Annotated in this window: 98 protein-coding genes and 5 tRNA genes (1 of these 103 cut by a window edge); 48 read left to right on the forward strand and 55 right to left on the reverse strand. The window is 61.2% G+C overall.

What is annotated here, in order from left to right:
* Both HDE75_RS13765 and HDE75_RS13770 read right to left on the reverse strand, forming a co-directional pair.
* Positions 1-726: the 5' portion of a patatin-like phospholipase family protein gene (locus HDE75_RS13765; RefSeq protein ID WP_221291858.1), read on the reverse strand. Its footprint begins 405 nt before the window's first position; the window shows 726 of its 1131 coding nt (coding positions 1-726); the start codon lies at positions 724-726; the stop codon falls past the left edge of the window.
* A gap of 309 nt (positions 727-1035) precedes the next feature.
* The gene (locus HDE75_RS13770) at positions 1036-1992 is read right to left on the reverse strand and encodes a LysR family transcriptional regulator (protein ID WP_183677134.1); all 957 of its coding nucleotides are present in this window, start codon (positions 1990-1992) and stop codon (positions 1036-1038) included.
* A gap of 106 nt (positions 1993-2098) precedes the next feature.
* Here HDE75_RS13770 and HDE75_RS13775 point away from each other — a divergent pair, with 106 nt between their 5' ends.
* From HDE75_RS13775 to HDE75_RS13815, 9 genes are all read left to right on the forward strand, one after another.
* Complete coding sequence (locus tag HDE75_RS13775) at positions 2099-3643, forward strand: MFS transporter (protein WP_183677133.1); 1545 nt, start codon at positions 2099-2101, stop codon at positions 3641-3643.
* Positions 3644-3873: 230 nt separating this feature from the next.
* Positions 3874-5094 (forward strand): maltoporin, encoded by a 1221-nt coding sequence (locus HDE75_RS13780; RefSeq protein ID WP_183677132.1) that lies wholly within the window; start codon positions 3874-3876, stop codon positions 5092-5094.
* 425 nt (positions 5095-5519) lie between these two features.
* Positions 5520-6533, forward strand: a complete 1014-nt coding sequence (locus HDE75_RS13785) for a substrate-binding domain-containing protein (protein ID WP_183677131.1) — start codon at positions 5520-5522, stop codon at positions 6531-6533.
* A gap of 282 nt (positions 6534-6815) precedes the next feature.
* The gene (locus HDE75_RS13790; protein ID WP_183677130.1) at positions 6816-8456 is read left to right on the forward strand and encodes an alpha-glucosidase; all 1641 of its coding nucleotides are present in this window, start codon (positions 6816-6818) and stop codon (positions 8454-8456) included.
* A gap of 63 nt (positions 8457-8519) precedes the next feature.
* Complete coding sequence (locus HDE75_RS13795) at positions 8520-9617, forward strand: ABC transporter ATP-binding protein (protein WP_183677129.1); 1098 nt, start codon at positions 8520-8522, stop codon at positions 9615-9617.
* 92 nt (positions 9618-9709) lie between these two features.
* The gene (malE, locus tag HDE75_RS13800; protein ID WP_183677128.1) at positions 9710-10930 is read left to right on the forward strand and encodes a maltose/maltodextrin ABC transporter substrate-binding protein MalE; all 1221 of its coding nucleotides are present in this window, start codon (positions 9710-9712) and stop codon (positions 10928-10930) included.
* 87 nt (positions 10931-11017) lie between these two features.
* Positions 11018-12529, forward strand: coding sequence for a maltose ABC transporter permease MalF (gene malF / locus HDE75_RS13805; protein WP_183677127.1), 1512 nt, complete (start codon positions 11018-11020; stop codon positions 12527-12529).
* 10 nt (positions 12530-12539) lie between these two features.
* Positions 12540-13430 carry a maltose ABC transporter permease MalG gene (gene malG, locus HDE75_RS13810; protein WP_183677126.1) on the forward strand — a complete coding sequence of 297 codons (891 nt, stop codon included), beginning with the start codon at positions 12540-12542 and terminating at the stop codon, positions 13428-13430.
* A gap of 145 nt (positions 13431-13575) precedes the next feature.
* Positions 13576-14862: an O-acetylhomoserine aminocarboxypropyltransferase/cysteine synthase family protein gene (locus tag HDE75_RS13815; RefSeq protein ID WP_183677125.1), complete on the forward strand. Its 1287-nt coding sequence runs from the start codon at positions 13576-13578 to the stop codon at positions 14860-14862.
* On the opposite strand, the gene HDE75_RS13820 is transcribed toward HDE75_RS13815, so the two are convergent.
* A complete protein-coding gene (locus HDE75_RS13820) occupies positions 14859-15668 on the reverse strand; it encodes an SDR family NAD(P)-dependent oxidoreductase (RefSeq protein WP_183677124.1) in 810 nt (269 codons plus the stop codon). The two genes, HDE75_RS13815 and HDE75_RS13820, sit on opposite strands and share 4 nt — an antisense overlap.
* Before the next feature lie 120 nt (positions 15669-15788).
* Here HDE75_RS13820 and HDE75_RS13825 point away from each other — a divergent pair, with 120 nt between their 5' ends.
* Positions 15789-16346 (forward strand): TetR/AcrR family transcriptional regulator, encoded by a 558-nt coding sequence (locus tag HDE75_RS13825; protein ID WP_183677123.1) that lies wholly within the window; start codon positions 15789-15791, stop codon positions 16344-16346.
* Here the strand turns inward: HDE75_RS13825 and HDE75_RS13830 are convergent.
* The 10 genes from HDE75_RS13830 to HDE75_RS13875 all read right to left on the reverse strand — a co-directional run bounded on the left by HDE75_RS13830 (position 16336) and on the right by HDE75_RS13875 (position 28515).
* Positions 16336-17397 (reverse strand): AAA family ATPase, encoded by a 1062-nt coding sequence (locus HDE75_RS13830; RefSeq protein WP_183677122.1) that lies wholly within the window; start codon positions 17395-17397, stop codon positions 16336-16338. The two genes, HDE75_RS13825 and HDE75_RS13830, sit on opposite strands and share 11 nt — an antisense overlap.
* Positions 17394-18773: an AMP-binding protein gene (locus tag HDE75_RS13835; protein WP_221291859.1), complete on the reverse strand. Its 1380-nt coding sequence runs from the start codon at positions 18771-18773 to the stop codon at positions 17394-17396. The genes HDE75_RS13830 and HDE75_RS13835 overlap by 4 nt, the downstream gene beginning before the upstream one ends.
* Positions 18758-19351 (reverse strand): hypothetical protein, encoded by a 594-nt coding sequence (locus tag HDE75_RS13840; protein WP_221291860.1) that lies wholly within the window; start codon positions 19349-19351, stop codon positions 18758-18760. The genes HDE75_RS13835 and HDE75_RS13840 overlap by 16 nt, the downstream gene beginning before the upstream one ends.
* 4 nt (positions 19352-19355) lie before the next feature.
* Entirely contained in the window at positions 19356-21125 is a 1770-nt protein-coding gene (locus HDE75_RS13845) for a vWA domain-containing protein (protein ID WP_183677121.1), read from the reverse strand.
* Entirely contained in the window at positions 21122-22093 is a 972-nt protein-coding gene (locus HDE75_RS13850) for a hypothetical protein (protein WP_183677120.1), read from the reverse strand. Before HDE75_RS13850 ends, HDE75_RS13845 begins: the two co-directional genes overlap by 4 nt.
* A 5-nt stretch (positions 22094-22098) precedes the next feature.
* Positions 22099-23679: an AAA family ATPase gene (locus HDE75_RS13855; RefSeq protein WP_183677119.1), complete on the reverse strand. Its 1581-nt coding sequence runs from the start codon at positions 23677-23679 to the stop codon at positions 22099-22101.
* Between the two features lie 96 nt (positions 23680-23775).
* Entirely contained in the window at positions 23776-24927 is a 1152-nt protein-coding gene (locus HDE75_RS13860) for an ABC transporter permease (protein ID WP_183677118.1), read from the reverse strand.
* The gene (locus tag HDE75_RS13865) at positions 24924-26114 is read right to left on the reverse strand and encodes an ABC transporter permease (protein ID WP_183677117.1); all 1191 of its coding nucleotides are present in this window, start codon (positions 26112-26114) and stop codon (positions 24924-24926) included. Before HDE75_RS13865 ends, HDE75_RS13860 begins: the two co-directional genes overlap by 4 nt.
* A gap of 5 nt (positions 26115-26119) precedes the next feature.
* Positions 26120-27103: an HlyD family secretion protein gene (locus HDE75_RS13870; protein ID WP_183677116.1), complete on the reverse strand. Its 984-nt coding sequence runs from the start codon at positions 27101-27103 to the stop codon at positions 26120-26122.
* Positions 27100-28515, reverse strand: a complete 1416-nt coding sequence (locus tag HDE75_RS13875; RefSeq protein ID WP_260174048.1) for a TolC family protein — start codon at positions 28513-28515, stop codon at positions 27100-27102. Before HDE75_RS13875 ends, HDE75_RS13870 begins: the two co-directional genes overlap by 4 nt.
* A gap of 263 nt (positions 28516-28778) precedes the next feature.
* Here HDE75_RS13875 and HDE75_RS13880 point away from each other — a divergent pair, with 263 nt between their 5' ends.
* Positions 28779-29657, forward strand: a complete 879-nt coding sequence (locus tag HDE75_RS13880) for a chitosanase (protein WP_183677115.1) — start codon at positions 28779-28781, stop codon at positions 29655-29657.
* A gap of 15 nt (positions 29658-29672) precedes the next feature.
* Here HDE75_RS13880 and HDE75_RS13885 read toward each other — a convergent pair whose 3' ends face one another.
* The 4 genes from HDE75_RS13885 to HDE75_RS13900 all read right to left on the reverse strand — a co-directional run bounded on the left by HDE75_RS13885 (position 29673) and on the right by HDE75_RS13900 (position 35884).
* Positions 29673-31328 carry a bifunctional aspartate transaminase/aspartate 4-decarboxylase gene (locus HDE75_RS13885; RefSeq protein WP_183677114.1) on the reverse strand — a complete coding sequence of 552 codons (1656 nt, stop codon included), beginning with the start codon at positions 31326-31328 and terminating at the stop codon, positions 29673-29675.
* A 71-nt stretch (positions 31329-31399) separates the two neighbouring features.
* Positions 31400-33088, reverse strand: a complete 1689-nt coding sequence (gene aspT, locus HDE75_RS13890) for an aspartate-alanine antiporter (RefSeq protein WP_183677113.1) — start codon at positions 33086-33088, stop codon at positions 31400-31402.
* A 38-nt stretch (positions 33089-33126) separates the two neighbouring features.
* Positions 33127-34812 (reverse strand): aspartate-alanine antiporter, encoded by a 1686-nt coding sequence (aspT, locus tag HDE75_RS13895; RefSeq protein ID WP_311735113.1) that lies wholly within the window; start codon positions 34810-34812, stop codon positions 33127-33129.
* A 250-nt stretch (positions 34813-35062) separates the two neighbouring features.
* Positions 35063-35884, reverse strand: a complete 822-nt coding sequence (locus tag HDE75_RS13900) for a substrate-binding periplasmic protein (protein ID WP_183677112.1) — start codon at positions 35882-35884, stop codon at positions 35063-35065.
* 305 nt (positions 35885-36189) lie between these two features.
* Here HDE75_RS13900 and HDE75_RS13905 point away from each other — a divergent pair, with 305 nt between their 5' ends.
* The 7 genes from HDE75_RS13905 (at position 36190) to HDE75_RS13935 (ending at position 43641) form a co-directional block, all read left to right on the forward strand.
* The gene (locus tag HDE75_RS13905) at positions 36190-36417 is read left to right on the forward strand and encodes a heavy-metal-associated domain-containing protein (protein WP_183677111.1); all 228 of its coding nucleotides are present in this window, start codon (positions 36190-36192) and stop codon (positions 36415-36417) included.
* Positions 36418-36520: 103 nt separating this feature from the next.
* Positions 36521-36943, forward strand: coding sequence for a hypothetical protein (locus HDE75_RS13910; protein WP_183677110.1), 423 nt, complete (start codon positions 36521-36523; stop codon positions 36941-36943).
* Positions 36944-37195: 252 nt separating this feature from the next.
* Positions 37196-41254, forward strand: a complete 4059-nt coding sequence (locus tag HDE75_RS13915) for a Pls/PosA family non-ribosomal peptide synthetase (RefSeq protein ID WP_183677109.1) — start codon at positions 37196-37198, stop codon at positions 41252-41254.
* The gene (locus HDE75_RS13920; RefSeq protein WP_183677108.1) at positions 41254-41781 is read left to right on the forward strand and encodes a 4'-phosphopantetheinyl transferase family protein; all 528 of its coding nucleotides are present in this window, start codon (positions 41254-41256) and stop codon (positions 41779-41781) included. The genes HDE75_RS13915 and HDE75_RS13920 overlap by 1 nt, the downstream gene beginning before the upstream one ends.
* A 198-nt stretch (positions 41782-41979) precedes the next feature.
* Positions 41980-42885 carry a LysR family transcriptional regulator gene (locus tag HDE75_RS13925; protein WP_183677107.1) on the forward strand — a complete coding sequence of 302 codons (906 nt, stop codon included), beginning with the start codon at positions 41980-41982 and terminating at the stop codon, positions 42883-42885.
* A gap of 62 nt (positions 42886-42947) precedes the next feature.
* Complete coding sequence (locus HDE75_RS13930) at positions 42948-43175, forward strand: protein L (protein ID WP_183677106.1); 228 nt, start codon at positions 42948-42950, stop codon at positions 43173-43175.
* Between the two features lie 61 nt (positions 43176-43236).
* Complete coding sequence (locus tag HDE75_RS13935; protein WP_183677105.1) at positions 43237-43641, forward strand: hypothetical protein; 405 nt, start codon at positions 43237-43239, stop codon at positions 43639-43641.
* On the opposite strand, the gene HDE75_RS13940 is transcribed toward HDE75_RS13935, so the two are convergent.
* The 6 genes from HDE75_RS13940 to HDE75_RS13965 form a co-directional block, all read right to left on the reverse strand.
* Positions 43638-44669, reverse strand: coding sequence for an RNA methyltransferase (locus tag HDE75_RS13940; protein ID WP_183677104.1), 1032 nt, complete (start codon positions 44667-44669; stop codon positions 43638-43640). The two genes, HDE75_RS13935 and HDE75_RS13940, sit on opposite strands and share 4 nt — an antisense overlap.
* Before the next feature lie 17 nt (positions 44670-44686).
* Positions 44687-45028 (reverse strand): zinc ribbon domain-containing protein YjdM, encoded by a 342-nt coding sequence (locus HDE75_RS13945; protein WP_183677103.1) that lies wholly within the window; start codon positions 45026-45028, stop codon positions 44687-44689.
* Between the two features lie 120 nt (positions 45029-45148).
* Positions 45149-46111, reverse strand: a complete 963-nt coding sequence (dmeF, locus tag HDE75_RS13950; RefSeq protein WP_183677102.1) for a CDF family Co(II)/Ni(II) efflux transporter DmeF — start codon at positions 46109-46111, stop codon at positions 45149-45151.
* Between the two features lie 14 nt (positions 46112-46125).
* On the reverse strand, positions 46126-46404 hold the full coding sequence (locus tag HDE75_RS13955) for a metal/formaldehyde-sensitive transcriptional repressor (RefSeq protein WP_183677101.1): 279 nt from the start codon (positions 46402-46404) through the stop codon (positions 46126-46128).
* 128 nt (positions 46405-46532) lie between these two features.
* Positions 46533-46901, reverse strand: coding sequence for a YXWGXW repeat-containing protein (locus HDE75_RS13960; protein WP_183677100.1), 369 nt, complete (start codon positions 46899-46901; stop codon positions 46533-46535).
* Positions 46902-47080: 179 nt separating this feature from the next.
* Positions 47081-47782, reverse strand: a complete 702-nt coding sequence (locus tag HDE75_RS13965; protein WP_183677099.1) for a DUF2325 domain-containing protein — start codon at positions 47780-47782, stop codon at positions 47081-47083.
* 337 nt (positions 47783-48119) lie between these two features.
* On the opposite strand from HDE75_RS13965, the gene HDE75_RS13970 reads away from it, so the two are divergent.
* Positions 48120-49325: a hypothetical protein gene (locus tag HDE75_RS13970; protein ID WP_183677098.1), complete on the forward strand. Its 1206-nt coding sequence runs from the start codon at positions 48120-48122 to the stop codon at positions 49323-49325.
* Positions 49326-49413: 88 nt separating this feature from the next.
* On the opposite strand, the gene HDE75_RS13975 is transcribed toward HDE75_RS13970, so the two are convergent.
* A complete protein-coding gene (locus tag HDE75_RS13975; protein ID WP_183677097.1) occupies positions 49414-50322 on the reverse strand; it encodes a LysR family transcriptional regulator in 909 nt (302 codons plus the stop codon).
* A gap of 96 nt (positions 50323-50418) precedes the next feature.
* On the opposite strand from HDE75_RS13975, the gene HDE75_RS13980 reads away from it, so the two are divergent.
* Positions 50419-51390 carry an NmrA/HSCARG family protein gene (locus HDE75_RS13980; protein ID WP_183677096.1) on the forward strand — a complete coding sequence of 324 codons (972 nt, stop codon included), beginning with the start codon at positions 50419-50421 and terminating at the stop codon, positions 51388-51390.
* Between the two features lie 210 nt (positions 51391-51600).
* Here HDE75_RS13980 and HDE75_RS13985 read toward each other — a convergent pair.
* The 6 genes from HDE75_RS13985 to cysS form a co-directional block, all read right to left on the reverse strand.
* Positions 51601-51693, reverse strand: a tRNA-Ser gene (locus tag HDE75_RS13985).
* Between the two features lie 110 nt (positions 51694-51803).
* On the reverse strand, positions 51804-53051 hold the full coding sequence (locus HDE75_RS13990; protein WP_183677095.1) for an aspartate kinase: 1248 nt from the start codon (positions 53049-53051) through the stop codon (positions 51804-51806).
* A 207-nt stretch (positions 53052-53258) separates the two neighbouring features.
* Positions 53259-54686 carry a tRNA lysidine(34) synthetase TilS gene (gene tilS, locus HDE75_RS13995; protein ID WP_183677094.1) on the reverse strand — a complete coding sequence of 476 codons (1428 nt, stop codon included), beginning with the start codon at positions 54684-54686 and terminating at the stop codon, positions 53259-53261.
* Between the two features lie 162 nt (positions 54687-54848).
* Positions 54849-55823: an acetyl-CoA carboxylase carboxyltransferase subunit alpha gene (locus tag HDE75_RS14000; RefSeq protein WP_183677093.1), complete on the reverse strand. Its 975-nt coding sequence runs from the start codon at positions 55821-55823 to the stop codon at positions 54849-54851.
* A 53-nt stretch (positions 55824-55876) separates the two neighbouring features.
* The gene (locus tag HDE75_RS14005; RefSeq protein ID WP_409254913.1) at positions 55877-56590 is read right to left on the reverse strand and encodes a DNA-3-methyladenine glycosylase family protein; all 714 of its coding nucleotides are present in this window, start codon (positions 56588-56590) and stop codon (positions 55877-55879) included.
* Entirely contained in the window at positions 56587-57984 is a 1398-nt protein-coding gene (gene cysS / locus HDE75_RS14010) for a cysteine--tRNA ligase (RefSeq protein WP_183677092.1), read from the reverse strand. Before cysS ends, HDE75_RS14005 begins: the two co-directional genes overlap by 4 nt.
* Positions 57985-58261: 277 nt before the next feature.
* On the opposite strand from cysS, the gene HDE75_RS14015 reads away from it, so the two are divergent.
* From HDE75_RS14015 to HDE75_RS14055, 9 genes are all read left to right on the forward strand, one after another.
* Complete coding sequence (locus tag HDE75_RS14015; protein WP_183677091.1) at positions 58262-58888, forward strand: peptidylprolyl isomerase; 627 nt, start codon at positions 58262-58264, stop codon at positions 58886-58888.
* Between the two features lie 70 nt (positions 58889-58958).
* Positions 58959-59450: a peptidylprolyl isomerase gene (locus HDE75_RS14020; protein ID WP_183677090.1), complete on the forward strand. Its 492-nt coding sequence runs from the start codon at positions 58959-58961 to the stop codon at positions 59448-59450.
* A gap of 86 nt (positions 59451-59536) precedes the next feature.
* A complete protein-coding gene (locus HDE75_RS14025; protein ID WP_183677089.1) occupies positions 59537-60283 on the forward strand; it encodes a UDP-2,3-diacylglucosamine diphosphatase in 747 nt (248 codons plus the stop codon).
* Between the two features lie 69 nt (positions 60284-60352).
* Complete coding sequence (locus HDE75_RS14030; protein ID WP_183677088.1) at positions 60353-61075, forward strand: DUF72 domain-containing protein; 723 nt, start codon at positions 60353-60355, stop codon at positions 61073-61075.
* A gap of 73 nt (positions 61076-61148) precedes the next feature.
* Positions 61149-61694, forward strand: coding sequence for a DUF3455 domain-containing protein (locus HDE75_RS14035; RefSeq protein WP_260174049.1), 546 nt, complete (start codon positions 61149-61151; stop codon positions 61692-61694).
* Positions 61695-62654: 960 nt separating this feature from the next.
* Positions 62655-69929, forward strand: coding sequence for a hypothetical protein (locus tag HDE75_RS14040; RefSeq protein WP_183677087.1), 7275 nt, complete (start codon positions 62655-62657; stop codon positions 69927-69929).
* A gap of 128 nt (positions 69930-70057) precedes the next feature.
* Positions 70058-71374: a TolC family protein gene (locus HDE75_RS14045; RefSeq protein ID WP_183677086.1), complete on the forward strand. Its 1317-nt coding sequence runs from the start codon at positions 70058-70060 to the stop codon at positions 71372-71374.
* A 42-nt stretch (positions 71375-71416) separates the two neighbouring features.
* Complete coding sequence (locus tag HDE75_RS14050; protein WP_221291861.1) at positions 71417-73549, forward strand: ATP-binding cassette domain-containing protein; 2133 nt, start codon at positions 71417-71419, stop codon at positions 73547-73549.
* Positions 73546-74715, forward strand: a complete 1170-nt coding sequence (locus tag HDE75_RS14055; RefSeq protein ID WP_183677085.1) for an HlyD family type I secretion periplasmic adaptor subunit — start codon at positions 73546-73548, stop codon at positions 74713-74715. The genes HDE75_RS14050 and HDE75_RS14055 overlap by 4 nt, the downstream gene beginning before the upstream one ends.
* Here HDE75_RS14055 and HDE75_RS14060 read toward each other — a convergent pair.
* On the reverse strand, positions 74678-75505 hold the full coding sequence (locus tag HDE75_RS14060) for a hypothetical protein (RefSeq protein ID WP_183677084.1): 828 nt from the start codon (positions 75503-75505) through the stop codon (positions 74678-74680). The two genes, HDE75_RS14055 and HDE75_RS14060, sit on opposite strands and share 38 nt — an antisense overlap.
* 313 nt (positions 75506-75818) lie before the next feature.
* Between HDE75_RS14060 and HDE75_RS14065 the strand changes: the two genes are divergently transcribed.
* Both HDE75_RS14065 and HDE75_RS14070 read left to right on the forward strand, forming a co-directional pair.
* Positions 75819-76967 carry a GGDEF domain-containing protein gene (locus HDE75_RS14065; RefSeq protein ID WP_183677083.1) on the forward strand — a complete coding sequence of 383 codons (1149 nt, stop codon included), beginning with the start codon at positions 75819-75821 and terminating at the stop codon, positions 76965-76967.
* Positions 76968-77111: 144 nt separating this feature from the next.
* Positions 77112-77621, forward strand: coding sequence for a nuclear transport factor 2 family protein (locus HDE75_RS14070; RefSeq protein ID WP_183677082.1), 510 nt, complete (start codon positions 77112-77114; stop codon positions 77619-77621).
* A gap of 12 nt (positions 77622-77633) precedes the next feature.
* Here the strand turns inward: HDE75_RS14070 and ftrA are convergent, their stop codons facing one another.
* Positions 77634-78611 carry a transcriptional regulator FtrA gene (gene ftrA, locus HDE75_RS14075; protein ID WP_183677081.1) on the reverse strand — a complete coding sequence of 326 codons (978 nt, stop codon included), beginning with the start codon at positions 78609-78611 and terminating at the stop codon, positions 77634-77636.
* Between the two features lie 110 nt (positions 78612-78721).
* Here ftrA and HDE75_RS14080 point away from each other — a divergent pair, with 110 nt between their 5' ends.
* Both HDE75_RS14080 and HDE75_RS14085 read left to right on the forward strand, forming a co-directional pair.
* Positions 78722-79126 (forward strand): rhodanese-like domain-containing protein, encoded by a 405-nt coding sequence (locus HDE75_RS14080; protein ID WP_183677080.1) that lies wholly within the window; start codon positions 78722-78724, stop codon positions 79124-79126.
* A 163-nt stretch (positions 79127-79289) separates the two neighbouring features.
* Positions 79290-80048, forward strand: a complete 759-nt coding sequence (locus HDE75_RS14085; protein ID WP_183677079.1) for an acetoacetate decarboxylase — start codon at positions 79290-79292, stop codon at positions 80046-80048.
* Between the two features lie 27 nt (positions 80049-80075).
* On the opposite strand, the gene HDE75_RS14090 is transcribed toward HDE75_RS14085, so the two are convergent.
* The 5 genes from HDE75_RS14090 to HDE75_RS14110 form a co-directional block, all read right to left on the reverse strand.
* On the reverse strand, positions 80076-80771 hold the full coding sequence (locus tag HDE75_RS14090; RefSeq protein WP_183677078.1) for a YceH family protein: 696 nt from the start codon (positions 80769-80771) through the stop codon (positions 80076-80078).
* A 10-nt stretch (positions 80772-80781) separates the two neighbouring features.
* The gene (cysE, locus tag HDE75_RS14095) at positions 80782-81531 is read right to left on the reverse strand and encodes a serine O-acetyltransferase (protein WP_183677077.1); all 750 of its coding nucleotides are present in this window, start codon (positions 81529-81531) and stop codon (positions 80782-80784) included.
* Positions 81532-81661: 130 nt separating this feature from the next.
* Positions 81662-82405 carry a 23S rRNA (guanosine(2251)-2'-O)-methyltransferase RlmB gene (gene rlmB / locus HDE75_RS14100; protein WP_183677076.1) on the reverse strand — a complete coding sequence of 248 codons (744 nt, stop codon included), beginning with the start codon at positions 82403-82405 and terminating at the stop codon, positions 81662-81664.
* Between the two features lie 25 nt (positions 82406-82430).
* Positions 82431-84995, reverse strand: a complete 2565-nt coding sequence (gene rnr / locus HDE75_RS14105; protein ID WP_183677075.1) for a ribonuclease R — start codon at positions 84993-84995, stop codon at positions 82431-82433.
* Positions 84996-85037: 42 nt separating this feature from the next.
* Complete coding sequence (locus tag HDE75_RS14110) at positions 85038-85370, reverse strand: hypothetical protein (RefSeq protein WP_183677074.1); 333 nt, start codon at positions 85368-85370, stop codon at positions 85038-85040.
* Positions 85371-85417: 47 nt separating this feature from the next.
* Here HDE75_RS14110 and HDE75_RS14115 point away from each other — a divergent pair.
* From HDE75_RS14115 to HDE75_RS14130, 4 genes are all read left to right on the forward strand, one after another.
* Positions 85418-85502: transfer RNA gene (locus HDE75_RS14115), tRNA-Leu, on the forward strand.
* A 323-nt stretch (positions 85503-85825) separates the two neighbouring features.
* Positions 85826-85910: transfer RNA gene (locus tag HDE75_RS14120), tRNA-Leu, on the forward strand.
* Between the two features lie 87 nt (positions 85911-85997).
* Positions 85998-86082, forward strand: a tRNA-Leu gene (locus HDE75_RS14125).
* A gap of 87 nt (positions 86083-86169) precedes the next feature.
* Positions 86170-86254, forward strand: a tRNA-Leu gene (locus HDE75_RS14130).
* 103 nt (positions 86255-86357) lie between these two features.
* On the opposite strand, the gene HDE75_RS14135 is transcribed toward HDE75_RS14130, so the two are convergent.
* The gene (locus tag HDE75_RS14135; protein WP_183677073.1) at positions 86358-87209 is read right to left on the reverse strand and encodes an NmrA family NAD(P)-binding protein; all 852 of its coding nucleotides are present in this window, start codon (positions 87207-87209) and stop codon (positions 86358-86360) included.
* 121 nt (positions 87210-87330) lie between these two features.
* Between HDE75_RS14135 and HDE75_RS14140 the strand changes: the two genes are divergently transcribed.
* From HDE75_RS14140 to phaP, 4 genes are all read left to right on the forward strand, one after another.
* Entirely contained in the window at positions 87331-87759 is a 429-nt protein-coding gene (locus HDE75_RS14140; protein WP_183677072.1) for a winged helix-turn-helix transcriptional regulator, read from the forward strand.
* Between the two features lie 121 nt (positions 87760-87880).
* Positions 87881-90127 (forward strand): ATP-binding protein, encoded by a 2247-nt coding sequence (locus tag HDE75_RS14145; protein WP_260174051.1) that lies wholly within the window; start codon positions 87881-87883, stop codon positions 90125-90127.
* A gap of 49 nt (positions 90128-90176) precedes the next feature.
* Positions 90177-90374, forward strand: a complete 198-nt coding sequence (locus HDE75_RS14150) for a hypothetical protein (protein WP_311735114.1) — start codon at positions 90177-90179, stop codon at positions 90372-90374.
* A gap of 122 nt (positions 90375-90496) precedes the next feature.
* Positions 90497-91084, forward strand: a complete 588-nt coding sequence (gene phaP / locus HDE75_RS14155; protein ID WP_183677070.1) for a TIGR01841 family phasin — start codon at positions 90497-90499, stop codon at positions 91082-91084.
* A gap of 28 nt (positions 91085-91112) precedes the next feature.
* On the opposite strand, the gene HDE75_RS14160 is transcribed toward phaP, so the two are convergent.
* Together HDE75_RS14160 and HDE75_RS14165 are read right to left on the reverse strand one after the other, a co-directional pair.
* Positions 91113-91739 carry a helix-turn-helix transcriptional regulator gene (locus HDE75_RS14160; RefSeq protein WP_183677069.1) on the reverse strand — a complete coding sequence of 209 codons (627 nt, stop codon included), beginning with the start codon at positions 91737-91739 and terminating at the stop codon, positions 91113-91115.
* Positions 91736-92959 (reverse strand): MFS transporter, encoded by a 1224-nt coding sequence (locus tag HDE75_RS14165; RefSeq protein WP_183677068.1) that lies wholly within the window; start codon positions 92957-92959, stop codon positions 91736-91738. Before HDE75_RS14165 ends, HDE75_RS14160 begins: the two co-directional genes overlap by 4 nt.
* Positions 92960-93156: 197 nt before the next feature.
* Between HDE75_RS14165 and HDE75_RS14170 the strand changes: the two genes are divergently transcribed.
* On the forward strand, positions 93157-94815 hold the full coding sequence (locus tag HDE75_RS14170) for a VRR-NUC domain-containing protein (protein WP_183677067.1): 1659 nt from the start codon (positions 93157-93159) through the stop codon (positions 94813-94815).
* Positions 94812-97067 carry an ATP-dependent DNA helicase gene (locus HDE75_RS14175; protein WP_183677066.1) on the forward strand — a complete coding sequence of 752 codons (2256 nt, stop codon included), beginning with the start codon at positions 94812-94814 and terminating at the stop codon, positions 97065-97067. Before HDE75_RS14170 ends, HDE75_RS14175 begins: the two co-directional genes overlap by 4 nt.
* A gap of 25 nt (positions 97068-97092) precedes the next feature.
* Here the strand turns inward: HDE75_RS14175 and HDE75_RS14180 are convergent, their stop codons facing one another.
* From HDE75_RS14180 to HDE75_RS14205, 6 genes are all read right to left on the reverse strand, one after another.
* On the reverse strand, positions 97093-97491 hold the full coding sequence (locus HDE75_RS14180; RefSeq protein ID WP_183677065.1) for an XRE family transcriptional regulator: 399 nt from the start codon (positions 97489-97491) through the stop codon (positions 97093-97095).
* Positions 97492-97509: 18 nt separating this feature from the next.
* Positions 97510-97890 carry a type II toxin-antitoxin system RelE/ParE family toxin gene (locus HDE75_RS14185; protein WP_183677064.1) on the reverse strand — a complete coding sequence of 127 codons (381 nt, stop codon included), beginning with the start codon at positions 97888-97890 and terminating at the stop codon, positions 97510-97512.
* A 95-nt stretch (positions 97891-97985) separates the two neighbouring features.
* Positions 97986-98714 (reverse strand): LytR/AlgR family response regulator transcription factor, encoded by a 729-nt coding sequence (locus HDE75_RS14190; protein WP_183678014.1) that lies wholly within the window; start codon positions 98712-98714, stop codon positions 97986-97988.
* Between the two features lie 27 nt (positions 98715-98741).
* Positions 98742-99815: a sensor histidine kinase gene (locus HDE75_RS14195; RefSeq protein WP_183677063.1), complete on the reverse strand. Its 1074-nt coding sequence runs from the start codon at positions 99813-99815 to the stop codon at positions 98742-98744.
* An 8-nt stretch (positions 99816-99823) separates the two neighbouring features.
* Positions 99824-100627, reverse strand: a complete 804-nt coding sequence (locus HDE75_RS14200) for a LiaI-LiaF-like domain-containing protein (RefSeq protein ID WP_183677062.1) — start codon at positions 100625-100627, stop codon at positions 99824-99826.
* Positions 100617-101000: a LiaF transmembrane domain-containing protein gene (locus tag HDE75_RS14205; RefSeq protein WP_183677061.1), complete on the reverse strand. Its 384-nt coding sequence runs from the start codon at positions 100998-101000 to the stop codon at positions 100617-100619. Before HDE75_RS14205 ends, HDE75_RS14200 begins: the two co-directional genes overlap by 11 nt.
* Positions 101001-101561: 561 nt before the next feature.
* On the opposite strand from HDE75_RS14205, the gene HDE75_RS14210 reads away from it, so the two are divergent.
* The 5 genes from HDE75_RS14210 to HDE75_RS14230 are packed head-to-tail and all read left to right on the forward strand — an operon-like array spanning position 101562 to position 105504.
* Positions 101562-102338 (forward strand): SDR family NAD(P)-dependent oxidoreductase, encoded by a 777-nt coding sequence (locus HDE75_RS14210; RefSeq protein WP_183677060.1) that lies wholly within the window; start codon positions 101562-101564, stop codon positions 102336-102338.
* A 34-nt stretch (positions 102339-102372) separates the two neighbouring features.
* On the forward strand, positions 102373-102717 hold the full coding sequence (locus tag HDE75_RS14215) for a carboxymuconolactone decarboxylase family protein (RefSeq protein WP_183677059.1): 345 nt from the start codon (positions 102373-102375) through the stop codon (positions 102715-102717).
* 17 nt (positions 102718-102734) lie between these two features.
* A complete protein-coding gene (locus HDE75_RS14220; protein ID WP_183678012.1) occupies positions 102735-103403 on the forward strand; it encodes a cupin domain-containing protein in 669 nt (222 codons plus the stop codon).
* Positions 103397-104485, forward strand: a complete 1089-nt coding sequence (locus HDE75_RS14225; protein WP_183677058.1) for a flavin monoamine oxidase family protein — start codon at positions 103397-103399, stop codon at positions 104483-104485. The genes HDE75_RS14220 and HDE75_RS14225 overlap by 7 nt, the downstream gene beginning before the upstream one ends.
* On the forward strand, positions 104482-105504 hold the full coding sequence (locus tag HDE75_RS14230; protein WP_183677057.1) for an alcohol dehydrogenase catalytic domain-containing protein: 1023 nt from the start codon (positions 104482-104484) through the stop codon (positions 105502-105504). The genes HDE75_RS14225 and HDE75_RS14230 overlap by 4 nt, the downstream gene beginning before the upstream one ends.
* Here HDE75_RS14230 and HDE75_RS14235 read toward each other — a convergent pair.
* The 9 genes from HDE75_RS14235 to pstC form a co-directional block, all read right to left on the reverse strand.
* Positions 105501-106403, reverse strand: a complete 903-nt coding sequence (locus tag HDE75_RS14235) for an NAD-dependent epimerase/dehydratase family protein (protein ID WP_183677056.1) — start codon at positions 106401-106403, stop codon at positions 105501-105503. The two genes, HDE75_RS14230 and HDE75_RS14235, sit on opposite strands and share 4 nt — an antisense overlap.
* A 92-nt stretch (positions 106404-106495) precedes the next feature.
* Complete coding sequence (locus HDE75_RS14240; RefSeq protein ID WP_183677055.1) at positions 106496-108442, reverse strand: UvrD-helicase domain-containing protein; 1947 nt, start codon at positions 108440-108442, stop codon at positions 106496-106498.
* Positions 108443-108497: 55 nt separating this feature from the next.
* Entirely contained in the window at positions 108498-109694 is a 1197-nt protein-coding gene (gene senA, locus HDE75_RS14245; RefSeq protein ID WP_260174052.1) for a selenoneine synthase SenA, read from the reverse strand.
* 66 nt (positions 109695-109760) lie between these two features.
* Positions 109761-111080: a phosphate regulon sensor histidine kinase PhoR gene (gene phoR, locus HDE75_RS14250; protein WP_183677054.1), complete on the reverse strand. Its 1320-nt coding sequence runs from the start codon at positions 111078-111080 to the stop codon at positions 109761-109763.
* A gap of 37 nt (positions 111081-111117) precedes the next feature.
* Positions 111118-111807, reverse strand: a complete 690-nt coding sequence (locus HDE75_RS14255; RefSeq protein WP_183677053.1) for a response regulator — start codon at positions 111805-111807, stop codon at positions 111118-111120.
* 5 nt (positions 111808-111812) lie between these two features.
* Positions 111813-112523, reverse strand: a complete 711-nt coding sequence (gene phoU, locus HDE75_RS14260) for a phosphate signaling complex protein PhoU (RefSeq protein WP_183677052.1) — start codon at positions 112521-112523, stop codon at positions 111813-111815.
* 45 nt (positions 112524-112568) lie between these two features.
* Positions 112569-113363 (reverse strand): phosphate ABC transporter ATP-binding protein PstB, encoded by a 795-nt coding sequence (gene pstB / locus HDE75_RS14265; protein ID WP_183677051.1) that lies wholly within the window; start codon positions 113361-113363, stop codon positions 112569-112571.
* 42 nt (positions 113364-113405) lie between these two features.
* Positions 113406-114293, reverse strand: a complete 888-nt coding sequence (pstA, locus tag HDE75_RS14270) for a phosphate ABC transporter permease PstA (RefSeq protein ID WP_183677050.1) — start codon at positions 114291-114293, stop codon at positions 113406-113408.
* A complete protein-coding gene (gene pstC / locus HDE75_RS14275) occupies positions 114290-115261 on the reverse strand; it encodes a phosphate ABC transporter permease subunit PstC (protein ID WP_183678008.1) in 972 nt (323 codons plus the stop codon). The genes pstA and pstC overlap by 4 nt, the downstream gene beginning before the upstream one ends.
* Between the last annotated feature and the right edge of the window lie 82 nt (positions 115262-115343).

The following is a 115343-nucleotide window of genomic DNA, read 5'->3' on the forward strand; positions in this document are numbered from 1 at the left end:
ATCGAAATTGAGCGTATCGAGCGCGGCGCCTTCGATGTAATCGCTGCCATCGATGGTGGTCGGTGCATACAGGAAGGGGAACGACAGGGCGGCGCGCACGTGCTCGGGGCCGATTTCATGCTTGCCCCAGTTTTGCATGCGATGCTCGCTGAGGTTGTAGGCATTGATATAGAACTGGGGACGCATGCGCGCCACGCCGGAAAAATCCACGGCTTTTTCCAGGAAGGGCAAATGCGCGCACAAGCCCAGGCTTTTCATCGACAGGTCCGATGGCGACAGCGAGGACATCATCAACTTGCCCCAGTCCGACCAGACGCCAGGCGCGCTCGCAAACGTTTGCTGGATCGCCTGAAAAAAAGGATTGTTGGCCGGTGGCTGGAAGGCGTCGCGGAAAGTGCTCGCCTGCATGCCCGGTTTCTGGAAAATCTTGTAATTGATGGGGATCATCTTGTAGATGCTGTCGGCTACCCCCGTATCAGCCCAGCTTTGCAGCGCCTGGCGCGGCGTGGCGGCATGCGGCGTGGTGTAAAGCAGGCCCATCAACACACCGGCGCCGGATGCAGAAATGACGTCAAAATCGATACCCTCATCCACAAAAGCGGCCAGCGCGCCAGCGATCAAGGTCGAATTTGGTGCACCGCCACCTAACAGTAAACCTGTCTTGCGTGCCACTTGCTGTTTTTTTTGCGGCGCCGCCTTGGACGGCGTTATCGTTACTGTTTTCATGCACTCTCCCTGAGTAACGGTACCAGGCTCACACCCGTGACTGACGGTTACAATGATGGTTACTGCTGCTGTATTTTCAAATTCCCACTACTTTGCCGCAAGGCATCGTGTGCGTGTTCCAACAACTATAATGTTGCCGAAACAGATATGAAATTAACATAAATAAATTCCATATGGCAATTTAATTAACGTATAAGTGATATTCATGGAAACTATAAGTAGCAACTACGCGGCTTCGCGTGGTGCATCGCAGCAAAACTAAATCATCAGGGAGTAGGAATTTTCCTCAACTTGTAGGAAGAATCTTCATCAGGAACTTGGTCCAGCGTCCGCAGCAGCATGGAAATTGGCAGGGCGCGGGCCACGCGCAGGGCCGGAAAAGTGCAAATGCGCCGACAGGAAGTCAACAAACACGCGTAACTTGGGCGACAGATGGCGGCTCGAAGGCCACAGTATCCAGAACTTGCTGGCGTGCCGCAGATACTCGCCGAGCACGGCTTGCAATTCGCCGCGGGCGATCGCGTCCTTGACGAGAAAATCGGGCAGGTAGGCCAGGCCCACGCCCTGCGTGGCGGCGCCGATCAGGGCTTCGATATTATTGCAGGTGAGTACAGTGCGTAAGCGCAACTCGCCCTCCTGCCCTGGCGTGCGGAACAACTGCCACTCCTGCAATTTACCCGTGCTGGGGAATTTATAGCGCACGCAGCCGTGCTGTTCCAGATCACGCGGCATGGCCGGCACGCCGTGGCGCGCAAAATACGCGGGCGCACTGACGATGGAAAAGGCAAACGGCCCCAGTTCACGCGCCATCAGCCGTGAATCGCTGAGCACGCCACTGCGTACGGCCACGTCAATGCCCTCAGCCACCACATCGACCAGGCGGTCATTGAAATCCAGGTCAAGCTCGATCTCCGGGTATTGCTGCGTAAAATCGGCCAACAGCGGCAAGATGAAACGGTAGCCGATCACGGGCAGGCTGACCCGCAGCTTGCCGCGCGGCGCCTCGGTCAGGTGCGACAGTTCCGCCTCGGCATCGCCCAGATCGGCCAGGATGCGCTGGCAGCGCTCGTAAAACAGCGCGCCCTCATTGCTGAGGCTAATGCGGCGCGTGCTGCGGTTAAGCAGGCGCACGCCCAGCTTTTCTTCCAGCCGCGCCACGCTCTTGCCCACTGCCGAAGCCGATACGCCCAGCAGCCGCCCAGCGGCGACAAAGCTGCAGGTTTCCGCCGCCCGCACAAAGGCGCTTATGCCGTTCAGATTATCCATCGCCCACCATTCGAGATTATTTGTCCGTTATGACTGGATTTTCAGCCACTTTTTCCCTGATTGGAGCCATATTATCATGGCACACCCTCTTACCGGACCCACTCCCATGAACACGAACCTAGCCGAAACCTCCGCACGGCGCGCCCTGGTGCTGGCCGCCGTCTGCCTGGCGGCGCTGTGCATGCCGCTCAGCTTTACAGGCCCAGCCATCGCCATCCCTGCCATCGCCGCCGAACTGCACGGCAGCCCTTTGGCGCTGGCCTGGATCTCGAATGCCTTTATGCTCAGCTTTGGCGGCTGTCTGATGGTGGCCGGCACCCTGGCCGACCGCTATGGCCGCAAACGCGTATTTCTAATGGGCATGAGTTTGTTTGGCGCCGCCACCCTGTCACTGGCGGTAGCGCCCAGTATCCTGCTGCTCGACGTGCTGCGCGCCGTGCAGGGCCTGGCGTGCGCCATGGCCTTATCCAGTGGCCTGGCGGCGCTGGCGCAGGAATTCGACGGCAGCAGCCGCGCGCGGGCCTTTAGCCTGATCGGCACGGCATTCGGCGCCGGCCTGGCTTTCGGCCCCTTCCTGGCCGGCAGCGTAATCGACCATGGCGGTTGGCGCAGCCTGTTCCTGATCACTGCCGCCGCCGGCCTGACTGCCTTGCTGATCGCCGCCCGCACCATGAACGAATCGCGCGATCCGCAAGCGGGCAATGTGGACTGGGCCGGCGCCCTGAGCTTCACCAGCGCCCTATCACTGTTTACCTATGCCTTGCTGCAAGCGCCGCACAGCGGCTGGAGCAGTCCCGCCAGCCTGGGCCTGCTCAGTGGCGCCGCCCTGTTATTGATCAGCTTTGTCGCCATCGAACGCCGCAGCGCGCGGCCCATGCTGGACCTGTCCTTATTCCGCCTGCCCGCCTTCGCCGGCGTGCAACTGCTGGCGGCCGCCCCCGCCTTTTCCTTCGTGGTACTGCTGGTGCTGCTGCCGGCCCGCCTGATCGGTATCGAAGGCTATACCTCGTTTCAAGCGGGCGGCATGATGGTCGCGCTGTCGGCGCCCATGCTGGTGCTGCCCATGCTGGCCAGCCTGGCCGCCCAGCGCATCAGCGCCGCCCACATCTGCTGCAGCGGCTTGCTGCTGACGGCGGCCGGCTTGCTGTGGCTGTCGCAATGTGCGCCGGGTCTGCCGGCAACCAGCTTGCTGCCGCCCTTGCTGCTGATCGGCTGCGGCATCAGCCTGCCGTGGGGTTTGATGGATGGCCTGGCCGTCAGCGTAGTGCCGACGGAGCGTGCAGGCATGGCGGCCGGTATCTTCAATACAACGCGCGTGGCGGGCGAAGGCATTGCGCTGGCCATCGTCAGCGCAATGCTGGCCGCGCTGGCGTTGGCTGCCCTGCTCTCTGTGCCCGGCATCGACATGCAGCAGGCAACGCTGGCCGCCCCCTTTCTGGCGATCGGCGAACTGCAGCATGCCGGCACACTGCTGCCGCAACTGGATCTGGCGGCACTGGCGCAAGCCTATGGCACGGCTTTCCGCCACTTGTTATATGTGCTGGCAGCCATCACCATCGCTTCGAGCTTGCTGCTGCTGGCTTTCCTGCGCCATCCGGCCAGTGCTGACGAGACGGCAGCACCACTGCCTGTTTGCGATACATCTTCCTGATCCCTCCCGATACGGCGGCGCTTTGGCGCCGCTGCCCCACTTTACCGCCTTCCCGCCGCTACGCTTTCCAGCAACACGCATCATCTTTCCATAATTAAAACAGTTTACTCATCAAAGCGCTTTGAATTACAATCAAAGCGCTTTGAACAATATCCAAAGCGCATTGGATTTGCGTGACTGTGCAATGACGTCCGCGCCAATGACACACCTATAAAAATACTGGAGATAAGATGAAACAACACTTCTTGAAAGCCTTGCCTGCCGCCCTGGTGATGGCCTTGAGCGCTACGGCCGCCCAGGCCGCCCTGCCCATCGATTTCGGCGGCTACCTGCGCTCGGGTTTCGGCACCAGCGGCGAAGGCGGCAAGGAATCCTGTTTCGGCCTGGCTGGCGCCTCGTCCAAATATCGTCTGGGCAATGAGTGCGAAACCTACGCCGAGCTGAAATTTGGCGGCGAAGCATTCAAGGCAGCCAATGGCACGACCTTCCGCATCAACACCCTGGTGGCGTTCTCCGTCAACCAGAACCAGGACTGGGAACAATCGGACCCGTCATGGCGCGAAATCAATGTGGTGGCCGACAAGATCGGCACGGGCATCCTGGCCGACGCGCGCGCCTGGGTCGGCAAACGCTATTACGACCGCCAGGACGTACACATCACTGATTACTACTTCTGGAACAATAGCGGCCCGGGCGCCGGCCTGGAAAACATCGATCTCGGCCCCGCCAAACTGGCGTACGCCATCATCCGCACGGCCGACGAAAAAGACAGCAAGCGCATGGCCCTGTCGCATGATTTTCGTTTTTCCGGCATCAAGGTCAACCCGGATGGTGAACTGACCGTGGGTCTGCAGTACAACCAGAAACGCAACGCCGCGGGCGCCGACCCCATCGCCAGCGGCCATTTGCTGACCTTCATGCATACGCAAGGCAATTTGCTGGGCGGCTATAACAAGGTCGCGCTGCAGTTTGGCAAGGGCAGCGCCGCCAACACGGGCGGCGCCACCCTGGGCGCCACCAGCAATGACAAGGTCACGCGCCTGACGGAACAACTGATGATACAGCCGAAAGGCGCCTGGTCGGGCATGGCGACCTTGGTCTATGAAGACAGGCAAACAGCCGGCGCCAGCAGCAAATGGACCTCGCTGGGCGCGCGTCCTGTTTACAACTTTACCGACAACTACAGCCTGGCGGTGGAACTGGGCCACGACAGGGTCAAGCCGGAAGACGGCGAAACCCGCCAGCTGACCAAGCTGACTATCGCCCCGCAACTGGCGGCCGGCCCCAGCTTCTGGTCACGCCCCGTACTGCGCGCCTTTTATACCTACGCCAAATGGAACAAGGCAGCCCAGGCAGCGGCCGCTGCAGACACGGCGCTGTCATCGACGGGGGTATTTGGCGGCAAGACCAATGGCAGTTCCATGGGTTTCCAAGTGGAATCCTGGTGGTAAGAGCATCTGAAAAACGCCCATGGCGGCGTTGCAAGGGCTTGCCGTACTAGCGTACTGCCTGCGCCCTTGCGCCTGGCCCTGAACGTTTTATCAGACGCTCTTTGTTGAAAATTTCAAACACTGGCCAGCGCCCTTCGGACGCGGGCCTCTGGCAGTAGCACCGCCACATTTAGGGGCAGGCAGTAACCGGAATCAGCATCGCGCCGCTGCACGCGATGGCCGGCAGTTACATGTAGTGCACAGCAATCCTCTTTTAACGCGGGCGCCTTCGGGTTAGCCCGCGTATTTTTTTGCGCTGTCACCACTCGCTGGCTGCAGCACTACGGCCAGCCGCATTTATCAGATAAACTAAGCAACATCGCTCCGCGCCGCACCCTACTTAACGGGCGCTGGCAGCGGCAAGACTCACCCCAGACGCAGCATCCATGAACCTCAAAAATCTCGCCAAAACGCTAGGAATTTCCGAAACCACTGTCAGCCGCGCCTTGAATGGCTATCCGGAAGTGAGCGAACGCACGCGCGAACGGGTAATGGCCGCCGCGCAGGCAGCCGGCTACCGTCCCAATCCCATGGCGCGCAGCCTGGCCGTAGGGCGCACGAATATCGTCGGCATCATTTATCCGCTGATGCCGAACGACCTGGCCGACCCCATGTTCATCGAGATCGTGGGCGGCATGTCGGAAGCGCTGGAAGCGCAGCAGATGGACATGATCATCGCGCCCGCCTCGGCCAGCAAGGAATTCCACACCTATGAACGCATGGTCACGGGCCGCCGCATCGACGCCCTGGTGGTCGGGCGCACCAAGCCCTACGACGAGCGCATCGCCTACCTGGCGCAGCAGGGCCTGCCTTTTGTGGCGCATGGCCGCACCCAGCTGAACCAGCCGCACGCCTGGTTCGACTACGACAACGAGGCCGGCATGCGCCTGGCCGTCGAGCGCCTGCTGTCGCTGGGCCACCAGCGCATCGGCCTGATCAGCGCCACGCCGGACCTGAACTTCGTGCGCCAGCGCGTGGACAGTTTCCGCAACGCCATGCAGGCCGGCGGCCTGGCCGTCGATCCTGACAACCTGGTCGACAACGCCCATGACCGCCGCGCCGGCTACCAGGCCATGCAGCGCCTGCTGGCCCGCGCGCCCCGCCCCACGGCTGTCATCGTCGACAATCATATGTCGGGCGTGGGCGCCGTGCGCGCGCTGCTCGACGCCGGCATCGCCATCGGCAGCGAGATGTCGCTGATCGTCTGGGGCGTGATGGAAGATTCACTGGCTGGCCACAACGTCACTACCGTGGTCCAGCCCGACCCGCGCGGCGCGGGCGCAAAGATGATTCAGATGCTGCTGGCCCTGATGGACGGCACGCCCGCCACCGAGCTGCAGGAATTGTGGCCGTGTGAACTGCTGCCTGGCGAGTCGGCGGGGCGTGTAGCCAGTAGCTAAATTCTGCACTGGCCTGGTAGCAGAAATCCGGGGCCAGTCACTGCGTGATCGGAATGTGTTCCATTGGAAGGCATTCCCCCGCCTGGCCTGACCCCAGCCGTTGCCCCCACCTCCGATACAAATTCTCGACTTCGATTTGCATATCGCTTTACTTTTCAAAGCGCTTTGAACTATACTTATTTCAAACTCAAAGCGCTTTGAATTTAAAATAAGACGCCAGCCGACCAACCAGCAGCGCTCGCCCTGATAGCCGATGCTACAGGCAACTTATAGAAATCATCCATGCCGACCATCCCAAACAATACCGCCAACCTTCCCGCCGACTGGTGGCGCAGCGCCGTCATTTACCAGGTCTATCCACGCAGCTTCCTCGACAGCAATGGCGATGGCGTAGGCGACCTGCCCGGCATTACCTCCAAGCTCGATTACATCGCCGCCCTGGGCGCCGACATCGTCTGGATTTCGCCCTTCTTCACCTCGCCCATGAAAGACTTCGGTTATGACGTGGCCGACTATTGCGACGTGGACCCGCTGTTCGGCACCTTGGCCGACTTCGACCGCCTGGTGGCCCGCGCCCACGCACTGGGCCTGAAAGTGATGATCGACCAGGTGCTATCGCACTCGGCCGACAACCATCCCTGGTTTGTGGAAAGCCGGACCAGCCGCGACAATCCGAAAGCCGACTGGTATGTGTGGGCCGACCAGAAACCGGACGGTACGGCGCCGAACAACTGGTTGTCCGTATTTGGCGGTTCGGCCTGGCAATGGGAACCGCGCCGTGGCCAATACTACCTGCATGACTTCCTCGCCAGCCAGCCCGACCTGAACTTCCACAACCCGGCCGTGCAGCAGGCGCAACTGGACAATCTGCGTTTCTGGCTGGAGCGCGGCGTCGACGGTTTCCGCTTCGATTCCTGCAATTTCCCTTTCCACGACGCCCAGCTGCGCGACAATCCACCAGCGCCTTTGCGCGATGCCCGTTCGGTGTCGGCCGTCAATCCCTACGGCATGCAAGCCCACGTGTACGACAAAACGCAACCGGAAAACATCGCCTACCTGCAGCGCGTACGTGCCGTGCTCGATGAATACCAGGCCATTTCCATCGGTGAAATCGGTACCGATGACGCGCTGGCGGCCATGGCCGACTACACCTCGGGCGGCGACAAGCTGCACATGGCTTACAGCTTCAACCTGCTGACGGAAGAATTCTCGGCCGCCCACATCCGCACGCAAGTCGAGCAGTTCGAAGCCAAAGTGGCTGACGGCTGGGCTTCCTGGTCTGTCGGCAACCACGACAGCGTGCGCGTGATGACGCGCTGGGGCGGCCAGCAGCCCTCGCCTTCGCTGGCCAAGGTGGTGCTGGCGGTGCAAGTGGCGCTGAAGGGCACGCCTTGCCTGTACCAGGGCGATGAACTGGCCCTGACGGAAGCGGACTTGCCATTCGAAGCGCTGCAAGACCCGTATGGCATCCCGTTCTGGCCGCAATTCAAGGGCCGCGACGGTTGCCGCACGCCGATGCCCTGGGTGGCGGGCGCGGCGCACGGCGGGTTCAGCACCGCCCAGCCGTGGCTGCCAGTACCGCCGGAACACCTGGAACGAGCGGTCGACGTGGAAGAACAGGATGGCGATTCGCCGCTGCGTTTCGCGCAGAATATCCTCGCCTGGCGCCGCACCCAGCCGCAATTGCTGAGTGGCGAAATCCACTTCTTCGACGCGCCAGAACCGGTGCTGGCCTTCCGCCGCGATTTGCCGGGCCACCGTACCGTGCTGGCAGCCTTCAACCTGGGCACCGAAGCGGTGACGTTTGACTGGCCCGCCGCAGCGCAGGCAGCTGAGCTGACCGGTCACGGCCTGCCCGCCAGCCAGCAAGGCGCGCAGATCACCCTTCCCGCCCATGGAGGCTGGTTCGGCACGCTGGCTTAAGAACGCCAATTACAATAATGAGCCCCGCGTTTCAGCGGGGCCGGATTGAAGACGAGGGACACAATGGCAGGACTGAAATTAGTTGGTTTGAAGAAGGCATACGGCGACGTGCAAACCCTGCACGGCATCGACCTGGAGATCGCCGATGGCGAATTCATGGTCTTCGTGGGACCATCCGGCTGTGGCAAATCCACCTTGCTGCGCAGCATATGTGGCCTGGAAGAAATCAGCGGTGGCGACTTGTATATCGGCAAGACACGCATGAACGAGGTGCCGCCCGCCAAGCGCGGCATCGCCATGGTGTTCCAGAGCTACGCCCTGTACCCGCACATGAGCGTGGCGCAAAACATGGCCTTCGGCCTGAAGCTGGCCGGCATGAGCAAAATCGAGATTGCCGACGCCGTGCAGCGCGCAGCGCAAATCCTGCGCATCGAACCATTGCTGGAACGCAAGCCCAAGGATTTATCGGGCGGACAGCGCCAGCGCGTGGCCATCGGCCGCGCCATCGTGCGCAAACCCGAAGTCTTCCTGTTCGACGAACCGCTGTCGAACCTGGACGCCTCCTTGCGCGTGCAGATGCGCATCGAACTGGCCAATCTGCACCGCGAATTGCGCTCCACCATGATTTACGTCACGCATGACCAGGTCGAAGCGATGACGCTGGCTGACCGCATCGTCGTGCTCAACGCGGGCCGCATCGAGCAGGTGGGCGCGCCCCTGGAACTCTACCACCACCCTGCCAACCTGTTCGTGGCCGGCTTCCTCGGTTCGCCGCGCATGAATTTCCTCAAAGGCAAAATCAGCGGCCATGCGGATGGACTGGCTACGATTACTACCGCCGCTGGTGGTCTGCTGCAGGCTGCCCTGACCCAGCCATTGGCCAATGGCGCATCCGTCACTGTCGGCGCGCGGCCAGAACACGTGCAGGCCTGCACTCCAAGCACAGGCAAGCCGGACAACGGCAGCATCAACGCCACAGTACAGGCGGTGGAAAAACTGGGCGACATCAGCTATCTGTACGTGCAAGTGCCCGCTGGTGATGAGCCGCTGGTGGTACGCGCCGATGCCGATACGGACTGGTCCATCGGCCAGCAAGTGGCGCTGCAAGTGGCGGCCAGCCGGGTCCACGTATTCGACGAACACGGCCAGGCTTGCACCTGATCTTTACGGACCAGGCGCTACAGGCGCCGCCTGGCCTTGCTTCAACCATGCAGCCTAGACACACCATCATAAAAATATAACTGGAGATAAGCATGTCCTTACTGCACACGAAACGCAGCTTCATCAAAACCACCCTGATCGCCGCCGCCCTGGCCGGCATCGGCAACCTGGCATGCGCCAGCCTGGCGCAAGCGGCCGAGCCTGGCACCCTGCTGATCTGGATCAATGGCGACAAGGGTTATAAAGGCCTGGCCAAGGTCGGCGAAGAGTTCACCAAGAAGACTGGCATCAAGGTCGTGGTCGAGCACCCGGAAGATGCACCAAACAAATTCCAGCAGGCGGCAGCGGCCGGCAAGGGTCCGGACATCTGGATCTGGCCGCACGACCGCATCGGCGCCTGGATCGATGCCGGCTTGCTGCAACCGATTACACCGAGCAAGGAGGCGCGCAACGCCATCGTGCCGCTGGCCTGGAACGCCTTTACTGTGAGCGGCAAGACCTGGGGCTACCCGATCTCGATCGAAGCCGTCGCCCTGGTCTACAACAAGGACCTGGTGCCGGTGCCGCCGAAAACCTTCGAAGAAATCGCCGCACTCGATAAAAAACTTTCCGCCCAGGGCAAGAAAGCCATCCTGTGGGACTACACCAACACCTATTTCACCTGGCCGCTGATGGGCGCCGGCGGCGGCTTCCCGTTTGAAGTCAAGGGCGACGGCCGCTACGATGGCACGAAAACCGGCGTCAACAATGCGGGCGCCGTGGCCGGCGTAAACGCTCTCATGAGCCTGATCAACAGCGGCGCCATGCCCAAGGGCGCCGGCTACGCCGAAATGGAAGCAGGCTTTAACCAGGGCAAGATCGCCATGATGATCAACGGCCCATGGTCGTGGGACAATGCGCGCAAGTCGAAAATCAATTTCGGCGTGGCGACCATCCCTACCGTCGCCGGCAAGGCGGCCACGCCCTTCGTCGGCGTGCTGGGCGCGATGATTTCGAAAGCCAGCCCGAACAAGGACCTGGCCACGGAATTCCTGGAAAACCAGATGCTGCAAGTCAATGGCTTGAAAACCATCAATGCCGACGTCCCGCTGGGCACGCCGGCCAACAAGCAGCTGTTCGCGGAATTGAAAGCCAATCCGAATATCCAGGCCACCATGGAAAGCGCACAGGCGGGCCGCCCGATGCCGAACAACCCGGAAATGGGCCGTTTCTGGTCCTCCATGCAATCGGCGCTGGAAAACATCACGCAAGGCCGCCAGACAACCAAGGTCGGCCTGGATGCCGCAGCCAAGCGGATTACGACGGCGAATTAAGCACCAGGCTAAGCCCTGCGGGAACAGCATGCGCGTCCATGGCGCGCATGCCTCCGGCCCTTTCACCATCTTCACAGGTATCCCATCGTGCGCAAGTTTATCGGCCCTACCATATTGACCATCAGCATGGCGCTGGGTCTGTATCTGCTTTTCATGTTGTATATTTCCGGCCAGACCATGCTGGCCGCCATTTTCCTTGGCTTGCTGACCCTGACGACGTTTGTCTTCACCTCACCGCGCGCCTATGCCTACCGCTACCTGTTTCCCGGCATCACGGCGGTCATCGTCTTCGTGCTCTTGCCGATTGTCTACACGGTGTCGATCGGCTTTACCAATTTCAGCTCGCGCAACCTGCTCACCTACGAGCGCGCCACGCAATACCTGCTCGACGAAACGCAGCGCGTGGAAAGCAGCGGCTATAGCTTGACCGTCCATCCCGACAAGAATGAATACCGGCTGCGCCTGGAAAGCCCGGACACCGGTGAGGTGCTGCTGAGCGAGCCGCTGGCCCTGAAACGCGCCGTGCCGCTGACGGTGGAAATCGCGCCGGCCGACCCCGTGCAAGCGCCCGTGCTGGCCCCGGCGCTGCCCATCAAGGACATCATCGCCTTGCAAAAAGACTTGAAGCTGCTGACCTTGCTCATGCCCAACCGCATCGAGCTGCGCATGGTGGGCCTGCGCGAATTCGGCCCCGTGGCCCACGTCTACAAGCAACTGCCCGACAACAGCTTGAAAAAGATCGCCACCGGAGAGATCGTCAAGCCCAACCTCAAGACGGGCTTTTATGAAATGCCGGACGGCAGCAAGCTGGAGCCGGGCTTCAAGGTCAATATCGGCTTCGCCAACTTCGCCAAGATTTTCTCCGATGAAGCATTCCGTGGTCCTTTCCTGCGCATTTTTGTGTGGACCATCGTTTTTGCCGTGATCAGCGTGATCACCACCACCGGCCTGGGCATGGCGCTGGCCGTGCTGCTGAACTGGGACGCGCTGCGCTTCCGCGGCTTTTACCGCACCCTGCTGTTCCTGCCATATGCCGTGCCAGGCTTTATTTCCATCCTCGTCTTCAAGGGCCTGTTCAACAATAACTTTGGCGAGATCAACCTGGTGCTGAACGCCTTGTTCGGCATCAAGCCTGCCTGGTTTTCCGACACCACCCTGGCCAAGGCCATGATTTTGATCGTCAATACCTGGCTAGGTTATCCCTACATGATGGTGGTCTGCATGGGCCTGATCAAGGCGATTCCATCGGACTTGTACGAAGCGTCGGCCCTGGCCGGCGCCGGGCCGCTGACGAATTTCTTCAAGATCACCCTGCCCCTGATCATCAAGCCGCTGACGCCCTTGATGGTGGCCAGCCTGGGCTTCAATTTCAATAACTTCGTGCTGATCAGCTTGCTGACGGGCGGGCGGCCCGACTTCCTCGATACCACTCTGCCGGCCGGCACCACCGACTTGCTGGTGTCCTACACCTACCGTATCGCGTTCGAGGATTCCGGCCAGAACTTTGGCCTGGCTGCCGCCATCTCGACCCTGATCTTCTTCCTCGTGGCCGCGATTTCGCTGGTCAATATGCGCCTGACGCGCATGAACAAAGCATAAAGGACTGGCCATGGCTATCGTTGTCGACCGTTCCAACCGCTGGCGCATCCTGGCGGCCCATGCCGCCGTGATCGCGCTGATCGCGCTGGTGATGTTTCCCTTCCTGATGATCTTGTCGATCTCTCTGCGCCCCGGCAATTTCGCCACCGGCAGCCTGATACCGCCCGAGATCAGTTTCGAGCACTGGCGCCTGGCGCTGGGCATGTCCTACCAGGCGCCCAACGGCGCCCTGGTCGAACCGGATTTCCCGGTGCTGCTGTGGCTATGGAATTCCATCAAGGTGGCCACCATGAGCGCGTCGATTACGGTGCTGCTGTCGACCACCTGCGCCTATGCGTTTGCGCGCATGCAGTTCCGCTTCAAGTCGCAAACCCTGGGCGCGCTGATGCTGCTGCAGATGTTCCCCGCCGTGCTGGCCCTGGTCGCCATATACGCCATCTTTGACTTGCTGGGCAGCTATGTGCCATGGCTGGGCATCGATCACCACGGCAGCCTGGTGCTGGCCTACACGGGCGGCATCGCGCTGCATATCTGGACCATCAAGGGCTATTATCAAACCATCCCCATCGAGATCGAAGAAGCGGCCAAGGTCGACGGCGCCACCCAGTGGCAAGCGTTTGTCTACGTGCTGCTGCCGATGACGGTACCGATCTTGATGGTGGTGTTTTTGCTGTCCTTTATCGGCGCCATCATCGAATACCCGATCGCGTCCGTGCTGCTGCATGAACAGAAGCAGCTGACCCTGGCCGTCGGCTCCAAGCTGTTCCTGTACGAGCAAAAATACCTGTGGGGCGACTTTGCGGCAGCCGCCATCCTGTCCGGCCTGCCGATCACGGCGGTGTTCCTGCTGGCGCAAAAATGGATGATCTCGGGCTTGACGGCAGGCGGGGTGAAAGGCTGACAGAGCATATGCCAGGCATGCACAAGCTTATGACTTAAAATTCTATCAAGCATGGCAATTTGGCAAGTGGCTCATGGCACAATGGCTGCGCAGCTTCACCGGACCACTGATGGTCCACACGCAGACCATAGAAAACGGAGACACAATGAGAATTGAAACCCTGGCCGTGCATGCCGGCTACAGCCCCGATCCGACTACCAAGGCGGCCGCCGTCCCGATTTATCAGACGGTGGCCTACGCCTTCGACAATGCCCAGCATGGCGCCGACCTGTTCGACCTGAAGGTGGCTGGCAATATCTATACGCGCATCATGAATCCCACCCAGGATGTGCTGGAAAAAAGAGTCGCGGCGCTCGAAGGCGGCGTGGCCGCGCTGGCCGTCGCCTCGGGCATGGCGGCCATTACCTACGCGATCCAGACCATCGCCGAAGCGGGCGACAATTTCATCTCCGCCAGCCAGCTGTACGGCGGCACCTACAATCTGTTTGCGCATACCCTGCCGCAGATCGGAATCGAGGTGCGCTTCGCCGATGCGCGCCAGCCCGAGACCTTCGCCGCCCTGATCGATGGACGCACCAAGGCCATCTTTTGCGAATCGATCGGCAACCCGCTGGGCAATGTGACGGACGTGGCCAGGCTGGCTGAAATCGCGCACGCGCACGGCATCCCGCTGATCGTCGACAACACGGTGCCCAGTCCTTATCTGTTCCGCCCGATCGAACACGGCGCCGATATCGTGGTGCACTCGCTGACCAAATACCTGGGCGGCCATGGCACCACCGTGGGCGGCGCCATCGTCGACAGCGGCAAATTTCCGTGGGCCGAACACAAGCAGCGCTTCAAGCGCTTGAACGAGCCGGATGTGTCGTATCACGGCGTGGTGTACACGGAAGCGTTTGGCCCGGCCGCCTTCATCGGCCGCGCGCGCGTGGTCCCGTTGCGCAATATGGGCGCGGCCATCTCGCCGCTGTCCGCCTTCCAGCTGCTGCAGGGTATAGAAACCCTGGCGCTGCGCATGGACCGCATCTGCGACAACACCCTGGCCCTGGCCAAACACCTGAAAAACCATCCGAAAGTCGCATGGGTCAACTACGCGAGCCTGGAAGACCACCCGGACCATGCGCTGGTGAAGAAATACCTGAACGGCCGCGCCTCGGGCATCCTGTCGTTCGGCCTGAAGCTGCAGAGTGATGAAGACCCACGCGCCGCTGGCGCCCGCGTGCTCGACGCCCTGCAACTGTTCACGCGCCTGGTCAATATCGGCGACGCCAAATCGCTGGCCACCCACCCGGCGTCCACCACGCACCGCCAGCTCAATGCCGAAGAACTGGCCAAGGCCGGCGTCTCCGAAGACATGCTGCGCCTGTCCGTCGGCATCGAGCATATCGATGATTTGCGCGAAGACCTGGAGCAGGCGCTCAGCGCTGCTTAAGTGCTTGATTTCACGTTGTAACGCGATGCTGGCTTGCCACTACGGGCGCCAGCAAACAGGGCCAGGCGGGCGCTGTCAAACTGTTCCCACAATGCCTGGTCTTGCACCGAAGGCAAGGTCACCAGTTCGCCCTGGTCCAATCCCGCCAGCGCCGCATCGACGCAGTCTTCCGCGCTCATCACGGTGGCATGGTCCAGTTGCGCCAGCGGCACGCCGCTCAAATCCCAGATTTCGGTTGCCGTCGAGGCAGGCAGCACCAATTGCACGACGATGCCCGTGCCAGCCAATTCCTGCTGCAAGCCGCGCGTGAAATTCATCACATAACCCTTGGTGCCGCTATAAACCGTGCTGATCGGCAAGACGTGGAAAGACAGCACGGAGCCGATATTGATGATGGTGCCGTGATTGCGCTGCTTGAATTGCGGCAGCACGGCGTGCGTCAGCTCCGTCAGCGCAGTGACATTGACCTTGTCCATGGCGTCGACCTTGTCCTTGGCCGTGTCCAGCACGGGCGCCAGGGTCGATGCGCCGGCGTTATTGACCAGCATGGTGATCGCGGGATTGGTTTCCAGCTCCTTCGCTACGCGCAACACATCGGCCGGCACCGACAAATCGGCGGCGATGGCCCGCACGGCAACGCCATATTTTTCTGCCAGCGACTTGGCCAGCACGCCCAGGCGCTCGACACGGCGCGCCACCAGGATCAAATCGTAGCCACGGCTGGCCAGGCGGTCTGCATAGACGGCGCCCAAACCGGACGAAGCACCCGTGACGAGGGCCGTACCAAGTGTATTGACTGAACTCATGATCATTCCTTTGAAAGTTGCGATAAAATTAAACATGATACTCATCATGCTTAATATCGCAAGCATGACGCACATAATGTATGATGTCAACAGAAATCATGTCATTACCGGGAGGACGATATGCGATATCCAGCAGCCGAAACGGCCGAAAAACACCAGCGCATCCTGACGCAGGCGGCGCGTCTGTTCCGCGAAAAAGGCTTTGACGGCGTCAGCGTCGGGGAAATCATGAAGGCGACGGGCTTGACCCACGGCCCTTTCTATAACCACTTCGCCTCAAAAGAAGCGCTGATGGCGGAAAGCACCCTGCACGGCTCTGCCCATTCGCGCGAAGGACTGGCTGCAGCCACGGCCAGCCCGGAAGCGATGCGCGACTATGTGCGCCAGTATGTCAGCACCGAGCACCGCGATGGTCCCGGCGACGGCTGCATGCTGGCCGCCCTGGCTGGCGAAGTGCGCAACCAGCCGGCAGTGCGCCCCGCGTTCACCTTTCACCTGAAAAGCATCATCGGCAAGTTCACCACGCATTTTCCGTGGAAGAAAAAAGGCCATCCCCGGCAAGACGCCATCGTCATGATGTCGGCCATGGTGGGTGCGGTGGCGCTGGCGCGCGCGGTCGATGACGAAGCTTTTTCAGAAGAGATACTGGCGGCCGTCAGGACCGCGTTTACAGAGTAGCCGGCAGCAATCGGGCCACCTGCCCTACCCTGTTTTCGACCGTACCGCCCACTTCAACATAGGCAATGCCGCGCCGTTCCAGCTCGGCCCGGTACCAGGCATGCTGGCGTTGGCGGAAGCCGTCGTCGCGACGCGTGCCATCCTGGATAAACGGGAAGTCGGGGGCGCACAGCAGCACCAGCTCATAGCGATCGCCTGCCGCTTCGGCCAGGTCGGCCAGCTCCGCTTCCGTCTTGCCAAACATCTCGATGCAATAAAAATACGTGGTCAGCGGCGAAGTGTCGCAAAACAGCCAGCGCCGCGCCTCGCGGGCGGCTGCTGCTTCGCGCCGCAGCTGCTCGCCGCCTATCTTCAGCAAGTCGTCGTAGGCCAGTTCTCCCTCCTGCTGTTCCCACAGTTCGCGGCCATATTCAGCCACCCATTCTGTCTCGAAATGCCGGGCCAGGGCAGCAGCCAGTGTCGTCTTGCCGCTCGACTCACCGCCCAGCAGACACACCCTCTGCACAAAACTGGCATACACAAGCGGCGACAGGAATGCGCTATGGGCATGCGGGTCTTGCCTTACCTGCGTCCCTGACACGGGCACAATGTTCCTGGCCTGGTCCACGCTGACATGGGCCACCTCGCCAAGCGCATAATGCTCGCCCAGCACACGGGCAAAACCGGGGCCGTAGTCTTCGCTGGTAAAGACCGCGTCGACGGGTTTATCGAGCACCTCCCAGCACAGCCAGCCCATGAAGTGGCGGTGTACATCGCCGTCTTCATCGTTATGCGGCAGCCGGCGAGGCGCAATGCCGCGCGCGGCGCACAGCCGGGCCAGCCGTTCGTCATCGAGCACGACAACCGTCGCTTGCGGAAACTGCGCCTGCAGCCAGCCCTCCCTGCGCGCCGGTTCGTAACCGGGGAATTCCGGCTTGGTATAACTGACGACCAGCAGTGCTGCACACGCCGCTTGCGCGCGCCGTATCAGCAATTCATGGCCCAGGTGCAGAGGGCAGAATTTGCCGACCACCAGGCCACGTTTATATTGAGTTGATCCTGCTCTGGTCATGCGTAAGCGTCCTGCAAATCCGAGGTGTATTGAATGATCTTGTCTTCCGCCAGCAAGACTTCAACGGTGATGGGGCCGAAAAAAGGCGCCAGCAAAGCGCGCGCGTGGCCGGCTTGCGGCATGGCGCCCGGCGACAAGCGCAGTTCGACGGCACCGTCGGCGTACTGATGTACGCCAAACAGGGCGATGGCCAGCGGTTTCAGGGCATGCGTGATATCGATGTTATTGATCCAATCGCTTGTGCTGGTCCGGTAGCGCAGCGGACTGCGTCCAGCCAGGCCCACCAGCACAGGGCCGTGCGGCCCGTGGGCCAGCGAGGCGTAATCGCCGGTGCGGTAGCGCACCAGCGGCAAGCAAAAGTTAAAGCCGCCCGTGACCGTGATTTCACCGCGTTCACCATCGGGCACAGGCCGGCCATCGGCGTCGAGGATTTCCACGTACAGCCGGTGCTGCAGCAGTACATGGCCGCCCGCCTGCTCGTCAAAGACAGCCACCGGCCCCACTTCATTGAGCGAATAGATATCGAGCACGGGGCAGCCAAACCGTTCTTCGAGACGCTTGCGCATGCCAGGCAAGAGCATCATCGAGACGGACAGCAGCGCGGCCGGCTGGTGCGTCATCGGCAGGGTCAATAGCTCGGCAAACGAAATCGGGTCGCCCGCGATCATCTCCGGCGCCATGGCGTCCAGATAGCGCGCACGGTCGTCAGGGTGGCGCCAGTCGTCCACGTGCAGGTTGATCTTCGCCAGGCCAGACTCCCCCATCGTGGGCGTGACGGAGACATAGGTAAAGCAGCGGCGCTGGTGGCCCAGCAGCATCACGCCCACCTGGCCCGCGCCATGGCGCAGGGTGATGCCGAAGCGCTGCAAGGCCCGCTTGTGGTAAGCCAGGTAGCGCCCCGCCACCAGCGGGTGAGAGGCGATCAGCAGCGGGTGGCCGGTAGTGCCGGTAGTCTGGAAGTTGATCATGCGCGCCAGGTCCACATTGTCCGGCACGAAGGCGGCAATATCGTGCGCCAGCTCGGCGCGGCTGATCGGCGCCACATCAAGCAGGCGCGCAGGCGGCGAGCCGCAAGCCTGATAATACGGCACCGTGGCATAGGTCCGGGCGATAAAAGCAGGCAGCCACGCTGGTGGCGCCTCCAAGTTCCAGACTATCGCCGCGTCCATCACCTCGCGCTCGTACTCGCGCAAGGCTTGCACTTCATCGGCCAGCAGCTTGTTGCCGCTGCGGTTGCGGTACATCGGCGCCGACGGATGGCCGCGCAACCGTGCCAGCATCTGCACGCCTGCTTGCGTCAGGGTCGGGCAGTAATCGCGGTCTAATTCCCATGCGCCGACCGGCAAATTCCATTCCCCGCTCATTCGCGCGACCATTTGTCGGCCGATTCCTCGGCCGCCTTTTTCGCCAGCGCTTCGCGTATCCCGCGTGCACGCTGCTCGGCCAGGCGGCTCGCTTCGAGCAGCCGACGCCGCTCGCTGCCGCTGATGGCGGACAATCTATCCGTCGCCTGGGCCAGGCTTTCATCGCGCGGCCGAAAACCCAGGCGCGCCAGCACGATGCGGGCCAGTTCTTCGCGCCGCTCCGGGTCTTGCGTGTACTGGTGGGCTGGCGTAGCCGCCGCCAGTTCGCGCACTGCCTCACCCAGCACTTGCAGCAAGGCAGGCTGCTCAAGCCGCTGCGCGATAAACCACTCGCCGGCCAGCAGCCAGCACACGATCATGGCCAGCGCCAGCCGGTTGCGGTCGACCTTCACCTGCGCGCCCAGGAAACCCTGCAGGGAAGCCGCAGGCGCGCGGGCACCATGCAATAGCAGAATGTCGTTGACCAGCGCGGCCACGGACACCGCCTGCGCGTTGACTACGCCGGCAATGCGCGGCTCGGCCAGGAACTCGACGGGGGTGTCGGCCAGGCGATGGGTCAGGGTTTCGAGGTGGGGACCGGGAGTCTGCATAATCTCATCTTACATAATGCCGCTGGCTAAAGGCCCGCGCAAATTCCAGCAAATCTTCAAAGCGCTCGACGGCGTGGATGTCCCAGCCCTGTTCGCGGCGCGCGCGCTTCAAGTCATCGTAGATCTTTTGCATCCACTGATGCCCACCTGCGCCGTCCCAGTCGCGCGCCAGGTTCAGCGCCATGGTGCCGCCAGCGCCGCCCTTTTCCAGCGCCTTCGCTGCGATATCCCAGCCACTGTTCCCCTGTTCATCGTCGTCGAACATGGTGGCGATGCCATCGTCGGAGATCATCAGGATATGCGCGGGCCGTTCGCGACGGGCAGTATAGGTCTGGCGCAGGCAGTGAATAGGAAAGCAGGTAGCACCGCCGAAAAAACCCGTCAGCACGCCCAGGATCGCATCTTCGTCGCGCACGAAACCCGGCGTTTGCAGTACTTCGCGCTTGCCACTCCACAGGGTCACTTGAACGCGGGCGCCGGCACGCAGGGCCGATAAGGCGATCACGGCGCCGGCCAGGGTCAAAAATGAGGTGTGCTGCTGCGGGTTCGGCATGGAGCCCGAACTGTCCACGTACATATCCAGGTCGATGGGCATGGCGTCCACCGCGCGCGCCGGTTCGCGCCCGTAGACGCGGCGCACAGTCGTCACGCCGGGGATGGGGCGCGGCGACAGCATCAGCGATTGCAGCCAGTCGATTTCATCGATCGGATCACCGATATCCCACGCCTCCAATCCTTCCATCTGCGGCTCCGGCGATTCGGGTGCGGGGCGCGTGGGGAAGGCCACCAGATGCGGCAAAGCGCGCTCGCGGTAATAGCGGATGGCGATTTCATGGTCGCTCAGATGCACGCCCGAAGCCTTCAGGATCTCGCCCAGCTCGAACGGTTCGCGCAACTGTCCACCGCCAGTTTTAGCTGGCGCATCAGGGGCTGGCTGTTCATTATCCAGCCCTGAAATGCGCCGGTCGTGCACGGGATGGATGGCGCCGCCCTCTTCGTCATCTTCGATCTGCTGCGCGCCATAGGTCTGGCAGCCACGGGCCGCGTCGCGCGTGTCGTGCAAGTAGCCGCCAGGGTGCAAGGCATCCGCATTGTCAATCCCATCGTCCACCAGATACGGCAGCAACAAGGTGGCGAAGCGGCCTGCCGCCAGCATCCAGTCATTCGCATACACGCGTATCAGGCGCGCGCCCAGCCAGGCATCCGTTTTCAGGCGCTCGTCATCGCTGGCGCCGCCCAGTTCGCCCTTTTCCAGTTGCCACAACTGTTCATAGATGCGCATGTACAGCGTCCATACGCCGCTGCTCTTCTCGGTTTCTTCCCTGTTTTTCTCCAGCTTGCGGTAGATATCGGCCATGCGCAATTTCGCCTGGCGCTGCAGCCGGTCATTGATAAACAAATCCGTGTACAGATTGGCCACCATGGGCGCATGGTGTTCCAGGGTCGGCAAGGCTCGGCGCATACGGGCCAGCAGGCGGAACTGGTCGCTGGCACTGCCCGGCGCCAGGATATGGTGGCCGATTTCATGGGCGAGAATTTCCACGGCATAGTCGTCCAGCCCCAGCTTGCTCACCAGCGGCAAGTCCACCACCACGCTCTGGTCCAGCAGACGTATCATGGCAAAGCTGCCGGACAAGCCCTGCTTGCTCGCCTCGACATGGCTGGCGCACAGGCTGGGATCGCGCAAGCGCGTAAATTTGCTCCACACAGCCAGCGCTTGCGGCCAGGCGGCGCGCCAGTTGTCTATCAAGGTAGTGTCGGCCAGCGTCTTCATGCCAGCGGCAGCAGGCGGATCGCATGCGTGTACGGTGATGTGATGGCCACGGTATGCTCATTGGCAGCCAGCGCGATGTCAGCGGGTGGCAAGTCAAGCGCTATGCTACGGGAGCCTATATGCAGGGTCGCGCCATCGAGGCGCACCGACGCTGGCAGCTGCGCAGACGCCTGCGCATATTCCTCTGGCGTGGCGCCATGCAGCACGGCGCCACAGGCATCAGCCACCAGCAGATAATGGCGCTCGCCGCTCGACACGATAAAACCGTGCTGCGTGGCGCGCAGTTGCGGCGGCGTGGCAAAGTCGCCGCCGAGGCCCGTAAAGGCGCCGAATTCCCTGCCCTGCACATTGCCGCGCCACGGATTTTCCAATAATTGTGTACGCAACTGCGGCCAGTCTGCGCATGGCTCGCCCAAGGCAACCAGGGCCAGCACAGGCGGCAAGCTATCGGCCGCGGCGATGGCTCCCAGGCGGAAATGCGCGATACCAGCCCGCCAAGCCAATATTTGCCCCACCGCGCGCAGCTCGGCCACGCTGGCAAGCTGCGGTGCGATGGCGGCCATCTCGTGACACCACTGCGCGGGCCGCGCACCGGTCACGCCACTCAGGTGGATGGCGGCGTTGCTGAGCATGCCCAGCACGGGCACCGGCGCGCTAGAGAGCAGCGGCGCAAAGCATGGCGCCAGTTCGCGCCAGAAGGTGTTCAGGAAAGGATTTTTTGCCGATGGCCCGGCCAGGCCATGCGCCACCAGTTCCAAAGCCATGTCGTAGGCGGCCAGAGTAAAACCGCCTGCCCGTTCGGGCGCCACCGCTGCCACGGCCACGACTAATGGGTCGAGGCCATCGTGCAGAAAGGCGCTGAACTGCTGCATGTCGAGCGCAGGAAAACGCCGGCGCGCATCAAGCGCACGCAGGTTGAACTGCGCTCGGCCACTGGCCAGGAGGGAGGCGAAGACAGAAGAAATCATCTGGCTTACTGGGAGCGCAGCCAGCTGCGGTAATTGGTATAGCGCTGGTGCAGATACTTGAGTTTCAGCAGGTCGTCATACAGGGGGCCGTACAGCTTGCGCCCCCTGGTACGCTCGCCGATCAGCTTTTCAATGCGGTTCAAACGGGCCAGGGTTTCGCGCTCGCTGAGACCATCGAGGCCCTGGTCGAATTCAGCGGACAGCAGGCCGACCGGGTCGTCGCGGTCCAGGTCAAGGCGGTTGAATTCATCGTTCGACAAATCGAACAAGCGGCGCAGCCAGCCCAGCCTGTCGCTGCGGTAAGCGGCATTTTCAGGCAGCGCAAAAAATGGCGCATCCGGGTCTGGCTGCAGCTTGTTATGCAACACAAAAGGCAGTACCTGGCGCAAGTCTTCCAGCTCCACTTCGCCATTGCCCCGGAAGTAAGCCATGGCCTTGGCATAGATCAGCAGCGCCATCAGGGTACGCACCGAAATGCCGTTGAGGGTCTGGCAGCCCAGGTCTTTCAGGCGGTCGCGCCCATTGTCGGCCGCCTGCGCGGCGCCACGGTCGGCGCCAGACAAACGGGCTGTATCCTTGGTCATGTATTCGAACTGGCCGCCTGCCGTTTCGAACAGCTCGAACTGGCTGGCGAAAAACTCCAGCCGGCGGCGCACCGCATCGGGTACGGCTACCTGGCGGATTGCCTCGCCTATCTGGTCTACCTCGGTCTCCGTGAAGATGATCTCGGGCGGCACCAGTTCTTCGGGGCGCAGGTTTTCTTCCACCCGCAGTAGCAACTCGTTCAGAAAGCGCGGGTTGAAGGCCAAGGCTTGCACCGTGACGTCCACCCTGTCGCGCAGCGCTTCGATCACTTGATAGGTGCCGCCTCCCTGGTCATCATTGGCCGTCAGATACCAGGCCGCCTCGGGGCATTCGTAGATATGATTGAGCACTTCTGCGTAATTGTCGCCCATCACGGTCAGCAGCGCGCTTTGCGTGCGCGTGGGGATGCGGTTGTATTCATCGACGATCTTCACGCGCATGCCCAGCCAGCTACGCCAGGCGATACGGATATCGTCCATGCTTTGCGCGTTGACCATATCAAACGGCAGCGGATTGCCCAGCAAGTCTGCCACCGTCATTTGCGGATGGCCGTGCTGCATGGCGCGTTTCACTTCTTTGACGGACGAACCAGCCAGCACGCCCATCAAGAGCGCGCTGGCCGTCTTGCCGCGCCCCGGTCCGCCGACAAACAGGCATTTGCGGCGCGTGGCAAACGTCAGCAAAGGGAGCAGGATAAAACTGGAGTAGCTTTGCGCCGACGGCAAATTCAGGGTACGCCGGCTGTCGCCCACGGAATAGGTTTGCGACGGCCCATCGTTGTACTCGATGTCGTAATGGGGACTGATGATGGCGTGGTTGACGATCCAGAAATATGCCTGGCGCAGCTTTTCATCAAACGGCCGCGCGGCGCTATCGCCCTCGTCTCCCAGCCCGATCGGGCCCTGGTACAGGTCTGCCACATCGAACTGCCGCGCGGCCGGCGCCGCCTTGGGTTTGGTGGGGGCTTGGGACAGGCGCTGGAACAGATTGAAGGGAGGCATGGTTTGTTTGCTTAATATGGGAGCGATCACGGCTTCAAGGCCGGGGTCAGACCCGACGGGTCTGACCCCACTCGAAATTATTGCATACCGTCTATGTTAGGCCTTGTTCAAATCGACCACTGGCGTATCCACCTTCCGCCAGCGCCACCAGCCCAGCGCCAGACAAGCAATCAGCAAGCCCAGCAAGCCCGCCACTTCATGGCGGATTTCATATAAGGAGGCGCCCAACTGGTTCAGGGCGATAAAACCCTGGATGCCGGCCGTCGAGGGTAGCAGCCAGCGCAGCCACTGCAGCACGAGCGGCATCGACGACACGGGCCAGGTCAGGCCAGCCAGGAACAAGATCGGCATCGAAGTAGCGATCAGTAGCTGCGTGCCCCGCTCGCGCGTGCGGAACAGCAAACCCAGCAGCATGCCGAAGGCTGCTACGGCCAGCGAAAACAAGATCAGCAGCAACAGCAAGCCGCCAAAGTTACCGCCGCGCGGGTAATCCTGGAACCAGAACACAAAACCAAAGAAATAGCAGCAATTAAGCAAGGCCACCGAGGCAAACGCCAGCAGCATGCCCAGGTAACCACCTGCCGTGCGCGGCCCTGCCAGCGGAAAATTCTTGCGCTGATACCAGGTGCCGAACAGCATGGTCATGCCGATCAGCAAGGTCTGCTGCACGATCAGGGTCGCCACGCCGGGCACGACATAAGCGCCATAGCCTTCCGTCACATTGAACAGGGGCACGGCTTCGAAAGCAATCGGCGAGCGCTGCTGGCCCGCCTGGATGGTGGACGGCGTGGCCGCGCCCAGGCGTTTCAACTCGATGCCGGCCGACACCGTGCCCACCACTTCGGCCAGTCCATTCAAGGCGGCTTTGTTCAGCATCAAGTACAAGCCATTGCCCGCCACCTGGGCATGCGCGGCGCGGCCGGCCAGCACATCGGTCTGCAAGCCTTCGGGAATGATCAGTACGCCCATCACCTGATTGCTCCACAACAAATCCTGCGCCACGGGCAGCTCGGGCGTGACGGCCACCACTTGCAAGGAAGGATGGGCCATGGCAAAACGCGTCAGCTGGCGCGACATGGCGCTGCGGTCCTGGTCCACCACGGCCACAGGCACGCGCTGGACGATTTCCTTGCTGTAGGGCAGCGGATAAAAAAAGGAATACAGCACGCCGCCCACGAACAGCAGGGTCAAAGCGCCCTTGTCCGTCAGCATGGCGCGCCAGGTGGCAAGAAAAGCGCTCCACATCATGTGCGCCCCCAGGCAGCGGGCGCGTTGGCGCGGCGCGATAGAAAAAACAGGCCCAAGGCGCCACAGACGATGGCAAATGCGGCAAGTATCAGCATTTCCTTCAGACCATAAGACCACGGCGCACCGGCCAGCCAGTATTTGGTTTGCAACTGCAAATAATGCGTGAGCGGCAAGGCTTCGGCCCAGCCGCGCGCCAGCGGCGGCATGGCCATCAGGGGAAACGCCTGGCCGGCAAACGCGAAAGCCGGGGCGGTAATAAAGGCGGCGCCCGACAGCGACAGCCGCAAGGACAAGGTGGCGGCTATCAGCAGCAAGGCCAGGCCGCAATACGCCAGCACCAGCAAGAGCATGCTCAACAGCAGTCCCACCAGGCTGCCCGCCACCGCCCAGTCGCGCACCAGGCTAAAGAACAGCAAGTACAGCAGCGCCAGCGCGCTGTAGGCAATCAAGGGAAACAGCAGTTTGGCGGCCACGGCGCGCAGCCAGCTACCCTGGGCCGAAGCTAGCCACAAAGGCACCGTGCCGTCGCGCAACTCGCGGCCTATGGCCGTGACAACGGCGATGACGATAAAGATTTGCAGCATGGACGGCATCAGCGCCAGCGTCAAAAACGCTTCATAGCTGATGTTTTCGTTATACAAGCTATTTAATTGCGTGCGTACCGGTTCGAACTGGGCGGCAGCCTGGATGGTGGACATACCCTGCTTGGCCCGCGCCGTCATCTCTATGCCTGCCGACAAGGTGGTCGTCACCGTGCGCACATCGCGCGACAAGGCGCCCGCATGCGAAGAAAACTGTGCGTTGTACAGCCATTGCACGGTGGCTTGCCGCCCACCCAGCAACTGCTTTTCAAAGTCATCGGGAATCACCAGATAACCGAATACGGTGCGTTCGCGCAATAGCTGCAATGCCTGATCGCTCGCTTGCACTTGCTCGTGAACCTGGATGCCGGGAGACGCATCGAGCCAGCGCGTCAGCTGGCGCGACAGGGTGGAATTGTCCTTGTCGATCACGGCGATCGGCAAGTCGCGCGCGATGCCTGCGGAAAAGATCAGCCACAAGATGCCACACAGCAGCACGGGTATCCAGCTGAGCATGCCCAGATCCCAGAAGTCGGCCCGCAGCCGCGCCCACTCGCGCCCGAAAACGCTGGGCGTCTGCTGCTGCGCTTGTGCTGTTTCAGTCATGAAATTCAGAGCGGCGGAAACACAACCGACATGCCGGGGCGCAAGCCATCGACCTTGATAGCCGGGCGCAAGCGGATTTCAAACGTGCGCAAATCCGTGCCGCCCGGACGCGCCGCGCGCCAGGTGGCAAAGTCCGGCATGACGGCCACCGAACTGACCTTGAAACTCAGTTGCTGCTTCAACGCCGGCACATTGGCCGTGTGCGTGCTGCCCATGGTAAAGGCGCCCATTTCATCTTCGCGCACTTGCAGCACGGCCCAGGCGTCATCGAGGTTGACCAAGGTAATCACCGGGAAACCTTGCGGCGCCAGTTCGCCCGGCTGTATCTGGATCTTGCTGACCTGGCCCGTGACGGGCGCGGCAATCTTCGTTTCCGACAAGGCGATCTGCGCTTCCGTCAGCACGGCGCCCACCTGGCGCGCCTGGGCGGCGGCGGCCGTCTTGTCTTCCGGACGGGCGCCCTTGTTGGCCATATCGTACTGGGCGCGGGCCGCCTGCGCCAGTTGATCGGCGGCCTGCCATTGCGCCTGTGCCTCGTCGCGCTTCTGGCGCGCGATCACGCCTTCAAGAAACATATTATTGACACGTTCATAGGTCGTCTTGGCGATGGCCGCGCCCGTCTGCGCGCGTTCCCAATTGGCTTTCGCGGCGCGGATTTCCTCGGGGCGGGCGCCTGCTTCCGCTTTTTTGGCCACCGCGTCGGCGGCCTGCGTGGCGGCCGTGGCCTGGACGATCTTGGCATCGACTTCAGGGCTGGTCAGCTGAAACAGCAACTCCCCTTTCGGCACTGTCTGGCCCAGCTTGACGTACAACTCCCCCACCCGGCCCGGCACTTTCGACGACACGTTGACTTCCTGCGCATCCATCTGGCCCTGCAAGGGCAGGCGCTGCGGCTGGAAAGCCTGGTACAAGCCCCAGCCGACAAAGCCCAGCACAACGATGCCGGCAACGAGCGCCAGCGGTTTTTTTGATGTACTTGATGTACTCATGGCGTAGTGTCCAGTGGTAATTGAATATCGGCCGCTGCCGCCAGGCTGCCCAGGCGCTGCGTCTCGCCCGTGGCTTCCAGCAATTGCGCCAGGCCCATCACATAGTTGTAAGCGGTTTGCGCGCGCTGGGTTTCGATCTTGGCCAGGTTCAAACGCGCATCGATCACTTCCAGCGACGTCACCTGCCCTTGCTTGAAGGCCACCGATTGCAAACGGATATTTTCACGCGCCAGTTCCACCGACGAGGCCGTGGACAAGAACTGGATGCGCGCATTTTCCAGCGCCCGCCAATTCTTTTCGATCAAGGTGGGAATATCGCGCTCGGCCTGGCGCGCCGTCACCTCCACCCTTTCCTGGTCCAGCCTGGCGGCCGCGATCATCTTGCTGGTATTGATGCGGTGCACCAGCGGCACGGCCACCACCACGCCAACCGCCCAGTTCGAGCGCACCAGTTTTTCACTACCCCGGTTCAGGTTATAGTTACCAACGGCAAACACGGTGGGGCTGTATTCCTTGCCATGCAGGCGCAAAGCCTGTTCCGTCTGGAAACGCTTGCTATCGATCTTTTTCCAGGCCGCATTCTCGCGCATGCCCGTACTGATAAACGATTGCAAGGTGCCCACTGGCAAGCTATTGACGAACAAGGGCGTGCCGGGACGTATTTGCACGTGAGAATCAAGCAAACGGTCGAGCGCCACCTGGGCCACTTCTTCATCGCTGCGGGCCTGGGCTTCATCGCTGCGGGCGCCGTCCAGCGCCACGTCGGCGCGCAAGCGTTCGGCGCGCGAAATCAAGCCACCCTTTTCCAGCTTGGCCGCGTCGCGCTGGTGCTCCGTCACGCCGGCCGTCACTTCGGCCCGCACAGCCACCACTCTTTTGGCCAGCAGTAACTGGAAATAGCGCTGCGCCACCAGGGTGGCCAGCTTTTCTTCCGCTTCGATGCGTTCGGCTTCCGCCTCCCTGGTCATGCCGGACGCCAGGCCTTTCACGGCATCGAGCCGCCCGCCCGTGTAGACAGGCCACATGCCGATCAGGCCAAACGAGGTCAGGTTGGTGACCACTTCGCGGTTCAGGGAATTGGGAATCTCGGGGATCGGCAAGCCCGGCAGCGCCGATTCGACACCGCCTGCGATGCCAGACAAGCGGCTGGTATCGATATTCAAGTCGGTCGACAGGCGGCCTCGAAACGCCGTCAAGTCGACGGAAGGACCATCAATATTCGATAGCGCTTCCGCTTTCAGGGTCTTGGCGCGCACATCGAGCGCGGCGCCCTGCACCTGGCCTGAAGCGGACGCCGCCTGCTGCAACGCTTCGTTGAACGTCAGCGGCATGCCGGCCTGGGTCTGCCCTTGTGCGGCGGCAGGCAACACTAGAGTCAGCAGCAATATGATTGCGCGTGGCGCTACATCCATGGGGTGTCCTGTCTATACATGAGGGGAAAGTACGGCAGACCTGTTGTACTTTCGCAATGGCAATTATAGCCACGGATATCCCTGGCGGCCTGCACTGTTGGAAAGCGGATACACGCGCCCCGGCTGCGCTACACCTGAAGAAAAATTCTTTTGGGCAATTGTTTCCTATGATATTAAAATCGGCAATGGCGTACTAAAACGAGCGCAGACCAGGTTTAGCTGGCAAAACAACATCGCCATTCAACCACCATAGGGTATTGATCATGCAAAAATTCGCACCACATCCTGGCCTGCCCCGTGCAGCCGTATTACTTGCCATCCTGGCATTAAGCGCTTGCGGCGGCGGGCAGCCCGGCGGCGATGCCGGCAATGTCTTGATTTCCAACTCAGTCGCGAGCCAGACAGATTTGGCAGCCGCAGCGACGGACGGCTTGAGCGCGCCGGCAAAAAAAGAAATCGCCATGCAACTGGTGTCCAGTTCGGAAAACTCCTCGCTGGACTGGAAGGCGCAATACGCCTACATCGAAGATATCGGCGATGGCCGTGGTTATACGGACGGCATCATCGGCTTTACTTCAGGCACCAGCGACATGCTGGAACTGGTCACGGCCTATGACAAGATCAAGCCAGGCAATCTGCTCAGCCCTTATTTACCCGCATTGCGCCAAGTCAATGGCAGCGCTTCACACGCGGGCCTCGATCCGAATTTCGTCACGGATTGGCAAAAGGCGGCACTCGACCCCGTGTTCCAGCAAAGCCAGAATACCCTGCGCGACAATGAGTATTTCAACCCGGCCGTCAGCCTGGCCAAGCAGGATGGCTTGCGCACCCTGGGCCAATTCATTTATTACGACGCCATCGTCATGCATGGCCCCGGTGCCGATAGCCAGCGCAATAGTTTCCAGGGCATCCGCGCCCAGGCCCAGTTGAAAGCCCTGCCGCCATCCAGGGGAGGCAATGAAACAGCCTATCTGAACGCCTTCCTCGACGTGCGGCGCGCACTGATGCAAAGCGAACCTGACCACGCTGGCAACCTCGACCGCCTCGATACGCAGCAGCGGCTGTTCCTGCAAAACGGCAACCTGGACTTGAATACGCCGCTGAACTGGAAAGTCAACGGCGATTCCTACCAGATCCGCTAAGCAGCCTGGCCGGCGTCAGGCTTTCTTGCCGCCGGCTTTAACCGGCTTCGCTGGCTTGCCTTTCACCGGCTTGGCAGCCACTTTGCCGCCCTTCTCTTTCTCGAACACGGCAAAGAATTCCGACGCCATGCCACGGATGGCGCGGCCGATATTGGCGTAGTCGTATTCATTCAGGTTGGCCAGCGACACCCGGCCCGACGGGTGCGTGGTGCCGAAACCCTTGCCCGGCAGCAAGATCACGCCCGTTTCCTCGGCCAGGCGGAACAGCGCCTCGTTTGGTTTGAGCTTTTTCAGCAGCCACTGAGAAAATTCCACGCCATGCATTTGCGCAGACAGCGATTCCATGTCCAGCAAATGGTAGTAGCGCACGGAATTGGCGTCGTGCACCATCGGCAAGCCCAGCTCGCGGTATAGCGCTTCCTTGCGACGCAGCACGATGCGTTGCATGGACTGCTTGTATTTCTGCTCCTCATCCATCAGCGAGAATAGCGAGAACAAGGTCATCTGCGCCTGCACGGGCGTAGACAGGCCGGCCGTGTGGTTCAGCGCCACGGTGCGGCTATCGGCCACCAGGCGGTCGATGAATTTGAGTTTGCGCGGTTCCGTCGTGATCGAGTGATAACGCGCATCGAGCTGCTTGCGCACGGTTTCCGGCAGTTTGGCGATCTTGTCATCGAGCACGTTGGTTTCATGCGTGGCCACCACGCCCATGCGCCAGCCGGTGGCGCCGAAATATTTCGAGAACGAGTACACGAGGATGGTGTTGTACGGACACATGGCAAACAGCGACACAAAATTGTCCGCAAACGTGCCATACACGTCATCGGTCAGGATGATCAGGTCCGGGCGTTTTTTGATGATGCCGGCGATATAGTCCAGGGTGTCATCGTCGATCTTGACGGACGGCGGATTGCTGGGATTGACGAGGAAGAAAGCCTTGACCTTCGGGTCCAGCAACTTGTCCAGTTCCTTGCGCGTAAATTGCCAGTTATTCGATTGCGGCGCATCGACATACACAGTGTTGAGCTTGTAGTCATTGAGCTGCGGAATCTCGATATACGGTGTAAAGATGGGCATGCCCAGCGCAATCGTATCGCCTTCCTGGATGATATGGTTCGATTTCAGGCTGGCAAACAGATAGGTCATGGCGGCAGTGCCACCCTCGACGGCATACATGTCGAAATGGCCCACGAAAGGATGGGTGCCCACCATTTCACGGTGGATATATTGGCCGACGATTTTCTCGGACAGGCGCAGCATGCGGTCGGGCACGGGATAGTTACAGCCGAGGATGGCTTCGCACATTTCATAAATGAAATCGCCCGCACTCAAGCCCAGCTGGTCGCGCACATACGAGACAGCCGCTTCGATGAAATGCACGCCCGGCCTGTCTGCATGCTGGCGCACGAAAATCTCGAAGCGCGCCTCGATGCCGTCGCGCGTGGGGAAACCGCCCACGTCGTCCATATAGACGTAGGAACGTTCCGCTTCCGTCATGGCGAACTGGCCGAACTGGAAAAAGCCGTGGCGTGGTGTAGTGGCCAGGAAATTCGGGTTGCCGCGCCCTGCATTGAGCATCAGCCGGTTGCTTTGCTGGGCTGTCTGGATCAGCGCATCCTTCAATTCGAATGGGCTCAACAGGGCGAGTTTGGCTGGGTTACTGAAATCCATGTAGACAACTCCTTATCAACAGCGTTGGTGAATGTGGGTGTATACCCCCAGCTGGGGGCTGGCAAGGCAAGTCAGACGAAGGCCACGACGAGCGGGCCCAGCAAGGTCAGGAAAACATTGGCCAGCGCATAGGTGATGGCGAATGGCACGGTGGGAATCGAGTTTTGCGCCGCGTTCAGCACTTCACCAAACGCAGGATTGGCGCTGCGCGAACCGGACAAGGCGCCCGCAAAGATGGCCACGTTGTCGTAGCGCAAAATGTAGCGGCCAATCAGCATGGTCAGCAGCATCGGCAAGATGGTCACCACCACGCCCACGCCAAACAGGGTCAAGCCATGCTCGCGCACGGTTTGCACCGCTTGCAAGCCGGACGTGAGGCCCACCACGGCCACAAAACCAGCCAGGCCCAGGTCTTTCAGTATCTGCACGGCGCCATTCGGCATCCAGCCAAAACTCTGGCGCTTGGCGCGGAACCAGCCGAAGACCAGGCCAGACAGCAACACGCCGCCGCCACTGCCCAAGGTCAACGGTATCGAACCGATGTGCGCGACAAGCAAGCCCAGCAGCAAGCCGACCACCAGGCCGGCGCCCATGTAGACGAAGTCCGTCTTGGCGCTAGGCACGATCATGTAACCGACTTCGGCCGCCACCCGCTTGACGTCTTGTTCCGCGCCATAGATCGTCACCACGTCGCCCGTCTGCACCACGGTTTCTGCTTGCAGCGGCAAGACTTTTCCCATGCGGCTCAGTTGCACGACAAAAATGCCATGCCGTACGCCCGGCGCCGTGCCGCTGCGGATTTCGCCCACCGTCTTGTTGTGATAAACCTTGTTGGTCAGCACCATTTCGCGGCGCTGCATCACCAGCTCCATGCCATCCTCGGCATGCACTTCGCGGCCCAGTTGCGAAGACACGCTGAGCATGGCTTCGCGGCGGCCCACCAGCAGCACGATATCGTCGGCCGCCAGTAGCAGGTCTGGGCTCACATCGATAATCTGGCCATTGCGCTTGACTCTTTCTATCGTGATCGCCGCCGCAGGATTGGCGCTCTCAATCTCGCTGACCGTACGGCCCGCGCCGCCGCCCACTAAATAGATACGGCCGATCAGGTCGGGCGCGGCCGGCATCTGGCCCGGTCCCAGCACTTGCACACCGGCTTGCAGCGCCGTTTCCGCCTTGATCGCATCTTCGCGGATGCTGCGCCCCATCAACCTGGGCAGGATATTCATGCAGACGATGATGGCCCCGAACGAACCGAACACATAGGTAACGGCATAACCAACGGCCACATTGCCTTGCAGGCGCGCCACTTCATCGGCCGCCAGGCCCAGCTTGGCGATGGCATCGCCAGCCGTGCCGATGATGGCCGACTGCGTCAAGCCACCCGCCGCCACGCCAGCCGCCAAGCCCTTGTCGAGCCCAAACAGCCGCGCCATGATGACCACCGTCAACAGCGCCGTCACCGCCAGCACCACCGCCAGGATGATTTCACGCACCGACTGGCGCCCCAGGGAATTGAAGAATTGCGGCCCGCTTTCATAGCCGACCGCGTAAATGAACAAGGCAAACAGTACCGACTTGACGCCGGGGTCGATCTCCACGCCCACCTGGCTGATCAGCACAGCCACCAGCAAGGAACCGGCAACCCCGCCCAGCTGGAATTTGCCGAATTGAATCTTGCCGATGTAATAACCCACCGCCAGCGACAGAAACAAGGCAATTTCAGGCGACTTCTTGAACAACTCATGCAACCAATCCATATTGACCGCCTTTCATTTCAAAGAAATCTTTCACATAGTTACGCCGGATGCACGGAACCGGCCAGCGCCACAATCAAGGGCCCCATCAGGGGCAGCACCACATTCGAAATTGCGTAGGTAATCGTGTAGCCGAGCAAGGGCGTGGAATTGCCGGCCGCGTTTTGCACGGCCGACAGGGCTGGCGTGCTGCATTGCTGGCCGGCGATGGCGCCCAGCAGGATCGGCGCTTCCAGCTTCAGCAGAAAGTGTCCTACCAGCAGCGAAAGCGAGGCAGGAATCACCGCGATCAGCACGCCCATCAGCGGCAAGGACACGCCATATTGGCGTATCAGGTCGATCGCCTGCGGCCCCGACGCCAGGCCCACGCAAGCGATAAAGGTCGCCAGGCCGATATCCTTGAGCATGTCGAGCGCGTTTGGATGGATGCCCGGCAGCCCCGGTTTTTTCGACTGATACCAGCCAAACACCAGTCCCGTCAGCAAGGCGCCGCCGCCCGTGCCCAGCGAAAACGGTATGCCGCCCAGCTTTGCGGCAAAGGTGCCGATATACACGCCCAGCACGATGCCGATGCTGGCATATACGATGTTGCTGCGGTCGCCAGTGGGCACGCGCTTGCCGATGGCGGCGATGGCGCGATTCAATTCCTGGCCTTCGTTCGCGCCATACAGGCGCAGCACGTCATTGTTTTGCAAGGGTAAGTCCGGCAAGGGTGGCATGCTGTGTTCACCGCGCACTACGGCCGCCACATGCACGCCGTGCGGCAAGGCCAGCTGGCGCAAGGGCTGGCCAACCATGGACGCTTGCTGCAGCACCACTTCGATGGCGGAAACGGCCATGTTCACATTCTGCGTATCGGCAAATTCCTGGCCCAGGATCGCTTCGGCCGCCACCAGCGCGGGCCGGTGGCCGATCACCAGCACTTCATCGTTATTGCGCAAGCGCAGTTCCGGACTCAAGGGCAAGCTCTTGCCATGGCGGCGCACGCGCGTGATGCTGGCGCGGCCCGCAAAGATATGTTGCAAGGAATCGAGGCGGCGCCCTGCCCCCGTGCTGATGCGGTAGGCGCGGCCCACCATTTCCGGGGTTGCCAGCAAGGCGTCGGCGTCCGCATCGGCGCCGCCCATCTGCGCCCATAATTTGTCTGCCTCTTCGCGCAGGTTGATACGCAGCAGCAAGGGGAATATCTGGCTGGTGACGATCACGATGGCGATCAAGCCAAAGATATAGGTGATTGAATACGCCGTCACCACGTTCGCCTGCAAAGTGTGTATGCGTTCGGGCGACAGCGCCAGCTTGGAAATAGCGTCGGTGGCCGTGCCGACGACGGCCGATTCGGTGGCGGCACCGGCCATCATGCCGGCCGCCGTGCCCTGGTCCAGTCCCAGGAAGTAAGTCGCCAGCAATACCAGCGCCAGCACGGCCACCACTTCGATCAGGCACAAGATACCCAGGCGCAAGCCCTTGGCATTCAGGTTGGCAAAAAATTGGGGACCGCCCGCGTAGCCGAGGGCAAAGATGAACAACATGAAAAACACGTTCTTGACGCTGGCGTCCAGGGTCACGCCCAGCTGGCCGATCAAGAGCGCCGCGATCAGGGTGCCGCACACGCCGCCGAGCTGGATGGGACCAAAACGTATCTGGCCAACCGCGTAGCCCAGGCCCAGGGCCAGGAACAAGGCCAGTTCCGGCACCTGATGCAATACCGCCGCGATCATATCAAGCATACGCACCTAACAAGGTTAAGCAGAAGGCAAAATAACGGGAAAAGCGGAAATACAGGGGCAGTAGCGTCGGCTCGCCGGAAACGCAGGGATGCATTGCAACTCAAGAGAGAGTAGCAATGTGGAAGCATGGTCGATCAAAATTTTCCGTGTGTCAACAACTGTTCTGTTGAACGCGTATTGCGTTTGATCAAGGTTTGCGCATAACTTTACTTCGAAGATTTGACACGGATCAACAGTGTCTACAGATCGATTAAAAGTGGGAAGGGTGAAACCACAATTCCTTGCGATGCAACGGTGTTTCCGGCGGTAACCCTGCATTGCGCAGTTCCAGCACGCGGCGTTTTCCCAGGTGCAGGTGCTCGATAAGCTTTCCGAAATGCTGGAGGAATAATTGCTGAAAACTGCCGTCGGCCAGCGCCTTTTCCATTCCCGCCTCCAGGTCGCGCGCCAGGTCCGGCCGTTGCTTGCTGACAAAAAAATACATGGCGGCAGGGTAGCGCATGACCAGGTAGGGATCGATCGCCAGCGGCAAGTGAGCGTGGCTGGCCAGTTCCTGTTCGGCCTCGATCACGGAGCGGGGGAAATAATCGATGCGCCCGATGGCCAGTTGCTGGAACAAGCCTTCATAATTGCTCGACGTCTCCACGCGCAAGCCATTGTCTTGCAGGATGGCCGTGTCGGGCCAGTCGCGCATCTGCCCCGCCGACAAGGTGCGCAGGTCGGCCAGGGTACGCGCATGGCGCAACAATTGCGGCTGCGCGGCGCCGACCAGCGCCACCCGCCAGCCCAGCAGCCCCCGGTCGAGCGGGATGCGCACCGGCAGCAATTGCGCCTCGCGTTCGCGATTGGTCATGGTCCAGACGATATCGACACTGCCCGTGCCCAGTTCAATTTCGCGCAGCGCACGCGTCTGCACCATGCGCTGCCCGGAACTACGCAAATCATAAACTTTGCCCGAGCGCAGCAAAGCCAGGCGCAGCAAGCTCAGTATGTAATCCAGATGGGGATCGTCTTCGCCCTGATGGCGCGGATAAATCAGGGGGCTGCCAGGCCCCGGAGGCGCAACCGTCATGCGCGGCCCAGCGCCTGCCAGCATAGGCCAGGTGCAGCACATTGCAAGGAAAGGGCGGCGCAGCATCAGGCGGTCTCCGGTTCCGGCTTGGTTAAAATTATCAGAAAGACAGTATCTCGCAGCCCAGGCAACTTGTCGAATGGAATGTGAGAACCGATGCCACAACAGCTGCTAGTGGCCTTGCGCAGATACAAATGGATCTGGATCAAGAAAGCGTGAAATAGCAAAAAAATACCGTGTGTGGCTGGACGGCATGCCCCCGCCTCGCCTACACTGCTTTTTTACATAAAAAGCAAGGAGAAACGATGCAAACAGCACGACTGAGTATTACCGGCATGGATCACGAAGGCTGCGCCGACACCCTGACAGGCGTTCTGGAAGCGATCGATGGCGTACGCACCGTCCGCGTCTCGCTGGCGCACAATGACGCAACCGTGCAATACGACGAACAGCTGGCCACGCAAGAACACTTGTTGTCGGCCGTCAATGACGCAGGTTTTATTGGCGAAGTGCAACTCGAAGCGGCCGTCTGAGGCGATAAATGGCAAATGTGGCGAACAGCGATATGGGGCAGATATGCAATTCCTCCATCCGCTGTAAAATGCGCCACCGCTATCGCCTGACACCTGCAAGACCATGACCCGCACGCCACTACTGATTTTCCTGCTGACACTTTTCCTCACCACCTTGCAAGTGCAGTGGGCCAGCCCGGCCGATAGCTATAGCTACGATGCGGGCACGCTGGGCGTACTGTCGCCGGAAGTGCTGGGCGCTTATCCTGGCGTATTGCTACTGTTTCTACTGGCAGTGTTTGCACGCAGGCAAATACCGCTGCTGCGCCAGGCCGCCATCGGCACGGGCTTGCTGGCCGTCTACTGGCTGCTGGCGAACTACATCACGTTTGACGCGCGCGTGGCCAGCTGGAGCACCTATACCCCGCTGGAAATCTGGGGCCAGGTACTGCCCGCTTCCCTCTTCAGCATCGCCGTCTGCGGACTTGCCCATTTCAGCTCCAGCTGGCTGATTTTGCGTCAGACACGCGGCAAGAAAAATCACTGAATCTCACACTAAACTTCACTCTGTATCGCCGTTTTTACATACTGTCATGGCGACGGCGGGTGCAGCACTGGCTATTCAGGCAAAAAATTATTCAAAAGCCATATAAATCCTGTGTTTCGCAACGCGAATCCCTGCAGACCAGCCCCTGCTTGCTGTAAGGTATAGCTTGCGCTGGAGACACGCGACGATACCGTTCGCAACATCCGGCGCAGGCAACCCGATTCCTTTTAGCGACACCAATAAGCATCACCCATGAACGATTCCACCCCAGCCATCCCAGCTTCTTCCTCGCCCACCCACGCGGACATCCTGTACGGTCCACCGCGGCCCGACCTGCTGCGCGAGGAAGTGCTGGCTGATTTGCTGGAGGCGACGGCTCGCCGCTGCCCCGAACACATCGCCCTGATCGACGGCGAACGCCGCCTCACTTACGCCGAACTCGATGCGCAAGCGGGACTGGCAGCCGGCCGCCTGGTCGCCGCCGGCGTGCGTCCCGGCGATATCGTAGGCCTGTGGCTGCCGCGCGGCGCGAACCTGCTGCTGATGCAGGCGGCAATTGCCAAGGCGGGCGCCGCCTGGCTGCCCGTCGATGAAGACACCCCCGTCGAGCGCCTGCAAGTGTGCCTCGACGACGCCAACGGCTTTGGTGTCGTCAGCTGCGCCGCATTCGCCTCGCGCCTGGCCGATGCCGGCGTCCAGCGCCCGGTCTGGACGGCAGAAAAGCTGCTGACGCCCGCCGCGCCTGGCGAAGACTTGCCTGTGCGCGGCCAGGTTCGCGGCGAGCATCCTGCCTACGTGATCTATACCTCGGGTTCCACCGGCAAGCCGAAAGGCATCCTGATCAACCAGCGCAGCATCTGCCATTTCCTGCGCAGCGAAAACGCAGTGCTGGAAGTGCGCCAGGACGACACCGTCTACCAGGGCTTTTCGGTTGCCTTCGACATGTCGTTCGAAGAAATCTGGATCGCCTACCTGGTGGGCGCCACCCTGTGGCTGGGGGCCAAGGAAATCTCGGGCGACCCGGAAGCGCTGCCGCGTGCGCTGGCGGCAAACCAGGTCACCGTTCTCCACGCCGTGCCAACTTTGCTGGCGCTGTTCGCCGAAGACGTGCCAGGTCTGCGCCTGATCAACCTGGGCGGCGAGATGTGCCCGGAGTCCCTGGTCGAACGCTGGTCGCGCCCGGGCCGTGCCATGTTCAATACCTATGGCCCCACCGAGGCGACCGTGTCGTGCAGCCTGGCGCGTTTGCAGCCAGGCCAGCCAGTCACCATCGGCACGCCGCTGCCCAACTATGGCTTGCTGGTGATCGGTGTTACCGAACCGGGCGAAGCGCGTCCATTGACTTTGCTTGAACGCGGCGAGACGGGCGAGTTGTGCATCATCGGTCCCGGCCTGGCCGAAGGTTATCTGGGCCGCCCTGACCTGACGCTGGAAAAATTCCTGCCCAACCCCTGGAGTGTGGGGATTGATGATGCACGCCTGTACCGCACGGGCGACCTGGCCCGCATTGATGCGGACGGCCAGGTGCTGTGCCTGGGCCGCGCCGACGACCAGGTCAAGATCCGCGGTTTCCGCGTGGAGCTGGGCGAGATCGAAGCCGTGCTGGCGCAGCAGGCTGGCGTGGGCACGGTGGCCGTCCTGCTGCGCAAGGATGACGGCATCGACCAGCTGGTGGCGTATATCGTCGGCAGCGACGACGCCACCGACGACGCATTGTCCGCCAAGACCCTGCGCGCCGCGCTGAACCTGCATCTGCCGCCGTACATGGTGCCGGGCCGCTTTGAACTGCTGCCGCTGATGCCGCGCCTGACGTCCGGCAAGATCGACAGGAAGGCATTAAAGGCGATGCCGCTGTCGGCCCCGCCGGCTGGCGAGGCGGGCGAATCGGATTTGCCGGAAACGCCGGCCGAAGCGGCCCTGTTTGCGGCCCTGGTCCAGCTCTTCCCTGGCCAGCCGATACTGCGCCATGCCGATTTCTTTAGCGACCTGGGCGGCCACTCCTTCCTGGCCGCTCGGCTGGCGTCCAGCCTGCGCGCGAACCCGGCCTATGCACACGTGACGGTGCGCGATATTTATCACAACCGCCAGATCGGCAAGATCGCCGCCGTGCTTGGTGAAACGCCTGTCATGGCTACGCCGGAAGCGCAATGGACGCCGCCATCGACGGTCAAACGCTGGATCTGCGGCGCAGCGCAAGCGGCGGCCGTGCCGCTGCTGGTGACCCTGCGCATGGCGCAATGGATGGCGCCCTTCTTTACCTATCACTTTTTCACAGGCGACCCTGGCGACACGGTGGCGCGCGCCATCGCCGCCTCGATCGGGGTGTTTTTACTCGCTACCCTGGCGGAATTTGTCATCGCCATCGGTGGCAAATGGCTGATCGCCGGTCGTCTGAAACCGGGCAGCTACCCGCTGTGGGGCATGACCTACTACCGCTGGTGGCTGGCCGACCGCCTGGTCGAATCGGCGCCCGCCTACCTGCTGAGCGGCTCCTCGCTCAATAGCTGGTGGCTGCGTGCATTGGGCGCCAAAGTGGGCAAGGAAGTGGTGATCGGCTCGATGACCCTGCGCGCGCACGACTTGCTGGAAATTGGCGACAACGTCAGCGTGGGCAACGCCGTCAATTTTGAAAACGCCCGCGTCGAACGGGGCCGTTTCCTGCTGGGGAAAATCAGCATCGGCAACGATGCCAGCATCAGTTCCTACGCCATCATGGAAGGCAATACCAGCATCGGCGCCTACGGCCACCTGGAAGGCCAGTCGGCGCTGGCCGATGGCGCCAGCGTGCCGGACGGCCGCATTTACACGGGGTCACCCGCGCGCGACGCTGGTGCCTTTGACATCGCCGGCCAGCGGCCGCGCCCTGCCGTCTCACGCCTGCGCCTGACGGGCGAAGCCGTGTTCTTTTGCTTCGGCATGATCTTGATTGCCGTGCTGTTCTTCATGCCCGTGTTCCCCACTTTTGTCTTGATCGACTGGTTCGACGAGCGCGAAATGATGCCGTGGCTGCAGGGCCGCGATGTGACGACCCAGCTGGCGCGCTACTTCCTGCTGTCCTTCCCCGCCAGCGGCGTGCTGATCATCCTGACGGCCCTGCTGTCGGCCGCCATCCGCTGGGGCGCCATGCCGCGCCTGAAACCCGGCAGCTCGCCCGTGCACAGCAATGTGTATTGCGCCAAGTGGCTGGTCAGCCATATCCAGGAATCGAGCCTGAACGTCCTGCACGGCATTTACGCCACCGTATTCGCGCCCTACTGGTACCGCCTGCTGGGCGCGAAAGTCGGCAAGGGCGCCGAAATTTCCACCGCGCTGGGCGTGGTGCCCGACATGCTGACCCTGGGCGACGACACCTTCATCGCCGACGCCGTCATGCTGGGCGACGAACATATCGATGGCGGCTGGATGACCATGCGCGCCACCGTGATTTCACACCGCAGCTTTGTCGGCAATGGCAGTTATATCCCAGACGGCACGGTGCTGCCCGAGCACGTGCTGATCGGCGTGCACACGCTGGCGCCGCGCAATGATCAGATGAAGAGCGGCGACACCTGGCTCGGCTCCCCGCCGATGCACCTGCCCGCGCGCGAACAGGTCAGCGGCTACGCCGAACACCTGACATTCAAACCGTCACCGCTGCGCCGCCTGGGCCGTAGCCTGATCGAAGCCTTCCGTATCGTTTCGCCGCACGCGGTGGTGATCGCCGTCGGCTACACCCTGGTGCTCGACATCATGCCAATGGCCGGTGCCGGCCGCTGGGGCGAAGTAGTGGCCGACCTGGCGATCGCCGGCGTCTTTTACGGCATCGGCAACTTCCTTGTCGTCGTGCTGTTCAAATGGCTGCTGATGGGACGCTACCGCAAGCATGCGGCGCCCATGTGGACGCCGTTCGTGTGGGTCTCGGAAGGCGTGACCAACCTGTATGAAGGCATCGCCGTGCCAAACTTCATGCGCTACCTGCGCGGCACGCCATGGCTGCCGCTGGCTTTCCGCCTGCTGGGCTGCAAGATCGGCCGCGGCGTGTATATGGACACCACCGATATCACGGAATTCGATTGCGTGCATATCGGCGACTATAGCGAATTGAATGCCCTGACCTGTCCGCAAACGCATCTGTTCGAAGACCGCGTAATGAAGATCGACCACGTGGAAATCGGCAAGCGCGTCTACATGGGACCGCGCAGCTCCGTGCTGTACAGCGCCAAGGTAGGCGACAACGCGCGCCTGGGCCCCCTGACCCTGGTGATGAAGGGCGAGCACATCCCCGCCGGCAGCAACTGGGCCGGCTGCCCTGCGGCGCCACTGCGCAGCTGATGTCGTTCAGCATAGTCTGGTCGGGAGATGGCGTGCTGGCGATCGCCATCGCCGCGCCGCCTTCCCGCGTGGAAGCGCGGGCCCGCGTGCGGCAAGCTGTGCGCGAGGCGGCCGCGCAGTGGCTGTCGATCGATATCGACAGCATTTCAGTCAAGTCTAGCCCTGGCCAGGCCCCTTCTGTGATGCTGGCTGGCCGCACGGCGGGCCTGTCGATCAGCCATGAAGAAGGACTGTCGCTGGCCGCCATCCACTTGCATGGCAAAGTGGGCATCGATGTCATGCGGGTAGTGGCGATTCCCGACTGGGAGATCGTGGCCCGCGATTATCTGGGGCTGCAGGTGACCAGCCAACTGGCGGCCATGCCTGCCGCAGAAAGACCGCGAGCCATGGCGCAGGCATGGACGGCGCGTGAGGCGGCGCTCAAGTGCGCAGGCTTGCAGTTGGCGGAGTGGACCGATGCGATCATTGATTGCCGCTTGCAGGCGCTGCCAGTGCAACGCCCCTACGTGGCCACCCTGGCCTATTAATCTTCCCGGCCTTCGTCGGCGCATCCGATCTGGACGAAAATCAGTTTTGCGATAATACTGACGAGCAGTCCCAGTATCCCGATCAATTCCAGCATGGTCTTTCCTTTGCAGTGATAGCGAACGAAGCCACTGTAACGTGGACGTCATTGCAAAGCTAATATCAAATAAGGCAGTCAGCGATCTCGAAATGGCATACGAATGATATCCATCAAACAGTTCCGGTACTTTGTCGAAATCGTCGATGCGGGCAGCTATTCGCGGGCGGCGGAAAAACTGTATATCGCCCAGTCAGCGCTGAGCCGGCAAATCAAGGAACTCGAAAACGAAGTGCAAGCGCTGCTGCTGACGCGCGATGCGCGCCATATCGAGCTGACTCCCGCCGGCCAGGTATTTTATGAGCGCAGCAAGCGCATTCTGGAGGATATCGATGAAACGGTGCGCCAGACACGCCACGTGGGCCAGGGCGCGCAAGGCATCATCCGCTTCTTGCATTCCAGTTCCGTGACATTGACGCCCGCCATCGGCGCCCTGCTCCATCGTTTGCTTGCGCAGTTTCCCGGCGTCTCGCTCGACATCTCGAAAGACTCGTCGGAAAACCAGGCGGCGGACATCGAGGAAGGCCGGGCCGACCTGGGCCTGGTGCGCCTGCCCACCTTGCGCAAGCACGCCAACATCATCGTGCGTGAACTGTTCAATGAAAAACTGGTAGTGGCCGTGTCGCAGCAGTCGCCATTGGCGGCGCAGGCCAGCACCAGCATCGCCGCCCTGCGCGATCAAGCCTTCGTCTCGATTCCACACAAGGACCGCGGCGGCCTGAGCTACCTGGTAGCCGGCATGTGCCTGGCCAACGGCTTCTTTCCGAAGGCAGCGCGCGCCCTGTCGCGCAAGACGACCCAGCTGCACCTGATCGAGGCCAATCTGGGCATCGCCATCGTGCCCGACAGCATGCGCCTGGTGGCGCCGCCCGGTGTACGTTTTCTCGACCTGCCAGAAGAAGAATCGCAATCGACCGTGGCCCTGATCTCGCCGCGTGCGGCCAGCGGCATGGTGGCGGCCTTTGCCGATGCGTTTGTGCGCGAGATGGTAGCTGGCGACGGTCTGTAAGGAGCGCGGCTCCGGCCTGTTCTGTGCCAGAATGCGGGCACCGATGACTAGCAGAGGAAGCCATGGCAGACTACAAGAATCCCAGTGTCGTAGCACGTTCCATGCACCCGCGTTTCGATGAGCTGACCTCGCCCGGCGAAGCCGTGCCCTACTCCGGCATCTACCGCTGCGAGGGCTGCGCGCATGAAATCGTCTCGACGGAGGGCCACGTCATGCCGCCGCAAAACCACCACCAGCATACGAGCGAGCAGGGACCGATACGCTGGCGCTTGATCGTTAGTCCGCGCTGATTGACAGTCTTCCAACACGGGCCGATACTGGATCTATCTGAATGGCCTGTGAAAGTGCCGCATGCCCATGCCCGATTTTGAAATCCGCAAGGAGTGTCCGCCGCAGCTGTGCGATTGCGCGCGCGACGAGCTGCTGGACGATCCGCAAGCGGACATCGCCATCCTGCGCCTGACGCAGATGGAAGAAAAGCGCTTGCTGGCGCATATCGAGGGCATCGCCAGCCATGCGCAATTGAAGATGCTGCAGCAGCGGCTGCAGCACAACCTGGGCGTGGTCCTGCACATTACGCCGGGCAGCAATGAAGTGCGCACCATGCGCGGCTTTCATATCGAGCTAATCACACAGCCCGGCCTGTGCCGCAAGACGCGCGCGGCGATTCCCGCCGCCGTGCGCCGCTGCCTGGCGGCGCACCCGGAAATCGCGTATGCCATCTTGAATGAAAACGATTTGTTGGGTGGCGCTTAAGCCTGAACGCTGCGTATGGTGATGGTCTTGCCCTTGGCCGCCCGCGCCCGCAACTGCCCGCAGCCGCCTTCCACGTCCTGCCCTGCCGAATCGCGCAGCTTGGTCAGCACGCCGCGCTCATGCAGGGCGGCGGCAATCGAGCGCGCCTTGTCCCAGCTGGGGCGCTGGAACGGCAGGTCGTCGATGGTGTTATACGGGATCATGTTGAGTACCGCGTACTTGCCCTTCAAGAGCGCGACGATGCCATCGAGTTCGTCCTCGCCATCGTTGACGCCTTCCATCAAGGTCCATTGATACTGTACCGGATAGCCGGTCAGGCGCGCATAGCTGTCGCCGAAATCGACCAGTTCCTGCGGACTTAAACGGGGCGCGCGCGGCAGCAGCTGTTCGCGCAGTTCGCGCTTGGTGGTGTGCAGCGACAAGGCCAGCGCCGGCTTGACCCGGCCCTGGGGCAGGCGCTCGAAGGCGCGTGGATCGCCCACGGTGGAAAACACCAGGTTCTTGTGGCCGATATTGCCTTCCGTGCCCAGCAAATCGATCGCTTCCATCACATTGTTCAGGTTATGCGCCGGTTCGCCCATGCCCATGAAAACGACTTTTTTCACGGGGCGCATGGTACGCGCCAGCACCACCTGCGCCACGATCTCGCCGCTGGTCACTTGCCGTATCAAGCCGTCGCGGCCCGTCATGCAGAACTGGCAGCCGACAGCGCAGCCAACCTGGCTGGAGACGCACAAGCCGTCGCGGGGCAGCAGCACGCTTTCCACCGTCTGGCCATCGTGCAGGCCCACCAGCAGGCGCGCCGAACCATCGGCGCCCGGATGGGTGCTGAGCAATTTCAGCATGCCCTGCAATTCGGCGTCCAGCGCCGGCAGCGCCTCGCGCACGGGCAACGGCAAGAAGTCTTCGGCGCGGCGCCGGCCCTGGTCATGCGGCTGCGCCTGTATCCAGTCGCGCAGCACGCGCTGCTCGTGCAAAGGCTTGGCGCCCAGCGCGCGCAGGCGCTGGCGCAGGTGATCGATTTGCATGGGGATCAGTGAGAGGCTTAAACCTTCTTGACGAACTCGGTCTTCAGGCTCATGGAGCCGAAACCGTCGATCTTGCAGTCTATATCATGGTCGGCGTCGACCAGGCGGATGTTCTTGACCTTGGTGCCCATCTTGACGACACCACCGCCGCCCTTCAGCTTCAAATCCTTGATGACGCTGACCGTATCGCCATCCTGCAGGAGATTGCCGGCCGCATCGCGGTAGACCCTGGCGCCCTCTTCCACCGCTTCGCCCGCCGTGGCCGACCATTCATGCGCGCATTCCGGGCATACCAGCTGGGTACCGTCCTCGTAGGTGAATTCGGAGTTGCATTGCGGGCATGGAGGTAATGTGCTCATGGTTGTTTCTGTTCTCTGTCTGGTCAACGGCGCCTGGCCGTAAAAAGCGACAGTATACTGCCTACGCCGGGCATCAGCGGGCTTTTTTACCCGTAGATACCCGGCGCTTCTTCACCACGATCAAGAACGGCGCACTATCTCTATCGTGCTGTGGACGATTTCTTCATGGATGGCGATGCGCGCGCGCAGGTCGCCCGCCGTCAAGCCAGGATCGCGGCTGACTACCGACAGCGCGCATGAATACAGCTGCTTGCCCACTCGCCAGACATGCAGGTCGACGATGCGTGGCGTGTCGCCACCGCTGTCCACTTCCACCGCTTCGCGGATTTCCGCCACCACCGGGTGGTCCATCTCACGGTCCAGCAAGACCTTGGCCGTGTCCCTCATCAGCTTTTTCGCCCACAGCGCCACCAGCACGGCGCCCAGGATACCCATCACGGGGTCGAGCCAGTTCCAGCCGTAGGCCCAGGCGCCAGCCAGCGCCACGATGGCCAGCACCGAAGTGGCGGCGTCGGCCAGCACGTGCACATAGGCGGCCTTCATGTTCAGGTCTTCGCCATGCCCCTCATGCGCATGGTGCTCGTGATGATCATGATCATGGCCGTGCTCATGATCGTGCTTCCCGCCCAGCAGCAGCGCGCACACCAGGTTCACAAGCAGGCCAAAGGCGGCCACCGCCATCGCTTCCGGATAATGAATCGGCTGCGGTGAAAACAGCCGTTCCAGCGAAGCGGCCACCATCAGCACGGCCACCACCACCAGCAAAATGGCGCTGGTGTAGCCAGCCAGAATCTCGATTTTCCAGGTGCCGAAGGCAAAGCGGGGATCGCGCGCATAGCGGCGCGCGGCGGCGTAGGCAAAGGCCGTCAAGCCAATCGCCACCGCATGCGAACTCATATGCCAGCCGTCGGCCTGCAGCGCCATCGAGTTGTACCACCAGCCGGCGACGATTTCCAGCACCATCGTGGCCAGCGTAATCCACATGACGATGCGCGCGCGGCTTTCCGCCTTGACGCTGGCGCCGCCAAACACATGTTCGTGCTGCCAGGCGGAGAGGTCTTCCCTGCTTGCGTGATATCGCATGATAACTCCCGGTTTTATTTTAAATAAGTACGCAGGATGCCGACGATTTCATCGGCGCCCCTGGCCCGCTCCGCATCGCTGGCGATATCGGGGCTGGCCACGTGCTCGCGCAAATGCTCTTCGATGACTTCCGCCATCAAGCCATTGACCGCCCCGCGCACGGCCGCGATCAACTGCAGCACTTCGCCGCATTCGCGCCCCTCGTCCAGCCCCCGCGCGATGCCTTCCACCTGCCCCTGGATGCGCTTGACCCGGTTCAGCAGCTTGACCTTGTTTTTGGCTGTATGCCCCATGTCGCTCTCCGGTTAAATACTATAGGGGGGTATACTATCAGTAAAAATCAGGATGGTGTAAACATGAAAAAAGCCGCACATCGCGATGATGTGCGGCTTCAGTGTGCAGTTGGTCCGTGAACCCGGTGTTAGCGTTCCCAGTGGCCGCGCGACCACTCCCACTCATTGTGCGCCCAGCGCCAATGGCCAGGCACCCAGAAGTGGGCCGGGCTGGGGGCGACGGTGATCTGTTCGACGATCACTGCCGGCATCGGGCGTGCAGCACCCTGGTACCAATGACCGGGCTGCCATTGCCAGCCATGGTCACGCCAGGCCCAGTGGCCCTGGATCCACGCGTAGCCCGAAGCCGGCGCTGGCGGGATCACTTCCTGTATCAGCGCTGGCGCCTGGCGCACCACTGGCGGATGGTCATGCACCACCACCCGCTCTTTGACCACGGTGGTGCAGCCACTCAAGGCGATGGCAAACGCCGCCGCATAGATTAATTTATGTTTCATTTTAGACATCCTTGAACTCAATGTTATGGAAAATCAAACAGATTTCCTCGATAGGCGGCGGTGTGGAGAACTCCCCACTGCCGCCTCATGCCATTAACGGTTTAGTTCGCATGTGAGGTGTATGCAAGGCGTTTCTGCGGTAAGCAGATGTAACTGTCACAACGCATGGTTCTGGAGTATCAGGAAACTAATGTTTCCTTGCGTACAAAATGCATGGCTTGCGGCTGGTCAACCAGCACGCACTGCTTGCCGGTGCGCTTGCAATGGTCGTGGACGCGCCAATAGGCGTCGTGGCTGACGCAACCCGTCTGGCAAATCACCAGGTCGGCCGCCACCAGGCTGGCCTCCAGGGCGGCGGCGTCCTCGGCGCCATCGCCAGCGCCCGCATGATGCAGGAAGCGGCCACCGGCTTGCTCGATAGCCTGCTGCGCGACATACACGCCGCCGGCAGCCTGACCCAGGTCCTGGCCCACGCACAATACGGCTTTTTCGCGCAATTGCGCCAGCAGCTGGGGCTGCAATGACGTCTGTTGCTGTGGCAGGGCCGATGGCGCCGGCACCCACTGCAAACGCAGCAGTTCGCGCATCAAGTCCTGCACCCGTTCGCTGAGCCACTCGACCCGCCGCGCCAATCTCACGCGCGTGGGCAAACCTGGCGCAGCTGCACCCAAGGCCGCCAATTCTTCACGCACCAGCGCCAGCTGCGTGTCGCGCATGACCACTTTGGCCTGCGTGCGCATCAGTTGCGCTTCGAGCTGCGCGATGCGCGCCGCCTGCTGCGCCAGTTGCGCGCTGCAACGCGCCTGCGCGCGCCCATACGCATCCAGCAGCACGCGATGTTCATGCGCAATCAAAATCTCTGTCTCTGTCAGACTGCTCATCCTGCCCTCCTCTGCCACGCCAGACGCAGCAACTCAGCCGTTACACCTCACTGATAGTTATTATAAATGAGAATCATTACTATTTGTGTATGGTCCGTGCGGGCTGTGTGGGTACTGGAAGTCCGCTCGACAACGCCCGCGCAAGCGGTACGCAAAGCCAACACGGCGCAATTGTGGCGAACGCTGACACGAGCGCAGAGCAATACAGCAGAGACATAGCGCCACTCGCCATAAGCCCGATGCATACGGTCATGAATGGTCAGAAAAAGAATCCGCCCACTCCTTAAGCTTGAATGACGCGGAAGAAAGTCTGCGAATTTTATCAAAGGAGATACACATGGCACATATCAAACAAGCAGGCATCCTCGCGCCTGCGAGCGACGCCATTCACGATGCGGACGTCATCATGACGGCGGCAGTAGTCGGGCATGCCTACTCACGGCTCAGCAACAACAGCAATTGCGCTTTCGACTTTGAAGCGGACGCCGATCCTGGCGAAGATGCCAGGATGGCAGGCAACTGGGAGCGCCACAAGCGTGCCGTCGCCAAGATCAACAAAGCGCTGGAAACAAAGGGGGGAAAATATGGCAAGCCAGGCGCCGGCAAGGAAGCCATCGTTGGCATAACGCCAGCCTACGATCGCAACGGCAACATCATGCGCATTACAGGCGGCGCGGGCGATCTGCCACTGGATTCGCAATTGCGCTACAACCCGCCGTTGCCTGCAGACCTAGCAGGCAGCCAGCTCTACCAATTGGCGACCGAACACACAGTGGGATACCAAGGGCGCGGTGCCTACACAGGCTTTATACAGGGACGTGAAAGCGGTCAAAGCAATCTGTTCTCCACCTATCGCCAGCGTGTACCGGGCACCTTCGGACGCCGCTGGCTGCCCAGCGTCAAGCCGAATGATAATGGCAGCCCCATCGGCAAGGGGGAAACAGAACGCATATGGGGCATGATTGCCAGTAATCAGGCGCAAGGGAAATTGAAAAAAGACGGCATGTATTTCCAGGACCAGGACACCGCCCGCGGCGCTAACGGTCTTACCACCGATGACATCGTAGGCTACACGCATGGCATGATCCAGGCCATCTATGATGTCGAAATGTGGAAATTGGTCAATCCGCACCAACATGCCGGCACCCCCTATGAAATTGCAGTCGGCACGCAAACCACCAAGCTGGCATCCTGCTTTACCTGCGCCATCTTCATGCAGGCTAACGGTTACCCCGCTTCGGCGACGCACTTGGGGCGCGGAGAATCCTGGCTACCGCTGTATGCAGAGAACGGCAAAAGCAAACAGGATCAAACACGCTCCGCCTGTAACGACAAATGGGCAAGCTATTGCAAGTTGATCATTGATGAAGGTATCGCCTGTATCGAAAACCGCCTGGCCACAGACAAACACAAAGCCAGCATGCGCAGCTTGAAGGATTATCTGGCCCGCAAAGCGCCTCTCGACTACGCCAATCTAGTGCTCGATGCCGTGACAGTCCATGAGCATGAGGTGGTGCGGGTGGATAGAACCTTGCTGGCTTGATGGCTGGTCCGGCAGTACATGGCCAGTTTGCCCATGTACTTACCCCCAGGCTGAGATGCGTTAAAGGCGCCCGGTGGCTCGGAGAGCCTTAGTCATGGGCCGCTGCATTGAGTTCCACGATCACATCCCGCACCCAGCGATGGCCTGCATGGCCATGGCTGCGCTCGTGCCACAGCAGGCTGACCTCGAATTGCTCGGCCAGCCACGGCAGCTCGACGACAGAGAGCCGGGCAGATTCCCCCTGCAGCAAGCGCCGCGGCGCCAGCGCCACCAGTTCGCTGCTTGCCACGATGCGGGGCAGGAACAAAAAGGAAGCGGCCGACATCACGACCTTGCGCTGGTGGCCGAATGCTGCCAGGGCCTCGTCTATCGGCGTCGTGAAACTGCCGCCGGACGGCGACACGATCACATGTTCCAGTTGCACGAAATCTTCCATGCCGACACTGCCTTGCAGGGACGGATGGCCGCGCCGCCCGATCAGCACATAGCTTTCATCAAACAAATGGCGGCTTCTCAAGTGTCCATGATCGGTGCCGGGCGTGGCCAGCGCAATATCGACTTCGCCGCTTTGCAACTGCTGTTCCAGCTGTGCCGGCTGGTAATGGCGCACCGCGATGCGCAGACCCGGCGCCCTTGACCGCAAGGCCAGCACCAGCGGCGCGACAATCGCCGCCTCGATGTAGTCGGTGCAAGCGATGGCGACCGTCATTTGAGCCTGTTCCGGATAAAAATCCCGATGGCTTTGCATGGTGCTGCGCAATTGGTCGAGCGATGCCCGCAAGGGCGCCAGCAAGTCCAGCGCCTTGGCCGTAGGCGTCATGCCCCGGTGGCCAGGCAAGAGCAAGGGATCATCAAACAGCTCGCGCAAACGGTTCAGCTGCGCGCTGACCGCTGGCTGGCTTAGGTGCAGCCGCACTGCCGCCTTGGTCACATTAAGCTCCGACAGCAAGGCTTCCAGGGTCAGCAGCAGATTCAAATCCACGCGCGTGGTATCCATGTAGTGGATTCCTTCATATAAAACATTCGATTTCAGTTATTCCTGGCCCCTGATCATAATCCAGATTCCCATCCATGTATCAGCAGGAGCATCCAAATGTTATTGACTACCAAACCCTTGATCACCGTTGTGGGCGCCACCAGCAAGCAGGGGCGCAGCGTGGTGCACAGCTTGCTGGCAAGCCAGCGCTACCGCGTACGCGCCCTGACCCGCCACACCGACTCGCCAGCGGCGCAGGAACTGACGCAGCAGGGAGCGGAACTCGTCGCCGTGCCTTTGGTGCTGGGGCACCAGCAAGACTTCGCCCAGGCATTCACAGGATCGCATGGCGTGTTCCTGATAACGCCGCCGATCACGCCCGATGCGGACCACGCCGAAACGCCAGAAACCGCATTGGGCAAACAGCTGGCCGACGCCGCCGTCGCAGCTGGCGTGCAGCATATCGTTTTCACCAGCCTGGAAAACGTGGAGAAAATTACCGAGGGTAAAAAATGGGTGCCGCACTTCAGCGACAAGGCAAAAGTGGAAGACTATATCCGCACATTGCCAGTGACCAGCTCGTTTATCCAGATGGCGTTTTTCTACACAAACCTGCTCGAGTACTACCAGCCGCGCCAGCAAGGCGACACCCTGGTCTTTCCCATCTATCTGCCAGAAGATTTCCTCGCTCCGTTTGTCGATCCATTGACGGCGACTGGCCCGGCCGTGCTGGAAATGTTTGATCACCCGCAAACTTACGCTGGCCGCACATTGCCGGTGATCGGCGAGATTCTTTCCCCCCGCGAGATGGTGGAGACATTTACCAGGGTGACGGGCAAGAAAGCCGTCTACAGCTCGGCCTATACGCGCGAGCAATTGCTGGCCCACTTCCCTGCGTTTGCCGGGATGGGTGGGTTTGTGGATGAGGCGACAGGCATGGTCGAGTATGCGGTGGAATACGGCTACTTTGGCAAGGGGCGGGATTTGTCTTGGAGCCGCGAAATCAATCCGCAAAGTCTGACGTGGGAAGAGTTTTTGCGGGGTAATGGGTGGCAGGGGGAGGCGCTGACGTTTGGGGTGGCTGCCTGAGATAGGTTGACGGCGTTGGCTGCGCTGGCCGCTAGTGCCTGAAGTGAGGGGACGGCCTTGGCCGCTGCGCGGCCAAGGGGCCGCGCGGAGCGCGGTAGATGGGCGATTCGGATAGCCTCGCGCCCTGCAGGGCGCTCCGTCTTCGAATCCCACCGTTCCGTCCAGACAAATAAAAAAGCCTCCCGCAGGGGAGGCTTTTTTATTTGATTCTGGCGGAGACGGTGGGATTCGAACCCACGATACAGGTATAAGCCGTATGCATCCTTAGCAGGGATGTGCCTTCGGCCACTCGGCCACGTCTCCTAGCTGACTAATCAACTATGTCGCTTTAGTAAGTTGCGCTGCAGCGACGAACGTCATAATATCGATTGCCCCCCCTTTGGTCAAGGGCGTAGGACAATATTTTTACATTTTCAGGCTTTTTCCAGTTCGAACGCTTTATGCAGCGCGCGTACGGCCAGTTCCATGTACTTTTCATCGATCAAAACGGAGATCTTGATTTCGGAGGTCGAGATCATCATGATGTTGATGCCCTCTTCCGACAAGGTGCGGAACATTTGCGATGCGACACCCACATGGCTGCGCATGCCGACGCCGACCACCGACAGTTTCGACACTTTGGCGTCGCCCGTGATGCTGGCTGCGCCCAGTGCTTCGCGGTTCGATTCCAGCACGGCCAGCGCGCGCGTGTATTCGCCGCGCGAAACGGTGAAGGTGAAGTCCGTTTTACCGTCTACCGACTGATTCTGTATGATCATGTCGACTTCGATATTGGCGTCGGCCACCGGTCCCAGGATGTGGTAAGCCACGCCTGGACGATCGGGGACGCCGAGTACGGTGATTTTGGCTTCATCGCGATTGAAAGCGATGCCGGAGATGACTGCTTGTTCCATGTTGGTATCTTCCTCAAACGAAATCAGGGTGCCTGAATTGGCTTCTATGTCCAGCGGCAGCATCGGGTCGGTGAGCGACGACAGCACGCGCGTGGGGACGCGGTAATTGCCAGCGAATTCCACCGAACGGGTCTGCAGCACTTTGGAGCCCAGCGATGCCAGTTCCAGCATTTCTTCAAAGGTGATGGTCTTCAGGCGGCGCGCTTCGGACACCACCCGCGGGTCGGTCGTGTAGACGCCATCGACGTCGGTGAAGATCAGGCATTCCTGCGCCTTCATGGCAGCGGCAATGGCCACGGCCGACGTGTCGGAACCGCCGCGGCCCAGGGTCGCGATATTGTCGTTTTCGTCGACACCCTGGAAACCGGTAATGATGACTATCTTGCCCGCATCGAGGTCGCGCTTGACCTTCTCGTCATCGATCGACTGGATGCGTGCCTTGGTAAAGGCGGAATCGGTCTTGATCGCGACTTGCCAGCCAGCATAGGATACGGCTTGTTTGCCGATCGCCAGCAGTGCCATCGACAATAGGCCGACGGACACCTGTTCGCCTGTCGAGGCGATCATGTCAAGTTCACGGGGATCGGGTTGATCCATGATTTCCTTGGCCAGTCCAATCAGGCGGTTGGTTTCGCCCGACATGGCGGATGGCACCACCACGATTTGATGCCCTGCATCGTGCCACTTGGCAACGCGCTTGGCGACGTTCTTGATACGGTCAGTCGAGCCCATCGACGTACCGCCATATTTGTGGACGATTAAAGCCATAAGAGTGAAGTTTCCGCTCAAGAAGAATAAAAAAGAGGGCTTTACTCTACATGCCGCAATGCAAAATAACAAGCTAAAAAGCGCATGAGCTCATACCAATTATGCATATGCAAATACGCCGTTGATATAGTCCAGTTCACATCAAAGACCGCATGGCAGGCCGCCCCTGGCGCATTCAACAAACGGCCAGGGCTGCGGCACTTACGCTCAGCAGGAAGTCCAGCGCAGCGCGATGCGGGGACGCTCGAGCAAGCTCAGGCAATGGCAATCGTGACCAATACCAGCGGCAAACAGCAATTGTTGCGCCGCACAGACAAGCGGCAATCTTTCACGCTCCCAGGCAGGTACATCGAAGGCCTGGTAATGGTATTTCAAGCTCTTGGTGGGACGGTTCAAGGCCAGCTTCAAGCGCTCGCCACCCTGGCGAAAATCGATGGTCAAAGTCTGGGCTTGCAACCAGGCAACATCGATGCCCTGCCCACCCTCTTCCACCGTATCAAAAAACAGCACGCCGCCATACGCGGGAAAGGCCATGCTGGCCTCGCCTGTCCATTGAAATTCCAGGCCCGATTTTTCCAGGCCGGGAATATACACATCGTCGCGATCGATCTTTTCACGCATGCCGGCCAGATCGGCCAGCTTAGGCGTCAGATACAGACGGTCGCGGTAGCGGCGCACATGGCAATCGGGGTGGGTCACCAGCAATTGCGCATCGGCCCGCGCTTCCAGCAATTGCGCCAGCATTTCCACCAGCCAGGCCGTCGATGGCATGCGCAAGTTGCGCGTGCCAAACCAATGGCGCAGCAAGTTGTAGCAGCGATCAACGCTCAAGGTCCGCAGCTTGGATAAATCCAGGCAATCGCCATCGAGGCTGGCCGCCAGGTCTTGCGTGGCCAGCTCCGTCAACAAGCGCTGCGCCGATTGCGCATGCTGGGCGCTGCGCGCAAAACGCTCCTGGAAACCGGGAAACGCCTGCGCCAGCACCGGCATCACCTGGTGCCGCAAGGCATTGCGGGCAAAGCGGGGATCATCATTCGATTCATCGTGGATATGCGCCACGCCATGCTTGGCCACATAGGCTTCCAGCTGCTTGCGCGAAACGTGCAGCAAGGGGCGCGCCATCACCAGATCCGGATTGGCCAGCAGCTCGGGCGCGCTATTGGCGCCATCCATGCCCGACAAGCCTGCCGTACCGGAACCGCGCAGCAATTGCAGCAGCACCGTTTCGGCCTGGTCATCCTGATGGTGGGCCATCAGCAGCAGGCGCACGCCATGGGCGGCGCACAGCTCGCCCAGGGCTGCATAACGGCGCTTGCGGGCCGCTTCTTCCAGGCCCGTCTTCGCGTTCTTTTCCACCGTGACATGACGCGCCTCAAAGGCGATGTTCATGCTGGCACACAATTGTTCGCAATGGGCCAGCCACGCATCGGCGTTCGGACTCAGGCCATGGTGCACATGGAAGGCGTGCAGGGCCACGCCCTGCTCTTGCGCCCAAGCATGGGCCAGGTGCAGCAAGGCCGATGAATCGAGGCCGCCGCTGAGGGCGATGCCGATGACGCTACCTGGTTCAGGCGTGCAAGCGTCCAGTGCGCGGGCAAAGATATCCGCGACGGTGGCGGTTTGTTGCTTTTTCAATTCGGACTCCGGGAATGCAAAGAGGGACAGTCAGCTAAACGGATGATTTCGTTTAGCTGACTGTCCCTGGTTTTTCTGACTATCAGCAGGCAAAAATCCGGGGTCAGACCCGACGGGTCTGACCCCAGCATTCAGCTGCGTGTCCAATAACGGTAACTACGCTTACTCGCTCGGCGTGGTTTCCTTGAACTTGCCGTAGCTCAGCAATTTTTCATGGCGTGCCTGCAGCAGGTCCTTGGTTTTCATGCCCTGGAACTGGCGCAGGGTGTCGGCCAATGCGCGCTTGAGCAAGGTCGCCATCTGTTTCGGATCGCGATGGGCGCCGCCCAGCGGTTCGTTGATGATCTTGTCGATCAGACCCATGGCTTTCAGGCGGTGGGCTGTCAGGCCCAGCGCTTCGGCCGCGTCGGCGGCGCGCTCGGCGCTCTTCCACAGGATTGAAGCGCAGCCTTCTGGCGAAATCACGGCATAGGTCGAGTATTGCAGCATCAGCACGGCGTCGCCCACGGCAATCGCCAGCGCGCCGCCGGAACCGCCTTCACCGATGATGGTGGCGATCAGTGGCACTTTCAGTTCCGCCATCACGTACAGATTGTGGCCGATCGCTTCCGACTGGCCGCGCTCTTCCGCGTCGATTCCGGGGAAGGCGCCTGGCGTGTCGATAAAGGTGAAGATAGGCAAGTTGAACTTTTCAGCCACTTTCATCAGGCGCATGGCCTTGCGGTAGCCTTCCGGTTTCGGCATGCCGAAGTTGCGCATGGCGCGCTCTTTCGTGTCGCGGCCTTTTTGATGGCCGATCACCATGCAGGGCTGGCCGTTGAAGCGGGCCAGGCCGCCTACCACGGACAAGTCGTCGGCGTAGCTGCGGTCGCCATGCAGTTCGTGGAAATCGGTAAAGATTTCATTCACGTAATCCATGGTGTAAGGACGCTGCGGGTGGCGCGAAATCTGCGCCACTTGCCAGGGGGTCAGCTTGGCGTAAATATCTTTGGTCAGCTGCTGGCTCTTCTTGGCCAGGCGGTCGATCTCTTCCGAGATGTCGACGGCCGAATCGTCTTGCACGAAGCGCAACTCTTCGATCTTGGAATCGAGTTCCGCGATCGGCTGTTCAAAATTGAGGAAAGTCGTTTTAGTCATTGTACCTCCAGGTTTTACCGGCCACAGCGCCAGGGCGCGCGGCGTATCTATGTTTATTTTACCGTACCGGCTGGTCCGCCGGGGGTTGCATCGGATGCGATGGCAGCTGCAGCAGGGTCCAGACTGCGCCACAAATACCAGGTTGCCACGGTGCGCCACGGTTCCCAATTGGCGGAAACTTCACGCGCATCACTACGGGAAACGGGTTCGCCCGAAAAATAATTGACGCTGATGCCCTGGATCAGACCGGGATCATCGAGCGGCAATACATTCGGCCGCAACAAATTAAAAATCAAGAACATTTCTGCCGTCCAGCGACCGATGCCGCGGATTTGCACCAGCTCGGCGATGACGGCTTCGTCATCCATCTGATCCCATTGGCTGGCATGCACGCGCCTGGCCTTGAAATGATCGGCCAGGTCGAGGATGTATTCGGTCTTGCGCTTGGACAAGCCGCACGCCGCCAGTTGCTCGGCGCCCGCCTTCAACACTTGCGTGGGCGTGCATTTCGGGCAGGCCAGCAGTAGCTTTTTCCAGGCGGCATCAGCTGCCTTGGGCGTGATCTGCTGCCCGACCAACGAACGGGCCAGGGTGGTAAACGGGTCGCTATGGCCAACCAGGTGCAGGTCGCCAAATTGCGGGATGAGCTTTTTCATGATGCGGTCGCGCTTCATCAGCTCGATCTTCGCCTCTTCCCAATAGGCCGGCACCTGTTTCACTGGCGCCTCCATAGGGGCTTCCCCGTTTTCCCTGGATGTCGGCATCATGCGCGGCGCCAGTTGGTCGAACCGTCAGGTTTGTCTTCCAGGATGATGCCCGCTGCCAGCAATTCGGCGCGGATCTTGTCGGACTGAGCAAAGTCGCGCGCTTTCTTGGCGGCGCTGCGGGCGGCGATGGCCGCTTCGATGCCGGCTGCTTCATCTTGCACACCGGCGGCAGCGCCGACGGTGGCTTGCAGGAATTGCTGCGGCGTACGCTCCAGCAAACCCAGCACGCCAGCCAGGCCCTTCAATTGACGGGCCAATGCAGGCGACTTGCTCTTGTTGACTTCCGTTGCCAGGTCGAACAGGGCCGCGACTGCCAGCGGCGTGTTGAAATCATCATCCATGGCCTCGGCCACGCGCACGGCGTGGGCTTCGCTCCAGTCGACACCGCCCTCTTCCACGGCCACGTCCGCCAGCGCCGTGTACAAACGCGTCAGCGACAAACGGGCATCGTCCAGGTGCACGTCCGAATAATTCAAGGGACTGCGGTAATGGGCGCGCAAAATGAAGAAGCGGACCACTTCGGCATCGTACTTTTGCAGCACTTCGCGGATGGTAAAGAAATTGCCCAGCGACTTGGACATTTTTTCATTGTCCAGGCGCACGAAGCCGTTATGGATCCAGTAATTGACGCTGGTGTGGCCAAACGCGCCTTCCGACTGGGCGATCTCGTTTTCATGGTGCGGGAATTGCAAGTCTGCGCCGCCGCCATGGATATCGAACTGTTCGCCGAGCAAGGCGCAGGACATGGCCGAGCATTCGATATGCCAGCCCGGACGGCCCGAACCCCATTTCGAATCCCATTTGACTTCGGCCGGTTCCGATTCCTTGGACGATTTCCACAGCACGAAATCGAGCGGATCACGCTTGCCCGTGTTCACGTCGACGCGCTCGCCGGCGCGCAGGTCGTCCAGCGACTTGCCCGACAGCTTGCCGTAGTTGGGGAAATTGCGCACCGCGTAATTGACGTCGCCGTCAGCGCCCTGGTACGCCAGGCCGTTCTGCTCCAGCTTTTCGATCAGACTGAGCATTTGCGGCACGTATTCGGTGGCGCGCGGCGTGTGGTCGGGCGTCAAGATGCCCAGCGCAGCCGTATCTTCATCCATATACTGGGTAAAACGCGTGGTCAGCTGCGAAATCGTCTCGCCGTTTTCCACCGCGCGGCGGATGATCTTGTCATCGATGTCCGTAATGTTGCGCACATAGGTCACGTCCAGGCCAGACGCCTTGAGCCAGCGGTAGATCACATCGAAGGCCATCATCATGCGCGCGTGGCCGATATGGCAGTAATCGTAGATGGTCATGCCGCAGACGTACATGCGTACCTTGCCGGCTTCCATCGGGACGAAAACCTGCTTTTCACGAGCCAGGGTGTTGTAAATCTTTAGATTGCTCATCGTACTTTACTGGTGAAGCGGTTGCCAGCCGGGCAAAACGACAGAAAGGCGCGGACACCGGGGGTGCCGCGCCACTGAACTACCGTGTGCGCCGAGAAAGGTCAACCAGCTATATTGTTGTTCTTGTTTGTTAGAATTGGGCCTTGTCGGTCAAGTATAACATTGATAAAAACCATACTGGCCCGATATGAATCAGGTTTTTACGATGTTCAACCGATTTTTCACTTCTTTACAATTAAAGCAAGTTTAGAGAAAAATAACGATTAAGGACGCCACCATGCAGGAAACCCCATCGAAGCGCACGCCCTTCCTGGCGCGCTTTTTCACCTTGTTCGCCGGCCTGACCCTGGGCAGCGCGGTCGTCGCCGCCACCCCGCCAGCCATCGATCCCACACCCCACGTGGCCCTGAAAACCAATCTGGGCGAGATCGTGCTGGAACTGGATCAGGAGAAAGCACCGAAAAGCGTCGCCAACTTCTTGCAGTATGTCAAAAGCGGCTACTACAAGGGCACCGTGTTTCACCGCGTCATCGATGGCTTCATGATACAGGGCGGCGGCTTCGACAAGAACATGAAACAAAAGGCCACCAAGGCGCCGATCAAGAATGAAGCGCAGAATGGTTTGCAAAACGTTACTTACAGCGTGGCCATGGCGCGCACAGGCGACCCGAATTCGGCCACCGCGCAATTTTTCATCAATGTAAACAATAATGCCGCCCTCGACTACCCGGGCCGCGATGGCTTCGGCTATGCCGTGTTCGGCAAAGTGGTCAGTGGCATGGACGTGGTCGACAAGATCAAGGCCGTGCCCGTAGCCGACAAGGGACCGTTTGAAAACGTGCCTGTCACGCCGGTCGTGATCGAATCGGCGACTTTACTCAAGACAGCGCCCGCAAAACTGTAAAATAGCGTTTTTGCTGCCACGGCTAGCCGCAGGCTCAAATCATTTTTCATCTAATTTATTAAGGATCATCATGACCTCCGTCATCATCACCACCAACCTGGGCAAAATTACCGCTGAACTGGACGCTGAAAAAGCGCCGAAAACGGTCGCCAACTTCCTGGCCTACATGAACGCCGGCCACTACAACAACACGATTTTCCACCGCGTGATCGACGGCTTCATGATCCAGGGCGGCGGTTTCGAACCAGGCATGAAACAAAAGCCAGCCGACACCACGGTGGAAAACGAAGCCAAGAACGGCTTGAAAAACGATCCATACACCCTGGCCATGGCCCGTACCTCGGACCCGCATTCGGCCTCGGCCCAGTTCTTCATCAACGTGAAGAACAACAGCTTCCTGGACTACCCAGGCCAGGACGGCTGGGGCTACGCCGTGTTTGGTAAAGTGACCGAAGGCAAAGAAGTCGTCGACGCCATCCGCGCCGTAAAAACCTCGCGCGCCGGCATGTTTGCTGACGTGCCTGTAGCAGACGTCATCATTGAAAAAGTCGAAGCAGCGTAATCAGGCTATCGCATCATGAATCACAGGCATTGCAGCGTTTTTGTCTCTCCATGCAATTTACACTTAGGGAGCGTTGAACAATGACAATGCCTGCCGCACTCTTTATTTCCGACCTGCACCTGCAGAGCTCGCATCCGCGCACCAGCGCGGCTTTTCTTTCCTTTCTGGAACACCACGCGCAATATGCGCAAGCGCTGTATCTATTAGGCGACCTGTTCGAATACTGGGCCGGCGACGATGATCTGGAAGACCCGTTCAATGCCCGCATGACAGCGGCCATCCGCGCCGTCAGCGATGCTGGCGTGCATGTGTACTGGATTGCCGGCAACCGCGATTTCCTGGTCGGCTCCGGCTTTGCCGCCGCTGCCGGCGCGACCCTGCTCAGCGAACCACATGTGGCCACGATTGCCGGCCAGCGCGTAGTGCTGCTGCACGGCGACGCCGAATGCACGAACGACGTGCAATACATGGAGTTTCGCGCCATGGTGCGCCAGCCCGCGTGGCAAAAACAATTCCTGTCGATGCCATTGCAGCAACGCAAAGAGATCATCGCCGGCTTGCGCAATCGCAGCCGCGAGCACAACGGCGAAAAATCGTACGACATCATGGATGTCACGCCGGACGCCATCGCCCAGGTATTTGCCGAACACGCCAGCACCGTGATGATCCATGGCCACACGCACCGCCCCGCCGTGCACACGGCCGGCGACACCTTGCGTTATGTCTTGCCGGACTGGGAATGCGATACCCACCCACAGCGCGGCGGCTGGATCGCCATCGACGCTCGCGGCAATATCACGCGCCATGACCTCGGCGGCAGCATCATCGAGTAGATCTGCGCCGACCGCCAGACGGGCGTTTGTCCGATAGCCGCGCCCGCCTGGCCTTGTTGTAATGGCTGCATGCACACTCCCTACATCGGCACGGCCGGCTGGAGCATTTCCAGCGCCGCCGCCCACCACTTCCCTTCTGAAGGCAGCCATCTGCAGCGCTATGGCCGTGTATTGCATAGCGTGGAAATCAATTCCTCGTTTTATCGCCCGCACCAGCCGGCCACCTACGCGCGCTGGGCAGACAGCGTGCCCGAGACCTTCCGCTTCAGCGTCAAACTGCCGCGCCGCATCACGCACGAATTGCGCCTGCGGGACTGCTGGCAGGAACTGCAGCGGTTCATGGGGGAAGTGATGCAGCTGAAGGACAAGCTGGGCTGCCTGCTGGTGCAACTGCCACCCAGCCTGCGTTTTGACGATAGCGTCGCTGCGCAATTTTTCCTACAGCTACGCCAGCGCTCATCCTGCATGCTGGCTTGCGAAGCGCGCCACGCCAGCTGGTTTGATGAAGCAGCCACGGCCTTGCTGCAGGAACACGCCATCACGCGCGTACGCGCCGATCCGCCTGCAGGCCAGCCAGGGCCGCACCAGCCAACAACCGAGGTCGCCTATATCCGCCTGCACGGCAGGCCGAAGATTTATTACTCGGATTACTCCACTGCATTTCTCGATGCCCTGGCCACCGAACTGCGCGAGCACCCCGCGCCAGACAGCTGGTGCATCTTCGACAATACAGCGGCCGGTGCGGCGCTGTGCAATGCGCTGGATCTGGTTGATAAAGTTGGTTTGCCTTAGTTTTCGTTCGTTTGCGCTAGTATGTTAATTCACACTGGAAACCTTTAACAAAATCACACCAAAGATCCCATCCATGAATACGCGCACTTTTTTTGGCAATACCTTTTCTGGCATGACCCTGTTGGCGGCCCTGACCGGCTGCGCCACCACCAGCTTGCCACCGCTGGCCGTACCGGAGGCGCTGCAAGTACCTGCAGGGCAAAAACTGGTGCTGGACGCCCGCGCCACCGGCGTGCAGATCTATGTCTGCAGTGCCGCCAAGGCCGATCCGGCGCACACCGAATGGGCCTTCAAGGCGCCCGAGGCAAGCTTGTTCGACGCGGCGGGTAACAGCGTCGCCAGGCATTATGCCGGCCCAAGCTGGGAAAGCCCGGACGGCAGCAAGGTCGTGGGCGCTGTCCAGGCCAAACAGGACGATCCAGCCGGCAAGGCGATTGCGCAACTGCTGCTGTCTGCCAAGTCGGTCAGCGGTACGGGCATCTTCAGCCACGTGACCTATATCCAGCGCCTGGCAACCGGCGCCGGCAATGCGCCGGCCGATGGCTGCACGGCAGCCAGCCTCGGCAAGGAAGCGCGGGTGCCCTATACCGCGCGCTACCGCTTTTACGCCGCGTCCTGAGATTGCCCTGGAGCTTGCCGCGCATGGATGCATCCGCGCCTAGGGCAACGGTGCCTGCATCACCGCCTGGTTCGTGAAGCCGTACAAAGTAGCGTTGCCGAAGGCAAGGATGGAAGCGCCACCATGGTCTACGCAGGCATCCGCCTGCGTGGCTGGCGAGAGCAAGCTTAACCGCAAGATCAAGCTGATAGCGACGGCGTACCTGCCGCCTGACGCTAAACAGAAACCAGAAACGCCCCGCTTGCCGGGGCGTTTTTTTATGAAAGAAACATATATAAGCCAGGTTTTCAATTACTACGCAATCGATAGTAATGCCCTTCCAAACCCACAACCATAATCAGACTATTCATTTGATATTCACAAGCAGATAATAAAATTACAAATAATTATTTCTATCGCATCTACCTATCAATCATATTTGACAATAACCAGCCTAAAAAGCAACAACTACAAATTTGATAGCCAGTTACTTTTCAAAAGAAATCCTTGAAAACATCGCAGTCCAGCCCGAGCCCGCAATAAAAACCGCATTTTCGTGACAATTCGTGATTATTCCCTTTAGAAAAGCTTGACAGAATATAGTCGTCATACGTGATCAAAATGAAATTGAAAGTTTCAAATTCGAAACTATCATCAGAGTGGCAATGCAGATATTTGACTTGCAAAACACGCGCAGCGCCGAGACAAGAGCAGTTCAAAAAAATGCTTGAGAGAGCACAGTGATCCGGCTTGGAAAATGAATATTTAAATGACATTTTTAATATTTCAGATAGCTGTTCTTTTCACTCAGCGTTTTTTTGACAAATATGTTTTACTTGCCACTACACACATCAGCAAGCTTGCAGCACCAGACAACGGCCCAAGCCACGCCGCGGAAATACCAGGAAATGAATTCATATTCAGTAATTTTTAATTAGATTAAAAATCTAACCATACATACCCTCTTCCGGAGATTTTCAAATGGCCACCACTCCTACTCCAGCAGCAAGCCCAGTCAATCCAGCCAATGCCGACGCCACAGTGTTGTCTGGCGGCAAAACCGCACGTGCGGCGCAGAAAACAGACAAGACAAAACGCGGGGATGAAGAAGAACTGGTGCAAGGCTTCAATGCCGACCAGGCGATGCCTCCCGAAAACGTAGTTGAAGTCACCGGTAACGGCGGTGCCGCAGGTAGCGACGGCGCCGGCATTGCCGCCGCAACGGCAGCAGCGGTTGCCGCAGGAGCTCTGGCTGGCGGCGATGGTAGCGCGGCAGCAGGCCAGGCCAGTGGCACAGCCGACCTCGGCACGCCACAAAGCGGCAACAACACGGCTACAGGTGCAAGTGTAGGTGCGGGTGTAGACGCAAGCGGCGCAGCAATACCAAGCGGTCACGTCGTTGACGTAGCCGGTGCTGGCGCCGGTGCAGGTGCGGGTGCGGGTGCGGGCGCCGCCGGTGGTCTGACCGGACTGGGTGGACTGGGTCTGTTGGGCGGCCTGGGCCTGGTGGCGGCTGCCGCCGGTGGTGGCGGCACGACAGCCGCCACCGGCGCAGGCGCAGGTGGCACGGGTGGCACCGGTGGAGGTACGGGCGGCACGGGCGGTACCGGTGGCGGTACGGGCGGCACGGGCGGTACCGGTGGCGGTACGGGCGGCACGGGTGGAGGTACTGGCGGTACGGGTGGCACGGGTGGTGGTACTGGTGGTACTGGCGGTACGGGTGGCACTGGTGGGGGTACGGGCGGTACGGGCGGCACTGGTGGTTCGACAGGAGGCCAGGGCGACGGCAGCGGCACTGGTGGCACTGGTGGCACTGGTGGTACGGGTGGCACAGGCGGTACGGGTGGCACAGGCGGTACTGATCCCACACACACATCGGTAGTCACCTCCATCAGCGATGCAGCCGTGCTGGCTGCTGCCGCCGCCCTCGCTGCGGCCAACAGCGCACTGGCAGACGACGCTGCTGCCGCTACGGCGGCAGCCTTGGCCGCAGCAGCGCAGGCAGCTGCCAATGCGGCAGTCACCGATGATCAACTGGCGGCGCAGGCACAAGCCGCCGCCGCCGCTGCACTGGCAGCAGCCAATTCAGCCGCAAACGACGATGCCCTGGCCGCTTCTGCCGCCGCAGCAGCACAGGCAGCACAGGCAGCAGCAGTCGACGCGACCAATGCAGACAATGCGGCGGCCCAAGCCGCTGTCACGGCAGCGGCCTCGCTGGCCGCCACCACTTCGGCGCAAAACGACGATGCCGCGGCAGCCGCCGCCGCCCAGGCGGCGGCGCAAGCGCATGCTGCCGCCGACGCAGCCAATGCCAAGGCCAATCTGACGGATGCCAATGCACTCGACGCCGCCGCCGCAGCAGCCGATGCCGCAGCAGCCGCCGCACAGACGCAAGCCAATCTCACTGACGCCGCCGCACTGGCGGTCATCTCCGACGCCGATGCCGCCAACGCAGCAGCTGCAGCAGCCCTGGCTGCCGCTACCGACGCCGATGCCCTTGGTGTCGCACTGACCGCTGCCGTCCAGGCCTCCGCGGCCGCCACGGCACAGGCCAACCTGACCGATGCGGCAGCGCTGACGGCCACGGCGAATGCAGATGCGGCCGCCGCCGCCGCCGCACAAGCGACCGCCGACGCCACCGATGCCAATGTGCTCGACGGTATCGCTGCAGCAGCGGTCATTACGGCAGCCAATGCCGTCACCCTGGCCGACGCCACCGATGCCACTGCATTGGGCCTGGCGGCAACTGCCGCACAGAATGCAGCCAATGCAGCCAGCGCCGTGGCCGCGCAAACCGACGCCGTGGCGCTGGCCGCAGCAGCCGATGCAGCCGCTGGCGTGGCCGCATGGGATGCCATGAACGCCAACGCCACCGACGCGGTGGCGTTGCAGCAGGCTGCCGATGCGGCCGCCACCGCAGCCGCCAATGCCGCCACGGTAGCGGCAGCCACCGACGCCGTCGCCCTGGGCCAGGCGGACACTGCTGCCCAGCAATTGGCCGCGGCCGCAGCCGCCAAGGCTGACCTGACAGACGCCACTACGCTGGCCGCTATTTCCGATGCCGATGCCGCCGCCGCGCAAGCTGCCGCGACGCTGGCCGACGCCACCGACGCCAACGCGCTCGATGCGGCAGCAGCCACCGCCGCCGCCAACGCGGCAACTGCCGCCGCGCTGGCCGCACTAACCGACGTCCCCTCACTGCAGGCAGCGTACAACACAGCGGCCGCCAACTCGGCTGCCGCGACGGCGCAGGCTAACCTCACCGACGCCACGGCCCTGACGGCGCAGGCCAATGCCGACGCCGCTGCGGCAGCAGCGGCGCAAACCACTGCCAACCAGACCGATGCCTCGGCCCTGGCAGCAGCGGCTGCCACCGCCGATACCAATGCGGCCAATGCACAAAGCGTGGCCGACATGACGGACGCCACGGCTCTTGGGGCAGCCTATACCCAGGCAGCAGCCAACGCACAAGCGGCACATAACCAGCTCACCCTGCTCGATCTGAACGCGGCGATAACCACCTCCAACAACGATAACGCCGCCGCCTCATTGGCCATCAATACCTCCATCCTTGCGGGCCTGGGCGCTTCGCCCGATACCAGCCTGCTGCAATTGGCGGTCAACACGGCGCAAACGGCGGCCAACGCTGCCGACCAGGCCTTGTCGGGCAATACGGCAACGCTGGTCGCCAATGCCCTGAGCGCAGCCAATCTGGCAGCCACTTTACAGGCCACCGCCAACCTGACAGATGCCACAGCCCTGGCAGCGACAGCAACACAAGCCACCAATGCGGCCGCCAACTGGCTGCTCAATGGCCCGGCGATACTGCTCAGCGCCACTGCGGATCTCGCGACAGCGACCACCGCCGCCACCGCCGCCGCCGCTACGGCAGCGCTGACCGATGCGAACGCCCTTGGCATTGTTTCCTCCGCTGCCGCCGCAGCAGCGGCAGCAGCGCAGGCAACGGCCGACCAGACTGACGCCAATGTGCTCGATGCCGCCGTTAGCACAGCCAATACTGTGCTGGCCAGCGTGACCGCAACCGCCAACCTGACGGATGCAACGGCGCTGGGCGTGGCCTATAACACGGCAGTTGCCACTGCCGCTGCTGCTGCCACCGCCGCCAACGGGGTCGATGTCGCCGCCCTGACAGCCATCTCGAATGCCGATGCACTGGCCGCTGCCACGGCAGCCAGTATCGCCAGTCTGACCGACGCCACTGCGCTGGGCCTGGTGTCGACGGCCAATGCCGCTACCGCAGCGGCCTTGCAGGCAACGGCCAACCTGACGGACGCCGGCGCCCTCAGCGCCATCGCCACCGCCGCGCAAGCTGCCGCGACGGCCGCCGCCAATATCGCCAACCTGACCGACGCCACGGCGCTGGGCACGGTATCGGCCGCCGCTACGGCGGCCGCCAACGCGGCAACCGCCACTGCCAACCTGACTGACGCCACGGCGCTGGGCCTGGTCTCGACGGCCGATGCAGCCACAGCAGCGACCTTGCAGGCGACTGCCAACCTGACCGACGCCGCCGCACTAGGCCTCGTATCGGCTGCCGCCACCACCGCGGCCAACGCGGCGGCCGCCACCGCCAACCTGACCGACGCCGTCGCCCTGGGCACGGCCTCTGCAGCAGCCACGCTGGCTGCCAATACAGCAGCAGCCACCGCCAACCTGACCGACGCAGTGGCCCTTGGCGTGGTTGCCACCACCAATGCCGCCGCAGCCACGGCAGCGCAGGCAACTGCCGACCTGACGGACGCCGTTGCGCTGGGAGTGACGGCCACCGCCAATGCCGCTGCCTCCGCCGCAGCAGCCACGCTGGCCGGCCTGACGGACGCCGTCGCACTGGCCACGCAGCATACGCTGGACGTGACAGCAGCCACCGTGGCCGCCACCAAGGCTGCCCTGACCGACGCCACCGCACTGACGGCGACCGCCAACAACGATGCCGCCAATGCCGCCTCCCTGGCCGCCTATTCCGCCGCCCATCCACTCGATCTGGTGGCGGCACTGGCAGCCACCACGGCGGCTACCACCGCTTCGCTGTCGCACGCGGCAGCAGTATCGGCGCAAAACGACGATGCGGTAGCGGCATCGACCGCCGCTACGGCAGCGGCATCGCTGACGGCGCTGAACAACGCTATCGCGGCGGACAATGCGGCCACGGCGGCGGCTACCCTGGCTACCACCTCGCAAGCGGCCTACGCGGCTGCGCAAGCGGCCGACGCAGCAGCGGCAACGGCACAGAATGTCGCCGCCACCTCGCTGGCCGCCTACCAGGCTGCGCAAGCAGCCGATGCAGCAGCGGCATCGACCGCCGCCACGGCTGCCAATGCGCTGGCCGCATACAATGCGGCACTGGCCGCCGACGCCAGTGCAGCGGCCACGGCGCTCACGGCCCAGAATGCGCTCAACGCCTACAATTCGGCACTGGCCGACGATGCCGCGGCTGCGGCTGCGGCGGTCACTGCCGCCACCTCGCTGGCGGCTACGCAAGCGGCGCAGGCAGCCGATGCGACGGCGGCCAGTCTCGCGGCGATCGCACAAAATGCATTGAACGCCTATAACGCGGCATTGGCAGACGATGCCACCGCCGCCAGCACGGCCATCGCCGCCGCCAATGCGCAAGCGGCCGCCGCGGCGGCTATCGCTGCCGACAATGCGGCAGCAGCAGCGCAAGCCACCGCCGCCATTTCTCTGGCGGCGACCCAGCATGCCCAGGCCGACGATGCCGCAGCTGCCGCCGCCGCAACGGTAGCGGCAGCATCGCAGGCTGCCGCGCAAACGGCACAAGGGCTGGTGAACGCCGCCGCCACCGCCGCTACCGCAGCGGCGACAGCATTGAGCGCGTACAACCACGCGGTGGCAGACGATGCGGCAGTAGTCACCGCGGCGGCCAATCTGACGGCAGCGCAAAACGCTGCAGCGGCCGCACATGCCGCCGATGCCGCCGCCGCCACGGCCGCCACCAACGCGGCAAACGCGCTGGCCGCCTACCAGGCTGCGGTGAACGCGGATGACGCAGCGCTCAATGCCAATAACGTCCTGACTGCAGCCCATAATTTCCTCAACGCTCTGCAGATCGGCAACGTATTAACCAACTTGCAGAACATCGCCACCGCGGCGCAAGCAGCCGCAACGAGCGCTGCCAATGATGATGCAGCCGCAGCAGCAGCGGTAGCAGCAGCACTGAACGCACAGAACCTGGCCAATGCCGCGCAAGCAGCTGACGCTACGGCATTGGCGGCCCATGCGGCATTGCAAGCGGCCCAGGCTAACCTGGCTATCGGCCTGAACGTTGGCACCACTGCCGCCACCGCGCAACACTCGCTCGATGTCGTCGCCAACATTCAGTTGCTCACCAATAACGCCGCACAAGCCGACGCCGCCGCCGCACAGGCGCTCGCTGCCTGGAACGCCGCCAAGGCGGACGACGCGGCAGCCGCACAGGCGCATGCCAATGCCACTGCCGCCCATGCTGCCGCAGCGCAAGCCCAGGCGGACGATGCAGCCGCCGCCCAGGCTGCCGCCACGGCAGCCGCATCGCAGGCAGCGGCACAAGCGGCTCAGGCTGACGACGCCCACGCCGCTGCAGCTGCCGCCACGGCCGCCGCCGCCCAGGCTGCCCTGCTAACCGCGCAAAACAACAGCGCTGCTGCAGCAACCGCAGCTGCCGCAGCTGCCGCAGCGCAGCAAGCCGCACAGCAGGCGCATGCTGACGATACCGCCGCCGCAGCGGCCGCCACCAAGGCAGCCCTGTCGCTGGCCGCGACCCAGGCCGCCCAGGCCGACGATGCAGCCGCCACCGTGGCGGCCACCAACGCCGCCAACGCCCATGCCGCCTACCTGGCTGCCATGGCCGACGACGCCAGTGCCGCTACCCTGGCGGCAGCTGCGCAGGTAGCACAGGACGCCGCCACGGCAGCCCAGCATGCCGATGCTGTCGCTGCCGCTTCGGCAGCCGCTGCCGCCGTCGCCCAGGCTGCGGCCATCAGCGCGCAACAAGACGATAATGCTGCCGCTACCGCCGTCGCCAGCGCGGCCCATGCCGCAGCGGCCTACCAGGCAGCGCTGGCCGCCGATGCGGCCGTCGCCACCACGGCCGCCGCCGCCACCGCTGCGCAAGCAGCGGCACAGTCAGCGCACAACGACGATGCAGCTGCCGCCGCAGCTTCCGCCCAGGCGGCAACCTCGCTGGCAGCCGCGCAGCATGCCCAGGCAGACGATGCGGCAGCCGCGCAGGCAGCCGCCAACGTCGTCACCGCGCAGGCAGCCTACAACGCCGCCGTGGCAGCCGACAATGCGGCAGTGACAGCGGCCGCCGCCGCCGCCGCGTCGGCCGCTGCAACCCATGCGGCGCAGGCCGATGATGCGGCAGCCGCACAAGCGGCAGCGTTCGCCGCCCAGGCACATGCGAATGCCGCCGCGGCCCATGCCGACGATGCGGCAGCCGCCCAGGCCAACGCAGCAGCGGCAGCGGCCGATGTGGCGGCAGCGCATGCCCAGGCGATCGCCGATCAAACCGACGCAGTAGCGCTGGCACAGGTTTCGGATGCCGATGCAGCCGCCGCCGCCCACGCCCAGACGATTGCCGACCAGACCGACGCCCATGCCCTGGGCCTGGCAGCCGATGCGGCAGCCGCGCAAGCAGCAGCCGCCGCCCATACGGCAGACCTGACCGATGCCCATGCATTGAGCCTGGCTGCCGATGCGGCAGCAGCGGCGGCAGCCCAGGCACAGGCGCATGCCGACCTGACGGATGCGCCTGCGCTGACGGCCGTGGCAGATGCCGATGCGGCAGCGGCGGCCCACGCCCAGACAATCGCAGACCAGACCGATGCGGCCCATTTGCTGGCCTTGAGCCAGCAAGCGCAGAACAGTCCTCAGGTGCTCGATGGCTTCCATATCGGCGCACCGACGGCTGGCGGCGACGTCATCGATCTGTCGGGCATCGCCAACCTGGCGCCTGCGGTGGCGGTCGGCGTGAACCTGCATACCGACTTTGGCGCCGACAACCTGTTCATTTTCGACAACACGGCCGTGTCCATCCATGACGCTGCCGGCGCCATCGCCGCAGACAGCAGCATCTTGTCGGGCCAGGGCTACATCGTCATCGCCGATGCGCAAAACAATGGCGCGGTTACCGTCTACCACTCCAGTGACCTCAGCAACGCCCATGCCATCGACACGGCACTGGTGGTGCTGAGCGGCGTGAATATCACGCAGCTGACGGCAGCCAACTTCCATGTCTGACCTCGCGGCCGGAAACAGGAGGTAAGCCAGCAACAAACACCGCAGGAGCAGCGCGATGAGGTGCTGCCCCTGCGGCAACGGTTGCCGACCATGAATGACCTTCAGGCCGCAAGGCTAGAAAATCACGAATGACATTACGCAGTCTGCCAGCGTTGCATCACTCCCGTACCAGCTGGTCCGGGTTCCTGCCATCGATCACAGCCGTACTGGCGGCCGTGATAATGGTTTCTGCAGCATCCGCCGCCAGTGCCCAGAGCGCCACCGCCTGGACCTTCGACCAGGTCTTGCAGCAGGCGCTGCAAACCCACCCCACCGTCCAGGGCAAACGCTCGGCGCAGGCGGCAGCGCAGGCCGACCTGGAAGGCGCACGCTGGCAGCGCTACCCCAGCGTATCGGCGGAAGTGCCTACCGGCTCGCAGGAAGCAGGCGGCGTAATGCGGGTGGACCAGCCGCTATGGAGCGGCGGACGCATCAACGCCGGTATCGAGGCGGCAGGCAGCCGGCTCGATGCAGCCGGCTCGGCCATCGAGGAAGAACGCCTGAACCTGTCGCTGCGCGTGATCGCCGCCTATACCGAAGCGCTGCGCCAGACAGCCCGCATGCGTTCGGCCGATGAAGGGCTGGCCGAACATCAGCGGCTGCTGGACATCATCAAGCGCCGCGTAACGCAGTCGGTCAGTTCGCAAACCGACCAGCGCCTGGCTGAATCGCGCATGTACCAGGCGGCCAACGATGCCTCGAACGTGCGCCAGGCACTGGAAAACGCGCTGGCGCAACTGTCGCAGCTGGTCGGCAAACCCGTGCGCGTGGTCACCGGCACCGGCATCGGCGTGGCGGAACCCTTGCCCGACGCCACGCTCGACCTGGTGCTGCGCCAGGCTGTCGCCTATTCGCCCACCCTGCGCCGCCTCGACTTCGAGGCCCAGGCGGCCGACTCGGATATCGCCGTGCAGCGCTCGGCCTATATGCCCAAGGTCTTGCTGCGCCTGGAAAAAACCACCGGCGGCATCAATGCCGACAACCATCCGCGCGCCATGCTGGTATTGCAGGCGCAGCCGGGCGCCGGCCTGTCGGCCAAGGCGGGCGTGGACGCCGCCGTGGCCAAACGCGAAGGCGCGCGCGCGGCCCACGATGCGGCTGAACGCGATGTGCGCGAACGCTTTACGCTGGACTGGAACGAGGCTGAAGCGAGCCGCCAGCGCCTGGGCAACGCAGGCGAGGCAAGCACCACCTCGACCCAGGTGTTTGAATCGTATACGCGCCAGTACGTGATCGGCCGCAAGACCTGGAACGATGTGCTCAATGCGGTGCGCGAAGCAACCCAGGCGCAGTTCACGCTGGAAGACACGCGCGCCCAGGCCATTGCCGCCAGCCTGCGCCTGGCCGCCCAGACGGGCACCTTGGCCGGGCGCACGGCGCCGGTCAGCGCGGCACGCGGCAATTAACAGCATCAAAAAAATAGCATCAAAACACCAACAGGAGACAGCGTGGATACCTCCATCAAACATGGCTTGCTGACATTGATCGAACGGGCCGCGCGGCTGACGGGCCAGCATCTGGCTGCCGCCCGCCTGGCCGACCTGCAGCGCCAGCTGGACGAAGTGAGTGAAGACGCCGGCCCCAGCGCCGTGCTGAGCGCCGTGTGGCTAGCGGCCGGGCTGGAAGGCACGGCGCGCACCTTGCACGATCCCACGCCGGGCGAACTGCCGTTTGCCATTTACAGCCCCAGCACCGGCTGGGGACTACTGCAGTCGCGCGGTTCGGACGGCGCCTGGCAGGGCGAAAGCGTCGACGGCCGCCCGCTGCAGCTCGAATCGCTGTCCGGCCTGGCCTGCGTGGGCTTGCCCCGGCGCAGCGAAAAGAGCGGCGCCCAGCCCGGTGCGCTGGGCCTGGTGCGCGATGCGCTGTGGCTAAAGAAAAGCGTGTTTGTCGACGCCGTGCTGGCCACCGCCCTGGTCACCATGCTGACCATGGCAACGTCGCTGTTTTCCATGCAGGTGTACGACCGCGTGATTCCCAACCAGAGCTTCAGCACCCTGTGGGTGCTGGTGGTGGGCGTGGCGCTGTCGATCATCCTGGAATTCATCCTCAAGCAGGTGCGCGCCCGCATCGTCGACCACTCGTGCAATGAAGTCGACCACGATCTGTCGCAGTGGTTTTTCCAGCGCATGCTGGGCATCCGCATGGAAGCGCGCCCGCCATCGGTAGGCACCCTGGCGGCGCAGGTGAAGGGCTTCGAAATGGTGCGCGGCGTGCTGACCTCGACCTCGCTGTTCGTGCTGACGGATGTGCCATTCGCGCTGATCTTCCTGGCCATGATCACCATCATCGGCGGCTGGCTGGTGATGGTGCCGCTGGTCGCCCTGCCGCTGGCCCTGATCTGCGGCCTGATGTTCCAGCGCGCCATCCAGAGCCATACGCGCAAGAATCTGAACGCCAGCAACCGCAAGGCTGGCCTGCTGGTGGAAGCAGTCGATGGCGTGGAAACACTCAAGGGCAGCAGCGCCGAGTGGATGATGCAGGCGCGCTGGGCCGAACTGGTGGCCGAGACCAGCCACGCGGAACAGAATATCCGCGACTATGCAGCCCTGTCGCAAAACATCACGGCCGCCTTCCAGCAGCTGACCAACGTGGCCCTGATTTCCATGGGCGCCTGGTTCGTGGCGGAAAACCAGATGACCATGGGCGCCCTGATGGCGTGCACCATCATCAGCAACCGCGCCCTGATGCCCATCGTGCAGCTGCCCGGCGTAATGGTGCAATGGGCGCATGCACGTGCCTCGATCGACGGCCTGGAGCAAGTCATCACCTTGCCCAACGAGGCCGACAACGCCCAGTTCGCGCTGACGCCGCGCAGCCTGGAGACCGGACTGCGCTTCGAGCGCATCCGTTTTACCTACGGCGGCGCGCAAAAAGTGGCGCTGGAAGTGGACAACCTGGCCATCCGTCCCGGCGAGCGCGTCGGCCTGGTGGGCGCCATCGGCTCGGGCAAGACCACCTTGCTGAAACTGGCGTCGGGCATGTATCTGCCGTCCGAAGGCAAGGCTTACCTGGGCGACGTGGACATGGCGCTGCTGGCGCCGCCGGTGGTGCGCGAAATGGTCGGCTACCTGCCGCAAGAGACACGGCTGTTCAGTGGCACCCTGCGCGACAACCTGCTGCTGGGATTGGCCGACCCCGGCGAGGAAGCCATCCTGGCGGCAGCCAAGCGCACCGGCCTGATCGAACTGATACTGGGCCAGCCACGCGGACTGGCGCTGGCGATTACGGAAGGCGGGCGCGGCGTCTCGGGCGGCCAGCGGCAATTAATCGCGGTGACGCGGCTACTGCTGGCCAAACCGAAGATCTGGCTGCTCGATGAACCGACGGGGGCCATGGATGCCAAAACGGAATCGCGCATCGTGGGACTGCTGGGCGAGCTGGCGGCCGAGGGCGTGACCATGGTCGCCACCACCCATAAAAACGCCCTGCTGCCGCTGTTGGACCGGCTGGTGGTACTGCAGGCTGGCCGCGTGCTGCTCGACGGCCCGCGCGACGTTGTGCTGGCCAAGCTATCGGGCAAACCACAAGCCGTACCACCGGCGGCGGCACCAGTCAGCGCACAGGGAGCAGTGGCATGAACGACGCAAAGCAGGTAACGAAACAGGAAACAAAACGCGGCCGCGTGCTGATCTGGAGCTGCACGGCGGCGCTGGGCGGCGTAATCGCCTGGTCATCGTGGGCGGAGCTGGACCAGGTCACGCGCGCCAATGGCCAGGTGATCGCCAGCTCGCGCAACCAGGTGATCCAGGTGGCTGACGGCGGCGTACTGTCCGAACTGCGCGTGCATGAAGGCAGCGTGGTGAAGAAGGGAGAATTGCTGGCGCGCTTCGACCGCACGCGGGCCGAGACCAGCTACCTGGAAAGCACGGCCAAGGCGGCCGGCCTGAAGGCGGCCGTGGCGCGCCTGCAGGCGGAAGTGTTTGGCGGCACGCCGAAATTCCCGCCCGAGCTGCAGGCGTACCCGGAATTTCGCGCCAACCAGCTGACCCTGTTCAACAAACGCCAGGACGCCGTGCGGCAAGAAGTCAATGCGCTGGAAAGCGCCATGAAGCTGATCAAGGAAGAGCTGGAAATGAACTTGCCGCTGCTGGAAACGGGCGATGTGAGCCGCGCCGACGTGCTCAAGCTGCGGCGCCAGGTGGTCGACATCCAGGCGCAAATCACGAACCGGCGCAACAAGTATCTGCAAGACAGCCAGACCGACCTGGTGAAAGCTCAGGAAGATCTGGCCAGCGTGCAGCAAACGGTGACCCAGCGCAAGGAGCAGCTGGGTTCGACCGACATTTACGCGCCTACCGACGGCATCGTGCGCAACGTGCGCCTGACCACCCTGGGCGGCGTGGCCAAACCGGGCGAGGAAATCCTGCAGATCGTGCCCACCGACGACGACCTGATCATCGAAGCCAAGGTCAAACCGGCCGACATCGCCTTCATCAAGCCCGGCCTGCCCACGGCAGTCAAGCTCGACGCCTACGACTACGGCATCTACGGGCGCCTGCGTGGCAACGTCAGCTACATCAGCGCCGACACGCTCAGCGAAGACAACAAGGGCAATGAACAGCCGTACTACCGCGTGCAGATCAAGACCAGCGGACGCAACCTGGTCGGCAAGAACGGCCTGCCGATCCTGATCCAGCCCGGCATGACGGCCACCGTGGAAATCAACACCGGCCGCAAGACCGTGCTGCGCTATCTCACCAAGCCGATCACGAAGACGTTTTCAGAGTCGCTGGGGGAACGGTGACGGGACTGCTCTCTTCAAGCCCGATCGGCACATGACTGCTGCCAAACTCGGCTTCGGCAAGTTCCCGCGCATGCAGGGACACAGGCGCCAGCAAAACTAGCTGCACCACGCTGCTTCCGCCGGGGGACATTTTCACTGGCGGATCGGCGCGTACGGCATCCATATCGATGCGCCCGTCTGCCTTGCGTTGCACGGCACGTACCTTGGCCGGCGTGATCTGGAAAAAAGCCAGGGAGGCGCCGGCTGCCACCGCGGCCTGGCGCAAACCCTCCGAAAATCCCATCTCATTATTCTTGATGAGCAGATCACTGCTACCGAGCACCACAAATCCCTTGTTTTGCCATGTGGCCAGCATGCCTGGGAGCTCAGCCGTCCGCACCAGGCTGACTAGCGCCACCGGACAGACTTTGGGGCCGATGTGGGTGGAGGGTGCGACAGGAATACTATCGATGACGATGGTGGCTGCCCCATACCTGGGAGCAAGTTCCGCCTGCCTGCGCGCCGCCATCGATTGAGGTGCAAGATAAACAGGCTCGGGCGGCGACGGCGGGGGCCGGTAGATGACGAGCGATGCAGCAATGCTGACTGCATGGCGACAAAATGTTGCCCGTTCATGCTGGTTTTCGCTGGCAACATCAAGCCTGATGAAACCCGTTTGCTCCCACCGCTGCACTGCGGACTGCACATCCTGCGTGATATCAAACCAGATTTCCGCCAGCATCGATATGCCAGGCGCCAGATACGCCGCCTCAGGTTCAGCAGGCAGATAGTGTTCAAAGAACGCGTGCATTGTTGGACTCATCAATAATGAAAATAGTTGTCTTGGCGTGCAGCTTCGAGCACGCCACCACCAGGCCGATGTTTGCCAGTGTAGCGTCTTCCTGAGCCAGTGCTTGATTTTTTAACCACCTTATCGATTTAGCCTTGCCCAAAGTGGCGCCACGTGGCCAGCAGCATCGATGCTGTGGCATATTTATTCTTGAGGGCAATATACTTCAGGTACTTCTGGTTAACAAAGATGGGCTAAACTTGGCTTTGAAGGCGCTAAAATAGCCGCCCTCTTTTCATCAGTCCGTTTGAGCAAGCTCACGCATCTCTTATTCATGGCACTCGACCCATCCACCATCCTCATACTCACTACCGCCCTGGCCGCCGCCGCTGCACTCTATTTGGCCGTGGAATGGCGCAGCGTGCGCGAGGAATCGCTGCTGTTCTGGAGCGCTGGCTTCGCTGTCATCACGGTGGGATCCATTCTGGCGCTGTTGCGCAGCCATGGTTTTTTGCTGATCGGTATCTGGTTTGCCAACGGCTTGCTGATCGCCGCCCACTGGCTGTTCCTGGCTGGCGTGGCCAGATTCACACAAATTCGCTTGTCGCGCGCCTGGTATCTGATTGCCGTCGTCTGGCTGGCGATGCTGCTGGTTCCCAACGAACCCTGGTGGTCCAAGCTGATGTTCGTCATCCAGTCGCTGCTGATTGCCGGTCTGACCCTGCGCGCCAGCTTCCTGCTGCGCCCCCATGGCGTGTCCCTGAGCGTGGGCGCGGTGCAATTGCGCTATGTACTGCTGCTGCATGGCCTGTTCTATCTCGTCAAGGCAGGCGTGCCCGTGGCGCTCGATGCCTTCGTCGACCTGGCCGCCTTCCGTGGCGAAGTGATCCAGATCTCGCTGGTGGAAGGCACCATTGCAATCATGCTGATCGCCTTGTCGATGACCGGCACCGAACGTCACCGCCGCGAAGAACGCATCGAACAGATCGCTGCGCGCGACCCGCTCACCGCGCTCTACAACCGCCGCGCCCTGTTCATGCGCGCTCCTGAGCTGCTCGAACTGGCCTCGCCGGCCAGCCCCGGCGCCCTGCTGCTGATCGACATCGACAACTTCAAGCAGGTCAATGACTTGCACGGCCACGGCGCCGGCGACAAATTGCTGGTGGCCCTGAGCGAAATCATCCGCAGCGCCCTGCCGCAAGACGCGCTGGCAGCACGGCTGGGAGGCGACGAGTTCGTGATACTGCTGCGTGTAGCCAGCAGCGAAAGTATCTTGATGCTGGCCAATCGCTTGCGCGAGGCATTCGGACAGATGGCGCAAGAAGCGTTTGCCACACCGAAGGCGGTGACCCTGAGCATCGGTGGCACCTTGTTCGAGCGGCCACCGGCAGGATTGACGGCCTTGCTGGAACTGGGCGACACGGCCTTGTACGAGTCCAAGCGAGGCGGGCGCGATAGCGTGCGGGTGGTGCTGGCGGCCTGAAAAAACGTCTTCAAAACCTGCCGTAATACCGTGCCCCGATGGCTGATAAACCATAGAAAATGGTAATATACATAATACTTTCCATAGTCCAATTAAATCGCATATGATGTCGCCGTACACTTTCTTGAGCCAAAGGAGACAACCATGCTCGTACTATCGAATCCACGCACCAAAACCGGCCGCAGTGCCGGCAAACGCAGCCAGTGGCTGCCTGCCATGCTGGGCGCTGTCACCGCGCTGGAGGCACTGAGCGGACCGGCGCATGCCGCGCCGACCGAAGAAGAACGCGCCGTACTGGCGCCCTTGCTTACGCTGCTCGATGGCCTCAAGCTGCATGACAAGAATATGATGCAGTCAGTCCTGACGCCCGATGGCAGCGCCAGCCTGGTACGCGATGGCAAGCTGGTGCAATTGAAGCTGTCGGTATTTTCCGACCGGATTCCGTTCGGCGCGGACAAATATGAAGAGCCGATTTACGATCCGCTGGTCAAGATAGACGACAATATCGCCATGATCTGGGCGCCGTATGACTTTATCCTCAATGACAAACTGCATCACTGCGGCACCGATATCGTGACCCTGGTGCGCCAGGATGGCCGCTGGCTCATTACCGGCATCGCCGACAATAGCCGTACGAATTGCAAGCCGCGCTAGCAACACCGAGGTTTATTGCACCTCACGTAACGTTTCCGGACCGCTGCAAAAACGTTGCCGATAGGCGCCTGGGCTGGTGGATACCAGCCGGCGGAAGTGCCGGCGCAACGATTCTTCCGAGCCGAAACCTGCCAGTTCGGCCACCTGCGCCAGCGGCGTGTGGGGCGACTCCAGCAGCTCCCGGGCAATTGCCACCCTTTCCCGTATCAGCCAGTCGATCGGCCCCAGCCCGCTGGCTTGCTGGAACTGGCGCTGCAAGGTGCGTGGACTCATGGCCGCATGCTGCGCCATCGAGCGCACAGTGTGCGGCAGCGCCGGATGCGCGCGCAGCCAGTCCATCAGGCCAGCCAGCCGGCCACCTTCGTCAAGCGACATGGGGCGCGGTACAAACTGTGCCTGGCCACCCTCGCGGTGCGGCGCAACGACTAAGCGCTGCGCCACCAGGTTCCCCACCCTGGCGCCATAGTCGCGGCGCACCAGATGCAGCAGCATGTCCAGGCCGGCGGCTGAACCGGCAGAGGTAATGATCTGTCCCACATCGACATACAGTGCGTCGGCCTCGACTTCAATCGCCGGATAGCGCAGGGCCAGGCGCTCGGCATATCGCCAGTGCGTGGTCGCTCGCTTGCCATCGAGCACCCCGGCCGCAGCCAACACAAAGACGCCTGAGCAAATCGAACACAGACGGGCGCCGCGCTGATGGGCGGTCCGAATCTTGTCCAGCAAGGCAGGCGGCGGCAATTCATCGGCATCGCGCCAGCCGGGAATGATGATGGTGTCGGCGCGGTCGAGCAGATCGAGGTCAAACGGCGCCAGCACCGAGATGCCGCCGGCGGCACGGATCGGCCCGGCTTCTGCCGCGCAGACGGCGAATGCATACCAGGGCACACCCAGCTCAGGACGATCCAGCGCGAACAATTCAACCGTGCAACCGAATTCAAAGGTGCACAGCCGGTCATAGGCCAGCGCGACGACAAGATGCTTGTTCATGGCGTGATTCTTCATGGCGCAATCTTACCGCATATTGACGTTTGCGCCACTATCACAAGCTTCCACCGACATCGATAATCTGCCTACACCAACCCAAGCGGAGTTTGAAGATGTCCATCGTTACTGAAATTGCTGCAGCACCCCAGGCCATCGCGCTGGCCCACTTTGAAGCCATCCTGCAATTCGAAACGGATTGCTGGGACGTGCACCATGCACTGGCCACCGGCCAGCACGATTTCATCTTGCTCGATGTGCGTGGCCCCGCACAATTTGCCGCTGGCCATATCAACGGTGCGCTGCATCTGCCGCATGGAAAGATCATCAAGAGCAGGCTGGCCCGGTTTCCGGCCGAAACGCTGTTCGTGGCCTATTGCGCCGGCCCCCATTGCAACGGCGCGGCGCGCGCGGCGATCCGTCTGGCAAGGCTGGGACGCCCCGTCAAGATCATACCGGGAGGAATTACCGGCTGGATCGATGAAGGGTTTTCTCTGGAAACTTCTGCGGTAGTTGCCTGAGCAATCACGCCTGTCACTTGCGACTTCACTGCGGCAGCGGGGGCGCGCACGGCAAAACGCATGCCCAGGCCGGTTTCTGGCTATACTGGCTCATACCGCAATGCAGCATTTCCAGCCTTTCGATTGCGGCATCCATGCAACGCCAACCGGGAGCTTTATTGCCATGACCGAAGATGACGTCCTCCGCAATGCCTTTGCCATGCCCATCAACAACCCTGCTTTTCCGCCTGGTCCTTACCGCTTTGTCGATCGCGAATACCTGATCATCAGCTACCGTACCGATCCGGACGCCTTGCGCGCATTGATCCCCGCGCCACTGGAATTTGTCGAGCCGGTAGTGAATTTTGAATTCATCAACATGCCCGATTCGACCGGTTTTGGCCACTATTGCGAGTCGGGCCAGGTGATCCCCGTCACGCTCGACGGCGTGGCTGGCGGCTTCGTGCTCAGCATGTATCTGAACGACCACCCGCCGATCGCCGCCGGGCGCGAATTATGGGGTTTCCCGAAAAAACTGGGCGATCCGGAGTTGCGCATCCACAAAGACACCTTGAGCGGCACGCTCGACTACAGCGACTTCCGCGTTGCCACCGGCACCATGGGTTATAAACACCGGGCGCTGGACCTGGCGACAGCCAAGAAATCGCTGGAAGCACCCGCATTCCTGCTCAAGATCATCCCCCACGTGGATGGCACGGCGCGCATCTGCGAACTGGTGCAATACAGCCTGACCGAGGTGAACGTCAAGGGCGCCTGGACCGGCCCCGGCGCATTGCAGCTCAATGCCCACGCGCTGGCGCCTGTCGCAGTGCTGCCGGTACTGGAAATCCTCTCGGCCCGACATATCCTGGCCGACCTGACGCTGCCGCTAGGGACCGTCGCCTATGATTATCTCAATCCAGCCCATCGCGGGAAGATGTGAGAGCCGGTATTGCCTGGTGTATGCTGCTTATTCGAACTGTTTCTTGAACGCTTCGAACTGCGCTGCCAGGCCGTCGAAGTCGCTGCGCAGTTGCAGCACTTCCTGTTCCAGCTGGGCCACCCGGCTGCCTTGTTGCGGTGCACTGACAGCGCCTGCGTAGCCGGCCGCTGTCTCGATCTGGGCCAGCGCTTCTGCACCACCCAGCAAGTGGCCGTAGCGCGGCTCTTTCGCACCGGGAGCGACGGCCAGTTTCGCGACCAGCGGCGGGTATTTATCGATCAAAAATTGCAAGCCGGACTCCACTTCGGCCACCGACTTGAATTCATGGATGCGGCCACTGCGGCTGCGGATTTCGCCGGCCGTCTGCAAGCCGCGCAGCATCAAAATGGTCAAGATGGCCAGCTTGTCCTGTTCCAGCGACCACTTGATGCGCATGCGGTGTTCATACTTGGCGACGCGCGCGCCAGCCTGCGTAATGCCGTTGACGAATTTACGCTGCATCAAGCGCTGCAGCACGTCGTACACGGTTTCTTCGCTCAGGGCCATCACGGGGTCGCGGCTCGACAGCTGGTTGCAGCCATTGGTCAGCGCATTGAGCGACAGCGGATAGCTGTCTGGTGTCAGCGCCTCTTTTTCAGCCAGCACTGCCAGTACGCGGATCTCGAACGGATCGAGCAGATTGGGGTTATCGCTACTTGTTTCAGCCGTTACTTCTGTACTCATGCATTTATCCTTAATCGACCAGCTTGTTCATTTGCTCAGAATCCAATTTATCACATTCCGGCACAGCCTGGCAGCAGATGCCCGCCGCCTTCAGGGTCGCCAGGATGGTTTCGATGCGTTCTTCCTGCGCCACCGCGTGCGTGATCAAGCCTTGCAGCGCTTTCGACAGGGGATCATCACCGTTCGGCGTGACGCCATAGGCGGCAAACAGATGGGCCGTGCTGCCTTCACGCAGGGCGTTGATATCCTTTTGCACGATGTGGGCCGGGTTGCCGACGGCCGTGGCGCCAGCCGGCACGGGTTTCAGGAGCACCGCGTTCGAACCCACCTTGGCGTACTCGCCCACCGTAAAACTGCCCAGTACCTGCGCGCCGGCGCCGACGATCACGCCGCGCGACAGGGTCGGATGGCGCTTGGTGCCGCTGTGCAGGGACGTGCCGCCCAGGGTCACGCCCTGGTAAATGGTGCAGTCGTCGCCAACCACGGCCGTCTCGCCGATCACCACGCCGAAGCCATGGTCGATGAAGACGCGCCGGCCAATCACCGCGCCCGGATGAATCTCGATACCCGTGATGATGCGGGCGATATAGGAAATAAAGCGCCCTACCCACTTCAGGCCACGCAGCCAGCACCAATGCGCCCAGCCATGCATGACGATCGCGTGCAGGCCCGCATAACAGGTCAGCACCTCCCAGCCATTACGGGCAGCCGGGTCACGTTCAATGATGCTGTTGATATCTTCGCGCAGGTGGTGGAACATAATAAAAAACTGTAAGGTGGGAGGCAAATGGTAGCGTATTCGGCGGGGAAATGCTGGAGGCGAAAGCAAATCGGCCGCCAGCGTCAGGCTGGCGGCCGATCAAGATGAGCTACAAAACGTTCAGAACGTTTCAGCCTTCCTTGGCGATGCGCTGGCGGCGGGCTTCGTACAGACAGACACCGGAAGCAACCGACACGTTCAAGCTCTCGACGGAACCGAACATCGGGATGTTGACCAGAATGTCGCAGGTGTCGCGCGTCAGACGGCGCATGCCTTCGCCTTCGGAACCCATGACGAGGGCCGTCGGGCCCGTGAAATCGGCTTCGTACAAGCCTTTTTCGCCATCATCGGAGGTGCCGATCAGCCAGATACCGCGCTCTTTCAGGTCGCGCATGGTGCGCGCCAGATTCGTTACGGTAATGTAAGGCACGGTTTCGGCGGCGCCGCTGGCGACCTTGGCGGCGGTGGCGTTCAAGCCCACGGCGCGGTCTTTCGGCACGATCACTGCATGTGCGCCAACGCCGTCGGCCACGCGCAGGCAGGCGCCCAGGTTGTGCGGATCGGTGATGCCGTCCAGGATCAGCAGCAGCGGCGGGCCATCGATGGCGTCCAGCAATTCATCGAGGTTGCGGGCCAAGGACAATTGCGAGGCAAACGCGATCACGCCCTGGTGGCGGCGCGTGCCGACGATCTTGTCCAGGCGTGCCGAATCGACCGGCATCACGCGGACATTGGCCGCCTTGGCGGCGGCGATCATGTCTTTCATGCGGCCATCGACGCGGCTGGCGTCGACGAAAATTTCTTCCACGGTCGCCGCTTCATGACGCAGGCGCGAGGTGACGGCGTGGAAGCCGAAAATCATTTTATTCTTCATTGTTTATCGCTTCTTCTATCGCTGATTACTTCTTTTTGCTTGTTTTTGATACAGTTTTTGCTGCACGTGGTGCCGCCGTAGCGTTTTTGCTGCGTTTAGGTTCAGCCTTGGCAACGGCCGTGGCTTTAGCCTTCGGAGCAGCTTTCGCGACTGCCTTTGGCGCTGGTGCTGGCGCAGCCTTGGCAACCGGCTTGGTCTTGCCAGCCTTTGCAGGCGGCTTGGCGCCATTACCGCCATGGTTCACATTGACGCTGGCCTTGATTTCATGGCGCTGTTCCGTCGCCGGACCTGGCTTGACCATGGATTTTTTCTCGCCCTTGCGCTTGGCGCCGTTTGGCTTGGCAGCGGCTTCTTCGCCCGCCAGTTCGGCGTCGGTGACCAGGCGCAGATCGATCTTGCGCGTTTCCAGGTCAACCCGGGCTACCTGCACCGTCAGACGGTCGGTCAGCTGATAGCGCTTGCCCGTGCGTTCGCCGCGCAATTCATGGCGCGCATCGTCGTACTGGAAGTAGTCGGTGCCCAATTCGGTGACATGCACCAGGCCTTCGACAAACAGGGTATCGAGCTGCACGAACACGCCGAAGGTGGTCACGCCGGTGATGGTGCCGGTGAACTGCTCGCCCAGCTTGTCCTGCATGAAGTAGCACTTCAGCCAGGCTTCGACATCGCGCGACGCTTCGTCGGCGCGGCGTTCGTTGGCCGAGCAATGCACGCCCAGCGCATCCCAGATGGTCGGATCGGCCTTCTTCGGCTTGCCCTCAGCCTTGTCCTTGGCCTGCTGCTTGCGCGTGGCGTTCGACACATTGGTGTTCAGCACGGTCTTCTCGGACAGCTTCGGCTCGTACTTTTTGCCTTGCAAGATGGCCTTGATAGCGCGGTGCGTCAGCAAGTCCGGGTAGCGGCGGATCGGACTGGTGAAGTGGGCATACGCCTCGTACGCCAGACCGAAGTGGCCGATATTGTCCGGGCTATAGACGGCTTGCTGCATCGAACGCAGCAACATCGTTTGCAGCAGGGCCGCGTCGGGACGCAGCTTGATCTGCTGCATCAGGGTCTGGTAATCCGAGGCCGATGGCGTATCGCCACCCGTCAGGTTCAGGCCTACCTGTTTCAGGAAGGTGCGCACTTGCGTGAGCTTTTCCTTGGTCGGGCTGGCGTGAATGCGGTAAGTGCCTGGATGCTTGTTACGCAACAACAAATCGGCGGCGCAGACGTTGGCCGCCAGCATGCACTCTTCAATGATCTTGTGCGCTTCGTTGCGCGTGCGCGGGATGATCTTTTCGATCTTGCCGGCCGTATTGCAGACGATATAGGTTTCGGTCGTCTCGAAATCGATGGCGCCTCGCTCCGTGCGTGCTTTCAGCAAGGCGCGGTACACCAGTTCCAGGTTTTGCAGGTGCGGCAGAATGTCTGCGCGGCGGGCCGCTTCCGGACCCTTGGTGTTGCCCAGCACGGCGGCCACTTCGTCATACGTCAGGCGCGCAGCCGAATGGATTACGGCCGGATAGAACTGGTAAGCCTTCAGTTCGCCCTTGTCGCTGACGACGGCGTCGCACACCAGGGTCAAGCGGTCAACGGCTGGATTGAGCGAGCACAGGCCATTCGACAGTTTTTCCGGCAGCATCGGGATCACGCGGCGCGGGAAGTAGACGGAGGTGCTGCGTTCGAGCGCGTCGCCATCGAGCGCATCGTTCGGCTTCACATAATGGCTGACGTCGGCAATCGCCACGATCAGGCGGAAGCAGTTGGCGCGGCCAACTTTGACCGGCTCGCAATACACGGCATCGTCGAAGTCGCGCGCATCTTCGCCATCGATAGTGACCAGAGGCACGTCGCGCAGATCGACCCGGTCTTTCAGGTCGGCGTCGCGCACTTCGAACGGCAGTTTTTCAGCCTGTTTCAGTGCGGCAGCGGAAAAGACATGCGGCACGCCGAATTTGCGCACGGCGATTTCAATTTCCATGCCGGGGTCGTCGAGCGCGCCCAGCACTTCGACGATCTTGCCAACCGGCTGCTTGAAGCGCATCGGCTGCTCGGTCAGTTCGACGCTGACGATCTGCCCTGCCTTGGCCTTGCCAACCGAGCCCGTCACCAAAATATCCTGGCCGATGCGCTGGTCTTCCGGCGCCACCACCCAGCTACCGTTTTCCTGGATCAAACGGCCGATCACGTGGGTGTTCGCGCGGTGCGTGACTTCCACGATCGTGCCTTCCGGACGGCCACGGCGGTCCGTGCCGACGATGCGGGCCATGACCTTGTCGCCATGCAGTACTTTCTGCATTTCCTTTTCAGGCAGGAACAGGTCGGCACTGGCGTCGTCGGGAATGACGAAACCGAAGCCATCGCGGTGGCTCATGACCCGGCCGGCGACGAGCGCGCTCTGGTCGGCCAGCACGAAGATCCCGCTGGCGTCAGACTTGAGCTGTCCGTCGCGCTCCATCGCCTTCAGGCGACGCAGCAGGACATCCATGGAATCGGCATGCACTTGCAGCGTTTTCCCGAGTGACTGCGGATCGAGAGGCGCGTTGACGCTGCGGAATATGCCGAGAATGTCCTCCCGGCTGGGGATGGTGTGGGTATTTTGGCTCAAAAGTATTTCTATAGTTTGTTATTGACAGTGATCAAACGGTGATCAAACGAGACACAGGCCGATGACATCACCGTCAATAGTCAATATTGACACGGCGATACCCGCTAGTGTACCGGAGGTCGCCCCGGTTTGCCTAACGGACAGTGCCTTCTTGTGTGGTGCAAGCGGCGCATCAACAGAGTTTGGAACAGGCCAGTCAGGACGTCGATGAAAAAAAGTGAAAAAGGCGCGCAAGGCATTTGACTTCGACAAATATTGCTCTATAATCTTGGTCTCTTGCAGCGACAAACCTTCATCGGTGTGCAGTTGCAGGATAGCGGTACAGGGTTGATGTGCAGTATGGAACGAAAGTTCATCTGGCGCAAAACTCTTCAAGTCGCTATAATAGCAGAGTTGCAGTAATATGTAGTTGAAGCATCAGTGCCCACGTGGCGGAATTGGTAGACGCGCATGGTTCAGGTCCATGTGCCTTTGGGTGTGGGGGTTCGAGTCCCTCCGTGGGCACCATTACCGAATTCGCAAAAAAGCCGCAGACTTTCACGAGTTTGCGGCTTTTTTCATTTCCACTCCGCATCGCGTCGCATGAATACCCCGGATACTGAACCGCACCTCCCGCCCCTCATTCACTGCACTCGCAGAAAACTTCATATCCGCTGAAAAAACAGGCATTTATCTGCCCGAGAAGAAGGAAATCCGCATTTTTCACATAAAAATGAACTTTCTTGAAGAAAACACCGAAATCCTCATTGACCGAATGGCCGCCACCCCTTATGATTTTGTCCTCGCTGCAGAACACGCAGCGATAGCAAAGAGTAGCAAGCAGTAACAATGCCCACGTGGCGGAATTGGTAGACGCGCATGGTTCAGGTCCATGTGCCTTCGGGTGTGGGGGTTCGAGTCCCTCCGTGGGCACCACTACCAGCGGCGAGTTGTTCATCGCTGTAGTCCGCAGTAATAGCAGTAGCAATACGAGTAGTACGCAGTAAAAATAGCAGTATCAATGCCCACGTGGCGGAATTGGTAGACGCGCATGGTTCAGGTCCATGTGCCTTCGGGTGTGGGGGTTCGAGTCCCTCCGTGGGCACCACTACCAGCAACGGGTTGTTCATCGTTGTAGTCCGCAGTAATAGCAGTAGCAATACGAGTAGTACGCAGTAAAAATAGCAGTATCAATGCCCACGTGGCGGAATTGGTAGACGCGCATGGTTCAGGTCCATGTGCCTTTGGGTGTGGGGGTTCGAGTCCCTCCGTGGGCACCATTACCGAATTCGCAAAAAAGCCGCAAACTTTCACGAGTTTGCGGCTTTTTTCATTTGGGCCCAGCAATGTGATGGCGCCGTAGCGCCATCCTCACTTCTTACCTCACTTGGCTAATGCAGCCTTGACCGCTTCCGCCAGGGTGCGCGTCGGACGCTTGATCAACGCGCTCAATTGCTTGCCATTGTCTTCCAGGGCACCCTTGGCCGCGCCCGCATCGGAATCTGACAGCAGGTCGGCAAAACCTTCCGGCACGCCCACGCCAACCAGCGCCGCCTTGAAGTCCGCCTGCGGCAAATCCTTGTAGACGATGGCCTTGCCCGACTGGCGCGCCACTTCGGCGGCGTAGTCGCTCAGGGTGAAACCACTATCGCCGGCCAATTCGTACACGGCTTGCGGTGTATCCGCGGTCAGTACGGCAGCAGCAGCAGCCGCATAATCGTCGCGCGCCGCCGACGAGAAACGTCCTTGCTGGGCCGCGCCCAAGACCACGCCATGCTCCAGCACGGGCGCCAGGTGCTCCACATGGTTTTCCAGGTACCAGCCATTGCGCAAGATGCTCGATGGCAGGCCAGAAGCACGAATGGCTTTTTCAGTCGTGACATGTTCGGCCGCCAGGCCCAGCGGCGTGGTGTCGGCACGCAGCAAACTGGTGTAGGTCAGCAGGCTGACGCCGGCGCGCTTGGCCGCATCGATCACGTTCTGGTGCTGGGTAGCGCGCTGGCCCACTTCGCTCGATGAAATCAGGAGGATTTTCGTCGCGCCCTTGAAAGCAGCGTCGAGACTGGCGCCATCGTTGTAATCAGCCTGGCGCACTTGCACACCTTGCTCTGCCAGATGAACGGCCTTGGCCGGATTGCGCACGGCGGCGATGATATTGCCTGCAGGTACGGTTTTGAGCAGGTTGGCGATGACGAGCTGGCCCAGATTGCCTGTGGCGCCGGTAATGACGATCATGATTTTTCCTTTGAAGGTGAGTGGTGTGGATCTATAATACGGTCATTACTTTCGAATTGTAAGTACGTACCTTTTTGTAAGTATGAAGATAAACGTATCAGACGCCCCAAGGAACCCTATCATGGACATCGACACACCCGGCGCCAGCCTGCGCGCTGCCCTGACCCGCCAAAACCAGGGCGCGCAGCTGATGGCAGCCGCCTGCCCGTCACGCGCCGTGCTCAGCCACCTGACCAGCCGCTGGGCGGTGCTGGTGCAAGTATTGCTGCTGAGCGGTACGCGCCGTTTCAGCGAATTGCGCCGTGAAGTGGGTGGCGTCAGCGAAAAAATGCTGGCGCAAACGCTGGACGCCCTTGTCAGTGACGGTTTTGTGCTGCGCCAGGCTTACCTGGTGATCCCGCCGAAAGTCGAATACAGCCTGACGCCGCTGGGACGCGAAGCGGCCGAACGGCTGGCGGTGCTGGTCGACTGGATAGAGGATAATTATCCACGCATCGAACAGGCGCGCGAGGACGTCAAAGCCGCCGGGGACGTCGCCAGGGCAGCTTGATCAAGCAGGCTTTACCAACGAAAATTATCGTATTGATAATATACTTTCCATTACCTTGATGTAATATCAGCGACACGGATCTGCAGACAGGCATAAGGGGTGCAATGCCATGAATCAGTTGATGTCCTCACTCGCTGACCGGGCCAAGGTGCTACTGGTCAGCAATGCGACAAATGACGTGCGCGAACTGCTGTATGTGCTGGACCGGCATAACCTCGGCACGGGTGTGGCCGGCGATATCGATGAAGGCGTGCAACTGGCCGCCCACGGCACCGATCTGATTTTGCTCGACGCGGCGCTGGCTGGCACGAATATCGGCGCGACCTGCATGCGGCTGCGCAATGCTGGCGGGCGCCATGGCGTGCCGCTGCTGCTGATGTCGGCCACGCCCAGCGCCGAGGAGCAGGGCCGCAGCGTAGGCGCCGGCGCCAGCGACTATATCAAGATGCCCTTCAATGCGCGCGATGTGGCAGAAAAAATCCTGATGGAACTGGCGCTGTACAAGGCAGATGCAAAGGAAAATACCAAGGCAGCCGCGCCCCCGCCTGCCGCTGCCGTCCCACCGCGCCCCTTGCATCCACAGACACTGGAAGTCAATTACCACTCGATCCTGGCCGGTTCGCCCGACGCCGTGCTGCTGTTCGATATCGATAATGAGGTGCTGATCGATTCCAACCATCTGGCGGAAGAACTGTTCGGCTTGCCACAGGCAGCGCTGCTGCAAGGCGGCCTTGTGCCGCTATTTCCGCAAAAACAGGCCGACGGCCAGCCGTCGATGCAACTGCTGCAGCAAAAGCTGGACGCCACCCTGCAAGGCAGGATCGCAGCCTTCCGCGCCACCTGCCGCCATCGCGACAATCACCCTATCGAGTGCGAAATCCGCTTGATGCGCCTGGCCGTGCCGGGCCGCCAGCTGGTGCATACGCGCGTGGCCGACTTGACCGAACGCAACCTGGCCGAAGCCTTGCGGGCGGGACAAAATACCTTGCTGGAAATGGTGGCCAAGGGTGCGCCGCTGATCCCCACGCTGGACCGGCTACTGCTGCTGATCGAAGGCCAGTCGCGCGGCGTGTATTGCTCCATCATGCTGCTCGACGACGATGGGCGACATATGCACAGCGCGTCCGGACCCAGTTTGCCGCCCGAGTACATGGCCTTGCTGGAAGGCGCGGAAATCGGCCCCGGTGTGGGCTCCTGCGGTACCGCCATGTTCCGGCGAGAAGCCGTGGTCGTCAGCGACATCATGCACGATCCGCTGTGGGCGCCCTACCGCGAACTGGCCGCGCAATTCGGCCTGCGCGCCTGCTGGTCGCGGCCCATCTTCAGCCAGGATGGCGTCGTGCTGGGCTCGTTTGCCATGTATTACCGCGAAGTGCGCAGCCCTAACGCGCAAGACCTGAGCCTGATCGATGCGGCGACCGACATGGCCGGCATCGCGATCAGCCGCATGCGCCATGAACGCGAACTGCAGCGCCACCGCACCCACCTGGAAGACCTGGTGGCCGAACGCACGGCCGCCCTCACCCTGGCCAAGGAACAGTCAGAGCAAGCCAACCGCGAACTGGCAGCCGCGCTGGAAAACCTGTCCATCACGCAGGCCGAACTGGTACGGCGCGACAAGCTGGCCGCGCTGGGGGCGCTGGTGGCCGGCATCGCGCATGAACTCAATACGCCGATCGGCAACAGCCTGGTAGTGGCCACCACCATGGCCGAAAACACGCGCAACATCCAGGCTGGCCTGCAGGATGGCTTGCGCAGATCGGAACTGGACACCTACCTGGCGCAGGCAGGCGAAGCGGACGCCATCATGCTGCGCAACCTGCAGCGCGCGGCCGACCTGGTGTCGAGCTTCAAGCAGATCGCCGTGGACCGCACCCGCTCGCAACGGCGCCATTTCCAGCTGCGCCAGTTCATCGCCGAACAGATGGTGCCGATGTCGGCGCAACTGAAAGAGGCCCGCGTGAGCCTGGCACAAGACGTGCCGGACGACCTGGCCATGGACAGCTACCCCGGCCCGCTGGGGCAAGTGCTGGCCAATCTGCTGGAAAACTGTTTGCGGCATGCCTTCGATGGCCGCAGCGGCGGCGCCATCATCATCGCAGCGCACGGCAGCGACGATGGACAAACGGTCACCGTCTCGGTATCCGACAATGGCACGGGCATCAGCGCCCACGACCTGCCGCATATCTACGACCCCTTCTTCACCACCACGCTCGGTTCCGGCAGCTCGGGCCTGGGCCTGCACGTGGCGCACAACATCGTCACGGGTGTGCTGGGCGGGCATATCGACGCTGCCAGCGATGCAGGCGGCGGCACCACCTTTACCATGCAATTGCCCGCCGTGGCGCCCCAGCCGGCCGACTCTTGAACGCTGGTAGCGCTACAATATGCGCAAGCATTCTTCTGGAGCCACAAGCATGATGAAATACTGTATCGCCGTCGCCCTGCTGGCCGCCTGCGCTGGCGCCTCGGCCGAACCGGCACCCTGGTACAAATGGCGCAGCAAGGTCGATGGCACCCTGTCGTGCGCCCAGTCCACGCTGGGATTTGGCTGGGAACTGGCCTCCGGCCCCTACAAAGATAGCCGTTGCGAAAAACCGGCGCCTGTTAAATAATGGGGGCATAACAACACGGGGCAACCGGCTTGACCTTAAGCGCTGGCAGTTAGCAGTTGACAATGAGCGGCGTCGAACAAGTATGAAAGATAACAAGTATCTATTCAAACCGAGGAGACCACATGTTTACCAATCCCGAACAATTCGCAACGGCCACCAAGGCCCTGTTTGAATTCCAGCTGATGACCTTCAACACCCTGACCACCAAGGCCGTGCAAGGCGTGGAGCAGGTCTTGGCGCTGAACATGGCCACCGCCAAATCCGGTATCGAAGACAGCATCGCAGCCGGCAAGGAAATCAGTCAGGCCAAGGACCCGAAAGCAGCCGTGGCTGCGGCAGCCGCCCAGTTGCAACCGGGTGTGGCGGGCGCGAAAGCGTATAAGCAGCAACTGGACGACATCATCAAGGAAATCCATACGGAATTCACCACGGCCGCCGAAGCCCATGTGGCTGAAGCGAAAAGCAATTTGAGCGCGCTGATTTACGACGTGACGAAAAACGTGCCGCCCGGTTCGGAAAACGCCGTCGCCATCGTCAAGGCCGCCATCGACAACGCCTTCCTCGGCTACGAGCAAGTGACCAAGGCCACCAGGCAGGCCGTCAAGACCGTGGAAGAACAGATCGCCAAGGCCTCGGCGCAGGTAGCGCAGGCATCGGAAAAGGCGACGGAGGCAAAACCTGCCGCCAAGCCCAAGGCTGCCAAGAAGTAAAACCAGGAAACAGGAGCTGGTCCTCGGATCAGCTCCCGACTGGCACTATCTTGTACACGCAGCGCCTGCCACCATCAAGCAGGTGCTCACTACGCTCCACCGTGCAATCATCCCCCAGCACCCGCTGAAAAATAGCCAGCTCCGAACGGCAGAAATTCTGGCATGCCGTGGCAGCCGCGCAGATGGGGCAATGGTTTTCCACCAGTAGCACGCTGCCGTCATCCTGCACTTCCGCATTGGCCATATAGCCTTCACCATCGCGGGCCACGGCCAGCAAGTTCACCCGCTGCAGCAAAGTGCTGTCGCCGTCGATCAGCTTGCGGTAAGCCGCTTCACTGCTCTGCTCGCGCGCGGCGATCAGTTTATCAAGGCCTGCCTCACCAAACAGCGTTTTCACTTGCGCGATCAATTCCAGGGTCAGGTCGGCATGGCGGTCGGGAAAGCGCGCATGGCCTGCCTCGCTCAATTGCCAGCGCCGCGACGGACGGCCCACCTTGTCGGCCACGTCCTCGAAGAGCAGCAAGCCTTTCTCTTGCCCCGCCTCCAGCTGGCGGCGCGCGCCCATCGACGTAATGTCGAGCAGGACCGCCAGTTGCTGCGCCGTTTGCGGCCCCCGCATCTTCAGCAGGAACAAGGTCTGCTCAAAGGTATTCACGCTACCACCTCTGGCGCGACAGCGTCGCTGCTGGCCAGTTCGCGGCGCCAGTTATTCAGGCGCCAGGCGGCCCAGGCACCGCTGCAGGCGCCGGCGATGAGGATCAAGCGCGTATCGATCAATATCAGTGCGGAGCCTGCCAGCGCGACGACGATATTGGCAATGCAAAAAGTGGTGGCCAGCAAACCCATCACGGCGCCCTGCCCGTGTGCGCTGAAGCGCTCGGCGCACCAGCCCTGGATCACGGTGTTATACAAGGCATTCGGTATGCCGAATAGCACGATGGCCACGATGCCTACCCAGATATTGCCCAGCGCCAAGATCCCTACGGCCAAGGCCACGCCACAGGCATACCAGCTGGCGCGCAACAACGGTGGTAGCCGGTTCGGCCCGCCCGTCAGCAGCGAAGTGATGGTCATGGTGCCGCACAGACCCACATTCACCCAGGAAATCGCCTGCGCATTGTAGCCAGCCATTTCAACCAGCCAAAGAGGATAAAATTCGTAGAAACTGGCCACGCCGCAAGTCAGCGCCAGCTGCACGATAAACAAGGTACGCAATTGCTCGTGGCGCAGCAAGTTCAGCGAATGACGGTCGCGCGCCACCTGCCACCACGAGGTGGTCAGCAGCGATGGCGCTTCACGCGGCAAGGCGATGGCCACCAGCGGCACCACCAGCAGCAAGGCGATCGCCGCAATCCAGAATGGCACGGTAATGCCCCACACCAGGGTAGCCCCCGCCAGGATAGGGCCCAGCAGCCAGCCCAGATAAAATGCACCGTTCAGCCAGGACATGGCGCGCAAACGCAAGGAACCCTGCAACTGGTCAGCCAGCATGGCGCGGGCCACGGAGCTGTTACCTTCCAGCAGCCCGGTAATAAAACGGGCCACGATAAACAGCGGATACGACTGGATTACCAGCGCCCAGGCCGTAATCGCATGGCCTAGCGCGGCGCCCAGCGCCGTGAGCATCAGCAAGGGGCGGCGGCCATAGCGGTCCGACAGCGGGCCCAGCACGGCTGAACCGATCAGCAAACCCAGCGGATTGATGGTCAGCGCCAGGCCGAACAGCAATTTGGACGGCAAGCCCAGGAAATGATTGAAATTATTGGCTGCTTCGGCCGCGAACAGCGGTGGCAGTATCGGGTAAGGAAGGGAGGCGCCGATGGTGGAAAGCAGCCCCAGCAAACAGGCGGCAGTGATCAGGATGACATTTTTCATGCGAGCTCGGTGGGTATCTTGATTATGTGTGTATGGAAAGAATATACGCGGGAGCACAATATAAGTAAACTAAAATGTTTATTTATGTGTGCAGGCAGGTCAGAAAGATGAAATCGCTGGGCAAGCAGCGGGCGAAGGTTTAAACTGTATATAAACACAGTAAAATCTTCTTATTTTAGAATTACCCTATCGTCACCATGTTGAGAGTCCTGGAAAATCCCCTGTACTATCTGGACAATTTCCAGGGCGTGCTGAACTGGATCAGCGAGCGTTATGCCGATTTGCTGAGCCCTGAAGAAACGCGCTTCATTAGCCGGTTCGCATTATTGCCGCTGCCTTCGCGCGCACTATTTGTGCGTCTGGTGATGCGCAAGGGTTGTCTGTTCCGCGCCAGCAAACTCAACTACGAGGAAATCGGCGACACACGCGCCGCCGCCCTGCCCTTGCTGGAATTAAAATGGGTAGAGCTGGACCCTGCCATTTCGCTTGATGCACTGTTTGAGTTGCTGCTGAAACCCGAAATCAGCCAGGCATTCCAGCTTGCCGCTCCCTTGAAAGCGGCCCGCAAGGCCGAGCAACTGGAAGCGCTGCGCGAGCAATATTCGCAGGAGCAAGCCTTCTCGGCCTGGTATCCGGCATCCGATGATCTGCTGTACCGGATTGACAATCAAGACCTGTGCGACCGGCTGCGCCTGATTTACTTTGGCAACTACCACCAGGACTGGTCGGAATTCGTGCTGTCCGACCTGGGCGTGTACCAGTACGAAAAAGTGGAATTTTCCAGCCAGTCGCGCGGTTTTGGCACGCGCCAGGATATCGAGCTTTATGAAATGCTGCACCAGTGCCGCGAGCGCTTCAATGAAGGCGTAGAGCCTGCCGACGTGCTGCTGCAACTGGGAACGCTGGCGGCGCGCGATGCACACAATCCCTGGCTGGCCAGCCGCCGTGAAAAGCTGCAATTCCAGATCGGGCAGCACCTGGAGAAATGCCAGGATTGGCTCGCCGCCTACCGCGCTTATGCCGATTGCCGCTATCCCGGTGCGCGCGCCCGCGCCATCCGCGTGCTGGAAAAAGATACACAGCCGCAAGCGGCCTATGACAGGCTGATCATCGCGCTGGAAGCGCCGGAAAGCGAGGCAGAGCGCCAGTTGCTGCTACGCATGGCGCCCCGCTTGCGGCGCACGCTCGGCCACCCGAAACAGCCGGCAGTCGCGGCCGTGCAAGCGGTCCGCATCGACCTGCTGCTGCCGCCGCCACAGCAAGCGTGTTATGTGGAAGCGGTAGTGCAACAACACCTGGCGCAAGACGACGCGCCCGTGTATTACGTGGAAAATACCCTGCTCAACTCGCTGTTTGGCTTGCTGTGCTGGCAGGCCATCTTCAAGGCTATTCCCGGCGCCTTTTTTCACCCGTTTCACCGGGGTCCGGCCGACTTGCACAACGCTGACTTTTACCCACGCCGCAGCGGCGATTTCCAGGCTTGCCTGGCAAAGCTCGACAGCGGCGCCTACCAGGCGACGATACGCTCCACCTACGCTGCCAAGGCAGGCATCGTTTCGCCATTCGTCAGTTGGGAAGTCCTCGATGATGGCTTGCTGGAGCTGGCACTGACTTGCATCCCCGCCATGCATTTGAAAAAGGCGTTTGAACGTATCTTGCTCGACATCAAAAGCAACCGCAGCGGCTTGCCCGACCTGATCCAGTTCTGGCCAGCCGAACGGCGCTACCGCATGATCGAAGTCAAAGGCCCGGGCGACCGCCTGCAAGACAACCAGCAGCGCTGGATCGCCTATTGCGCCCAGCACGCCATGCCGATCAGCGTGTGCTATCTGCAATGGCAGGACGTACGCGTATGAAGTACACCATTGCAGTACGGGCCCTGTGCGAATTCACGGCCAAAATAGGTGATCTGGACCTGCGCTTCACGCCCTCGCCCACTTCGCAGGAAGGCATCGCCGGCCACGCCACCGTCACGGGCCGGCGCAATGATGATTACCAGCGCGAAATCAGCCTGGCCGGCGACTTCGGTCCGCTACATGTGCGGGGCCGCGCCGATGGCTACGACCCGGCCCGGCGCCAGCTGGAAGAAATCAAGACCTATCGGGGCGAACTGGACAAGATGCCGGCCAACCACCGGCAATTGCATTGGGCACAGGCGCGCATCTATGGCCATTTGCTGTGCCAGCAATTACAACTGCCCATGCTGCGCGTGGCGCTGGTGTATTTCGATATCGCCAGCCAGAAAGAAACCGTGATGCACGAGGAATGCACGGCCGAGGCGCTGCGCACCTATTTCGAGCAGCATTGCAGCTTGTTCCTGGAATGGGCAGAACAGGAGCTGGCGCACCGGCAAGCCCGCGATACACAATTGAAAGCAATGAGCTTTCCCCATGCCACATTTCGCCCGGGTCAGCGCCAGCTGGCAGAAGCCATGTACAAAGCCAGCACCCGCTCCTGCTGCCTGCTGGCGCAAGCGCCGACGGGCATCGGCAAATCGGTAGGCAGCCTGTTTCCCATGCTCAAGGCTACGGCCGCGCATGGCCTCGATAAGGTGTTTTTTTTGGCGGCCAAGGTACCGGGGCGGCAAATGGCGCTCGACGCCTGCGCCATCGTGAAAAACAGCGCCCCGCTGCTGCCGCTGCGCGTGCTGGAATTGAGCGCCAAGGCCAGCGCCTGCGCGCATCCTGATAAAGCTTGCCACGGTGAATCATGTCCGCTGGCACGGGGCTTTTATGACCGCTTGCCGCTGGCGCGTGCGGCGGCACTGGCCAGCGGCTTGATACTCGACAAGGAAGCCGTGCGCGCCATCGCCTTGCAGCTGGACGTGTGCCCGTACTACCTGGGCATGGAACTGGCGCGCTGGAGCGATGTCGTCATCGGCGACTACAACTATTATTTTGACCACAGCGCCATGCTGTACGGCATGACGGTCGCCAACGACTGGAAAGTCAATGTGCTGATCGATGAAGCCCACAATATGGTGGCCCGCACGCGCGGCATGTACACGGCCGAACTGGAGCAGGCCGAACTGAAAATGCTGCGCAAGATCGCGCCAGAAGCACTGAAAAAGCCGCTGGACCGGGTATCGCGCCAGTGGACTGCGTTGCTGAAGGAACAGGATAGCGATTATCTGGTTCACCCTGCCCTGCCGGAAAAATTCTTTGCGGCCTTGCAAAACGTGGCCACGGCTTTTGGCGACTATATGACCGAACACGCGGCCGCGCTCGATGAAGAGTTGCAGCGCTTTTATTTTGACGTGCTGCTGCTGAACCGGCTGGCCGAAAGCTTTGGCGACCATTCCTTGTTCGACGTCAGCAAAACGGCCAGCGGTTCCACCGTCTGCATCCGCAATATCGTGCCAGCGCCGTTCCTGAAATCGCGCTTTGAAGCGAGCCGCAGCACGGCCCTGTTTTCCGCCACCCTGAGTCCCTGGAATTACTACAGCGACACTCTGGGCATGCCGGAGAGCACGGCCTGGGTCGATGTGGAATCGCCATTCCAGGCCGAGCAGCTGGCCGTGCGCGTGGCCGATACCATTTCCACGCGCTACCAGCATCGCGCCGCATCGCTGTTACCCATCGCCGAGCTGATGGCGCGCCAGTATGCGGAAACACCGGGTAATTACCTGGCGTTCTTCAGCAGCTTTGATTACATGGAAAAGACGGCCACCTTGTTCGCGCAGCACTTTCCTGACGTCCCCATCTGGCTGCAACCACGCCGCATGGACGATGGCGCCCGGACGCAATTTTTAGGACGTTTTGGCCTGGAAACGCGCGGCATCGGCTTTGCCGTGCTGGGCGGCGCATTTGGCGAAGGTATCGACTTGCCTGGCGCGCGCCTGATCGGCGCCTTTATCGCCACCTTGGGCTTGCCGCAGATCAATCCCGTGAATGAACAGATACGCCAGCGCATGGGCGACATTTTCGGCGCCGGCTACGACTACACGTATTTATATCCCGGCATGCAGAAAGTGGTGCAGGCGGCCGGCCGCGTGATCCGCACGCAATCGGACAAGGGAGTGGTCTACCTGATCGACGACCGCTTTGCGCGGCCGGAAATCCGCCAGCTGCTGCCCATCTGGTGGGATGTGCAGCTGGCCGAACGGTAGTTGAGCCAGCTATACGCGCGGGACTTTACTGCTTGGCAGCCGGCTTGTCCGCCGCGGCAGTTTTTTTCTTGGCCGGCGTGCCATCTGCGTCCAATTCTGGCGGGCGAAGAAAATTGCGCAGCTCGATACGCGTCCCGTTTTGCGCCACCACCGACAACTCCAGGGTCATGCCCAGCGATTGCAGGAAACGGCGCAAGGTCGAGACATAGGTATCGGAACGCTTTTCGAGTTGCGAAACGGCATGCTGCTGGATGCCGAGCTCCCTGGCCACTTCTGCCTGGGTCTTGCCCACGGCCTTGCGAAAATCCGTCAAGGAACTGGCGTGCGCTATCATCTCTGCTACTTTTTCCTGAGAAAGCGCGGCGATCCTTGCCTGCCGCTCGACGGGCAAACCATCAATGACTTCCTCCAGCTTTCTGCCCATTTTCAACTCCTTTTACCTTTATTTCGCCATGGCGTTCAGCTTGTTCACATGCCTGTCATACCGTTCATTCGCCCTGGCCAGCAAATCCCTGTAAAACTTTTCTTCACTCACACCCTGCTTGGCCGCTGCGACTAAAATCACCGCCTCACGCGTGGTATCGAAAGCAAAGGCGGCCCGCCATACTTCAGCGCCGTGATGGGCCTTGAAACGCAGTTCTTTCATGTTCGGATGTCTGGCGTTTTTCAAGCTGCCCACCAGGGGGCGCCCGGCAGCAGGCCCCAGCTTCGACAGCGCATCGGCGCTTGCCAGTAACTCATCCTGAACATCGGGCGAAAAAGCGTCGAACTCTGCATCGAAGTCATCGTGAAACGTGACCGGCCAACTCTTGGGCGCATCCACTTATCACCTCCGAATGATATCATACTAGGATGATTATGCGCTCAATGCAAGGTCAAGGTATGGAAAATGCTCAAAGTGAGGCCTTAAAGCACTGCCTAACCCACCAATAACTTGAGCTTTTGATAGCCCGCCTTGCTCACAGGAATCCGCGTTTCGTCGCGCAAAATCGCCACATGGCTATCCTTGGTAAGCGCTTCGATACGGCTGATACCATCGATGTTGAGCAAATAGGAGCGGTGCACGCGCAGGAATTTCGCCGGGTCGAGCTGGCTTTCCAGTTCCGACAGGCGTTGGCTTTTCAGATAAGACTTGCCTTCCGAGCGGATGCTGACGTAATCGTCCTGGGCTTCGATATAAGCTATCCTGGCGCTGGCGATCACATGGACTTTCGCACCGTCGCGTATCAGCACGCGGTCCAGGGGCGCGTCGCGCACAGCTGCCTGGCGCGCCGCCGCTGCCACGCTAGCCACTGGCGTGCGATGGGTGCGCGCATGGGCCAGCGCCTGTTCGAAGCGCTGTTCGCTGTACGGTTTCAGCAGGTAGTCGAGCGCATGGCACTCGAATGCCTTCAGGGCATACTGATCGTAGGCGGTCACAAAAATGAAGCGCGTCTTCGCCCCCACCAGTTCAGCCACTTCAAAGCCATCCAGGCGTGGCATCTGTATGTCCAGAAACACCAGTTCCGGTTCCAGCTCCGTAATCGCCTTGACGGCTTCAAAACCGTTGGCGCATTCGGCCACGATCTCGATATCGTCGTGGCGGGCCAGGTATTCGCGCAGCAAGCCGCGCGCCAGCATTTCATCGTCGACGATGGCTACCCGCATCTTCGCTTGCATCGTATAGTCCCCCCCTTATTCCTCGCTGGGGCCGGTCTGCGCCGGCATCGATATCGTCACCATAAAACAGTCATCCTGCCGCGCCCAGTGCACGCTGGCTTCGTGGCCATAGGCGCCCGCCAGCCGCTGGCGCACATTCTCCAGGCCGACGCCATTGCCCCGCTCCGATCCTTGTTCCGCATCAACAGGATTACGCACTGCAATTTGCAGCAGGCTGCCGGCCCGCCGCGCCGTGATCGCGATCAAGCCGCCTTCCGTCAAGCCGCAGATGCCATGCTTGACGGCATTTTCCACCAGCGGCTGGATCAGCATGGGCGGCAGCAAACAGGGCAGCGCTTGCGGGTCGATATCTTCACAAACTTGCAGCCGTTCACCGAAGCGCACACGCTCGATGGAAAGAAAATGACGGATCAGCGCCAGCTCTTGTTCCAGTGCAATATGGGTATGCGCCTCCATGCTCAGGCTCTGGCGAAAGAAGCTGGCCAGCTCTACTGTCATCGTGCGCGCGCCCGCCGCATCGATGGACGTCAGCGCACTGATGGAATTGAGGCTGTTGAACAGGAAGTGCGGATCGATCTGCGTGCGCAGCAAACGCAATTGCGCCTCTTGCGCCATCAGCTGCGCTTCCAGCCCCCGCTGTTCGGCGCCCTTGGCGCGCACGAATTCCAGCAACAGATAATGCACGGCGACAGCCAGGCAATACAACAATGCCCCCAGGCCAAAGAACAAGGCCAGCAAGGATGAACTGAGCGGCACGCCCAACCAGTGCACGTCGGGCAACAGCATCAGGCTATTCAGAAACTGCAGCAGGGTCGCCCACAGCAGCCCCGCGAACAGGGCCGCCACGCCCATCACGCCAATAATGGCGGCCGGGCGGCGCTGCGCCAGCGGATAGGCGCGGCACAGGTAAAACGCGGAAAAACCCGTACCGATCGCATACACCAGGGTGGTGGGCACCAGCAGCAGGACGGCATTCATCCAGGCGAGCCCGGCTACCCTGGTCAGCATGGCGGCCAGGGCCAGGCCCAGCGCGATGCAGACCAGGACAAGCACGGCGGCGCTGCGCCGCTTCGACAATACCGCGACCACGCGGCGCCCTAGTTGCGCACTTCCAGGCCACCCATGATGGCGTAGCCTACCACGTACAAACGCTTGTCCTGGTTGGCTGGCACGATGGTCTTTTCTTCAAAGCCACCGAGTATCGGCGTGCCCTGCAAGATCACGCTCCAGTCGGGCGGCACCTTGATCGTGATGCCGCCGCAGATGGCGAACACGTTCAGTACAGCCTCGCCTTCGATCGAGGCCTGGCGCAAGTCGATTTCACAACCGGCCATGATGACATTGATGTCGCCGCCACGGAAGCGCTGCGACGATACGCGCCGCACGAAGCCGCCCAGGATGGCGGTCACTTCGATGATGCTGTCTTCATCGGCCGCGCCAGTGCTTTCATGGCTTGCCGGCGTCTTGTCCAGCGAGACGGCGCCGTTTCTCGGCTGGCCAAACGGGTCGCTCTGTGCCTTCTCATCTGGCTCGGCCATGAAGCGGCGCCGGCGCTGCCGCTGGCTGGCGCCAGGCAGCGACATCGATACCACGGCCACGCCGACACCGATAATGACCAGCGGCCACAGCATGCTCCAGTTCACATAGAAAAAGCCCATGGCTTTCAAGGTCCACATCACGCCCAGCAACACCATCACGCCGCCCACCACATAACCGGAGCGCGTACGGCCCTGCGAGATTTTCAGCAGGCCAAAAATGATCAGGATAGTGGGCCAGAAACGGAAGGTGTAGCGTACATTGATAAAGCCCAGGTTATCGAGCAGGAACAGCAGCCCCAGCCCGATCACCAGCACGCCCAGCACGATTTGCGTAGCGGAATCCAGTGGTGGTTTATTTTTCATGTTCGGACTCCCGGTAAGCCATAAAATGTTTGTTCAAGACCGGTTCCAGCACCAGCCCGACGCCCCAGGCAATCAGCAATGCGGCCCAGCTATTATAGAAAGACAAGCCCCATAATTCTTCGTACGAAACATACCACCAGGCGGCGAAAAAGATCAGCCACAAACCGCTCAATATCTGCCTGGCCGACACGGGCGCCAATAACTTGTTGATGCCGAAAACCACCATGATCGCTGGCCAATAATGCCAAAACGAATAATAGTCACGCGCGGCGATCATGCCCAGCCGGTCCAGCAGGATGACGGCGCCAATGGCGATCAACAACAGTCCCCACAGCAGCTGGGTACGGCGGTAATGCGCTTGCTCAGGTTTCACGATATCCCCTTTGTACCTCAGTGAATCAGTTAATTGACTGAACGTAAAGATACGCGGATTTTAAAACGGGCGAAACCATTGTTCGGCGAATGGCGGCTAGCAGGCGGTGAATGGCGGTGGCGCGGTGAATGGCGAAAAAAAAGGCCGGCATATGCCGGCCTGGAAGGGGTTAATACTGAAAAGTTTAACACCGGAGAACTGATGGATAGCAGCTTATAAACACTGCGCTCCCACATGGCTGGGGTTGCACCATGCGGGCAAAATCTGGTGCCGATCCTTGAGGCGACCGGCTGACCTGCTGGAAGATCGAACATGCCGCCAACTTCACGGCAGTGCGTCTCGACCACGCAGAAACATCATACCGCCAATCCTGAAAAAGCACCGTTCGCTAGCGCACACAAGAAACAAGTTTGTCGCCGCCCTATTCCGATAAAGTTTTTCTTTCGATATCTGACAGCTAATCTGGTTTGTAAGCAAGTGAAAATCGGAGAAAAATACAGCCATTGATGCAGCGAATCACGATACGCGCATCGTCCCTTTCATTACTCATCAGGAAATATCATGCATACATTTTCTTCCAAGGTTGCCATCGTCACCGGCGGCGGTTCCGGTATCGGTAAAGAAGTCGCCACACGCCTGGTGCAGGCAGGCGCCCAGGTCATCATCGGCGGGCGCGACGAAGCCAAGTTGCAGCGCGCAGCGGCAGAGATCGACCCGAGCGGCGCCAAGGTGCGCTACCACGCGGGCGACATCGCCCAGCCGGCCACGGCAGCAGCGCTGGTAGCACTGGCCACGCAAGCATTTGGCGGCGTCGATATCCTTGTCAATAACGCGGGTGTATTCCGCCCCAAGGCCTTCCTCGAGGTCGACGAGGCTGAGTACGACTGGTTCCTCGACACCATCCTCAAGGGTAAGTTTTTCATGGCGCAAGCGGCCGCGAAGGCCATGCAGCAACGGGGCGGCGGCGCTATCGTGCAAACCGGTTCGCTGTGGGCCTTACAAGCCATCGGTGCGACGCCTTCGGCCGCCTACTCGGCCGCCAATGCCGGCGTGCATGCCTTGACGCGCAACCTGGCCATCGAACTGGCAGCAGCCAACATCCGCATCAACACGGTCGCCCCTGGCGTGGTGGAAACACCGGTCTACAACACCTTCATGACCGATGAACAGGTGAAGGACACCCTGCCGTCGTTCAACGCCTTCCACCCACTGGGCCGCAATGGCCAACCGGGCGACATCGCCGACGCCATCCTGTTCCTCGCTTCGTCAAATGCGTCGTGGATCACCGGCACCGTGTTGCCAGTGGACGGCGGTGTCATGGCTGGCCGCCAGGCCTGAATCTCATTAGCAATCAATCTAAAGGAGTTTTATCATGATGCAAGACTGGAATACTTACCGCGACAGCCTGCTGCAACGCGTGGGTGACGTAGCCAAGCTGACACCTGACGTGATGCGCGGGCTGATGACTATCGAGGGCGCAGCCATGAAAAGCGGCAAGCTGGAGCCGAAAATCCACGAACTGATCGCGCTGGCCGTGGCCGTCACCACGCGCTGCGATGGCTGCATCGCCGTGCATACAAAAAAGGCGGTCGAGCATGGCGCTAGCCTGGAAGAAATTACCGAGGCGCTCAGCGTGGCGATCGCGCTCAACGCGGGCGCCGCCCTGACCTATTCGGCCCGCGTGCTCGAAGCGCACGCGGCGCTGGCAGTCAAGTAATGGATACCGGGAACATCTTGCTGATCCACGCAGATTACACGCGCCGCGCCACAGTTGTTCCCGGCCAGCATCGCTGGCTGGCCTCGCCGCAGGGCGGGGTCGATCGGGTGATGCTGGACCGCTTGGGCGGCGAACGGGCGCGCGCCACCAGTCTCGTGCGTTATGCGCCCGGCGCCCATTTCCCGGTGCACCAGCATCCTGGCGGCGAGGAAATCCTGGTGCTATCCGGTACGTTCTCAGCTGATGGCGAGCAGTATCCAGCAGGCAGCTATCTGCGCAATCCGCCCGGCTCGTCGCACCACCCTTCAAGTAGCGATGGCGCCGTGCTGTTCGTCAAGCTATGGCAAATGACGGACGACGAACAGGCTGTGCTACGCATCGATACCCGCGATTCGACACACTGGCAAGATCAAGGGGATCGCGATATCTGTCCGCTATTCAGCAATAAAAACGAACAGGTCAGCCTGCAACACCTGGCGCCGGAAGCAGTGTTATCCATCGATGACGCGGAACTGCTGGTGCTAGAAGGTGAACTGCTGTCCGATGGACTGTGCTTTCCGCGCCACAGCTGGCTGCGCCTGCCACCCGGCGACAGGCTGACGCTGAGCGCCAGCACACACGGCGCCACCATCTACCTGAAAACCGGCCACCTGGCTTACCTCAGCAGCCTGGGGGCGCCATGCTGACGCCCCGCATCGTCATAGTTGGCGGCGGCCTGGCTGGCTTGTATGCCGCGTATCTGCTGGAACAGCGCGGCGTGACTGACTATGTGCTGCTGGAAGCGCGCGAGCGCTTCGGTGGACGCATCGTGTCCACACCCGGAGGCCATGACCTTGGCGCAACCTGGTTCTGGCCCGAATTGCAGACGCAATTGAGTGAACTGATCGACGAAGTGAAATTGCAGCGTTTCGAACAATACGCCAGCGGCGACATGCTGATCGAACGCTCGCGCCATGCTGCCCCCGAACGCATGGCCAGCTATTTCTCGGCCCCACCGTCCATGCGCCTGGCCGGCGGCATGACGGCACTGACCGATGCCCTGCAAGCGCACATACCGCCAGAACGCACCATCACCAATCAATATGTGAGGCGAGTGCAGCGCATGGACGCGCATAGCGAGATCGAGGCTGACGATGGACAAGGCAAACCGGTCCGCTACCGCGCCAGCCATGTCTTGCTGGCCCTGCCACCCCGGCTGGCCGCAGCCATCGCATACACCCCGGCACTGCCCGCAAGCCTGATGGATACATGGCAAGACACGCCAACCTGGATGGCGCCGCACGCCAAATATGTGGCCGTCTATGCACACGCCTTCTGGCGATCACAAGGTTTATCGGGCCATGCGCGCAGCGCGGGCGGGCCACTGGCTGAAATACACGACGCCAGCGGCGAGCATGGCTCGCCTGCCCTGTTCGGTTTTCTTGGCGTGCCTGCCATGAACCGCCAGAACGTGGAGCAGCAACTATTGCTGGCGCATTGCCGCGCGCAACTGGTGCGCCTGTTCGGACCGGAGGCCGGATCACCGGTAGCAGAATACCTCGAGGATTGGGCGGCAGACAGCAGCACGGCCACGCCAGCCGACCTGCACGGGCGTGGCGAACACGCCGAAGCGCCCGCCGCACAGACTGATGAAGGCCGGTGGAAAGGCAACATCACAGGCATCGCCAGCGAATGGTCGCCCCAGTTCCCCGGCTACCTCGCTGGCGCCATCGACGCGACCCGGCGCGGCGTCGATATCTTATTTCAAACAGGGAAAATCACATCATGAAAACCACTTACCGGGCCATGCAGGTCAGCCAGCCAGGCGTTCTGGAACTGGTGCAGCGCGTCACTCCGACACCAGGCGCGGGCGAAGTCTTGATTGCCGTTGAAGCCTGCGGCATTTGCGGCGCGGATGCCGGCGCCATCGAAGGCGATGAAAGGGGCACACAATTGCCGCGCGTGCCCGGCCATGAAGTGGTGGGACGCATCGCCGCCATCGGCGCCGGCACGCCTGCCTGCTGGAAGGTGGGCCAGCGCGTGGGCGTGGGCCGGCTGGGTGGCCATTGCTATGCATGCGAGCAATGCCACCGGGGTCAGTTCCAGCTTTGCATGGACCAGCCAGCCATGGGTAGTACCCGCGATGGCGGTTATGCGGAAATGATGCTGGCCCGCAGCACGGGACTGGTGAGGATTCCCGATGAACTCGATGCGGAACACGCGGCGCCCCTGCTATGCGCCGGTATTGCTACCTTTAATGCATTGAAGAAATCAGGCGCGCAAGCCGGTGACCTGGTGGCCATTCTCGGCATTGGCGGGCTGGGGCATCTGGCGGTGCAATATGCGCGCAAGATGGGCTATCGGGTAGTGGCTATCGGACGGCGCGCCGAACTTGCTGTCGATGCACCCGCACTGGGCGCGCATCGCCATATCGACAGTAGCCAGGAAGACGCGACCGCCGTGCTGCAAGCCATGGGCGGCGCGCAAGTGATTCTTTCCACTATCACCGACAGCGCTGCTACCTCGATGCTGTTGGCTGGACTGGCGCCGCAAGGCAGGCTGGTCGTAGTCGGGGCGGGCAAGCAAGCCTTGACCATTGCGCCCGGCGCGCTGGTGGGTGGCGAGCGTTTGGTGCAGGGAACGATCACGGGCACGCCCCATGAAGCGGGCAAGACGCTCGACTTCAGCATCCTGGCCGACATACGCCCACTGGTCGAAACCATGCCTTTGGCGCAGGCGAACGAGGCGTACCGGAAAATGCGCTCGGGCCAGGTCCGCTACCGCATGGTGCTGACGATGCAGTCTTAATGAGGTGGGCTCAGCATATCCTTGCTGATCCATTCGAGAACCGACGGCCCTGTTGGCTGCCAGCCCAGCAGCTTGCGCGAGCGTTCGCCGCGCACGCGGCTATTGGAACCGAGGCCGTACGAGGCCATTTCATAACCCCATTCGGCGATGGCTTCGGGCAGCGGCCAATCCTGCGCCGGGCCCAGGTCCAGCGCCTCGGCCATTGCCGCCGTCATGTCGCGGAAGGCGGCTTCGCCCGACTCGACAAAATAGAAAGTGCCGGCTGGCGATTTTTCCAGCGCCAGCAGATACAGGCTGACCACGTCGTCGATGTGCACGTTGGACCAGATATTACGGCCCGGTCCTACGTGGCGCACGATGCCGCTCTTGCGCGCCTGCTTGAGCAAACGCGGCAATTGCACGCTGTCGCGCGGCAAGGCGCCATGGCCATAGATCAGGGTATTGCACAGCACGCTGGCGCGCACGCCTTGCGCGCCGCTGGCCAAAATCAAGTCGTCGATGGCCACGCGGGCAGCCTTGTCGGCGGTCGGCGCGGGCAGCTTGTCTTCATAATAAATCTGTTCCGTGCCCTCGCCGCCCGAAGCGTCGCCCACGATGGACGAGCCGCTGGTGTGCAAATACACCTTGTTGCTGCCGGCCAGCGCTTCGAGAATGGCTTCCACGGCGCCGCGGTGGTCGCTGCTGGCTGCATTGATGACGGCGTCGGCGGCGCGCGCCTGCTCGATGATCAGTTCGCGGTCATTCAAGTTACCCAATACGCCTTGCACGCCGATGGTCGCCAATTCAGCCACTTGCTCGGGTTTGCGCACCAGGCCCGTGACCTGATGGCCGGCGCGCACCAGGCCCGCCGCGATGGAACTGCCGATAAAACCTGCCGCACCTGTCAAAAATACTTTCATGCTTAGCTCCTCAGTTGGTTGGGATGATTCATCTCACCAAGCGAGTATGCGCTGTTTATGTCATTGCAAAAAGTAGTCGTGCGGCAAATGATTTATGACTTCGAAGCAACAGTCTTGGCTTTAAGCTGCAGGGCGGCAATATAACGGCTTTGGTGAGCCGGGTCTTGCGGCGTGAGCAAGCTCAATCTGTCCCGGGCGCGCGTGGCCGCCACATAGAAGCGGTTTTCCTCTTCCAGCGGGTCGGTCTTGCTGCGCGGAAATTCATCGATAGCCAGATAGGGCAAGATCACATGGCTATATTCCAGGCCCTTGATCTGGTCGATGCAGGCGATCACGATCTTGGCCTTGCCGCTGGTCACGGCGACAGCCTCTTCCATTTCACCTAACCAGCTTGCGAAGTCGCCCAGCGACGTTTCCGCTTCCGTGCAGACGGCAATAAAACCGTGCAGCGAGCGCGCTACCACCCTCGCCTGCGCCGGATCGACATAGATGCGGCGGGCCGTCTGTTCCAGCTGCATCAAACCAAAGATATGCTGCAAGGCGGCGCCCGCCGGCGCCTCGGCAGGCAATGTCCGCAGATAGTCGACGGCGGCCAGGGTCAAGGCCGCCTTGTCCTGGTTGACAGACTTGGCCAGCTGATTGGTCAAAAAACCTTCCAGCAAGTCCGGGTAATTGGCAACGTCGGCCTTGGCTTGCTGCAACTGGCTGCGTGTAAACGGGATTTCTGCAAACGCCACCAGCGCTTCGAGGATCTCGCCACGGCGCGGGCCGTTCTTGATCGCATGCAAGTCCTTGCGGGCGATGGCGACCATGCCGCGCAGCATCAGCACTTCCTGGCTCAGCAAATAACTGTGCATGTCGAGCAAGTCATACGCGATGCCGCTCTGAAACAGCGCTGTTTCCACGCGAATAGCCTGGTCGCGGTCGCGCAGCAAAATCGCCGTGGTGCCGGCATGGGCGTGTTCGAGGGCGGCGATCAGCTGCGCACTGCAGGCTTGCGGCTGGGTGTGTTCGTAATGCAGCACCTCGATTACAGTGGCACGGTTCAAGGCAGACACGCTGGCCTTGTTTTTCAGCGTACCCACCGCTAACGCCAATTGCGTGCCGTAGCGGTAGGATGCCGTCAGCGGCAAGCGCTGCAAGGTGGGGAATTCCTGCTCGAAACGCTGGCGCAGGAAACGGTGATCGGCGCCCGACCAGGTATAAATGACCTGGTCCTTGTCGCCCGCGCCGCAGAAAAAAGCGTTGCCACGGCGTATCAGCATGGTCAGCAAGCGAAACGATGCTTCATTCAAATCGTGCAATTCATCGGCCACGATGATCTGGAATGCCGGCAATTGCTGGCGCAGCGGTTCATCGTCGGTCAGCAAACGCACCAGGTCATACGTGGCGTCGAACGGGCCACGGAACTGGATATCGCCCGTATCGGCGCCGCGCAAGCCTTCATATTCACGGCTCCACAGATAATGCGTGCGCGACATGCCCAGCATTTCCAGATTGTCTTCCATGGAATTGCTTTCAAAGTCGGCGCCATGCAAATCGAGCCGCGCCTTGCTACGTAGCTGCAACTTCAAAAATTCGGCGATGGCGGCATTAGTGGTATTGATTTCCAGCGGGTAACGGTCGGCATATTTTTCCGCCACTACGGCCAAAGCTTCCCAGGCAACAGGGCGCAACTCTTCATTGCTGCGCATGGCTGCCACTTGCATGCCTTCCATTTGCAGCAGCACTTTGGCGGCAAAGGCATCGAAGGTATCGATGGTCAGCCGCTTGACCACGCCCAGCGGCACACCGACTTCCAGCAAGCGCTGGCGCAAGGCCACGCGCGCTGCTTCCGTGAACACCAGGGCCAGCATGCGTTCGGGCGCGCGGCCCCGGTGCAGCGCTTCGGCCAGGCGCAGGGCCAGGGTGGTCGTCTTGGCGGCGCCGGCATTGGCGTCGATCAAGACGATTTTTTTCTGCGCCGTCTGGATGGCGACCTGTTCCGGCGTTGGCGTGATGCGTTTGGGAATGAATTGCGGGGCGTTATCTGTACTCAAAGCTGTACTCAAAAGAAATCCTGAAGTGGGTGCCTGGCGCGCTTGCTCTATCTACTTACCAGGCGCAGGTGCGCAAGCCGGCAAACACGTCGCCGCGCTCTGGCCCATGAAAGGTCCGCATGCGGGGCGAAACCAGACGGGGCGGCGTGACAAAGGCCGCGCCGCGCAAGACCTGGTATTGCATGAAATACGGCGCCGAATAGTCGCGCCAGGGGCCGGCAACAAAACCAGGATACGGTTCAAACGGCGTCGCCGTCCACTCCCACACCTGGCCCCACTGGAAACGCGGATGGCCGGACAGCGCAGCATACTCCCATTCCGCCTCGGTCGCCAGACGGCGCCCGGCCCAGGCGCAATACGCTTGCGCTTCATACAGATTGATATGGCGCACGGCTTCCTGCAGCGGCAAGGTGACGGGCTGGCCAAACCTGACTGTGCGCCATTGCATGCCGTCCCGTAACCAGTACAGGGGCGACGAGCGCTCCTGCTGCATCAGCCAGGCGCTGCCTGCCGCGCTCCAGAACTGGCGGTTCTGGTAACCGCCATCGAACACGAATTCGGCAAACTGGGCATTCGACACGGGCACGGCGTCGATGGTAAATGGCGGCACATAACAGGCGTACGGTGGGCATTCATTGTCGAAGGCAAAGCCCGCTTCATGGCTGGACCCTAGCTCGATGCTGCCACCAGGAAAAGCAATCTCGTTCGCCGACACTGGCAACGATGGGCTGGCAGCCAGCGTGTGCGGCGCTGGCAATTCCAGCCGCTGCAAACCGACCAGCATGGCTTCGCCGCACAAGTCTTCATGGGCCAGCGCCAAGCGATAGGGATACAGGGCGCTATCGACATTGGCCTCGCGCGAGAGTTTATCGAGCACCCGGTCCAGCACTTCATGGCAATAGGTTTTCACGGCGCCCGGGCTGGGCAAGTCCAGGTTCCAGCGCGCCCGGTGGGACACGATATTGGCGTCGAACAAGTCGTCGCCGCGCGTCAGCAGGCAATTATAGAGGGCGTCGGCCGGATGGCTAGATGGCGCTTCGCGCAAGATGAACCACTCGGCAAACCAGGCGATATTGCCTAGCTGCCACAACGGCGGATTCAGATGCGGGAGTTGCGGTACGCGGCTGGCCAGTTCATAGCCGGCCGCCGCGTAGCAATCGAACAGCGCCATGGTTTTCTGGCGCGCCGCCAGCAGCGATTGCGCCAGTTGCTGCGCACCCGCGTGGCGGAAATTGGTATTGATCAGAGTCATGGTCCGATTGTAACGACTTTTGCAAGCATTGCACCAGTCGCAGCAGACATCACCGGACCCTCCGGCTTATTTCACCAGCAATTCACCATGATGCACAGGCGAAATGACAGACTTCGGCATGCTGACGATAAAGCTGCTGCCCTTGTCCGCCACGGACTGGATCGCCAGGGTGCCGCCATGGCGCAGCAGCACGTGCTTGACGATGGCCAGGCCCAGGCCCGTGCCCTGGGTTTCACGCGAACGGCTCTTGTCGACCCGGTAGAAACGTTCGGTCAAGCGCGAAATATGCTCCGGGCTGATGCCGATGCCCGTATCCTGGGCAATAAATTGCGGACCGGCCGGGCCATCTTGCCAGCGCAGGGTAATGCTGCCGCCGGCCGGCGTGTAGCGCACGGCGTTCGAGGCCAGGTTGCCGAACGCGCTGTAGAGCTCGTCGTAACTGCCCAGCACGTCGGGACCGTTGCATTCCATGCTGATCTGGTGCTTGCCAGCCGACAAGGCCTTGGCGTCGCGCAAAACCTGCGCCATCAGCTTGCGCACATCGACCGGTTCGGGGCGCAGCGGATAATCGACCGACTCCAGCCGCGACAGGGTCAGCATGTCTTCGATCAGATGCTGCATGCGGTGGCCCTGCTCCGTCATCAGCTTGATGTGGGCGGCGCGCGTGGCGGCGTCCAGGTCCAGCTCGGTAGAAGCGATTTCCAGGAAACCGACGATTACCGTCAGCGGCGTGCGCAATTCATGCGAGGCGTTGGCGATAAAGTCGCGCCGCATCATTTCGATGCGTTCCGTTTCCGTCACATCGTGCGTGACCAGGATCTGGCGGCGGTTTTCGAATGGAATGATTTGCACGATCAGCTTGCGGTTGCGGAACGTGATCGTCAGCGGCTGGTCGTAGCGCCCCAGAATAATGTAATCCATGAACTCGGGGCTGCGGATCAGATTGGTGACGCGCATGCCCTTGTCGCGTTCATGCGTGAGACCCAGATGCTTTTCGGCGGCCGGGTTGCACCATTCCAGGAACAGCACGTCATCCATGATGACCACGCCGTCTGGCAACAGATGCATGGCCTGGCGGAAACGCGCCAGCCACTCAGTCAGCTCGGCCTGGTTTTTTTCATCGTCGCGGCGCATGCGGTACAGGCGCGCGAAAATGCTGGTCCAGGCGCCCCAGCCGTCAGGCAGCTTGGCGCTGTGCGGATTATCGAGCCAGTTACTGAGTTGAAACAGGTACGACAGCTGCACAAACACCATCATGGCCATCAGCACGAAGGCGATGCCCAGCGCATAGGTGGCGCCAAACAGGTACCACACCACGGCCACGCCCAGCAAGGACAACACCATGCGCAAGGCGGCCGGCACCCAGAACAGCAATTTCGGATTCATAAGAAACGGGCTTTATAAACAGGCTTTACTTCAGGCTTTATTTTTCAGACAACATGTAGCCAACGCTGCGCACCGTCTTGATCAGGCTTTCCGCCTCCTTCAAGGCTTTGCGCAAGCGCAATACGTGGACATCGACCGTGCGTTCCTCGATCACCACATGGTCGCCCCACACCTTGTCGAGCAGCTGGCTGCGCGAAAACACGCGCTCGGGATGGGCCAGCAAGAACTTCAACAGTTTATACTCGGCATGACCAATATCGATTTTCTGTTCATCCATCGTCACCGTGCAGCTGACCGGATCGAGCGCCACATTGCCAGCGCGCATGGGCGCCTGCGCGTGTTCCGGGCTCTTGCGGCGCAACAGTGCCTTGGCGCGGGCCAGCAGTTCGCGCGGCGAGAATGGCTTGGTGACGTAATCGTCCGCCCCGCTGTTCAGGCCGGCAAGCTTGTCTTCTTCCATACTCTTGGCGGTGAGCATGATGACGGGAATGGCTGCAAAATTGCGGTCGGCGCGGATGCGCGACAGCAAGCGCAAGCCTGTCTGATCCGGCAACATCCAGTCCAGCAAGATCAGATGCGGCGTGCGATGCTGGATGAAATCCCAGGCATCGGCAACGTTTTGTACAGAACAGCAATTCCAGCCAGATTCGCGCAATGAATAGGTCACCAGTTCAACAATGGCCGGCTCATCTTCAACGATCAATACTGTAGTTTTATCAGAGGCCATAAAGCTTACTCAGGGAGCTCCTCGGAAATCGCGGGAGACGCCACCTTGGTATGGCGGATATCCTTGCCCTCGACCACATAAATCACGTATTCGGCGATGTTTTTTGCATGGTCGCCGATGCGTTCGATGGCCTTGGCCACCCACAAGGTGTCGAGCGCGGCTGAAATCGTGCGCGGGTCTTCCATCATGAAGGTGATCAGGTTGCGCATGATGGTCTTGAATTCATGGTCGATCACGGCGTCTTGCGCGATCAGCTGCAGCGCTTGCTGGCCATCATTGCGCGCGAAGCAGTCCAGCGCATCGTGCAGCATATCGCTGGCCGTGGTGGCGATACCACGCACCATTTCGTAATGGTTGACGACGGCGTTGCCGCGCTTGTGCAGGTTTTTTGCCACGCGGGCAATCTTGGTCGCCTCGTCGCCCACGCGCTCGAGGTCGGTAATTACCTTGATGGTGGCCATGATGGTGCGCAAATCGTTGGCGGCTGGCTGGCGGCGCACGATCAAATGGCTGCAAGCGTCGTCGAGCGACACTTCGAGCTGGTTGACGACGTCATCTTCGCGCATCACGCGGTCGGCGCGCTCGGCGTTGCCGATGCGGAAACACGTCATCGCATCGAGGAACTGGGTTTCAACGATGCCGCCCATGAGCAGCACTTTCGAGCGGATCGCTTCGAGTTCGTTGTCGTATTGCTTGGATGAATGTTCGCCTATCATGCTGTCTCTCCGTATTCAGTTGTCTGGTGGTATTGCGGGGCCGGATCAGCCGAAACGGCCGGTAATGTAATCCTGGGTTTCCTTGCGGGCCGGATTCATGAAGATCTGATCCGTCTCGCCGAATTCCACCAGTTCGCCCAAATACATATATGCCGTGTAATCAGAGCAACGGGCCGCCTGTTGCATGTTATGCGTCACGATGGCGATCGTGTAATCCTGTTTCAGTTCGCTGATCAGCTCTTCCACTTTCGAAGTCGAGATCGGGTCCAGCGCCGAAGTTGGCTCATCGAGCAGCAGCACGTCCGGTTTCACGGCCACGCCGCGTGCGATGCACAGACGCTGTTGCTGGCCGCCCGACAGCGACAAGCCACTCTTGTTCAGCTTATCCTTGACTTCACCCCACAGCGCTGCCTTTTTCAAGGCCCATTCCACGCGCTCGTCCATCTCGCCTTTCGACAGGTCTTCATACAGGCGCACGCCGAAAGCGATGTTGTCGTAGACCGACATCGGGAACGGCGTCGGCTTCTGGAACACCATGCCGACCTTGGCGCGCAGCATGTTGACGTCCTGGTCGGCGTCGAGCACATTGCGGCCGCGGTACATGATCGAGCCCTCCGCGCGCTGGCCCGGGTACAGGTCATACATGCGGTTCAGGGTGCGCAGCAGGGTTGATTTACCGCAACCGGACGGGCCAATAAAGGCCGTGACTTTTTTCTCGTGGATATCGAGATTGACGTTATGCAGGCTCTGGGTCTTGCCGTAAAAAAAGTTCAGGCCCGAGATCTCGATGGTTTTTTTCTTAGGCGCCAAGTCGGGGCTGGTATGGATTTGGGTATTCATAGTTTCGCTTCGCTTTAATGAGCTGGTTTGAGCTTATTTGAATTAGTTAGGAACTTTTTGGCTGAACATGGTACGCGACAGGATGTTCAGGGCCAGCACGCTGAAAGTGATCAGCAAAGCGCCACCCCAGGCCAGCGAACGCCAGTTGTCGTACGGGCTCAGCGCGAACGAAGCAATGACGGACGGCAAGTTGGCCAACGGTGCATTCATGTTAAAGCTTTGGAACTGGTTATTCAATGCAGTGAACAGCAGCGGCGCTGTTTCGCCAGCGATACGGGCCAGGGCCAGCAGCACGCCCGTGATCACACCGGCCTTGACGGCGCGCAAGCGCACCAGGGTCGCTACCTTCCAGCGCGGCGCGCCCAGGGCAAACGCGGCTTCCAGCAGGCTGTTCGGTACCAGGCGCAGCATATTGTCCGTGGTACGCACCACCACTGGCACGGCGATCAGGGACAGGGCGATCGAACCGGCATAACCGGAGAAATGCTTAACGTGCGCTACATACAGGGCGTAGACAAACAGGCCGATCACGATCGAAGGCGCCGACAGCATGATGTCGGTGACGAAGCGCGTGACTTGCGCCAGCTTGTTTTCTTCGCCGTATTCGGCCAGGTAGACACCGGCCAGCACGCCGATCGGGGTGCTGACCAGGGTGGCCAGGCCGACCATCATGGTACTGCCGACGATCGCGTTGATCAGACCGCCACCATCGCTGCCTGGGGCTGGCGTGGTTTGCGTGAACATGTCGACGGACACGGCGCCGAAGCCCTTGACGATCAGGGTGAACAGGATCCAGGCCAGCACGGCCAGGCCCAGGGTCATGGCGGCCACCGACAGGGCGATGCCGATGCGGTGCATCAGCAAACGCTTGCGATAGACAGGATTCATGGCCGGCTTGGCCGGTGCGTTCATGGCGGAGACTTGGCTCATTTCGTGCCTTCCTTGCGAGACATGCCAGCCAGCATCAGCTTGGCGGCGGATAAAACGATGAGGGTGATGACAAACAGGATCAGCGCCAGCGAGAACAGCGACGACACGTGCAGCGCCGATTGCGCTTCGCCAAATTCATTGGCCAGCAGCGAGGTGATGCTGTTACCGGGCGCAAACAGCGACCACGACAGCTTGTTGGTGTTACCGATCACGAAGGTGACGGCCATGGTTTCGCCCAGCGCGCGGCCCAGGCCCAGCATAACGCCGCCGACCACGCCGGTCTTGGTATAAGGCAAAACGATCTTGCGCACCACTTCCCAGCGCGTGCAGCCCAGGCCGTAAGCCGATTCTTTCAGGACGGCAGGGACGATTTCAAATACGTCGCGCATCACCGAAGCGATGAAAGGGATGATCATGATGGCCAGCACCAGGCCGGCCGTCAGGATGCCGATGCCCATCATCGGGCCGCTGAACAGCTGGCCGATGACAGGCAGCTTGCCCAGGGTGCTTTTCAACACCGGCTGGACGTAATCGGCAAACAGGGGCGCGAACACGAACAGGCCCCATATACCGTAGATGATGCTGGGCACACCGGCCAGCAGCTCGACGGCCGTACCCAGCGGACGGCGCAGCCAGGCTGGGCAGATCTCGGTCAGGAACAGGGCGATACCGAAGCTGACAGGGAAAGCGATCAACAGGGCGATCACGGAGGTGATCAGGGTACCGACGATGGGGATCAGGGCGCCGAACTGGTCATTGACAGGATCCCACTCGGCCGAAAAGATAAAACCCAGGCCAAAGGTCTTGAAGGTCGGCACCGATTCCATGATCAGCGAAATGATGATGCCCACCAGCACCAGCAGCACCGACAAGGCGAACAACATCGTCACCTTGTGGAACAGGAAATCCTGGATACGCTGCTTGCGCATGGTGGAAAGCATTTGCGCGTGACTGATGGAGTCGGTCATGGTGCCGCCGGGCATGGGGATCGTGGAGGAAGTGGATTGTGCGCTCATATTCTGCCATGTGTGGTGATACTGTTTTACTACT

Source organism: Janthinobacterium silvisoli (assembly GCF_014200725.1).
GTDB lineage: Bacteria > Pseudomonadota > Gammaproteobacteria > Burkholderiales > Burkholderiaceae_D > Janthinobacterium.

Coding starts and splice junctions, on each gene's coding strand:
- HDE75_RS13945 (WP_183677103.1), bottom strand. CDS start 45,028: ATGAGCACATTACCTCCATGCCCGCAATGCAACTCCGAATTCACCTAC.
- HDE75_RS13925 (WP_183677107.1), top strand. CDS start 41,980: ATGATATCCATCAAACAGTTCCGGTACTTTGTCGAAATCGTCGATGCG.
- HDE75_RS14150 (WP_311735114.1), top strand. CDS start 90,177: ATGATGAAATACTGTATCGCCGTCGCCCTGCTGGCCGCCTGCGCTGGC.
- HDE75_RS13835 (WP_221291859.1), bottom strand. CDS start 18,773: ATGGTCGCGCGAATGAGCGGGGAATGGAATTTGCCGGTCGGCGCATGG.
- HDE75_RS14080 (WP_183677080.1), top strand. CDS start 78,722: ATGTCCATCGTTACTGAAATTGCTGCAGCACCCCAGGCCATCGCGCTG.
- HDE75_RS13845 (WP_183677121.1), bottom strand. CDS start 21,125: ATGAAGACGCTGGCCGACACTACCTTGATAGACAACTGGCGCGCCGCC.
- HDE75_RS13905 (WP_183677111.1), top strand. CDS start 36,190: ATGCAAACAGCACGACTGAGTATTACCGGCATGGATCACGAAGGCTGC.
- HDE75_RS14200 (WP_183677062.1), bottom strand. CDS start 100,627: ATGAAAAATAAACCACCACTGGATTCCGCTACGCAAATCGTGCTGGGC.
- HDE75_RS13815 (WP_183677125.1), top strand. CDS start 13,576: ATGAGAATTGAAACCCTGGCCGTGCATGCCGGCTACAGCCCCGATCCG.
- HDE75_RS14145 (WP_260174051.1), top strand. CDS start 87,881: ATGTCCTCACTCGCTGACCGGGCCAAGGTGCTACTGGTCAGCAATGCG.
- HDE75_RS13780 (WP_183677132.1), top strand. CDS start 3,874: ATGAAACAACACTTCTTGAAAGCCTTGCCTGCCGCCCTGGTGATGGCC.
- HDE75_RS14170 (WP_183677067.1), top strand. CDS start 93,157: ATGTTGAGAGTCCTGGAAAATCCCCTGTACTATCTGGACAATTTCCAG.
- phoU (WP_183677052.1), bottom strand. CDS start 112,523: ATGATAGGCGAACATTCATCCAAGCAATACGACAACGAACTCGAAGCG.
- HDE75_RS13850 (WP_183677120.1), bottom strand. CDS start 22,093: ATGATTTCTTCTGTCTTCGCCTCCCTCCTGGCCAGTGGCCGAGCGCAG.
- malE (WP_183677128.1), top strand. CDS start 9,710: ATGTCCTTACTGCACACGAAACGCAGCTTCATCAAAACCACCCTGATC.
- HDE75_RS13870 (WP_183677116.1), bottom strand. CDS start 27,103: ATGAGTACATCAAGTACATCAAAAAAACCGCTGGCGCTCGTTGCCGGC.
- cysS (WP_183677092.1), bottom strand. CDS start 57,984: ATGAGCAATCTAAAGATTTACAACACCCTGGCTCGTGAAAAGCAGGTT.
- HDE75_RS13975 (WP_183677097.1), bottom strand. CDS start 50,322: ATGGATACCACGCGCGTGGATTTGAATCTGCTGCTGACCCTGGAAGCC.
- HDE75_RS14225 (WP_183677058.1), top strand. CDS start 103,397: ATGCTGACGCCCCGCATCGTCATAGTTGGCGGCGGCCTGGCTGGCTTG.
- pstB (WP_183677051.1), bottom strand. CDS start 113,363: ATGAATACCCAAATCCATACCAGCCCCGACTTGGCGCCTAAGAAAAAA.
- HDE75_RS13960 (WP_183677100.1), bottom strand. CDS start 46,901: ATGAAACATAAATTAATCTATGCGGCGGCGTTTGCCATCGCCTTGAGT.
- HDE75_RS14000 (WP_183677093.1), bottom strand. CDS start 55,823: ATGACTAAAACGACTTTCCTCAATTTTGAACAGCCGATCGCGGAACTC.
- HDE75_RS14180 (WP_183677065.1), bottom strand. CDS start 97,491: ATGGGCAGAAAGCTGGAGGAAGTCATTGATGGTTTGCCCGTCGAGCGG.
- HDE75_RS14070 (WP_183677082.1), top strand. CDS start 77,112: ATGCTCGTACTATCGAATCCACGCACCAAAACCGGCCGCAGTGCCGGC.
- HDE75_RS13940 (WP_183677104.1), bottom strand. CDS start 44,669: ATGCAAATCGATCACCTGCGCCAGCGCCTGCGCGCGCTGGGCGCCAAG.
- HDE75_RS13990 (WP_183677095.1), bottom strand. CDS start 53,051: ATGGCTTTAATCGTCCACAAATATGGCGGTACGTCGATGGGCTCGACT.
- cysE (WP_183677077.1), bottom strand. CDS start 81,531: ATGTTCCACCACCTGCGCGAAGATATCAACAGCATCATTGAACGTGAC.
- HDE75_RS13840 (WP_221291860.1), bottom strand. CDS start 19,351: ATGCAGACTCCCGGTCCCCACCTCGAAACCCTGACCCATCGCCTGGCC.
- HDE75_RS14235 (WP_183677056.1), bottom strand. CDS start 106,403: ATGAAAGTATTTTTGACAGGTGCGGCAGGTTTTATCGGCAGTTCCATC.
- HDE75_RS14090 (WP_183677078.1), bottom strand. CDS start 80,771: ATGAGTACAGAAGTAACGGCTGAAACAAGTAGCGATAACCCCAATCTG.
- HDE75_RS14190 (WP_183678014.1), bottom strand. CDS start 98,714: ATGCGGGTAGCCATCGTCGACGATGAAATGCTGGCGCGCGGCTTGCTG.
- HDE75_RS13920 (WP_183677108.1), top strand. CDS start 41,254: ATGTCGTTCAGCATAGTCTGGTCGGGAGATGGCGTGCTGGCGATCGCC.
- senA (WP_260174052.1), bottom strand. CDS start 109,694: ATGACTCTGATCAATACCAATTTCCGCCACGCGGGTGCGCAGCAACTG.
- phoR (WP_183677054.1), bottom strand. CDS start 111,080: ATGAATCCGAAATTGCTGTTCTGGGTGCCGGCCGCCTTGCGCATGGTG.
- HDE75_RS14165 (WP_183677068.1), bottom strand. CDS start 92,959: ATGAAAAATGTCATCCTGATCACTGCCGCCTGTTTGCTGGGGCTGCTT.
- HDE75_RS13915 (WP_183677109.1), top strand. CDS start 37,196: ATGAACGATTCCACCCCAGCCATCCCAGCTTCTTCCTCGCCCACCCAC.
- HDE75_RS14215 (WP_183677059.1), top strand. CDS start 102,373: ATGATGCAAGACTGGAATACTTACCGCGACAGCCTGCTGCAACGCGTG.
- HDE75_RS14030 (WP_183677088.1), top strand. CDS start 60,353: ATGCACACTCCCTACATCGGCACGGCCGGCTGGAGCATTTCCAGCGCC.
- HDE75_RS14015 (WP_183677091.1), top strand. CDS start 58,262: ATGCAGGAAACCCCATCGAAGCGCACGCCCTTCCTGGCGCGCTTTTTC.
- HDE75_RS14060 (WP_183677084.1), bottom strand. CDS start 75,505: ATGCACGCGTTCTTTGAACACTATCTGCCTGCTGAACCTGAGGCGGCG.
- ftrA (WP_183677081.1), bottom strand. CDS start 78,611: ATGAACAAGCATCTTGTCGTCGCGCTGGCCTATGACCGGCTGTGCACC.
- HDE75_RS13955 (WP_183677101.1), bottom strand. CDS start 46,404: ATGGGGCATACAGCCAAAAACAAGGTCAAGCTGCTGAACCGGGTCAAG.
- HDE75_RS14040 (WP_183677087.1), top strand. CDS start 62,655: ATGGCCACCACTCCTACTCCAGCAGCAAGCCCAGTCAATCCAGCCAAT.
- pstA (WP_183677050.1), bottom strand. CDS start 114,293: ATGAGCCAAGTCTCCGCCATGAACGCACCGGCCAAGCCGGCCATGAAT.
- aspT (WP_183677113.1), bottom strand. CDS start 33,088: ATGGATTGGTTGCATGAGTTGTTCAAGAAGTCGCCTGAAATTGCCTTG.
- HDE75_RS14230 (WP_183677057.1), top strand. CDS start 104,482: ATGAAAACCACTTACCGGGCCATGCAGGTCAGCCAGCCAGGCGTTCTG.
- HDE75_RS13820 (WP_183677124.1), bottom strand. CDS start 15,668: ATGAGTTCAGTCAATACACTTGGTACGGCCCTCGTCACGGGTGCTTCG.
- HDE75_RS14005 (WP_409254913.1), bottom strand. CDS start 56,590: ATGATGCCGACATCCAGGGAAAACGGGGAAGCCCCTATGGAGGCGCCA.
- HDE75_RS14140 (WP_183677072.1), top strand. CDS start 87,331: ATGGACATCGACACACCCGGCGCCAGCCTGCGCGCTGCCCTGACCCGC.
- HDE75_RS14020 (WP_183677090.1), top strand. CDS start 58,959: ATGACCTCCGTCATCATCACCACCAACCTGGGCAAAATTACCGCTGAA.
- HDE75_RS13785 (WP_183677131.1), top strand. CDS start 5,520: ATGAACCTCAAAAATCTCGCCAAAACGCTAGGAATTTCCGAAACCACT.
- HDE75_RS13910 (WP_183677110.1), top strand. CDS start 36,521: ATGACCCGCACGCCACTACTGATTTTCCTGCTGACACTTTTCCTCACC.
- HDE75_RS13930 (WP_183677106.1), top strand. CDS start 42,948: ATGGCAGACTACAAGAATCCCAGTGTCGTAGCACGTTCCATGCACCCG.
- HDE75_RS14045 (WP_183677086.1), top strand. CDS start 70,058: ATGACATTACGCAGTCTGCCAGCGTTGCATCACTCCCGTACCAGCTGG.
- phaP (WP_183677070.1), top strand. CDS start 90,497: ATGTTTACCAATCCCGAACAATTCGCAACGGCCACCAAGGCCCTGTTT.
- HDE75_RS14035 (WP_260174049.1), top strand. CDS start 61,149: ATGAATACGCGCACTTTTTTTGGCAATACCTTTTCTGGCATGACCCTG.
- pstC (WP_183678008.1), bottom strand. CDS start 115,261: ATGACCGACTCCATCAGTCACGCGCAAATGCTTTCCACCATGCGCAAG.
- HDE75_RS13825 (WP_183677123.1), top strand. CDS start 15,789: ATGCGATATCCAGCAGCCGAAACGGCCGAAAAACACCAGCGCATCCTG.
- HDE75_RS13795 (WP_183677129.1), top strand. CDS start 8,520: ATGGCAGGACTGAAATTAGTTGGTTTGAAGAAGGCATACGGCGACGTG.
- HDE75_RS13880 (WP_183677115.1), top strand. CDS start 28,779: ATGCAAAAATTCGCACCACATCCTGGCCTGCCCCGTGCAGCCGTATTA.
- HDE75_RS14065 (WP_183677083.1), top strand. CDS start 75,819: ATGGCACTCGACCCATCCACCATCCTCATACTCACTACCGCCCTGGCC.
- malG (WP_183677126.1), top strand. CDS start 12,540: ATGGCTATCGTTGTCGACCGTTCCAACCGCTGGCGCATCCTGGCGGCC.
- HDE75_RS14055 (WP_183677085.1), top strand. CDS start 73,546: ATGAACGACGCAAAGCAGGTAACGAAACAGGAAACAAAACGCGGCCGC.
- aspT (WP_311735113.1), bottom strand. CDS start 34,812: ATGCTTGATATGATCGCGGCGGTATTGCATCAGGTGCCGGAACTGGCC.
- HDE75_RS13900 (WP_183677112.1), bottom strand. CDS start 35,884: ATGACGGTTGCGCCTCCGGGGCCTGGCAGCCCCCTGATTTATCCGCGC.
- HDE75_RS13830 (WP_183677122.1), bottom strand. CDS start 17,397: ATGACCAGAGCAGGATCAACTCAATATAAACGTGGCCTGGTGGTCGGC.
- HDE75_RS14085 (WP_183677079.1), top strand. CDS start 79,290: ATGACCGAAGATGACGTCCTCCGCAATGCCTTTGCCATGCCCATCAAC.
- dmeF (WP_183677102.1), bottom strand. CDS start 46,111: ATGCGATATCACGCAAGCAGGGAAGACCTCTCCGCCTGGCAGCACGAA.
- HDE75_RS13860 (WP_183677118.1), bottom strand. CDS start 24,927: ATGATGTGGAGCGCTTTTCTTGCCACCTGGCGCGCCATGCTGACGGAC.
- HDE75_RS14025 (WP_183677089.1), top strand. CDS start 59,537: ATGCCTGCCGCACTCTTTATTTCCGACCTGCACCTGCAGAGCTCGCAT.
- HDE75_RS13865 (WP_183677117.1), bottom strand. CDS start 26,114: ATGACTGAAACAGCACAAGCGCAGCAGCAGACGCCCAGCGTTTTCGGG.
- rlmB (WP_183677076.1), bottom strand. CDS start 82,405: ATGAAGAATAAAATGATTTTCGGCTTCCACGCCGTCACCTCGCGCCTG.
- HDE75_RS13855 (WP_183677119.1), bottom strand. CDS start 23,679: ATGCCTCCCTTCAATCTGTTCCAGCGCCTGTCCCAAGCCCCCACCAAA.
- HDE75_RS14175 (WP_183677066.1), top strand. CDS start 94,812: ATGAAGTACACCATTGCAGTACGGGCCCTGTGCGAATTCACGGCCAAA.
- HDE75_RS13965 (WP_183677099.1), bottom strand. CDS start 47,782: ATGAGCAGTCTGACAGAGACAGAGATTTTGATTGCGCATGAACATCGC.
- HDE75_RS13935 (WP_183677105.1), top strand. CDS start 43,237: ATGCCCATGCCCGATTTTGAAATCCGCAAGGAGTGTCCGCCGCAGCTG.
- HDE75_RS13790 (WP_183677130.1), top strand. CDS start 6,816: ATGCCGACCATCCCAAACAATACCGCCAACCTTCCCGCCGACTGGTGG.
- HDE75_RS13770 (WP_183677134.1), bottom strand. CDS start 1,992: ATGGATAATCTGAACGGCATAAGCGCCTTTGTGCGGGCGGCGGAAACC.
- HDE75_RS13875 (WP_260174048.1), bottom strand. CDS start 28,515: ATGGATGTAGCGCCACGCGCAATCATATTGCTGCTGACTCTAGTGTTG.
- HDE75_RS13885 (WP_183677114.1), bottom strand. CDS start 31,328: ATGGATTTCAGTAACCCAGCCAAACTCGCCCTGTTGAGCCCATTCGAA.
- HDE75_RS14210 (WP_183677060.1), top strand. CDS start 101,562: ATGCATACATTTTCTTCCAAGGTTGCCATCGTCACCGGCGGCGGTTCC.
- HDE75_RS13970 (WP_183677098.1), top strand. CDS start 48,120: ATGGCACATATCAAACAAGCAGGCATCCTCGCGCCTGCGAGCGACGCC.
- HDE75_RS13980 (WP_183677096.1), top strand. CDS start 50,419: ATGTTATTGACTACCAAACCCTTGATCACCGTTGTGGGCGCCACCAGC.
- HDE75_RS13775 (WP_183677133.1), top strand. CDS start 2,099: ATGAACACGAACCTAGCCGAAACCTCCGCACGGCGCGCCCTGGTGCTG.
- HDE75_RS14135 (WP_183677073.1), bottom strand. CDS start 87,209: ATGATCGTCATTACCGGCGCCACAGGCAATCTGGGCCAGCTCGTCATC.
- HDE75_RS14255 (WP_183677053.1), bottom strand. CDS start 111,807: ATGGCCTCTGATAAAACTACAGTATTGATCGTTGAAGATGAGCCGGCC.